Annotated in this window: 102 protein-coding genes, 2 tRNA genes and 1 riboswitch (1 of these 105 only partly in view); of the genes, 74 read left to right on the top strand and 30 right to left on the bottom strand. The window is 66.1% G+C overall.

The genetic code is table 11. From position 1 onward, the window contains the following. On the bottom strand, nt 1-49 hold the beginning of the coding sequence (locus tag ACFYOW_RS18235) for an MFS transporter (protein WP_387289257.1). Its footprint begins 1,133 nt before the window's first position; only the first 49 of its 1,182 coding nucleotides appear in the window; it begins with the start codon at nt 47-49; its stop codon lies off the left edge, out of view. 210 nt (nt 50-259) lie between these two features. On the opposite strand from ACFYOW_RS18235, the gene ACFYOW_RS18230 reads away from it, so the two are divergent. The 4 genes from ACFYOW_RS18230 to ACFYOW_RS18215 all read left to right on the top strand — a co-directional run bounded on the left by ACFYOW_RS18230 (nt 260) and on the right by ACFYOW_RS18215 (nt 2,952). Further along, the gene (locus tag ACFYOW_RS18230) at nt 260-1,033 is read left to right on the top strand and encodes a fumarylacetoacetate hydrolase family protein (protein ID WP_387289256.1); all 774 of its coding nucleotides are present in this window, start codon (nt 260-262) and stop codon (nt 1,031-1,033) included. Nucleotides 1,034-1,046: 13 nt separating this feature from the next. Continuing rightward, nucleotides 1,047-2,519 carry a glutamate--tRNA ligase gene (gene gltX / locus ACFYOW_RS18225; protein ID WP_387289254.1) on the top strand — a complete coding sequence of 491 codons (1,473 nt, stop codon included), beginning with the start codon at nt 1,047-1,049 and terminating at the stop codon, nt 2,517-2,519. Nucleotides 2,520-2,653: 134 nt separating this feature from the next. Continuing rightward, nucleotides 2,654-2,725, top strand: a tRNA-Gln gene (locus ACFYOW_RS18220). Between the two features lie 154 nt (nt 2,726-2,879). Next, nucleotides 2,880-2,952, top strand: a tRNA-Glu gene (locus ACFYOW_RS18215). A 436-nt stretch (nt 2,953-3,388) separates the two neighbouring features. Here the strand turns inward: ACFYOW_RS18215 and ACFYOW_RS18210 are convergent. The 3 genes from ACFYOW_RS18210 to ACFYOW_RS18200 form a co-directional block, all read right to left on the bottom strand. Continuing rightward, nucleotides 3,389-3,583, bottom strand: a complete 195-nt coding sequence (locus tag ACFYOW_RS18210) for a DUF5302 domain-containing protein (RefSeq protein WP_387289252.1) — start codon at nt 3,581-3,583, stop codon at nt 3,389-3,391. 130 nt (nt 3,584-3,713) lie between these two features. Further along, on the bottom strand, nt 3,714-4,214 hold the full coding sequence (locus ACFYOW_RS18205) for a PPOX class F420-dependent oxidoreductase (RefSeq protein WP_327101194.1): 501 nt from the start codon (nt 4,212-4,214) through the stop codon (nt 3,714-3,716). A 35-nt stretch (nt 4,215-4,249) separates the two neighbouring features. Beyond that, nucleotides 4,250-4,951 (bottom strand): IclR family transcriptional regulator, encoded by a 702-nt coding sequence (locus ACFYOW_RS18200; RefSeq protein ID WP_387289251.1) that lies wholly within the window; start codon nt 4,949-4,951, stop codon nt 4,250-4,252. A 150-nt stretch (nt 4,952-5,101) separates the two neighbouring features. Here ACFYOW_RS18200 and leuC point away from each other — a divergent pair, with 150 nt between their 5' ends. The 3 genes from leuC (at nt 5,102) to ACFYOW_RS18185 (ending at nt 8,021) form a co-directional block, all read left to right on the top strand. Beyond that, nucleotides 5,102-6,523 carry a 3-isopropylmalate dehydratase large subunit gene (gene leuC, locus ACFYOW_RS18195; RefSeq protein WP_387289249.1) on the top strand — a complete coding sequence of 474 codons (1,422 nt, stop codon included), beginning with the start codon at nt 5,102-5,104 and terminating at the stop codon, nt 6,521-6,523. Between the two features lie 82 nt (nt 6,524-6,605). Continuing rightward, on the top strand, nt 6,606-7,214 hold the full coding sequence (gene leuD / locus ACFYOW_RS18190; RefSeq protein ID WP_364389249.1) for a 3-isopropylmalate dehydratase small subunit: 609 nt from the start codon (nt 6,606-6,608) through the stop codon (nt 7,212-7,214). Nucleotides 7,215-7,370: 156 nt separating this feature from the next. Then, complete coding sequence (locus tag ACFYOW_RS18185; RefSeq protein WP_387289247.1) at nt 7,371-8,021, top strand: HU family DNA-binding protein; 651 nt, start codon at nt 7,371-7,373, stop codon at nt 8,019-8,021. A gap of 183 nt (nt 8,022-8,204) precedes the next feature. Here ACFYOW_RS18185 and ACFYOW_RS18180 read toward each other — a convergent pair whose 3' ends face one another. From ACFYOW_RS18180 to cofC, 3 genes are all read right to left on the bottom strand, one after another. Continuing rightward, a complete protein-coding gene (locus ACFYOW_RS18180) occupies nt 8,205-9,149 on the bottom strand; it encodes an NUDIX domain-containing protein (protein ID WP_387290056.1) in 945 nt (314 codons plus the stop codon). Nucleotides 9,150-9,249: 100 nt separating this feature from the next. Beyond that, nucleotides 9,250-11,409, bottom strand: coding sequence for an RNA degradosome polyphosphate kinase (locus ACFYOW_RS18175; RefSeq protein WP_387289245.1), 2,160 nt, complete (start codon nt 11,407-11,409; stop codon nt 9,250-9,252). 161 nt (nt 11,410-11,570) lie between these two features. Next, a complete protein-coding gene (cofC, locus tag ACFYOW_RS18170; protein ID WP_387289243.1) occupies nt 11,571-12,269 on the bottom strand; it encodes a 2-phospho-L-lactate guanylyltransferase in 699 nt (232 codons plus the stop codon). Between the two features lie 43 nt (nt 12,270-12,312). Between cofC and ACFYOW_RS18165 the strand changes: the two genes are divergently transcribed. Together ACFYOW_RS18165 and ACFYOW_RS18160 are read left to right on the top strand one after the other, a co-directional pair. After that, a complete protein-coding gene (locus ACFYOW_RS18165) occupies nt 12,313-13,308 on the top strand; it encodes an NAD(P)H-dependent glycerol-3-phosphate dehydrogenase (protein ID WP_387289241.1) in 996 nt (331 codons plus the stop codon). Nucleotides 13,309-13,374: 66 nt separating this feature from the next. Next, on the top strand, nt 13,375-14,472 hold the full coding sequence (locus ACFYOW_RS18160; protein WP_387289239.1) for a D-alanine--D-alanine ligase family protein: 1,098 nt from the start codon (nt 13,375-13,377) through the stop codon (nt 14,470-14,472). Nucleotides 14,473-14,550: 78 nt separating this feature from the next. Here the strand turns inward: ACFYOW_RS18160 and ACFYOW_RS18155 are convergent, their stop codons facing one another. Next, entirely contained in the window at nt 14,551-15,579 is a 1,029-nt protein-coding gene (locus tag ACFYOW_RS18155) for a DUF3515 family protein (RefSeq protein WP_387289237.1), read from the bottom strand. A 172-nt stretch (nt 15,580-15,751) separates the two neighbouring features. Here ACFYOW_RS18155 and thiL point away from each other — a divergent pair, with 172 nt between their 5' ends. The 4 genes from thiL to ACFYOW_RS18135 are packed head-to-tail and all read left to right on the top strand — an operon-like array spanning nt 15,752 to nt 18,790. Beyond that, nucleotides 15,752-16,864 (top strand): thiamine-phosphate kinase, encoded by a 1,113-nt coding sequence (gene thiL / locus ACFYOW_RS18150; RefSeq protein WP_387289236.1) that lies wholly within the window; start codon nt 15,752-15,754, stop codon nt 16,862-16,864. 11 nt (nt 16,865-16,875) lie between these two features. Continuing rightward, on the top strand, nt 16,876-17,559 hold the full coding sequence (locus ACFYOW_RS18145) for a uracil-DNA glycosylase (RefSeq protein ID WP_387289234.1): 684 nt from the start codon (nt 16,876-16,878) through the stop codon (nt 17,557-17,559). A gap of 43 nt (nt 17,560-17,602) precedes the next feature. After that, nucleotides 17,603-17,869, top strand: coding sequence for a hypothetical protein (locus tag ACFYOW_RS18140; RefSeq protein ID WP_040693471.1), 267 nt, complete (start codon nt 17,603-17,605; stop codon nt 17,867-17,869). Nucleotides 17,870-17,926: 57 nt separating this feature from the next. Further along, the gene (locus ACFYOW_RS18135) at nt 17,927-18,790 is read left to right on the top strand and encodes an alpha/beta fold hydrolase (RefSeq protein ID WP_387289232.1); all 864 of its coding nucleotides are present in this window, start codon (nt 17,927-17,929) and stop codon (nt 18,788-18,790) included. Here ACFYOW_RS18135 and ACFYOW_RS18130 read toward each other — a convergent pair whose 3' ends face one another. From ACFYOW_RS18130 to rpmB, 3 genes are all read right to left on the bottom strand, one after another. After that, the gene (locus ACFYOW_RS18130) at nt 18,791-19,573 is read right to left on the bottom strand and encodes an enoyl-CoA hydratase/isomerase family protein (protein WP_387289230.1); all 783 of its coding nucleotides are present in this window, start codon (nt 19,571-19,573) and stop codon (nt 18,791-18,793) included. It lies immediately after the preceding gene. A gap of 39 nt (nt 19,574-19,612) precedes the next feature. Further along, nucleotides 19,613-20,104, bottom strand: a complete 492-nt coding sequence (locus tag ACFYOW_RS18125) for a GNAT family N-acetyltransferase (protein ID WP_387289228.1) — start codon at nt 20,102-20,104, stop codon at nt 19,613-19,615. 102 nt (nt 20,105-20,206) lie between these two features. Beyond that, a complete protein-coding gene (gene rpmB, locus ACFYOW_RS18120; protein WP_011210730.1) occupies nt 20,207-20,398 on the bottom strand; it encodes a 50S ribosomal protein L28 in 192 nt (63 codons plus the stop codon). Between the two features lie 361 nt (nt 20,399-20,759). On the opposite strand from rpmB, the gene ACFYOW_RS18115 reads away from it, so the two are divergent. After that, nucleotides 20,760-23,456 carry a DAK2 domain-containing protein gene (locus ACFYOW_RS18115; RefSeq protein ID WP_387290054.1) on the top strand — a complete coding sequence of 899 codons (2,697 nt, stop codon included), beginning with the start codon at nt 20,760-20,762 and terminating at the stop codon, nt 23,454-23,456. 4 nt (nt 23,457-23,460) lie between these two features. Further along, the gene (gene recG, locus ACFYOW_RS18110) at nt 23,461-25,734 is read left to right on the top strand and encodes an ATP-dependent DNA helicase RecG (RefSeq protein WP_387289226.1); all 2,274 of its coding nucleotides are present in this window, start codon (nt 23,461-23,463) and stop codon (nt 25,732-25,734) included. A gap of 72 nt (nt 25,735-25,806) precedes the next feature. On the opposite strand, the gene ACFYOW_RS18105 is transcribed toward recG, so the two are convergent. Beyond that, nucleotides 25,807-27,261, bottom strand: coding sequence for a short-chain fatty acyl-CoA regulator family protein (locus ACFYOW_RS18105; RefSeq protein WP_387289224.1), 1,455 nt, complete (start codon nt 27,259-27,261; stop codon nt 25,807-25,809). A 116-nt stretch (nt 27,262-27,377) separates the two neighbouring features. Here ACFYOW_RS18105 and prpD point away from each other — a divergent pair, with 116 nt between their 5' ends. Beyond that, a complete protein-coding gene (gene prpD, locus ACFYOW_RS18100) occupies nt 27,378-28,889 on the top strand; it encodes a 2-methylcitrate dehydratase PrpD (protein WP_387289222.1) in 1,512 nt (503 codons plus the stop codon). Nucleotides 28,890-28,897: 8 nt separating this feature from the next. Here prpD and ACFYOW_RS18095 read toward each other — a convergent pair whose 3' ends face one another. After that, nucleotides 28,898-29,074 (bottom strand): DUF1737 domain-containing protein, encoded by a 177-nt coding sequence (locus ACFYOW_RS18095; RefSeq protein ID WP_387289220.1) that lies wholly within the window; start codon nt 29,072-29,074, stop codon nt 28,898-28,900. A 23-nt stretch (nt 29,075-29,097) separates the two neighbouring features. Here ACFYOW_RS18095 and prpB point away from each other — a divergent pair, with 23 nt between their 5' ends. The 3 genes from prpB to ACFYOW_RS18080 all read left to right on the top strand — a co-directional run bounded on the left by prpB (nt 29,098) and on the right by ACFYOW_RS18080 (nt 31,603). Then, nucleotides 29,098-30,006, top strand: coding sequence for a methylisocitrate lyase (prpB, locus tag ACFYOW_RS18090; protein ID WP_387289219.1), 909 nt, complete (start codon nt 29,098-29,100; stop codon nt 30,004-30,006). 3 nt (nt 30,007-30,009) lie between these two features. Then, the gene (locus ACFYOW_RS18085; protein WP_387289217.1) at nt 30,010-31,128 is read left to right on the top strand and encodes a bifunctional 2-methylcitrate synthase/citrate synthase; all 1,119 of its coding nucleotides are present in this window, start codon (nt 30,010-30,012) and stop codon (nt 31,126-31,128) included. Between the two features lie 94 nt (nt 31,129-31,222). Continuing rightward, nucleotides 31,223-31,603 carry a nuclear transport factor 2 family protein gene (locus ACFYOW_RS18080; protein ID WP_387290052.1) on the top strand — a complete coding sequence of 127 codons (381 nt, stop codon included), beginning with the start codon at nt 31,223-31,225 and terminating at the stop codon, nt 31,601-31,603. Nucleotides 31,604-32,058: 455 nt separating this feature from the next. Here the strand turns inward: ACFYOW_RS18080 and metE are convergent, their stop codons facing one another. Next, complete coding sequence (gene metE / locus ACFYOW_RS18075) at nt 32,059-34,314, bottom strand: 5-methyltetrahydropteroyltriglutamate--homocysteine S-methyltransferase (protein ID WP_387289215.1); 2,256 nt, start codon at nt 34,312-34,314, stop codon at nt 32,059-32,061. A gap of 140 nt (nt 34,315-34,454) precedes the next feature. Continuing rightward, nucleotides 34,455-34,695: riboswitch (cobalamin riboswitch) on the bottom strand. A 305-nt stretch (nt 34,696-35,000) separates the two neighbouring features. On the opposite strand from metE, the gene ACFYOW_RS18070 reads away from it, so the two are divergent. Genes ACFYOW_RS18070 through coaD form a run of 3 tightly spaced genes read left to right on the top strand, consistent with a single transcriptional unit; the run spans nt 35,001 to nt 39,502 of the window. Next, nucleotides 35,001-38,405, top strand: a complete 3,405-nt coding sequence (locus ACFYOW_RS18070; protein WP_387289214.1) for a pyruvate carboxylase — start codon at nt 35,001-35,003, stop codon at nt 38,403-38,405. Then, the gene (rsmD, locus tag ACFYOW_RS18065; protein WP_387289212.1) at nt 38,402-38,962 is read left to right on the top strand and encodes a 16S rRNA (guanine(966)-N(2))-methyltransferase RsmD; all 561 of its coding nucleotides are present in this window, start codon (nt 38,402-38,404) and stop codon (nt 38,960-38,962) included. The genes ACFYOW_RS18070 and rsmD overlap by 4 nt, the downstream gene beginning before the upstream one ends. 54 nt (nt 38,963-39,016) lie before the next feature. Next, nucleotides 39,017-39,502, top strand: coding sequence for a pantetheine-phosphate adenylyltransferase (gene coaD, locus ACFYOW_RS18060; RefSeq protein ID WP_063042881.1), 486 nt, complete (start codon nt 39,017-39,019; stop codon nt 39,500-39,502). Between the two features lie 62 nt (nt 39,503-39,564). Here the strand turns inward: coaD and ACFYOW_RS18055 are convergent, their stop codons facing one another. Beyond that, the gene (locus tag ACFYOW_RS18055; protein WP_387289209.1) at nt 39,565-40,080 is read right to left on the bottom strand and encodes a GtrA family protein; all 516 of its coding nucleotides are present in this window, start codon (nt 40,078-40,080) and stop codon (nt 39,565-39,567) included. Nucleotides 40,081-40,383: 303 nt separating this feature from the next. Here ACFYOW_RS18055 and ACFYOW_RS18050 point away from each other — a divergent pair, with 303 nt between their 5' ends. The 9 genes from ACFYOW_RS18050 (at nt 40,384) to ACFYOW_RS18010 (ending at nt 47,797) form a co-directional block, all read left to right on the top strand. Next, a complete protein-coding gene (locus ACFYOW_RS18050) occupies nt 40,384-41,130 on the top strand; it encodes a DivIVA domain-containing protein (protein ID WP_387289208.1) in 747 nt (248 codons plus the stop codon). A 77-nt stretch (nt 41,131-41,207) separates the two neighbouring features. Further along, a complete protein-coding gene (locus ACFYOW_RS18045) occupies nt 41,208-41,837 on the top strand; it encodes a YceD family protein (protein ID WP_387289206.1) in 630 nt (209 codons plus the stop codon). 54 nt (nt 41,838-41,891) lie between these two features. Further along, entirely contained in the window at nt 41,892-42,074 is a 183-nt protein-coding gene (gene rpmF / locus ACFYOW_RS18040; RefSeq protein ID WP_014987105.1) for a 50S ribosomal protein L32, read from the top strand. Between the two features lie 22 nt (nt 42,075-42,096). After that, on the top strand, nt 42,097-42,819 hold the full coding sequence (gene rnc / locus ACFYOW_RS18035) for a ribonuclease III (protein ID WP_387289204.1): 723 nt from the start codon (nt 42,097-42,099) through the stop codon (nt 42,817-42,819). Nucleotides 42,820-43,013: 194 nt separating this feature from the next. Next, nucleotides 43,014-43,874, top strand: a complete 861-nt coding sequence (mutM, locus tag ACFYOW_RS18030) for a bifunctional DNA-formamidopyrimidine glycosylase/DNA-(apurinic or apyrimidinic site) lyase (RefSeq protein WP_387289202.1) — start codon at nt 43,014-43,016, stop codon at nt 43,872-43,874. Nucleotides 43,875-43,936: 62 nt separating this feature from the next. Then, on the top strand, nt 43,937-44,518 hold the full coding sequence (locus ACFYOW_RS18025; RefSeq protein WP_387289200.1) for a dihydrofolate reductase family protein: 582 nt from the start codon (nt 43,937-43,939) through the stop codon (nt 44,516-44,518). Nucleotides 44,519-44,523: 5 nt separating this feature from the next. Then, nucleotides 44,524-45,597: a PHP domain-containing protein gene (locus ACFYOW_RS18020; RefSeq protein WP_387289198.1), complete on the top strand. Its 1,074-nt coding sequence runs from the start codon at nt 44,524-44,526 to the stop codon at nt 45,595-45,597. Nucleotides 45,598-45,747: 150 nt separating this feature from the next. Continuing rightward, nucleotides 45,748-47,286 (top strand): PstS family phosphate ABC transporter substrate-binding protein, encoded by a 1,539-nt coding sequence (locus ACFYOW_RS18015; protein WP_387289196.1) that lies wholly within the window; start codon nt 45,748-45,750, stop codon nt 47,284-47,286. A gap of 64 nt (nt 47,287-47,350) precedes the next feature. Continuing rightward, a complete protein-coding gene (locus tag ACFYOW_RS18010; protein ID WP_387289194.1) occupies nt 47,351-47,797 on the top strand; it encodes a carboxymuconolactone decarboxylase family protein in 447 nt (148 codons plus the stop codon). Nucleotide 47,798: 1 nt separating this feature from the next. Here the strand turns inward: ACFYOW_RS18010 and ACFYOW_RS18005 are convergent, their stop codons facing one another. After that, the gene (locus ACFYOW_RS18005; protein ID WP_387289192.1) at nt 47,799-48,080 is read right to left on the bottom strand and encodes a hypothetical protein; all 282 of its coding nucleotides are present in this window, start codon (nt 48,078-48,080) and stop codon (nt 47,799-47,801) included. A gap of 368 nt (nt 48,081-48,448) precedes the next feature. Between ACFYOW_RS18005 and ACFYOW_RS18000 the strand changes: the two genes are divergently transcribed. The 3 genes from ACFYOW_RS18000 (at nt 48,449) to ACFYOW_RS17990 (ending at nt 52,047) form a co-directional block, all read left to right on the top strand. Continuing rightward, nucleotides 48,449-49,645 carry a glycosyltransferase family 4 protein gene (locus ACFYOW_RS18000; protein WP_387289191.1) on the top strand — a complete coding sequence of 399 codons (1,197 nt, stop codon included), beginning with the start codon at nt 48,449-48,451 and terminating at the stop codon, nt 49,643-49,645. Next, a complete protein-coding gene (locus ACFYOW_RS17995) occupies nt 49,642-51,780 on the top strand; it encodes a glycogen debranching N-terminal domain-containing protein (RefSeq protein WP_387289189.1) in 2,139 nt (712 codons plus the stop codon). The genes ACFYOW_RS18000 and ACFYOW_RS17995 overlap by 4 nt, the downstream gene beginning before the upstream one ends. Before the next feature lie 81 nt (nt 51,781-51,861). Beyond that, nucleotides 51,862-52,047, top strand: coding sequence for a hypothetical protein (locus ACFYOW_RS17990; protein ID WP_387289187.1), 186 nt, complete (start codon nt 51,862-51,864; stop codon nt 52,045-52,047). A gap of 48 nt (nt 52,048-52,095) precedes the next feature. On the opposite strand, the gene ACFYOW_RS17985 is transcribed toward ACFYOW_RS17990, so the two are convergent. From ACFYOW_RS17985 to ACFYOW_RS17970, 4 genes are read right to left on the bottom strand one after another with little or no spacing between them, the layout of a single operon-like run. Further along, complete coding sequence (locus ACFYOW_RS17985) at nt 52,096-52,983, bottom strand: potassium-transporting ATPase subunit C (protein WP_387289185.1); 888 nt, start codon at nt 52,981-52,983, stop codon at nt 52,096-52,098. 1 nt (nt 52,984) lies between these two features. After that, nucleotides 52,985-55,114 carry a potassium-transporting ATPase subunit KdpB gene (gene kdpB / locus ACFYOW_RS17980; protein WP_387289182.1) on the bottom strand — a complete coding sequence of 710 codons (2,130 nt, stop codon included), beginning with the start codon at nt 55,112-55,114 and terminating at the stop codon, nt 52,985-52,987. A 1-nt stretch (nt 55,115) separates the two neighbouring features. Then, nucleotides 55,116-56,786 carry a potassium-transporting ATPase subunit KdpA gene (kdpA, locus tag ACFYOW_RS17975; protein WP_387289179.1) on the bottom strand — a complete coding sequence of 557 codons (1,671 nt, stop codon included), beginning with the start codon at nt 56,784-56,786 and terminating at the stop codon, nt 55,116-55,118. Then, entirely contained in the window at nt 56,787-57,056 is a 270-nt protein-coding gene (locus ACFYOW_RS17970) for a potassium-transporting ATPase subunit F (RefSeq protein ID WP_387289177.1), read from the bottom strand. 195 nt (nt 57,057-57,251) lie between these two features. Here ACFYOW_RS17970 and ACFYOW_RS17965 point away from each other — a divergent pair, with 195 nt between their 5' ends. From ACFYOW_RS17965 to ACFYOW_RS17925, 9 genes are all read left to right on the top strand, one after another. Then, nucleotides 57,252-57,404 carry a hypothetical protein gene (locus ACFYOW_RS17965; protein WP_387289176.1) on the top strand — a complete coding sequence of 51 codons (153 nt, stop codon included), beginning with the start codon at nt 57,252-57,254 and terminating at the stop codon, nt 57,402-57,404. Beyond that, nucleotides 57,401-59,902 (top strand): ATP-binding protein, encoded by a 2,502-nt coding sequence (locus ACFYOW_RS17960; RefSeq protein ID WP_387289174.1) that lies wholly within the window; start codon nt 57,401-57,403, stop codon nt 59,900-59,902. The genes ACFYOW_RS17965 and ACFYOW_RS17960 overlap by 4 nt, the downstream gene beginning before the upstream one ends. A gap of 29 nt (nt 59,903-59,931) precedes the next feature. Next, a complete protein-coding gene (locus tag ACFYOW_RS17955) occupies nt 59,932-60,639 on the top strand; it encodes a response regulator (RefSeq protein WP_387290050.1) in 708 nt (235 codons plus the stop codon). A gap of 96 nt (nt 60,640-60,735) precedes the next feature. Continuing rightward, a complete protein-coding gene (locus ACFYOW_RS17950; RefSeq protein ID WP_387289172.1) occupies nt 60,736-61,206 on the top strand; it encodes an OsmC family protein in 471 nt (156 codons plus the stop codon). Next, on the top strand, nt 61,206-61,484 hold the full coding sequence (locus ACFYOW_RS17945) for an acylphosphatase (protein ID WP_387289170.1): 279 nt from the start codon (nt 61,206-61,208) through the stop codon (nt 61,482-61,484). The genes ACFYOW_RS17950 and ACFYOW_RS17945 overlap by 1 nt, the downstream gene beginning before the upstream one ends. Nucleotides 61,485-61,845: 361 nt before the next feature. After that, entirely contained in the window at nt 61,846-62,502 is a 657-nt protein-coding gene (locus ACFYOW_RS17940; protein ID WP_387289168.1) for a hypothetical protein, read from the top strand. Beyond that, entirely contained in the window at nt 62,502-63,665 is a 1,164-nt protein-coding gene (locus tag ACFYOW_RS17935; RefSeq protein ID WP_063042864.1) for a glutathionylspermidine synthase family protein, read from the top strand. Before ACFYOW_RS17940 ends, ACFYOW_RS17935 begins: the two co-directional genes overlap by 1 nt. Nucleotides 63,666-63,694: 29 nt before the next feature. Continuing rightward, the gene (locus tag ACFYOW_RS17930; RefSeq protein ID WP_387289166.1) at nt 63,695-64,144 is read left to right on the top strand and encodes a DUF350 domain-containing protein; all 450 of its coding nucleotides are present in this window, start codon (nt 63,695-63,697) and stop codon (nt 64,142-64,144) included. Beyond that, on the top strand, nt 64,065-64,457 hold the full coding sequence (locus ACFYOW_RS17925) for a DUF397 domain-containing protein (RefSeq protein WP_387289164.1): 393 nt from the start codon (nt 64,065-64,067) through the stop codon (nt 64,455-64,457). Before ACFYOW_RS17930 ends, ACFYOW_RS17925 begins: the two co-directional genes overlap by 80 nt. 17 nt (nt 64,458-64,474) lie before the next feature. Here the strand turns inward: ACFYOW_RS17925 and ACFYOW_RS17920 are convergent, their stop codons facing one another. From ACFYOW_RS17920 to ACFYOW_RS17895, 6 genes are all read right to left on the bottom strand, one after another. Continuing rightward, a complete protein-coding gene (locus tag ACFYOW_RS17920) occupies nt 64,475-66,454 on the bottom strand; it encodes a hypothetical protein (RefSeq protein ID WP_387289162.1) in 1,980 nt (659 codons plus the stop codon). A gap of 415 nt (nt 66,455-66,869) precedes the next feature. Beyond that, the gene (locus ACFYOW_RS17915; RefSeq protein WP_387289161.1) at nt 66,870-67,019 is read right to left on the bottom strand and encodes a hypothetical protein; all 150 of its coding nucleotides are present in this window, start codon (nt 67,017-67,019) and stop codon (nt 66,870-66,872) included. A 340-nt stretch (nt 67,020-67,359) separates the two neighbouring features. Beyond that, nucleotides 67,360-67,554, bottom strand: a complete 195-nt coding sequence (locus ACFYOW_RS17910; RefSeq protein WP_387289158.1) for a GNAT family N-acetyltransferase — start codon at nt 67,552-67,554, stop codon at nt 67,360-67,362. A gap of 237 nt (nt 67,555-67,791) precedes the next feature. Further along, nucleotides 67,792-68,733, bottom strand: coding sequence for an alpha/beta hydrolase (locus ACFYOW_RS17905; protein WP_387289156.1), 942 nt, complete (start codon nt 68,731-68,733; stop codon nt 67,792-67,794). Between the two features lie 691 nt (nt 68,734-69,424). Continuing rightward, a complete protein-coding gene (locus tag ACFYOW_RS17900) occupies nt 69,425-69,955 on the bottom strand; it encodes an endonuclease domain-containing protein (RefSeq protein WP_387289154.1) in 531 nt (176 codons plus the stop codon). 616 nt (nt 69,956-70,571) lie between these two features. Continuing rightward, nucleotides 70,572-70,997, bottom strand: a complete 426-nt coding sequence (locus ACFYOW_RS17895; RefSeq protein ID WP_387289152.1) for a DUF1707 domain-containing protein — start codon at nt 70,995-70,997, stop codon at nt 70,572-70,574. A 1,599-nt stretch (nt 70,998-72,596) separates the two neighbouring features. On the opposite strand from ACFYOW_RS17895, the gene ACFYOW_RS17890 reads away from it, so the two are divergent. From ACFYOW_RS17890 to ACFYOW_RS17875, 4 genes are all read left to right on the top strand, one after another. Next, entirely contained in the window at nt 72,597-72,941 is a 345-nt protein-coding gene (locus tag ACFYOW_RS17890) for a hypothetical protein (RefSeq protein WP_387289149.1), read from the top strand. A 282-nt stretch (nt 72,942-73,223) separates the two neighbouring features. After that, nucleotides 73,224-73,541 (top strand): helix-turn-helix domain-containing protein, encoded by a 318-nt coding sequence (locus ACFYOW_RS17885; protein WP_387290049.1) that lies wholly within the window; start codon nt 73,224-73,226, stop codon nt 73,539-73,541. Between the two features lie 215 nt (nt 73,542-73,756). Next, on the top strand, nt 73,757-77,374 hold the full coding sequence (gene smc / locus ACFYOW_RS17880; protein ID WP_387289147.1) for a chromosome segregation protein SMC: 3,618 nt from the start codon (nt 73,757-73,759) through the stop codon (nt 77,372-77,374). Between the two features lie 92 nt (nt 77,375-77,466). After that, nucleotides 77,467-81,864 carry a tetratricopeptide repeat protein gene (locus tag ACFYOW_RS17875; protein WP_387289145.1) on the top strand — a complete coding sequence of 1,466 codons (4,398 nt, stop codon included), beginning with the start codon at nt 77,467-77,469 and terminating at the stop codon, nt 81,862-81,864. Between the two features lie 21 nt (nt 81,865-81,885). On the opposite strand, the gene ACFYOW_RS17870 is transcribed toward ACFYOW_RS17875, so the two are convergent. Continuing rightward, entirely contained in the window at nt 81,886-82,803 is a 918-nt protein-coding gene (locus tag ACFYOW_RS17870) for an NmrA family NAD(P)-binding protein (protein WP_387289144.1), read from the bottom strand. A gap of 105 nt (nt 82,804-82,908) precedes the next feature. Here ACFYOW_RS17870 and ACFYOW_RS17865 point away from each other — a divergent pair, with 105 nt between their 5' ends. Next, nucleotides 82,909-83,706 (top strand): TetR family transcriptional regulator, encoded by a 798-nt coding sequence (locus tag ACFYOW_RS17865; RefSeq protein ID WP_387289141.1) that lies wholly within the window; start codon nt 82,909-82,911, stop codon nt 83,704-83,706. Between the two features lie 71 nt (nt 83,707-83,777). Here ACFYOW_RS17865 and ACFYOW_RS17860 read toward each other — a convergent pair whose 3' ends face one another. Beyond that, complete coding sequence (locus ACFYOW_RS17860; protein WP_014987060.1) at nt 83,778-84,167, bottom strand: DUF2237 family protein; 390 nt, start codon at nt 84,165-84,167, stop codon at nt 83,778-83,780. A 120-nt stretch (nt 84,168-84,287) separates the two neighbouring features. Between ACFYOW_RS17860 and ftsY the strand changes: the two genes are divergently transcribed. The 13 genes from ftsY to trmD all read left to right on the top strand — a co-directional run bounded on the left by ftsY (nt 84,288) and on the right by trmD (nt 97,814). Further along, the gene (gene ftsY / locus ACFYOW_RS17855) at nt 84,288-85,922 is read left to right on the top strand and encodes a signal recognition particle-docking protein FtsY (RefSeq protein WP_387289139.1); all 1,635 of its coding nucleotides are present in this window, start codon (nt 84,288-84,290) and stop codon (nt 85,920-85,922) included. A gap of 234 nt (nt 85,923-86,156) precedes the next feature. Further along, the gene (locus ACFYOW_RS17850) at nt 86,157-87,536 is read left to right on the top strand and encodes an ammonium transporter (protein WP_387289137.1); all 1,380 of its coding nucleotides are present in this window, start codon (nt 86,157-86,159) and stop codon (nt 87,534-87,536) included. 4 nt (nt 87,537-87,540) lie between these two features. Continuing rightward, complete coding sequence (locus tag ACFYOW_RS17845; RefSeq protein ID WP_387289135.1) at nt 87,541-87,879, top strand: P-II family nitrogen regulator; 339 nt, start codon at nt 87,541-87,543, stop codon at nt 87,877-87,879. Nucleotides 87,880-87,966: 87 nt separating this feature from the next. After that, entirely contained in the window at nt 87,967-90,423 is a 2,457-nt protein-coding gene (locus tag ACFYOW_RS17840; RefSeq protein WP_387289132.1) for a [protein-PII] uridylyltransferase, read from the top strand. A gap of 108 nt (nt 90,424-90,531) precedes the next feature. Beyond that, nucleotides 90,532-90,846 carry a hypothetical protein gene (locus ACFYOW_RS17835; RefSeq protein ID WP_387289130.1) on the top strand — a complete coding sequence of 105 codons (315 nt, stop codon included), beginning with the start codon at nt 90,532-90,534 and terminating at the stop codon, nt 90,844-90,846. A 93-nt stretch (nt 90,847-90,939) separates the two neighbouring features. Beyond that, the gene (gene ffh, locus ACFYOW_RS17830; RefSeq protein WP_387289128.1) at nt 90,940-92,493 is read left to right on the top strand and encodes a signal recognition particle protein; all 1,554 of its coding nucleotides are present in this window, start codon (nt 90,940-90,942) and stop codon (nt 92,491-92,493) included. A gap of 161 nt (nt 92,494-92,654) precedes the next feature. Beyond that, nucleotides 92,655-93,749, top strand: coding sequence for an amidohydrolase family protein (locus tag ACFYOW_RS17825; protein ID WP_387289127.1), 1,095 nt, complete (start codon nt 92,655-92,657; stop codon nt 93,747-93,749). A 127-nt stretch (nt 93,750-93,876) separates the two neighbouring features. Then, the gene (locus ACFYOW_RS17820; RefSeq protein ID WP_387289125.1) at nt 93,877-94,860 is read left to right on the top strand and encodes an LLM class F420-dependent oxidoreductase; all 984 of its coding nucleotides are present in this window, start codon (nt 93,877-93,879) and stop codon (nt 94,858-94,860) included. 199 nt (nt 94,861-95,059) lie between these two features. Beyond that, nucleotides 95,060-95,638, top strand: a complete 579-nt coding sequence (locus ACFYOW_RS17815) for a Uma2 family endonuclease (protein ID WP_387289123.1) — start codon at nt 95,060-95,062, stop codon at nt 95,636-95,638. Nucleotides 95,639-95,834: 196 nt separating this feature from the next. Next, nucleotides 95,835-96,260, top strand: a complete 426-nt coding sequence (gene rpsP, locus ACFYOW_RS17810; protein WP_063045795.1) for a 30S ribosomal protein S16 — start codon at nt 95,835-95,837, stop codon at nt 96,258-96,260. 73 nt (nt 96,261-96,333) lie between these two features. Further along, nucleotides 96,334-96,576: an RNA-binding protein gene (locus tag ACFYOW_RS17805; protein WP_040693288.1), complete on the top strand. Its 243-nt coding sequence runs from the start codon at nt 96,334-96,336 to the stop codon at nt 96,574-96,576. Continuing rightward, nucleotides 96,577-97,098: a ribosome maturation factor RimM gene (gene rimM / locus ACFYOW_RS17800; RefSeq protein ID WP_387289121.1), complete on the top strand. Its 522-nt coding sequence runs from the start codon at nt 96,577-96,579 to the stop codon at nt 97,096-97,098. A 35-nt stretch (nt 97,099-97,133) separates the two neighbouring features. Continuing rightward, entirely contained in the window at nt 97,134-97,814 is a 681-nt protein-coding gene (trmD, locus tag ACFYOW_RS17795; RefSeq protein WP_387289119.1) for a tRNA (guanosine(37)-N1)-methyltransferase TrmD, read from the top strand. Between the two features lie 449 nt (nt 97,815-98,263). On the opposite strand, the gene ACFYOW_RS17790 is transcribed toward trmD, so the two are convergent. Continuing rightward, a complete protein-coding gene (locus tag ACFYOW_RS17790) occupies nt 98,264-99,118 on the bottom strand; it encodes a LuxR C-terminal-related transcriptional regulator (protein ID WP_387289117.1) in 855 nt (284 codons plus the stop codon). Nucleotides 99,119-99,213: 95 nt separating this feature from the next. Here ACFYOW_RS17790 and ACFYOW_RS17785 point away from each other — a divergent pair, with 95 nt between their 5' ends. The 4 genes from ACFYOW_RS17785 to ACFYOW_RS17770 all read left to right on the top strand — a co-directional run bounded on the left by ACFYOW_RS17785 (nt 99,214) and on the right by ACFYOW_RS17770 (nt 106,187). Next, on the top strand, nt 99,214-101,022 hold the full coding sequence (locus ACFYOW_RS17785; protein ID WP_387289114.1) for an AMP-binding protein: 1,809 nt from the start codon (nt 99,214-99,216) through the stop codon (nt 101,020-101,022). Continuing rightward, the gene (locus ACFYOW_RS17780; RefSeq protein WP_387289112.1) at nt 101,022-102,656 is read left to right on the top strand and encodes an AMP-binding protein; all 1,635 of its coding nucleotides are present in this window, start codon (nt 101,022-101,024) and stop codon (nt 102,654-102,656) included. The genes ACFYOW_RS17785 and ACFYOW_RS17780 overlap by 1 nt, the downstream gene beginning before the upstream one ends. A 219-nt stretch (nt 102,657-102,875) precedes the next feature. After that, nucleotides 102,876-105,287 (top strand): Tex family protein, encoded by a 2,412-nt coding sequence (locus ACFYOW_RS17775; protein ID WP_387290047.1) that lies wholly within the window; start codon nt 102,876-102,878, stop codon nt 105,285-105,287. Nucleotides 105,288-105,317: 30 nt separating this feature from the next. Next, nucleotides 105,318-106,187, top strand: a complete 870-nt coding sequence (locus ACFYOW_RS17770; protein WP_387289110.1) for a hypothetical protein — start codon at nt 105,318-105,320, stop codon at nt 106,185-106,187. Between the two features lie 122 nt (nt 106,188-106,309). On the opposite strand, the gene ACFYOW_RS17765 is transcribed toward ACFYOW_RS17770, so the two are convergent. Beyond that, nucleotides 106,310-107,176, bottom strand: a complete 867-nt coding sequence (locus ACFYOW_RS17765) for a sigma-70 family RNA polymerase sigma factor (RefSeq protein ID WP_387289109.1) — start codon at nt 107,174-107,176, stop codon at nt 106,310-106,312. A gap of 95 nt (nt 107,177-107,271) precedes the next feature. Here ACFYOW_RS17765 and ACFYOW_RS17760 point away from each other — a divergent pair, with 95 nt between their 5' ends. The 9 genes from ACFYOW_RS17760 (at nt 107,272) to dprA (ending at nt 114,671) form a co-directional block, all read left to right on the top strand. Continuing rightward, nucleotides 107,272-107,649, top strand: coding sequence for a DoxX family protein (locus ACFYOW_RS17760; RefSeq protein WP_387289107.1), 378 nt, complete (start codon nt 107,272-107,274; stop codon nt 107,647-107,649). Nucleotides 107,650-107,666: 17 nt separating this feature from the next. Further along, nucleotides 107,667-107,993, top strand: a complete 327-nt coding sequence (locus ACFYOW_RS17755; protein ID WP_387289105.1) for a hypothetical protein — start codon at nt 107,667-107,669, stop codon at nt 107,991-107,993. Between the two features lie 227 nt (nt 107,994-108,220). Continuing rightward, entirely contained in the window at nt 108,221-108,562 is a 342-nt protein-coding gene (gene rplS, locus ACFYOW_RS17750) for a 50S ribosomal protein L19 (protein WP_011210681.1), read from the top strand. A 107-nt stretch (nt 108,563-108,669) separates the two neighbouring features. Continuing rightward, nucleotides 108,670-109,413 (top strand): signal peptidase I, encoded by a 744-nt coding sequence (lepB, locus tag ACFYOW_RS17745; protein ID WP_387290045.1) that lies wholly within the window; start codon nt 108,670-108,672, stop codon nt 109,411-109,413. Nucleotides 109,414-109,510: 97 nt separating this feature from the next. After that, complete coding sequence (locus ACFYOW_RS17740) at nt 109,511-110,245, top strand: ribonuclease HII (RefSeq protein WP_387290043.1); 735 nt, start codon at nt 109,511-109,513, stop codon at nt 110,243-110,245. 46 nt (nt 110,246-110,291) lie between these two features. Continuing rightward, nucleotides 110,292-110,597: a DUF2469 domain-containing protein gene (locus ACFYOW_RS17735; RefSeq protein ID WP_011210678.1), complete on the top strand. Its 306-nt coding sequence runs from the start codon at nt 110,292-110,294 to the stop codon at nt 110,595-110,597. A gap of 194 nt (nt 110,598-110,791) precedes the next feature. Beyond that, nucleotides 110,792-111,148, top strand: a complete 357-nt coding sequence (locus ACFYOW_RS17730) for a YraN family protein (protein WP_387289102.1) — start codon at nt 110,792-110,794, stop codon at nt 111,146-111,148. After that, on the top strand, nt 111,148-112,656 hold the full coding sequence (locus ACFYOW_RS17725) for a YifB family Mg chelatase-like AAA ATPase (RefSeq protein ID WP_387289100.1): 1,509 nt from the start codon (nt 111,148-111,150) through the stop codon (nt 112,654-112,656). The genes ACFYOW_RS17730 and ACFYOW_RS17725 overlap by 1 nt, the downstream gene beginning before the upstream one ends. An 806-nt stretch (nt 112,657-113,462) precedes the next feature. Next, nucleotides 113,463-114,671 (top strand): DNA-processing protein DprA, encoded by a 1,209-nt coding sequence (gene dprA / locus ACFYOW_RS17720; RefSeq protein ID WP_387290041.1) that lies wholly within the window; start codon nt 113,463-113,465, stop codon nt 114,669-114,671. Nucleotides 114,672-114,777 lie beyond the last annotated feature (106 nt).

Raw genomic sequence — 114,777 nt, 5'->3', positions numbered from 1 at the left:
GCATGGACCACCGTCGGACGTCGCGCATCTGCGTCACGGTCGTAGCCATCAGCCTCACCTCGGAATCTCGGAATGTGGGAATGAGTTCTCATTGTGTGAACATCGAGTCTCACCGTACACCCAGTGGGCAAGTGGAATCCCCTGTGGTTCTGTCGAACTGCTCACATCGCGAGCAGCCGCACCCGCCGCCGCGCGCGGTTGCGGACCGCTCGGTCGGGCGCGTTCGAGCAGGTCGAGGGCGGTCGATAGACTGCGGTGCATGCGTCTAGGTCGAATCGCCAGTCCCGATGGAGTCGCTTTCGTCAGCATCGAAGGGGAGGGGAGCGAGAGCGTCGTCAAGGAGATCGCGGAACATCCGTTCGGTACTCCGACATTCACCGGGCGGAGTTGGCCGCTGGCCGATGTGCGCCTGCTCGCGCCGATTCTGGCCAGCAAGGTGGTCTGCATCGGTAAGAACTACGCCGCGCACGCGGCCGAAATGGGCGGGGTCGCACCGGCGGATCCGGTGATCTTCATGAAGCCGAGCACCTCGATCATCGGCCCGAACGCGTCGATCGTATTGCCGCCCAGCTCATCCCAGGTCGACTACGAAGGCGAGCTCGCGATCGTCATCGGCCGTCCGTGCAAAGACGTGCCGGCCGCCCGCGCACTCGACGTGGTGCTCGGCTACACCGTCGCTAACGATGTGACCGCGCGCGATCAGCAGAAGCACGACGGCCAGTGGACCCGGGGCAAGGGCTACGACACCTTCTGCCCGCTCGGCCCGTGGATCGAAACCTCGCTCGACCCTTCGGATCTGGAGATCGTCACCGAAGTCGACGGCGAGGTCCGCCAGCGCAGCCGCACTTCGCTTCTGCTGCACGATATTCCGAAGTTCATCGAGTGGGTGACCACGGTGATGACACTGCTGCCCGGCGATGTGCTGCTCACCGGCACCCCGGAGGGCGTCGGCCCGCTGCGGGCCGGGCAGAACGTCTCCGTGACCGTCGAGGGCATCGGAACCCTCACCAATCCTGTTGCCGCCAAGCGCTAGTCGAAAGAGAGCCATGACTGAAGTACGGGTCCGCTTCTGCCCGTCACCGACCGGAACGCCGCATGTCGGCCTGGTCCGGACGGCACTGTTCAATTGGGCGTACGCCCGCCACACCGGCGGCAAGTTCGTCTTCCGCATCGAAGATACCGATGCCGCACGCGATTCCGAAGAATCATACGGCGCGATCCTGGACGCACTGCGTTGGCTCGGCCTCACCTGGGACGAGGGGCCGGAGGTCGGCGGGCCCTATGCGCCCTATCGGCAATCGCAGCGACGCGAGCTGCATATGGAAGTCGTGCGGAATTTGCTGGCGGCCGGTGAAGCGTACGAATCCTTCTCCACCGCCGAGGAAGTCGAGGAGCGCCATCGGGCCGCGGGCCGCGATCCGAAACTCGGCTACGACAACTACGATCGCCATCTCACCCCCGAGGAGATCGCGGCCCATCGGGCCGCCGGACGCCCGGCGGTAATCCGGCTCCGAATGCCCGACGAAGACATCACCTGGCGCGATCTCGTGCGCGGCGAAACCACCTTCAAAGCGGGTACCGTGCCCGATTTCGCACTCACTCGCGGTAATGGCGATCCGCTCTATACGCTGGTTAACCCGGTCGACGACGCATTGATGAAGATCACCCATGTGTTGCGCGGCGAGGACATTCTCTCGTCCACTCCGCGTCAAATCGCGCTCTATGCGGCTATGCGCCGGATCGGTGTCGCGGAGTTCACTCCGGAGTTCGGTCATCTGCCGTTCGTGATGGGGCAGGGCAACAAGAAGTTGTCCAAGCGCGATCCGGAGTCGAATCTGTTCGTCCATCGGGATAGGGGATTCATCCCGGAGGGTTTGCTGAATTATCTGGCGCTACTCGGCTGGGGCATCGCGGATGATCGCGATGTTTTCTCGATGGCCGAGATGGTGGCGGCCTTCGATATCTCGAAAGTGAATTCGAATCCGGCCCGTTTCGATCAGAAGAAGGCAGACGCGCTCAACGCCGAACACATCCGATTGCTGGAGCCGGGTGATTTCACGCACCGCTTGCGTGAGTTCCTCACTGCACACGGCCACATCGGCGCCGACATCGACGACAAGTTGTTCGCCGCGGCCGCCGAACTTGTGCAAACCCGGATCGTGGTGTTGTCCGACGCGTGGGATCTGCTGCGTTTCTTGTTCGCGCCCGCGGAAGAGTTCGCGATTGATCCGGCGGCGGGGTCGAAGAACCTCGGTTCCGAAGCCATCCCGGTATTGGACGCCGCCATTGCCGCGCTGGAGCCGCTGACGGCCTGGACCACCCCCGCTATCGAGGATGCGCTCAAAACCGCGCTCATCGATGATCTGGGGCTCAAACCGCGCAAGGCGTTCGCACCAGTGCGAGCGGCAGTGACGGGTTCGCATATCAGCCCGCCGCTGTACGAATCGCTGGAGCTGCTCGGCCGCGAGACGAGCCTGGCTCGGCTGCGCTCGGCGCGGGACTGGACGGCACCGGCCTGAAAATCCGCCCTTGACCGAAAAACAGGGCGTTGACCAGCCGATTTGTAGTAGACCGTATGCGGTTTGGTACTCTACTTCTCGGCTCGGAACAGGGCCTCGGGTCAGCCGGACACGAGGTCGAACGTCCTGGTCATTGGGGTATGGTGTAATTGGCAACACAGCTGATTCTGGTTCAGCCATTCTAGGTTCGAGTCCTGGTACCCCAGCGGAAATGTTGTTCTTCTCTCGGCGCGCGACCGAAAGTTGTTCAGCATCCGGCGATTTGGTCGCCGAGCTTCGGTCGGCTAAGCTAACCGAGCTTCCACTGATCGAAAGATCAACCGGAAAGATCACCCGCTGAAATGCGGGAGATCGAGTCCTGGCCCCGTCGTCTAGCGGCCTAGGACGCCGCCCTCTCAAGGCGGTAGCGCGGGTTCGAATCCCGTCGGGGCTACGACGAGTGCAAGGCTCATGCTCACACAGAGCGTGAGCCTTTCTCGTTTTCCGCATTGTCTTGTGGGGGTGAAACCCCCACACCCCACCCGGGGGCCTTCGCCCCGGACCCCTGAGTCCGGCCGGGGGCTTCGCCCCGGAACAGCAGGTCAGGGTGCCGTTGGGCGTGGGTGCGCTGTTTCCTTGGTGGTGCTGGGCACTTTGTCGTGGCATGTCACTATTTGGCCATCCGCGCTCACGCGAAGCGGTGTGCGGGCCGCGCCGGGATCTGGCAGGCGTTGCCGTGGTTGCGGGTGCGGGCATGCGGTCGATGCTCCATGCAGGGTGCACCCAGTCACCCGAGTGGCTGGATTACCGGAGTTGGCCGAATTGGTGGCGAGTTTCGGGGTGCCAAAAGGCCCTCCAGCGGTTCGCTGGAGGGCCTTGGTGGTGTGGGCCTATCCGCTCTTGCGGCGGAACTCTCGCTTGTGGCTGGCGTTGCCGTGGGGGGAGGTTGCCTTGGAGCGGCCGTCGAGGTGGTCGTTCGACTTGGCGTGGTGCTGGTTTTTGCGCTCCAGGGCTTCCTTGAACTTGCGTTTGACGTCTTCGGTGCTCGGTGCCGCCTCGCCGTTGGACCTATCTGCTTCCGCCATGTCTGCTCCTCGTCGTCGCGGCCGGGTGGCGCGCCACGAGGCGTCGCCGCGCTGCCGATTCGGGTCGATCAGGGTTGACGCTACTGTGCCGCATCCGGCGTGTCAGGCGGATTTTGCCCGCGTGGCGCGATCAGTCGAGGGGTTGGGCGGTGGTGCCGCCGAGGGGGAGTTGGGGAAGGCCGAGTTTGCGGTGGTCCCAACTGCGGAGGCGATCCGGGACTACGCGGACCGCTATGCGCTTGTTGAGCATCTGCTCGACGAGCGGGCGGACTTCTTCGCTGTAGGGGCCGGTGTAGCGCTCCCAGACGCTCACGCCGACGGCGAAGAGCTTGTCCGGATCATCGATGATCTCTGCGTGGCCTTCGATCGAGACGCCGCGCAACTGGTCGTAGGTCTGGCCTGCCTCGACCATGCAGGTCACGCGAGGGTCGCGGCCCAGGTTCACTGCCTTTTGCGACTTGGCCTTGGTCTCGAACCAGATCTCGCCGTCGATGAGCGCGTACCACATCGCGGTCAGGTGCGGCGCACCGTTCGGGCCGATGGTGGCCAGCGTCGCGATGCGGCTGCGCTGCAAGAATTCGGAAATCTCGGCATCGGACATGACGATCTGTGCCCGTTGGTTTACTCCCATGCGCACCAACTTTAGAGCTTTAAAACTAGAACGTGTTACAGCCTCTTGTTGAGTGCGTCCGCGGCGGCGACCAGGTCGGCCGCCCAGCGGGCGCCCGGCCTGCGCCCCATGCGATCGATCGGCCCCGACACCGAGACCGCCGCGATGACGTGCCCCGCGGCGTCGCGCACGGGTGCGGAGACGCTGGCCACACCGCTGGCCCGCTCCGCGGCGCTCTGCGCCCAGCCACGCTTGCGGACCTCGGCCAGCGCCCGCTCACCGAATACCGCATCGGCGAGGATGATGCGCTGCAGTTCCGGATCCGCCCAGGCGACCAGCACCTTCGCCGCCGAACCGGCGGTGAGCGGCAGGCGTGCCCCGATCGGCACGGTGTCGCGCAGGCCGACAGGCGGTTCCAGGGCGGCGATGCAGACCCGCGCATTGCCGTCTCGGCAGTAGATCTGGACGCTCTCGCCGGTGATCTCGCGCAAGCGCGGGAGAATGGCCGCGGCGGCCTCGTGCAGTGGATCGCTGGCCCCTGCGGCGAGCTCGGCGAGGGCTGGTCCGGGCCGCCACAGACCGTTGTTGTCGCGGGCGAGCAGCCGGTGTACCTCTAGCCCGACGGCCAGGCGATGGGCGGTGGCCCGGGGCAGGCCGGTGCGGGTGCACAGTTCGTTGAGACCGCATGGGTGCTCCGCGACGGCATATAACACTGACACCGCTTTGTCGAGGACGCCGATACCGCTATGCTGTCTCATAGAACGATATTAGCGTCTCGGATACTGAGAAAGCCACTTAACGGTCTGCTCGCTCCGGACGCGTCGGAACAGCCAAAAAACTTGTGCAGCCGTGAGCGCTCCTCAGCCCGGATCGCGTACCTCGGTTGCTCGTCGGAAAGGTGATCGAGAATGGCCGAGCGCCGCACACTGGCCGAGAAGGTGTGGGAGCAGCATGTCGTCGCCCGCGGAGCGGGCGAGGGCGCCTCGCGGGAGCCCGATCTGATCTACATCGATCTGCACCTCGTGCACGAGGTGACCAGCCCGCAGGCCTTCGACGGACTCCGCGCTGCGGGCCGTCCGGTGCGCCGTCCCGATCTCACCATCGCGACCGAGGACCACAACGTCCCGACGATCGATATCGATAAGCCGATCGCCGACCCCATTTCGCGCACCCAGGTCGAGACGCTGCGCCACAATTGCACGGAATTCGGTGTGCGCCTGCATCCGATGGGGGACCTGGATCAGGGCATCGTGCACGTCGTCGGGCCGCAATTGGGTTTGACCCAGCCGGGGATGACGGTGGTGTGCGGCGATAGCCACACCTCCACCCACGGCGCATTCGGCGCGCTGGCCATGGGCATCGGCACCAGTGAGGTCGAGCACGTCCTTGCCACGCAGACGCTCTCGCTGCGCCCGTTCAAGACCATGGCGATCACCGTCGACGGCCAATTGCCGCCCGGTGTCACGAGTAAGGACCTGATTCTGGCCGTCATCGCCCAGATCGGTACCGGCGGTGGTCAGGGCTATGTGCTCGAGTATCGCGGTGAGGCCATTCGCGCCATGTCGATGGAGGCGCGAATGACGATCTGCAACATGTCGATCGAGGCGGGCGCGCGGGCGGGCATGATCGCTCCTGACGAAACCACCTATGAATTCCTCAAAGGACGCCCGCACGCGCCGCAGGGAGCCGACTGGGATGCCGCAGTGGCCGCCTGGGAGGCGCTGAAGACCGATGAGGGCGCCGTTTTCGACGCCGAGGTGCACATCGATGCCGCCGCGCTGAGTCCGTTCGTCACCTGGGGTACCAACCCGGGACAGGGTGCGCCGCTGGGCGAGCAGGTGCCCGATCCCGCGCAGATTTCCGACGAGACGGCACGTGAGTCCGCGGTGAAAGCTTTGCGATACATGGATTTGGAGCCGGGTACTCCACTTCGTGATGTATCGGTCGACGCCGTATTCGTCGGTTCGTGCACCAACGGGCGCATCGAGGATTTGCGTGCGGTGGCCGGGATTTTGAAGGGGCGCCGCGTCGCCGACGGGGTGCGAATGCTGGTTGTACCGGGATCTATGCGGGTGCGTGCCCAGGCGGAAAAAGAAGGACTGGGCGAGATTTTCACTGCGGCGGGCGCCGAATGGCGTCAGGCGGGCTGCTCGATGTGCTTGGGAATGAATCCCGATCAGCTCGCACCGGGTCAGCGCTGTGCTTCGACTTCGAACCGTAACTTCGAGGGTCGGCAGGGCAAAGGTGGCCGTACACACCTGGTTTCCCCGCTCGTAGCGGCCGCAACGGCGGTCCGCGGCACCCTGTCCTCGCCTGCGGATCTGGACTGAACGGCGCGCGGACGACGTTGTGTCCGCGCCGATTCGTTCTGTTGCCCGCCCAAATCGTCTAATGACCCAGGAGAATCAGCAAATGGAAGCCTTCACCGTGCACAAGGGGATCGGAGTGCCGCTGCGCCGATCCAATGTCGACACCGATCAGATCATTCCGGCCGTGTACCTGAAGCGGGTGACGCGAACGGGATTCGAGGACGGACTGTTCGCAGCATGGCGATCGGATCCGGACTTCATTCTGAACACCGAACCCTATAACCGGGGCAGTGTGCTGGTGGCCGGCCCGGACTTCGGTACCGGATCCTCGCGCGAACACGCGGTTTGGGCGCTGTCGGACTACGGCTTTCGCGTCGTCATCTCGGCACGCTTCGCCGACATCTTCCGCGGCAATGCGGGCAAGGGCGGACTGTTGGCCGCGCAGATGTCACAGAACGATGTCGAAATGCTCTGGAAGTTGCTCGAGGAACAGCCGGGTCTCGAATTGGTAGTAGACCTCGAGGCGCGCACGGTGACGGCCGGAACCGTCGTGTTGCCGTTCGATATTGATGACTACACGCGGTGGCGTCTGCTCGAAGGATTGGACGACATCGGGCTGACACTGCGGCGTAGTGACGTCATCGGCGAGTTCGAAAAGGCAAGGCCAAGTTGGAAACCCACAACCCTTCCGGCGCATATTTCGCAGGCGTAATCACCCGGTAGCGATAGCTGAGTTCGCCTTGGGGCGGTAGCTGGACGTGTGCTAAACCACATGAATTTTGGCGTGGCACATAGACTCTTGCCCAAAGTGGGTTTACCGTGGTACCTAGTCGGTCCGACGACGGGCCATTAGTCTGCGGAGGATTCAATGAACAAGGCGGAACTGATCGACGTTCTGACCGAAAAGTTGGGTACGGACAGGCGCACGGCCACCGCGGCAGTCGAGCATGTGGTCGACACCATCGTGCGCGCGGTGCACAAGGGTCAGAGCGTCACAATCACCGGATTCGGTGTGTTCGAACAGCGTAAGCGTGCGGCTCGTGTCGCGCGGAACCCGCGTACCGGCGAAACCGTGAAGGTGAAGCCCACTTCGGTGCCGGCGTTCCGTCCGGGCGCGCAGTTCAAAGCCGTCATTGCGGGTAAGCAGAAGCTGACCGCGAGCGGCCCTGCGGTAAAGCGCGGCGCGAATGCACCGGTGGCAGCCAAGAAGGCGGCCGCGAAGAAGACGGCGGCCAAGAAGACCGCCGCCAAGAAGACGACCGCCACCAAGGCGCCCGCGAAGAAGACGGCTGCCAAGAAGGCCCCGGCAAAGACGACGGCGCGCAAGGCAACTGCCACCAAGACGGCTGCTAAGAAAGCACCCGCTAAGAAGACGGTCGCCAAGAAGGCGACGACGGCGGCCAAGAAGGCGACGACGGCGGCCAAGAAGACCACCGCCGCCGCCAAGAAGACGGTCGCGAAGAAGGCGCCCGCGAAGAAGACCGCGGCCAAGAAGGCTCCGGCACGTCGCGCGCGCTGACGCTGAAGGTGCACTGCCGCCGGGTGATTCGGCTCCGCTAGGCTGAATTACCGGCAAACCGACTCGAAACGGCCCCGAGGTTCGCCTCGGGGCCGTTTCGGCTGTCTGCGTCGGGACTTGGTGTCGAGAAGCGACCGTATGACGGTTGTGGTCCCCTCGAGACGTCAGGACTCGTCTGCGGCGTCAGGACTTGACGATGGCGGCCGAGAGTGACCGGTCGAGGTGGTCGGCGGCGACCAGTCGACCCGAGACCAACGACAGCACCCACACACTGCCCTTGCGGTTGCGCGCGGACGGCAGTGTGATGCCGTCCCGATCGGCCCACCACTGCAGCAGATCGGGAATTACCTTGCCCTGACTGCACAGAACGCGCACCGCGCGATCCGACACGAGTGATAGGGCGCGTTGTCGAGCCTTGTCCGGCGCTGCGGCATAAGCGGTTTCGGAAAAATCCGGTTCGATGCCGATGGTCGTGCCGAGTTTCTCCGCTAGCGGTTCCATCGTCTGGACGCAGCGCAGCGGATCGGCCGAAAAGATCTCGGACGCACCGAATGCCAGCAGATTCGGGACCAACGCATCGGCTTGGGCCCGACCGGCTCGCTCCAGCGGGCGCTGTTCGTCCGGACCGTCGAATCGGTCCCTGCTGCCCGCCTTGGCGTGCCGCACCACAACCAGCGTGCTGGTGGCGGCGGGCAGGCGGGTGAAGGCGCGCATCACCTGCCGGTCCATCGGATACGACAATTGGTCCATCACCCGGTCCAAGGTGTACCAGGACAGCGCATCGACCTCGGAATTGGCGCTGAATTCACCGCCGGAAACCTCGGCGGCCCAATAGTCCACCCGCTTGAGTTTCCGATGTCCGGGAATCGGATATGTGACATGCCCGAGGTAGCGGCCGAGGCGGCAGCCGAGGCCGGTTTCCTCGCCGACCTCGCGCACGGCGGCGATCACCGGTGTCTCGCCCGGATCGAGCTTGCCTTTCGGCAGCGACCAATCCTGATACTTGGGGCGGTGCACCACGGCGACCTCGATGGCGCCGGATTCAGCGGACGTTCTACGCCACAACACCGCGCCCGCAGCGTGAATGTTGGCTGTTACCCGAGGATCCCAGAACGGCCCGCCGTCCATCTCGTATCCCGTCGTACCACTCACGACTGCGCCTCGATGGTGCTCGGCTCCGTCATGTGCGATTGCGCGCTGTATTGATGGTTCACTCGCTGCCGCTCGTTCACGGCTGATCCGGTCTCCGCACTCGCATCATGAATTGCTGGTGGTCGCGCACCTCGACCCCGTTGCTATCGGCGCCGTCGGGGGAGGCGTGCCAGCTGCCGTCGGCTTGGAGTACCCAGCAGCGCGTGGTCGGATACAGCGCCGAGTCGAAGACCGAGCCCAGCTGCTCGCACAGCCTCGGATCCTTCACCTGCGCCATGACTTCCACGCGCCGGTCCAGATTCCGGTGCATCATGTCGGCGCTGCCGATCCAGTATTGGTCCTGGGCCTGGAAGTGCAGAATTCGCGAATGCTCCAGGAAGCGACCGAGAATCGAGCGCACCTCGATGTTCTCGCTCATCCCCTCGACACCGGGTCGCAGACCGCAGATGCCGCGCACTACGATCTGCACCGTTATACCGGCCTGAGAAGCTCGGTAGAGCGCGTCGATGACTTGCTCGTCGACAATTGCATTGGCCTTTATCCGGATTCGCGCCGGGAACCCCTGGCGTGCCAGCTCGATCTCGCGCTGGATCCGCTCGATGATTCCGGCGCGCACACCCTGCGGTGCGACAAGCAGGTTGCGGTAGTTGGCCTTTCGCGAGTAACCGGTCAGCGAATTGAACAGATCGGTCAGATCGGCGCCGATTTCCGGTGCGGCAGTGAGCAACCCGACGTCCTCGTAGAGGCGCGCGGTCTTCGGGTTGTAGTTGCCGGTGCCGATATGGCAGTAGCGGCGGATGGTCGAACCCTCGCGACGCACCACCAGGCAGGTCTTGCAGTGCGTCTTGAGGCCGATGAGGCCGTAGACGACATGCACGCCCGCCTGTTCCAGCGCCCGGGCCCATTTGATGTTGGCCTGTTCGTCGAAGCGGGCCTTGATCTCGACCAGCGCGACCACCTGTTTACCCGCCTCGGCCGCGTCGATGAGCGCGTTCACGATCGGGGAGTCACCGGAGGTGCGGTACAGGGTCTGTTTGATCGCGAGCACCTGCGGGTCGGCGGCGGCCTGTTCGATGAAGCGCTGCACGCTGGTGGAGAACGAGTCGTAGGGGTGGTGCACCAGCACATCGCCCTCGCGCAGCGCCTGGAAGACGTTGCGCGGGGTTTCGCGCTCGCCGAATGCGGGCGGCGTCGCGGGCACATACGGCGCGTCCTTGAGATTGGGCCGGTCCACGCCGTACACCTGCCACAGGCAGGACAGGTCCAGTAGGCCCGGCACCTGGATCACATCGCCGGGATCGACCTCGAGCTCACGCAGCAGCAGATCGAGCATGTGCTCGGTCATATCGTCGGAGACCTCTAGTCGAACCGGCGACCCGAAGCGGCGGCGAGCGAGTTCTCGCTCCAACGCCTGCAGCAGATCCTCGTCGCGATCCTCATCGACCTCGAAATCGGCATTGCGGGTGATCCGGAACGAGTGGTGTTCGACGACCTTCATACCCGGGAACAGCAGATCGAGGTGCGCGGCGATCAGTTCTTCCATCGGCAGGAAGGCCGCGACCGGGGAGCCGGAGTCGGTGCGCCGCACCCGAACGAAGCGATCGACGTTGTCGGGCACCTTGACGCGGGCGAAATGTTCGCCGCCGGTGGAGGCATCCTTCACCGTCACCGCGAGGTTGAGACTCAGGCCGCTGATGTAGGGGAACGGGTGCGCCGGATCCACCGCGAGCGGGGTGAGTACCGGAAAAACCTGATCCTGGAAGTAGCCCGAGAGGCGTTGGCGCTCATCGTCATCCAGATCGGACCAGACGATGACGGCAATGCCCTCGGCGGTCAGCGCGGGCAGTACCGAGTCGAGGAAGACGCGGGCGTGCCGGTCGGCGATCTCCTGGGCGCGCGCCGCGATCAGTTCCAATTGTTCGGTGGGCGAACGGCCGTCGGCCGAACGCACCGAAAGTCCGGTCTCCGCACGGCGTTTGAGGCCGGCGACGCGGACCATATAGAACTCGTCCAGATTGGAGGCGAAGATCGCAAGGAATTTCGCGCGCTCCAACAATGGCAGCGATGCGTCCTCGGCAAGTGCGAGAACTCGGGTGTTGAAGTCGAGCCAACTGAGTTCGCGGTTCAGGTAGCGATCACGTGGCAACCGCTGGGGACCGCCATCCTCGACAGGCGGTGTCGCGGCGGGCAGTGCGGTCGGCAGCACCTGTTGTTTGACGGTTTCGATATCGCTCATGCCCGCGCCTCGCTGGCACGCGGCACCGACATGCGCGACGCACGCTGGTTCCGGAATAGCTTGCTTCGCTCACTCACGCCAACGATCATCCCCTACAAACCGGGCCGTGTGCAGCCCGACGCCATCATTGCCGTGCGTATCACGCCGGATGTGGCGACCGGCTAGCACACCCGGCGTACCTGCTCGTGAACCCGAATCGGCCAACCGATGTCGTGCAGGACAGCACCTGTGGAATCGCCCGCGCCGAGTTCGACGGCGCGGTCCAGATCCTCGGCGGTATCGACGTCGAGCCGCAATCCGGGCCAGTCACCGTGCAGGTCGACCGCACCCGCGTCGATGTGTCGACGCGCCGAGCCCGGACCGAAGCGCGGATCCAGCGGGGCAACGGTATCGCGGACCAATAACGCGGACGTGCCGCTGCCGGCGTGGTCGACGATGACCGAGCGGACTCCGGCCGGCGCGGTGGTCAGCATGTCCGAGAGTTCGTCGGGGCGCAAGGCGGGCAGATCCGCCTGCAGGGCCAGCAGCTCGATCGGACCGTGCCGGTGTCGCAATGCGGTGGCCGCGTCGCTGAGCGCGGTGTTCAGGCCGTCCGGATCGGTCGCGTCGATCGCCTCGCGGCGGGGTTCGGGATGCACGACCGCGCCGAGCGTGCGAGCCACCTCGGCGACGACCGGGTCCGGGGTCACCACGGTGACCGATGCGATCTGCGGAACCGCGACAGCGGCGGACACGGTGTCGGCGAGCATGGCGAGCACCAGCCGGGCCCGGTGTTCCGGGCGCAACCGATCGGCCAGACGGCTCTTGGCCCGATCGAGGCTCTTCACCGCGATCACGGCGTGCAACGCATGCGGACGCATGCTGCTAATCCTTCCATGAGTGGTTCCGTGGCATATTGGGCAGATGACGAGGGCGGCGGTGCTGGGCGCGGGATCATGGGGGACCGCGTTCGCGAAGGTGTTGGCGGACGCGGGAACCGACGTCACGATCTGGGCCAGGCGGCCCGAGGTGGCCAAGGCCCTGGCCACGGAACATCGCAATCCGTTCTATCTGCCCGATGTGCAACTACCCAGCGTGAGAGCCACCCACGACCACGCCGAGGCGCTCGAAGACGCCGACATCGTGGTGCTCGCGGTTCCGTCCCAATCCTTGCGCGCGAATCTCGAGACGTGGCGGGACTCGATCGGGCCGGATGCCGCGCTGCTGAGCCTGGCCAAGGGCATCGAGACCGGCACGCTGCTGCGGATGAGTCAGGTCATCGGTGAAGTCACCGGTGCCGACGAGAGCCGGATCGCGGTGCTGTCCGGTCCGAATCTGGCCAAGGAGATCGCCGCCGAGCAACCCGCGGCCACCGTGATCGCCTGCACCGATGCCGCGCGGGCCGTCGCACTGCAGCGGGTCTGCGCGAACGGCTACTTCCGGCCCTACACCAATACCGATGTGATCGGCTGCGAGATCGGTGGTGCGTGCAAGAACGTCATCGCGCTCGCCTGCGGCATCGCCTCGGGAATGGGATTGGGCGACAACTCGATTGCCAGCCTTATCACCCGCGGGCTGGCCGAGATCATCCGGCTCGGGGTCGCACTCGGCGCGGAGCCGGTCACCTTGGCCGGACTGGCCGGTGTCGGCGATCTGGTCGCCACCTGTACCTCGCCGCTGTCGCGCAACCGGTCGTTCGGGCATGTGCTCGGGGCGGGCGGGTCCATGGAGGCGGCCCAGGAGGCCACCCATGGTCAGGTCGCCGAGGGTGTGAAGTCGTGCACATCGGTACGGGCGCTGGCCGCGGCGCACAATGTCGAGATGCCGCTGACCACGGGGGTGCACCAGGTATGTCATGAGGGCGTTTCGGTGCGCGAGGCGGTCGACAATTTGCTGGGTCGGCGGATCAAACCGGAATAGGGGCGAACGCTATAGCCGCACGGGCACGAGGTTGGTTCAGCACCCATAACGGGTACGGTTCCGTGCATGACGAACCGGATCAGGGTTGCTGTGGTGTTCGGCGGGCGCAGTAACGAGCACGCCGTCTCGTGTGTGTCGGCCGGCAGCGTGCTGCGCAACCTCGATCCGGAAAAGTACGAGGCAGTGCCCATCGGCATCACCCTCGACGGCGCCTGGGTGCTCGGCGGTTCCGAGGTGGCCTCGCTCGGATTCAAGGACAATGCGCTGCCCGCTGTGGACAGCAGCGGCACCGCGCTCACGCTGGCCGCCGATCCGAGCCGGTCCGGCTCGTTGGTCGCGCTCGATGATCCGACTGCGGCACTCGGTTCGGTGGATGTGGTGTTCCCGATTCTGCATGGTCCGTTCGGTGAGGACGGCACGCTGCAGGGCATGCTCGAATTGGCCGGGGTGCCGTATGTCGGGCCGGGCGTACTGGCCAGCGCCGCTGGCATGGATAAGGAATTCACCAAGAAACTGCTCGCCGCGGAGGGGCTACCGATCGGGCGGCAGCTGGTGCTGCGGCGCGGGACCAACACGCTCGATGCGGACGAACGTGCGCTGCTGGGCCTGCCGGTATTCGTCAAACCGGCTCGCGGTGGTTCCTCTATCGGCATCACCAAGGTCACCGACTGGAGCGAGTTGGACGCGGCGATCGCGACGGCGCGCGAACACGATCCGAAGGTGATCGTGGAGGCGGGCATTGTCGGACGCGAAGTCGAATGTGGCGTGCTGGAATTTCCGGACGGGCGGGTCGAGGCCAGTGTGGTCGCCGAGATTCGGATGCCCGACGCCGATGCCGCAGCACCGGAGTTCTACGACTTCCACACCAAATACCTCGACGATGTTTGCGAATTCGATGTTCCGGCGAAACTGGACGACGAAGTGTCCGACAGCGTCAGGGAACTCGCGGTGCGGGCGTTCAAAGCGCTCGACTGCCAAGGGTTGGCGCGGGTGGACTTCTTCGTCACGGCGGAGGGGCCGGTGATCAATGAGATCAATACGATGCCCGGCTTCACCTCGATCTCCATGTATCCGCGGATGTGGGAGGCGACCGGAATCGACTACCGGGCACTGGTTTCCACGCTGATCGAAACGGCGCTCGCACGGGGTACCGGGTTGCGGTGAGCGACCCTCTTTTGGTCAGGACCGCGCAGTCGGTGTCGCAAGTAGAGCTGGTGTGGCGAAACGACCCGGCGTGCGACGTCAGTTCGGCAGCGGGCCGGGATCGATCGGCTGGGCCGGTATGCTGGCGGTAATCGTGTCCGAAACTCCTTGCAGCGGAGTCGGTCCGGAGCCATCGGGGACGGTCAGCGCGATATAGGTCGCGCGATCGACGGCGAACCAGGTGCTCGCCTTGGCGGCCGCATCGCGGACCTCGAACCACTGCACGCCATTCACGATCTGTAGCGGCGAGGCGCGGTTGAACTCCAACGGTCGCTCCAAACCGCAGCGCAGCACGATGGCGTCGCCGCCGTCCGTGCGCTGCCAGGCGCGAGTCGCTGGGGGAGCCGGCTCCACCAGCGTGGATTTGGAGTAGTCGCCGAGATCGACCGGCAATGCGGGCAGCAGCGCGGCGCACGCCGGACCATCTGCTGCGGGTGCGGGAACCGGACCGAGGACCAGCGGCTCGCGTTCGGTCGGTGCGCGTAGGGCAAGGACCGCGGCGACCAGAACGGCGACTACCAGCACGACCGGGAGTGCGACCGCGGTCGCGATCAGCGCGGGCGGGTAGCCGCTGGATTCGGTCGCCGGCTTGTCGGCGGATTCGGTGCTGTCGGCGGCTGCGGGCTCGGCGTCGGCGGTACTGGCGGCCGCGGGTTCGGTGTCGGCGGCATCGGTTGAGGCTGTTGCGGAGTCGGCGGGCTCGGCGTTCGCGGCATCGGTTGAAGCTGTGGCGGGCACAGCATCGGTAACGGTTGGGGCTGCTACGGAGTCCGCGGGTTCGGTGTCGGCGGCACCGTTTGAAGCTGTTGGGGTGCCAGCGGTCTTGGCCTCGGCGGCACCGGTTGAGGCTGGTGCGGGCTCGGTGGGTTCGGCATCGTCGGCACTGGCGGAGGCTGGTGCGGGCTCGGCGTCGGCCGCCGGGGACGGGCTCTCGGCTCCGCTGTGATCGACGGTGGACGTGGTTTGTGCCGCAGCGCTGTCCGCCGCGGAATCGGTCGTCCCTTTCGGCAGCTCGGCCTTGGACGACTCCGCCTCCGACGAATCGCGGTCCGACGATTCCGCCGCCATGCTCACCGGTCCTTCCTGTTCGCGCCGGCGGGCCCGGTCACCTGGGGGATGGATGCCGCGCACCGGCCTGGTAGTACTCGATTGCCTTGGAAAGGGTACCCTCGGGGCGATTTCAGCCAGCACGACGCCGGGAAGGGACCAGGTCATCAGCGACAGCACACGGCCGAGAACAGTGCGTGAGCTGGGGGAGTTCGCACTGATCGAGCGGATCAACTCGGGGCGGGTGCAGGCGCCCGGCGTGCTGCTCGGCCCCGGTGACGACGCCGCCCTGGTGGCCGCGCCGGACGGCCGTTTCGTGGTCACCACCGACATGCTGATCCAGGATCGACATTTCCGGCTCGACTGGTCCGATCCGCGCGATATCGGGCGCAAGGCCATCGCGCAGAATGCCGCCGACGTGGTCGCGATGGGTGCCGTGCCGACCGCATTCGTGGTGGCGTTCGGTTGCCCGGCTGATACGCCGCTCGAGCTGGTGGATGGGCTCACGGACGGGATGTGGGCCGAGGCGCGCCGGGCGGGCGGTTCCATCGCGGGTGGCGATGTGGTGCGCAGCCCGCAGCTGGTCATCTCGGTCACCGCTTTCGGCGATCTGGACGGCCGCGCGCCGATCACCAGAGCCGGTGCACGCGTGGGGGATACGGTCGCGGTGGTCGGTCGCCTCGGCTGGTCCGCAGCCGGGTTGGCGGTGCTGACCGCCGGATTCGATCCGGCAGACGAACTATTCGCCGAAGTGCTTGCGGCCCATCGGGTCCCACAGCCGCCCTATTCGGCTGTGCTCGCTGTTGTCGCCGATTCCGCTGCCGAAGTGAACAACTCGGGAGCGTCTCCTGCGGAAGGCGTACTCGGCTCGGAGCACATCGGGGTGTCGCCTCAGAACGCGACGGAGTTCGGATCGGAAGGCATCATCGGGTCTCCCACCGAATGGCCCGCGACACCCACCGCACTCACCGACATTTCGGACGGATTGCTCGCGGATCTGGGCCATATCGCCGAGGCGTCCGGCGTAGCCATCGATATCCACGCGAAGGCATTGCGCGATCCGGCTCTGGCGACCATCGCGCGGCGTCTGGATGCCGATGCGGCACAATGGATTCTGACCGGCGGCGAGGATCATGCGTTCGTCGGAACCTGGCCCGCGCACCGAGAGCTGCCGCCCGGTTGGGTGCCGATCGGGCGGGTGTTGGCAGGTCACGGCATCACCGTTGACGGCGTGCGGTATCCGGGCAGTGGGGGCTGGGAATCGTTCAGCGGGGTGGACTCGGCATCCGAGCCCGAGCCACGATAGGTTGTGCGGTCATGGGCGCGAAACCATTGACGGAAATTATGGATCCGGGTTGGGCGAAGGCTCTCGAACCGGTTGCCGAACAGATCTCGGCGATGGGCGAATTCCTGCGCGCGGAGAATGCGGCGGGCCGCGGTTATCTACCTGCCGGTGAGAATGTGCTGCGCGCTTTCCAGCGTCCGTTCGATGCGGTGCGCGTGCTCGTCGTCGGCCAGGATCCGTATCCGACGCCCGGACATCCGATGGGCCTGAGTTTCTCTGTCGCCCCGGATGTTTCGCCGGTGCCGCGCAGCCTCGCCAATATCTTCGCCGAATACAGCAAAGACCTCGGCCACGAGACACCGTCCAATGGTGACCTGAGCCCGTGGTCGGATCAGGGCGTACTGCTGCTGAACCGAGTCCTGACGGTTTCGCCGGGACAGCCCGCCTCGCACCGCGGCAAGGGCTGGGAAGCGGTGACCGATCAGGCGATTCGCGCGCTGGTGGCCAGGGATGAACCGCTGGTCGCGATCCTGTGGGGTCGTGACGCGCAGACACTGAAACCGCAACTGACCGCGGCCGAGGTGCCCTATATCGAATCCGTGCACCCGTCACCACTGTCGGCCTCGCGCGGCTTTTTTGGTTCGCGACCCTTCTCACGAGTGAATGAACTACTCGACGAATTGGGTGCCGAACCTGTTGACTGGCGCCTGCCCTAGATCCCGGGCGTCGAGGTAAAACACAGTAGAGGAGCACAATTACATGCAGAACAAGACCGTTCGCGGCGCACTGCGCGGCACCACCGCCACGCTGGCCCTGTGCGCGGCCCTGGCCGGCGGCAGTGCGGCGGCGAATGCGGCCGGGTTGCCGCTCGAGCCCGCCACGGAGACCTCCGCGCCGAAGACCGCCGCTCCGGTCGGCGAGGAATTCACCTCCAATGGCTCCTCGACCATCTCGTCCTCGGTGAATGCCAAGGTTGCGTGCCTGCTGCAGAACACCATCAGCGCGCAGGGCAAGTGGGACTGCTGAGGTCCCATTGACCGGGGCTCGCATGAGCCCCAGCGGTAACTGTGCGATCCTCGGATCGTGAGTAATGCGAACAACCTTCTCGATCCGATCCGGCTGCGGATGCGTGGTTCGGATGGGATCGAGCTGGCCGCCGACCAGTTCGGCCCGGCGGACGGCCCGCTCGTCCTGTTTCTGCACGGCGGTGGTCAGACCAGACACTCGTGGAAGCAGACCGGTGCGAAGCTGGCCGCCGCCGGGATGCGGGTCGTCACACTGGACGCGCGCGGCCACGGAGACAGCGAATGGTCGCCGGACTCCGATTACCGGCGCGCCACGATGGTCGCTGACCTGGTCGCGGTCCTCGAGCAGTTGGCTACCCCCGCGGTCGTGGTCGGCGCGAGCATGGGCGGGATGACCGGCCTGCTGACTACCGCGGATCCGGGTGGCGCGGCGATCAACGCCCTGGTGCTCGTCGATATCGTCACCCGTCCCGAGCCCGCCGGCGTCGCGCGGGTGATCGACTTCCTCGGCAAACATCGCGACGGCTTCGACAGCCTCGAACAGGCCGCCGACGCGGTCGCGGAGTATATGCCGCATCGGCCACGGCCCAAGAACACCGACGGCCTGCTGCGCAATCTGCGCCAGCGCGACGGTCGCTGGTACTGGCATTGGGATCCGGATATGCTCACCCACCGCGTCGAGGATCCGAGCGAAATGGTGCAGCAGCTCGAGGACGCCGCGCGCGCCCTCACCATTCCCGTGCTGCTGGTGCGCGGCATGCAATCCGATGTGGTGACGCCGGAAGGCGCCGCGGAATTTCAGGCAATGGTGCCGCATGCGCAGTTGGTCGAGATCGGCGGCGCGGCGCATACCGCAGCCGGTGACGACAACGATTCGTTCACCGACGCGGTCGCGAAATTCGTGCTCCAGGTGCGCGGTTAGCTACCGGTTCCGGTAGTCGGGCTTGCGCTTCTCGACGAAGGCATCCACGCCCTCGCGCCCGGCCGGGCTGTTCGCCGCGGCGCTGATGGCATCGCGCTCGTAGTCGAGCTGATCGCTCAGTGTCGACGAATTCGACTGTGCCAGTAGCGATTTGATGCTCGCGTAGGTGGATCGCGGTCCGGTGGCGAGGGTTCGGGCCACCTCCAGTGCCTCGGCCCGCACCTGCTCGTCATCGACGAGCCGACTCAGGATGCCGAGCTGAACCGCCGTTTCGGCGTCGAGAATCGCATCGGTGAGCAGGATTTCGCGGGCGCGGCCGGCGCCGACGATCCGCGGCAGCGTCCACGACATGCCGCCGTCCGGGCTCAACGCGATGCCCGGATATGCCGGGCGCAACTTGGTGCTCGGGCCGCCGATCGCGATGTCCGCCGCGCACACCAGGCTCATCCCGGCTCCGGCCGCCCACCCCCGCACCCCGGCGACGACGGGCACGATGGTCTCGTCGAGCGCGCGGACGAAATCGTGCAGATCCGTCGCGAGGCCGTAGATATGACCGGCCCGATCCTCGGCCGCCGCGAAACCGCGCACATTGCCACCCGCCGAGAAGTTCGGTCCGGCGCCCGTCAGCAGGACGGCCCCGATCTCACGGTCGGCCGATCGCAAGGCCTCGGTGCCCGCGTTGATGCCCGCGAAGTCCAGGGAAGTGCCATTTGCGGCGGTCGAGATGGTGATCTGTAGTACGCCGTCGACGACGGTGACGTACTCGGTCTGCGTGGAAGTCATGACCAGCACATTAGCTCCCCGCCCCGAGCCGTCTTCCGCTCAGAGGCGGACCATGCGGACTTCGATGGCGGGGGTGAAGGCCTCGACGCGGCTGGTGCCGTCGAGTTCGAAGCCGTGTTTGCGGTAAAAGGCCTGGGCGCGCGGGTTCTTCTCGAAGACCCAGAGAGAGCACGGGATGTCGGGTGCGGCGGCGGCACGGATGAGGTCGTGCGCGACGCCGGTGCCGTACCAGGCGGCGCGGACGTAGAGGGCATTGAGTTCGGTTGGGGTGACCGGTGATTCGTCGCGTGACGCGCTCGCACACGAGAAGCCGATCACCTCGTCGTCGACGAGGGCGACATAGGCGCTGCCCGGGTTGCGGACCCGGACGCGTTCCCACTGCTCGGCGCGGCGGTCGACCTCGAACGCATCCAGGATGTGGTCGGGGACCAGGCCGCGATAGGCCTCACGCCAGCAGGCGATATGGCATTCGGCAAGGCCGTGGACGTATTCGGTGGTGAGTGGGGCTATGCGCCAGGCGGGCTGGGTCATGGAGACCATCGTTGCCGAGGGCAGTCGTCGATGACCAGGGTCCGCAGATGACTACGCCCCGAGCACCGGGTGGTGTCGGGGCGTATGTCGGTCTCTGGGAAATCAGCCGCGAACGACCTTGCCCGCCTTCAGGCAGGAGGTGCACACGTTCATGCGGCGGGTGTTGCCCGGCGCGACCTGTGCGCGCACGGTCTGGATGTTCGGGTTCCAACGACGGTTGGTACGCCGGTGCGAGTGCGAGACCGACTTCCCGAAGCCGGGGCCCTTGGCGCAGACGTCGCAGACGGCAGCCATAGTCGCGAACTCCTTCATGTCATGTGGGGACCGCCGCACGTCGGCAGCATGTCCGGAAACAATGTCTTAATGCCCTGCCGACTCACGTCGGCCTGCGCGAACCCTCTCGGCCGCGCTAGGCAACCCTGCAAGGGTAGCTGGCGGCGCCCTGATCCACCAAACCGGGTCATGAACCGACGACCCGTGGGCACACCCGATGGTAGTGGATCGGTGTCGCCGATCGACTGTCGGTATCGCCAGCTAACCTGGCCAACGGTGGCAGAACCTTTCGAGCGATCTGCCAGCAGTCGCTTGGGTGCGGGTGGCACGGCGGTGTGAACGATCGCGGAGAGAGGTGGCGGTGCCCGGAGTGCGGGACATGATGGGCGACGGCCCTGACGCGGGTCTGCCTGCCGTTGCCGGTCCGAATGAACTGAATGCCACGGCCCTGCTGCGCTGGGGGCGCATCTGCCTCGAAGGCCTGCAGCAGCGCCGCGAGGAGATCAACGCCCTCAACGTCTTCCCCATCGCCGACGCCGACACCGGTACCAACATGCTCGCCACCATGCGAGCGGCAATGCAGGCCGCGGATGCTGCGGTGATCTCGGCGCGTGGTGCCGAGCAATCGGACGGTTTCGCGGCCGACGGTTATGCAGCCGATGCCGGCGCGGCCGACGGTTTTGTAGTGAATGCTGGGGCGGGCGGTGGTGCCGCGATGTCGGATGACGGGGTCGCGTCGCTGGGGGAGTTCGCGGGCGGAGCCATCGCCACCAACGGTGTCGATTCCCCGGCCGTGCCTGGTCCTGACGAGCGTGGTGCCCAGCGATCGCACGATTCCGCGGCCGACGGCTTTGCAGCGGATGCTGGGGCGGTCGGCAGTGGCGCGAAATCGGACGACGGTGCCGCGATATCGCACCCCTCTGCGGCGTCACCGGGGAAGTTCGCGGGTCGAGTTATTGCCGCGACGGGTGTCGATCGCCCGGCTCAGCCTGGTACTGCGAGGAACGGGAGCTCGCGCGATGCCTCCAGCGCAGGGATACGGGGCGGAGCTGACGACGGGTATCGCGAAGCAGGTGAATCGCTCTCGACACACGATGTGGCCGCGGCAATGTCGCGTGGGGCGACGCTCGGGGCGCGCGGGAATTCCGGGATCATCTTGTCGCAGGTGTTGCGGGGGATCGCCGAGGCGGCGCGCGGAGGGCCGCTGACGGCGCAGACATTGCGTGACGCGCTGGCCACGGCATCGGCGCTGGTTCGGGAATCGCTGAGTGTGCCGGTCGAGGGGACGATCCTGACCGTCCTGGAGCGGGCAGCCGAATGTGCTGCGGCCGCTCCGGAATCAGCCCTGGCCGAGGTGGCGGTGGCGGCGGCCGACGGTGCTGCCGAGGCGCTCGGCGACACGCCCGCCCAGCTCGGCGTGCTGCGCGAGGCGGGTGTGGTCGATGCGGGGGCGCGCGGGTTGGTTGTGCTGCTCGACAGTCTGGTCGCGGTCACCCTCGGCCGGATACCCGATCGGCCGGCGTACGCGCGCGGCGAATTCGCATTCGGTAGCGATCAGGCAAGTATCGATCGCGCCACCGTGTCTGCGCATGCTGATTCCGCACCACGAGTCGACGCCGAACCGCTCGGCACCTGTGCCGAACCTCTGAACAGTGCCGAACCCCACTTCGAGGTGATGTACGTCCTCTCCGACACCGACGACCGACGAATCGCCCGCCTCCGAGATCGCCTCGCCGACCTCGGCGACTCGGTGGTGGTCGTCGGCGACGGCGCGGGCTCCTGGTCCGCGCACGTCCACTGCGCCGACGCGGGCGCCGCCGTCGAGGCAGGCATAGCAACCGGCACCCTCAGTGCCATCCGCATCGAAAGCTTCACCATCACCGCTCGCCCAACACCCACGCACTACGACGCGGCTGCGCACTCGGGCAAATTCCCGCACGCCGACTTTGCCGACCGCGCTGAGGTCGTCGGCCCCCCTGACGCAACCCCCGCCGATGTTGCCGATCGCACTGGTACCGCAGGGCAGCCTGGTGGTGCCGGACGCGCGATCGCGCCCGCACCTACTGATGCTGTTGGGCACCGCGATCTAGCCCCGGCCGCTGGCGTTGCGGGTGGCGCTGATGCTGTCGTGCAGCCTGAGCGCACTGATGCGAGCACGCGTGCTGCTGCTGGTCGCGCTGATGGGGTCGCCGCCGGCGTTGCGGGTGGCGCTGATGCTGTGCAGCCGGGACGCACTGATGCGAGCACGCGTGCTGCTGCTGGCCACCCTGATGGGGCCGCGGCCGACGCTGCGGGTCAGGCTGATGACGCCGTGCAACCTGGAGGCGTTGGTCGCATTGATGCGCCCGCGCGTGCTGAAGCTCCCGGCACGACCATCGGATCCGGCGCATCCGCGCCCATCGGTCCCGATCACGACGGTCCCGCAGACCGCGCCGTCCTGGCTGTCGCATCGGGGGATGGTGCGGCGGCGCTGTTCGAGGCCGGGGGTGCGGTGGTGCTCGGCGGTGACGGGGCGGTGACCAGTGCGGCGCTGCTTGCGGCGATTCGGCGGCTGCCGAATCGGGAGGTGTTGGTGCTGCCGAATGGTGCGCTGCCCGCGCACGAGTTGGTTGCGGTCGGTGTCGCGGCGCGTGACGCGCATCGGGACGTCTTGTTGTTGCCGAGCGGGTCCATGGTGCAGGGGTTGGCAGCGCTGGCGGTGCACGATTGCGGCCGGATCGCGGTGGACGACGCGTTCGCCATGTCGGAAGCGGCGGCCGCGACCCGCTGGGGATCATTGCGTGCCGCGGCAGAACGGGCGCTCACCATGGTCGGCACCTGCGAGGCCGGTGATGGGCTGGGGCTGGTCGGTCACGATGTGGTGGTGATCGACCGAGATGTGCCGACCGCGGGCCGGACCCTGCTCGACCGGATGCTCGCATTCGGCGGTGAGCTGGTCACTTTGCTCATGGGTGTGGCGGCCCCCGATGAACTCGCGGACGAACTGGCCACGCATATCGCGAACGGCTTCCCCGGCGTCGAGGTGAGTGTGTATTCCGGTGGGCAGCAAGCGGATCTGGTGCAGATAGGGGTGGAATAGGGATATGGCGACACTCAGCGATCGGCTGGACCACCTGCTCGGCGTGAAGGCGGCCGAGCCGCTCGCCGATGCCTTCGACATGCACACCGTCGAGGACCTGTTGCGGCACTACCCATTACGCTATGCCACCCAAGGCCAGCCGCTTACCCAGGAGCAGCCGGAAGAGGGCGCGCACATCACCGTCATCGGCCGGGTGACGAAAACCGAACTGCGCCCGATGAAGAACCGCAGGGGGCGCCTGCTCAAGGTAGCCCTCGACACCGGTTCGGTCGCCCCGATCGATATCACCTTCTTCAACGGAGACAAGGTGAGTTACCTTGTCCGCGAAGGAGTCCGGGCCATGATGTCGGGCACCGTGCACTGGTGGCGCCCGGACCGCTGGAACCTCTCACATCCCGACTATCTGATCCTGCCCGAGAAGGAAGAGGATTCCATCGAGAACCTCACCTCGGTGCGCGGCGGGGGCGCCTTGCGCGGATTGGCGCAGAGCGCGAAAGGTAAAGGGGGAGTGGATGTCTCGTTCTTCGAACGGGAATACATCCCGGTATACCCCGCGACCGCGAAAGTGCAGAGCTGGGATCTGCTCGCCTGCGTCCGGCAGGTACTCGACCAGCTCGACCCGATCGACGATCCGCTGCCGAGCGATCTGCGCGACGACCGCGCGCTGATGAAGATCTCCGACGCGCTGCGCCTGATCCACCTGCCCGAACGCAAGTCCGATATCGAACAGGCCAGGGAGCGTTTGCGTTTCGATGAGGCGCTGGCCCTGCAACTGGTCCTCGCCGAGCGGCGACACGATGCGCAGGCACGAGCGGCCCGGCCGTGTTCGCCCCGATCCGACGGTATCGCAGCGGCTTTCGACACCCGCCTGCCCTTCGAACTGACCGAGGGGCAGCAGCAGGTGATCGCGGAGATCTCCGACGATCTCGCGCGCAGCCACCCGATGCACCGGCTGTTGCAAGGTGAGGTCGGTTCGGGCAAGACCATCGTCGCACTGCACGCCATGCTGCAGGTGGTCGACGCCGGTCAGCAATGCGCGCTGCTCGCTCCAACGGAAGTCCTTGCCGCCCAACACTATCGGTCACTGCGCACGATGCTGGGCGATCTCGGTACCGCCGGTGAACTCGGCGCCGCCGACAACGCGACCAAGGTCGTGCTGGTGACCGGCTCGATGTCGGCGTCGGCGAAGAAGGCTGCGCTACTCGATGCGGTGACCGGCGAGGCGGGCATTGTGATCGGCACACACGCGCTCATCCAGGACGCGGTGGAGTTCTTCGATCTCGGCATGGTGATCGTCGACGAACAACATCGGTTCGGTGTCGAACAGCGGGATGCTTTGCGCGCCAAGGCGAAATCCGGCACCAGCCCGCATCTGCTGGTCATGACCGCGACCCCGATTCCCCGCACCATCGCCATGACCACTCTCGGCGATCTGGAGACCTCGACCCTGACCCAGCTGCCCCGCGGTCGCTCGCCGATCGTGTCGAAGGTGGTGCCGCGCAAACAGCATCCGAACTGGGTCGACCGTGCCTGGGAGCGCATCCTCGAGGAGGTCGGCGCCGGTCGACAGGCCTATGTGGTGTGCTCGCGCATCGGCGACGACGAGGAGAACGGCAAGGGCCGCAACGGCAAGAAGGCAGCCAAGGCAGAGGAGAAGGAAGGCCCGACCACGGCCGCGGCGCTCGAGGTCTTCGACATGCTGCGCACCGGTCCGCTCGCGAGCGTCCGGGTCGGCCTGCTGCACGGCAGGCTCCCGACCGATGAAAAAGACCAGGTGATGCGCGCATTCAACGATGGCGACATCGATGTGCTCGTCTGCACCACGGTCGTGGAGGTCGGCGTCGACGTGCCGAATGCGACCGTCATGGTCATCGTGGACGCGGACCGCTTCGGTGTCAGCCAGCTGCATCAGTTGCGCGGCCGCATCGGCCGCGGTAAGCACCCCGGCCTGTGCCTGCTCATCACCGACGCGGGCCCCACCGGCACCGCCATGGCCCGGCTCGACGCCGTCGCCGCCACCACCGACGGCTTCGAACTCGCCGTTCTCGACCTGCGCCAACGTCGTGAAGGCGACGTCCTCGGCGCCGCCCAATCCGGCACCGCCCGTTCCCTGCGCCTGCTCTCCCTACTCGACGACCTCGAAGTCATCACCGCCGCCCAAGACCTCGCCCGCCAACTAGTCGAATCCGACCCGGGCCTACACCACCACCCAGGCCTGGCCACCATGATGCACGCCGCCGTAGACGCCGAACGCCTCGAATACCTCGCGAAGTCCTGATCGAGAATGCGCTGGTGGAGCGGCCTTCTCGACGTCTGCCTGCACCAGCGCATGGTGATCAATTGTCCAGAACTAGCGCAGGGCTCGGGGGTAGGGCAGATCCGTGCTGATGTGCTCGGTGACTGCGAGGGGGCTGCCGATCTGGGGGAAGGCGCGCTGTGGGCAGGAGGGGCGCTCGCAGACCTTGCAGCCCGCGCCGATCGGCACTGCTGCGGCTGGACTGTCGAGGTGTAGGCCGTTCGAATACACCAGCCGGTCGGCGTATTCGATATCGCAACCCAGGCCGATCGCGAAATCCTTTGTCGCCGTGCTGTATCCGTGGGGTCCCGCGAGCGCGGTGCGGGCGATCCAGAGGTAGCGGCGGCCGTCGGGCATCGCCGCCATCTGGGTCAGGATCCGACCTGGATTGGCGAAGGCCTCGTGCACCACCCACAGCGGGCAGCTGCCGCCGACCCGGGAGAAATGGAATGCCGTGGCGGACTGGCGTTTCGAGATATTGCCCGCCCGGTCGGTGCGGACCAGGAAGAACGGAACGCCGCGCTGCCCCTGCCGCTGCAGGGTGCTCAACCGGTGGCAGATGGTCTCGAAGCCGACCTCGAAACGCAGACTGAGCAGATCGATGTCGTAGCGCAGTTCCTCGGCCGACCGCAGGAAGCGGCCGTACGGCAGCACCAGCGCGCCCGCGAAGTAATTCGCCAACCCGATGCGCGCCAACGTCCTGGATTCGCCGGTGAGCGATGGTGTTTCGGCGAGTACGGCATCCAGTTCCTTGCCGTACAGCAGAAAACCGAGGGTGGTGGCGATCTGAAATGCGCGCTGCCCGGGACGCAGCCGCCGCGCCAGCGTCAGCGTGCGGCTATCCGGATCGTAATGCCGTTTCGGGATGGACGGATCCGCGCCGTCACCGCGCACCAGCACGGTGACCCCGGCGCGCTCCTCGGCCACCCTGGCGAGTTGTCGATCGAGTGATCCGATGCTCAGACCGCACTCCTCGAAGAGCTGTTCGGCCGCATGATCGAGTGGCGCGATGTGATTGTGATGGTCGTAGAAGAAGTCCCGCACATCCTCATACGGCATGGGCACGCCGGGTGCGCCGGTCGGCGCGGCCACCCGTGCGGAGAGCAGATCGAGTTGATCTGTCGCGGCGCGTAATCGCCGATGCATCGCGACGACGATTCGGGAGACCTCGGGCAGCCGCGTCGCCAGTTCCTCCACCTCGGTCAGTGGCGCACTGTCACCGCCCGCCGCGTCGACGAGGACCTCGTGCAGATCCGAGACCAGCCGGGCATCGGAGTCGGCCGCGAAGAATTGCACGTCGAGGTCGAATGTGGAGTTGAGCTTCAGCAACACCGGAATGGTGAGCGGTCGCTGGTCGCGCTCGAGCTGGTTCAGGTAGCTGGGCGATAGATCCAGGGATTTCGCCAGCGCCGCCTGGGTCATCCGCCGTTCCTCGCGCAACCGTCTTAGTCGGGCGCCCGCGTACATCTTGCGCACCGCAAGATGGTAGCCCTCGGAATTCGCAATCATCGCAAAATCGGGGATTCTCGCCCGCAGAAATCTGCTGTTGCAAGGGATTTTGCCGAAGATCAATCCTGCGTAGCGTGCGAAGTAGGGCCGCTGGCCCGTCTGGAACCGGAGGATGGATGAAAACCCACATCGTACGCGCCCGCGCCGCCGCCGCGGACTTTCCGCGCACAGAACATTTGGCCACCAGAATTGCCGAGGTCGCCGCCGATCCGGTCGAGGTGACCGCCGAGGTCAGCGCGATGATCGTGAACCGGATCATCGACAATGCCGCCGTCGCGGCGGCCGCGTTGCTCCGCCGCCCTGTGACGAATGCGCGGGCGCAGGCACTCGCACAGCCGGATGCGCGGTCGGGCGCCACGGTTTTCGGCTTGCCGCCGCAGCGCCGGGTGTCGCCGGAGTGGGCCGCGTGGGCGAATGGAGTCGCGGTGCGCGAACTCGACTTTCACGACACCTTCCTCGCCGCCGAGTACTCCCATCCGGGCGACAATATTCCGCCGATCCTCGCCGTCGCCCAGCACACCGGTCGCGGTGGCGCCGACCTGATCCGTGGCCTGGCCACCGGTTACGAGATCCAGATCGACCTGGTGCGCGGAATCTGCCTGCACGAATACAAGATCGATCACGTCGCACATCTCGGTCCGTCGGCCGCCGCGGGCATCGGGACACTACTGGGCCTGGACACCGAGACGATCTATCAGGCGATCGGGCAGGCGCTGCACACCACCACCGCCACCCGGCAATCCCGCAAGGGCGAGATCTCCAGTTGGAAGGCATATGCCCCCGCTTTCGCCGGGAAGATGGCGGTGGAGGCGGTCGACCGGGCCATGCGCGGCGAGAGTGCGCCCGCACCGATCTGGGAGGGGGCGGACGGCGTTATCGCCTGGTTGCTCGGTGGGCCGGAAGCGGAATATCAGGTGCCGCTGCCGAGCCCGGGCGAGGCGAAGCGGGCGATCCTCGACAGCTACACCAAGGAGCATTCGGCCGAATACCAGAGCCAAGCGCCCATCGATCTTGCGCGCCGAATGCGGGCGCGCATCGGCGACCTCGATCAGATTGCCACCATCGTGCTGCATACCAGCCACCACACGCATGTGGTCATCGGCACGGGCTCCGGTGATCCGCAGAAGTTCGATCCGCACGCCAGCCGCGAGACGCTCGACCATTCCGTTCCTTATATATTCGCGGTCGCGCTACAGGACGGCGGTTGGCATCACGAGCGGTCCTACGCACCCGAGCGTGCACGTCGGGCGGATACCGTCGCGCTGTGGCGCAAGATCTCGACGGTCGAGGATCCGGAATGGACGCGCCGCTACCACGCCACCGATCCCAACGAAAAGGCCTTCGGGGCACGGGCGGTCGTGACGCTGAAGAGTGGCGAGACGATTGTCGATGAGCTCGCGGTGGCGGATGCGCATCCGCTGGGTGCGCGGCCGTTCGCGCGCGAGCAGTACATCGCGAAGTTCCGCACGCTGGCCGAAAGCGTGATCGAACCCGCGGAGCAGGACCGTTTCCTGGACGCGGTGCAGCGCACGCCGGAGTTGGCCCCCGGGGAACTGGATCAGCTGACGTTCACGGTATCGCCCGAGGTGATGGGGCGGGCACCGCAGGTGTGCGCGGGGATCTTCTGATGTCGGCGCTACTCTTCGTCCCAGATCAGCGCCTGCGCGGCGATCACATCGGTGCCGTTGAACGTGACGGCGGGCGATCCGTGCAGCCGGTAGCCCTGATCGAGCAGGCCGCTGATCCGTTCGCAGAAGGTGGCGTCGTCGACGCCGGTGATCAGTCGATAGCGCAGGGGACGGTCCTCGGTCATGCGCTCAGCCTAGGCCGGTCGCAATGACAGGACTGCTCGCCGCCGCCACGAGCGCTGCCGACAAACGTGTGGCACTGCGCGCCGGGCTGGCCTCCGGACAAATCCAGCGCTGGCCGGGAGCCTTCAACCCGTTGGTGGCCAAGCTGATTCAGGAGCTCGGCTTCGAGGGCGTCTATGTCTCCGGCGCGGTGGTATCGGCCGAACTCGCACTACCGGATATCGGCCTGACCACCCTCACCGAGGTGACTGCGCGGGGACAGCAGATCGTGCGGGTGACCGATCTGCCGGTGTTGATCGATGCCGATACCGGCTTCGGCGAGCCGATGAATGCGGCGCGCACGGTGACCCTGCTGGAAGATGCCGGGCTCGCGGGCTGCCATATCGAAGACCAAGTGAATCCCAAGCGTTGTGGGCATCTCGACGGCAAAGCCGTGGTTCCGGTCGCCGAGATGGTCCGTCGGTTGCGTGCGGCGGTCTCGGCCCGCCGGGACCCGAACTTCGTCGTCTGCGCGCGCACCGATGCGCGCGGGACCGAGGGGCTGGATGCGGCGATCGATCGGGCCAAGGCGTATGCCGACGCGGGGGCCGACCTCATCTTCACCGAAGCACTCGCCGATGCCGCCGAATTCGCGAAGTTCCGTGCCGCGGTGGACATTCCACTGCTCGCGAATATGACCGAGTTCGGCAAGTCGGAATTGCTATCAGCTCCGTCCCTGGCGGATCTCGGCTACAACGCCGTCATCTATCCGGTGACCGCGCTGCGCTTGGCGATGTTCGCGGTCGAGCGCGGCCTGCGTGAAATCGCCGCCACCGGAACGCAATCCGGGCTGATCAGCGAGATGCAGCACCGGGCGCGACTCTACGAATTGCTCGACTACCAGCGGTACAACGACTTCGATTCCGGAATCTTCAATTTCACCGTGAGCGAGTAAACGATGACTGAAATCAAGAAGGGCCTGGCCGGGGTGGTGGTCGATACCACCAGCATCTCCAAGGTTGTGCCCGAGACGAATTCGCTGACCTATCGCGGTTATGCCGTGCAGGATCTCGCCCGGCACTGCGGTTTCGAGGAGGTCGCCTATCTGCTGTGGTACGGCGAACTGCCCGACGCCGCCCAACTCCAACTGTTGTGTCAGCGTGAACGCGCCCAACGGCGCATCGATCGTTCGATCCTGTCGCTCATCGAGAAGATGCCGCAGAACTGTCATCCGATGGATGTGGTCCGGACCGTGGTCAGCTACCTAGGCGCGGAGGATACGGAACTCGATGCCGTACAAGGTGATCGGGCATTGCTGGCGAAGGCGCTCCGGCTTACCGCGATGCTGCCCACGGTCGTTGCCGCTGACATGCGCCGCCGTCGCGGACTGGATCCTATTGCGCCGGATTTACATCTGGGCTTTGCCGAGAACTTTCTGACCATGTGCTTCGGCAAGGTGCCGGATCCGCGCATTGTGCGCGCCTTCGAGATTTCGCTGATCCTCTACGCGGAGCACAGTTTCAACGCATCCACCTTCGCCGCGCGTGTGGTCACCTCCACCCGGTCGGATATGTACAGTGCGATCACCGCCGCGATCGGTGCCCTCAAGGGTCCGCTGCACGGCGGTGCCAATGAGGCCGTCATGCGCATGATGCTGGAGATCGGTGAGCCCGAACTGGCCGCGGAGTGGTTGCGCGCCAAGCTATCCGGCAAACAGAAGGTCATGGGGTTCGGGCATCGCGTGTACAAGGACGGCGACTCGCGGGTGCCGACGATGCGCGAGGCTCTGGACCAAGTCGTGCAGGTGACCGGTGGCCAGCGCTGGTTGCGCATGTACACGGCATTGGAGCAGGCTATGGCCGAGGCCACCGGCATCAAACCCAACCTCGACTTCCCGGCCGGACCCGTCTACTACCTGATGGGCTTCGACATCGAGATGTTCACGCCGATCTTCGTGCTGAGTCGCATCACCGGCTGGACCGCTCACATCGTCGAGCAGTCCGCCACCAACGCCCTGATCCGTCCGCTGTCCGAATACGTCGGGGTGCCGCAGCGCGAACTGCTGGGCACGGGCTGATCCTGGCGCAACCAAGCAATTGTTTGGTGTAATCGGGGCGATCGAATCGACCGATGTGCCCGATCGTATCGGCGCAAGGAAGCGAGTGAACCGAATGCCGAGCCCCGACGAAATCGTCACCGCCATGTGCCGCAGCTGGGCCGATCCCGACCCGGACCGGATCAGCGCCTTCTTCGCCGAAGACGCCGTCTACCACAACATTCCGATGGAACCCATCAACGGTCGCGCTGCCATCCGCGATTTCATCGCCGGTTTCCTCAGCACCTTCGAATCCATCGAATTCGACGTGCACCACCAGGTCACCGCCGGGAATATTGTCATGAACGAGCGCACCGATATCCTGCGCGGCCTGGGCAAAGACACACCGCTGCCGGTAGTGGGCGTCTTCGAGGTCGCCGACGGCGCCATCACCGCCTGGCGTGACTACTTCGATATGGCCGCCATCAATCGCGCATTCGGAACCGAGGCCGAATAGGCGGGGGAATCGGCGGAACCGAATCGGTCGGCCCTGCGTCGAATAGGACATCGGGGGTGATATCTGATGGCGACGTATGAGGAGGGGTTACGCATGGATCGTTGCTCGGAATGTCATACGGCCTGGCGGCGGGGACTGAGCGCGCGGTCGCGCCTGCGGCCGATGGTCCGCAACGGCGAGAGTTGTGAGAGGTACACGCCGCGGCGTCGGCTACGGCCTTTTCCTGGGGCCGAATCTCATTGATATGCAGCCCGATAGCGCGGTGAACAAACCGCGCTATCGGGCTGCGCGGACTTCGAGGGGGAATGTGGTCGATCGTCAGGTCGGGTTTTCGCGTAAGACGGTCCGGCCGCCGTCGTTCTCGGCGTAGAAACTGTTGGGAATGGTCCGCCAGACGGCGCGAACCCGGGCGGATGCGCTCGCCCCCGCCTCGAGAGGACGAGCGCACCAGCCGCTTAGCGCACCGCTGCCGCAGCAGCGACCAAATTGCGCAGTGACGCCTCGACCTCGACTGGTCCACGTGTCTTCAACCCGCAGTCCGGATTGACCCAAAGCCGTTCGGCGGGAACGGCCTTCAGCGCGGCGCGCAGGGACGCGGTGATCTCCTGCACACTCGGCACCCGCGGTGAGTGGATGTCGTACACGCCCGGTCCGACGCCGAGATCGAAGCCTGCGGCATTCAGATCGTCGAGCACCTCCATATGCGAGCGCGCCGCCTCGATCGAGGTCACATCGGCATCCAATCCGGCGATCGCATCGATGACCTCACCGAATTCCGAATAGCAGAGATGGGTGTGGATCTGCGTGGCATCCGAAACTCCGGAAGTCGCCAACCGGAAAGCGCCGACCGACCACTGCAGATACTCGCCCTGATCGGCCGCGCGCAGCGGCAGCAGTTCCCGCAGGGCGGGCTCGTCGACCTGGATGATCCGAATGCCCGCGGCCTGCAGATCGACCGTCTCGTCCCGGATCGCCAGCGCCACTTGACGTGCCGAATCCGCCAACGGTTGGTCATCGCGGACGAACGACCAGGCCAGAATCGTCACCGGGCCTGTCAGCATGCCCTTGACCGGCTTATCGGTCAACGATTGCGCGTAGCCGATCCAATCCACGGTCATCGGCGCGGGCCGCGCCACATCGCCGAACAGAATCGGCGGACGCACGCAACGCGTGCCGTAGGACTGCACCCAGCCCGCGTCGGTGGCGGCGAATCCGTCGAGCTGCTCGGCGAAGTACTGCACCATGTCATTGCGCTCCGGCTCGCCGTGCACAAGTACATCCAGGCCCAGCTGCTCTTGCAACGCAATGACATCCGCGATCTCGGACCGCATCCGCCGCACGTACTCGGCCTGGTCGATTTCACCCTTGCGCAATGCCGCGCGTGCCAGCCGGATCGCCGAGGTCTGCGGATACGAGCCGATCGTCGTGGTCGGCAGCGCTGGCAACCGCAGCCGCTCGGCTTGCAATGTTCGTCGCTGTTCCGCGGGTGCCCGCCGAGTTGCATCCGCACCGAGCGTGTCCAGCCGCGCCCGCACCTGCGAATTGTTCAGCCGAGGATCGGTGCGCCTGTTGGCGAGGGCGGCACGGACCGTGGCCAATTCGTCGGCGATGGCCTCGGGTCCCGCGCTCAGGCCGGTCGCGAGCAACCGCACCTCGGCGACCTTCTCCGCACCGAACGCCAACCACGAACGCAGCCGCTCGTCGAGGCCGGTTTCGCTCGCCAAGGTGTATGGCACGTGCAGTAACGAGCAGGAACTCGACACCGCAACGGATTTCGCGCACCCCAGCAGCGTGCCGAGCGTCGCCAAAGCCTTTTCCAGATCGGCCCGCCAGACATTCCGGCCGTCGACCACACCCGCCACCAGCAGCTTGTTCGCCAGCGCCGGCACACCGGACAGATCGGCGTCAACCGTGAAATCCAGTGCGATACCTTCGATTTCGGTCTCGGCCAAGCCGCTCAACGCCGCACCTGGCCTGCCGAAGTACGTGGCAACCAGCAGCGCGGGGCGATCCGTCGGGGCCGACAGTTCGGCGTAGGTCCGCCGCACGAGTTCGACCTCGTCCTCGGTCAGGTCGGTGACCAAGATCGGCTCATCGAGTTGTACCCATTCCGCGCCCGCCGCGGCCAGCAGCCGCAACAGCTCCCGATAGAGCGGCACCAACTCGTCGAGGCGATCCAGCGCCGCACCGTCGGTCGCCTTCGCCAGCTTCAGGAAGGTGATGGGTCCGACCACCACCGGCCGCGCGGGCACCCCGAGCGCGAGCGCCTCCCGCAACTCGTCCAACACCTTCGATGGATCCAGCGAGAACGCCGTCTCCGGACCGATTTCCGGCACCAGATAGTGGTAATTGGTATCGAACCATTTGGTCATCTCCAGGGGTTCGACCGTGTCGGTGCCGCGTGCCGCCGCGAAATAGCGATCCAGCGGATCGGCGATTCCGGCGACTCTGGGCGGCAGCGCGCCGAGCAGCACTGCGGTATCGAGCACCTGGTCGTAATAGGAGAAGGTGCCGATAGGGATGGAATCAATTCCGGCGCTTTGTAATTCGGTCAGCTGATCGCGCCGCAGGTCGCGGGCGATCGTGTGCAGTTGCTCGGCGTCGATGCGTCCGGCCCAGTAGGACTCGGTGGCGCGCTTGAGCTCACGGTGCGGCCCCACCCGCGGGAGACCGAGAACCGTCGCGGTGAACGGGTTATGCGTAACAGTCACGAATTTCTCCAGTGCTGAGATCGAAGACCATCGCCCTACGAGCTAGCGGAGACCGAGTGAACGTGCCGGCGCACCGACGGAGCCCGACAATCGCACAGAGGTCCGCGCGCCCAATCCACGAGGCGGTGGCCGCCGGATACGGCGTATCCGACACGGCTGGCAGGTCTTCGGACTTGCGGGCACGGGCCTTCTGGCCGACCCCGTACGGGGCTCACCTACTGGCCGTCGCTTCCCGGGGCTGACCATTTCGAGCGACCTGCAAGCAGTCGCTACGGCTACCCAGTGCTGATGACGGCGGTCGTTCCTGCATACCGCTGCGGGACAGTCCCGGATTCTCACCGGGTTCCCTCTCGTCCGCGCACCGGTTACACCGATCCGCGAACTCGACTCCGTGACGCGACGTCGGGGCTCCATCTCGTCTACGCACGGCGAACCAGCTGCGCTAACCAGCATAGGTGGCCGCGCAATCGGATTGCACCGCACTCGGTGTATCGCGCGTTTGCGAAGTTGTCGCCAGATACGTTCGAGTCGACGGTGGCGCCTGCCCGCACTTGTGACCGCGGCGGACGGTGAGATGTGTCGGTGGGATGAACAAAACTTTGCAACTCTGCTAGGACTCGTTGTGAAGATTTCGTTAACGGGACTTCCCTGTCGGACTACGATTCCGGGGCGGGTACCTTAGTTCAATGTTCTCGAAAGTCTTGGTTGCCAACCGTGGCGAGATCGCCATCCGCGCCTTCCGCGCGGCCTACGAACTCGGCATCGGGACGGTCGCCGTCTTCCCGTACGAGGACCGCAACTCGGTCCATCGGTTGAAGGCCGCGGAGTCCTACCAGATCGGCGAAGAGGGGCACCCGGTCCGGGCGTATCTGTCGATAGAGGCGATCATCGAGGCGGCCAAGTCCGCGGGCGCCGACGCCATTTACCCCGGTTACGGCTTCCTGTCCGAGAACCCGGACCTCGCGGCGGCCTGTGCGCGCGAGGGCATCACCTTCATCGGTCCGTCGGCCGAGGTGCTCGAACTGGCTGGTAACAAGGCCCGCGCGATCGAGGCGGCGCGGGCGGCGGGGCTGCCGGTGCTGAAGTCCAGCGCGCCGTCGGCCGATGTGAACGAACTGCTCGCCGCATCCGAGCAACTGGACTACCCGATCTTCGTGAAGGCCGTCGCGGGGGGCGGTGGCCGCGGCATGCGCCGGGTCGCCGATCCCGCACAGCTGCGCGAATCGATCGAGGCCGCATCCCGCGAGGCGGAGTCGGCCTTCGGTGATCCGACCGTGTTCCTGGAACAGGCCGTTGTGAACCCGCGCCACATCGAGGTGCAGATCCTGGCCGACCAGCACGGCAATGTCATGCACCTGTTCGAGCGCGACTGTTCGGTGCAGCGCCGCCACCAGAAGGTGATCGAGCTCGCGCCCGCCCCGAACCTGGATCCCGCATTGCGGATGCGCATCTGTAACGATGCCGTGGCCTTCGCCCGCCAGATCGGCTACAGCTGCGCGGGCACCGTCGAATTCCTGCTCGACGAGCGCGGCAACCACGTCTTCATCGAGATGAATCCGCGCATCCAGGTCGAGCACACAGTGACCGAGGAGATCACCGATGTCGATCTGGTGCAGTCCCAGCTGCGCATCGCGGCGGGGGAAAGCCTCGAACAGCTCGGTCTGAGCCAGGACAAGGTCGCCATTCGTGGTGCGGCCCTGCAGTGCCGGATCACCACCGAGGATCCGGCCAACGGATTCCGCCCCGACACCGGCCGCATCACCGCCTACCGCACCCCCGGCGGCGCGGGCATCCGCCTCGACGGCGGCGCGAACCTGGGCGCGGAGATCGGCGCCTACTTCGACTCGATGCTGGTCAAGCTCACCTGCCGCGGCCGCGATCTGCACGCCGCAGTGGCCAGGGCCAGCCGTGCACTCGCGGAATTCCGCATCCGTGGCGTCACCACCAATATCCCGTTCCTGCTCGCGGTGCTCGACGATCCGGACTTCAAGGCAGGCCGGGTCACCACCTCGTTCATCGATGAGCGCCCGCAGCTGCTGACTCTGCGCGGTTCGGCCGACCGCGGCACCAAGATTCTGAACTACCTGGCCGATATCACCGTCAACAAGCCGCACGGCGAGCGCCCGACCACGGTGTACCCGCACGACAAGCTGCCCGCCATCGATCTGAGTGTGCCGCCGCCGGACGGTTCCCGTCAGCGGCTGCTGCGCCTCGGTCCCGAGGGTTTCGCGCAGGCGCTGCGTGAGCAGAAGGCCGTCGGCGTCACCGACACCACCTTCCGCGACGCACACCAATCGCTGCTGGCCACCCGGGTGCGCACCAACGGTCTGCTCGGTGTCGCCGGACATGTCGCGCGCCTGACCCCGGAACTGCTGTCCATCGAGGCATGGGGCGGTGCGACTTACGATGTGGCGCTGCGCTTCCTGTTCGAGGACCCGTGGGAGCGGCTGGCCGCACTGCGCGAGGCGGTGCCGAATATCTGTCTGCAGATGCTGCTGCGCGGGCGCAATACCGTCGGCTACACGCCGTACCCGGAGCAGGTGACGCGCGCGTTCGTGCAGGAGGCGACCGACACCGGTATCGACATCTTCCGCATCTTCGACGCACTCAACAATGTCGACCAGATGCGTCCGGCCATTGACGCGGTGCGCGAAACCGGCACGGCCATCGCGGAAGTCGCGATGAGCTACACCGGCGACCTGTCCAACCCGGACGAAAACCTCTACACCCTCGACTACTACCTCAAGCTCGCCGAGCAGATCGTCGACGCGGGCGCGCACGTGCTGGCGATCAAGGATATGGCGGGCCTGCTGCGCGCTCCGGCCGCGGCGACCTTGGTCTCCGCGCTGCGCAGCAACTTCGACCTGCCGGTGCACGTGCACACTCACGACACCCCCGGCGGTCAGCTGGCCACCTACCTCGCCGCCTGGCAGGCCGGTGCCGACGCGGTCGACGGCGCGAGTGCCGCCATGGCCGGAACCACCAGTCAGCCGTCGCTTTCCGCGATCGTCGCGGCCGCCGCGCACAGCGAATTCGACACCGGTCTGAACCTGCAGAACGTCTGCGATCTGGAGCCGTACTGGGAGGCGCTGCGAAAGGTGTACGCGCCCTTCGAATCCGGGCTGCCCGCGCCGACCGGCCGGGTCTACACCCACGAAATCCCGGGCGGTCAGCTGTCGAATCTGCGTCAGCAGGCCATCGCACTCGGCCTCGGTGACCGTTTCGAAGAGGTCGAGGCGAAATACGCTGCGGCGGACCGACTTCTGGGCCGACTGGTCAAGGTCACCCCGTCCTCGAAGGTGGTCGGCGATCTCGCGCTCGCACTGGTCGGCACCGGCGTCGATATCGAAAGCTTCGCCGCCGATCCGGGCCGCTACGACATCCCGGATTCGGTAATCGGTTTCCTGCGTGGCGAACTCGGCAATCCGGCGGGCGGCTGGCCCGAACCGTTCCGCAGCCGCGCACTGGCCGGACGCGGACCAGCCAAGCCGGAGACCCCGCTGACCCCCGCTGACGAGGCCGGACTCGCCGGTTCCTCCGAACTGCGCCGCGCCACGCTCAACCGCCTGCTCTTCCCCGGTCCCACCGCCGAATTCCTCGCGCACCGGGAAAAGTACGGCGACACCATGGGCCTGTCGGCCAACCAGTTCTTCTACGGACTGCGCCGCGGCGATGAACACCGGGTGCAACTGGAGAAGGGCGTCACCCTGCTCATCGGACTGGAGGCCATCTCCGAACCCGATGAGCGCGGTATGCGCACGGTCATGTGCATCATGAACGGCCAACTGCGCCCGGTCGCCGTACGCGACCGCTCCATCGCCAGCGATATCCCGGCCGCCGAGAAGGCCGACAAGAACAACGCGGGCCATATCGCCGCCCCGTTCGCCGGTGTGGTGACACTGGCTGTGTCCGAAGGCGATTCGATCGCGGCCGGCGATACCGTCGGCACCATCGAGGCGATGAAGATGGAGGCCGCGATCACCGCGCCCCGCGCAGGCATCGTCGGCCGGGTCGCGATCGGCAAGGTGCAGCAGGTCGAAGGCGGTGACCTGCTGGTCGAACTCACGGTGCGCGAGTCCGCGGCCGAATGACCCGGATCGTCGCGGGTACCGCGGGCGGGCGGCGGCTACGCGTCCCGCCCGCGGGTACCCGGCCCACCTCCGATCGGGTGCGCGAGGCGCTGTTCAGCGCCCTCGATGCCCGCATGGATTTCGACGGCGTCCGCGTACTCGACCTCTACGCCGGATCCGGCGCACTGGGCTTGGAAGCACTTTCCCGCGGCGCCGCCCACGCCATGCTCATCGAATCCGACCGCAAGGCCGCGGCCATCGTGCGCGGCAATATCGCCGACCTCGGCCTGCCGGGCGGCGAACTCCGCATCGGCTCCGTCGCCACTGTCCTGGCGGGCGGCGGTGCGGGCAAGTACGACGTGGTCTTCTCCGACCCGCCCTACGACCTCGACACCGCGACGGTCACCGCCGACCTGCGCGCCCTCGCCGAACACGACTGGCTGGCACCGGAGGCCCTCGTCGTGGTGGAGCGTTCCATCCGCTCACCCGAGATCGTCTGGCCCGCAGGCTATATCCCCGCCAAGGCGCGCAAATACGGTGAAACCCGCATCGAACTAGCCGAATTCGCCCCGGAGTAACTCCGCCGTCGCGGCATTCGATGTTCGGATCCGGCCTCCTGATACCGTCTGTTCATGGCAGGAGCGTTGTGCCCGGGCTCGTTCGATCCGGTGACCAATGGACATATCGACGTCTTCGCGCGGGCCGCGGCTCAGTTCGACGAGGTCGTGGTGACCGTCATGGTCAATCCCAAGAAGCAGGGCATGTTCAGCGTCGAGGAGCGCATGGAGATGCTGCGCGAGGCCACCGCACACCTGCCCAATGTGCGGGTGGAGTCCTGGCAGGGGCTGACGGTGGATTTCGCCAAGCAGGAGGGGATCAGCGCGATCGTCAAGGGTCTGCGCGATGCCACCGACTTCGGCTACGAACTGCAGATGGCGCAGATGAACAAGAAGCTCAGCGGCGTCGACACCTTCTTCATCGCCACCAATCCGACCTTCAGCTTCCTGTCCAGCTCACTGGTCAAGGAGGTCGCGACCTACGGCGGCGATGTCACCGACATGCTCCCGCCCGCCGTCCACAAGCGCCTGCTCGATCGCCTCGCAGAACGCAAAGGCTGAACGCCCCCAACGAAATCCGCCCCGGTTCCGAAGAACCGGGGCGGATTTGTATGGGCTGTTGATCAGAAGACCAAGCCACGCAGGGCGAGGAAGCGCATACCACCGACCGCGGCGGTGATGACCAGGACGGCTGCGGCCTGGAACATACCGCCCATGCTGGGTGCCCACAGTTCGAGCGCGGCCAGTGCGGCGGTGGTGATCCCGAGTCCGACCAGCGCGAGCCCGCCGCCCTCCCACTGCGCGGTGAACCAGCCGACTCGGCCTGCGGCGTGGAAGGTGAGCTGACGGTGCATTTCATTGGCGATCACGGTGCTCACGACCGAGCCCGCGATATTGGCGACCAGGGGACCGACGCCGTGCATCGCGAAGAACAGCAGTACGTAGGCGATGTTGCTGGAACCGCCGACAAGGGCGAAGCGGATCAGCTGAGCCAGCGCGCGGTCGCCGCGCAGATACTGCACCAACTGGCCGAACCGGGCAGCCGTCCCCGGCTGCAGCACGGGGTAGGGCCCCGCCCACGGCGTGTACAGGCTGCTTGTCGGCAGAACCGCCGTCCGCGGTAGTTCCAGTACGGTCATTGTCTTTCCGATCCCACACGAGCCTTCGGTACGGACAACCGCGATGGTCATCGCAATCCGCCCGGTCGGCCTCCTCTAACCCCACAGTCCCGGTCAGGGCCTGCGATCCACTTAAGAAGATCTTGTTGCGACCTTCCCGATAAATGTAACACCAAGTGGAGACATATCCTCCACTTGTTTTTGTGGCGTACGAGACACCTACACGACACACCGGTAGGGGACTCGGCACGAGCCGTGACGAGGGGCACACTGGGCCACGGCGGAAAGTTTCGCCGTAGGTCTGCACGAGAGTGGGGTAGGAGCATGTATCGCGTATTCGAAGCTCTCGACGAGCTGGTCGCCATTGTCGAAGAAGCACGCGGCATCCCGCCGACCCGCAGCTGCATCGTGCCGCGCGGTGATGTGCTCGAACTACTCGACGACGTGCGCGATGCACTGCCCGGCGAACTCGACGACGCCCAGGATGTGCTCGATCATCGCGACAAGATCGTCTCCGACGCCCGCACCACCGCCGAGACGACCGTGACCACCGCCAACGACCAGGCGCACCAGACCATCGGATCGGCCCGCGAGGAGGCCGACCGGATTCTCGCCGACGCCAAGGCGCACGCCGACCGCATGGTCGCCGAGGCCAGCGCGCACGCCGACCACCTGGTGAATACCGCTCAGGCCGAGGCCGACCGCATCGTCGCCGACGGCAATGCCGAATTCGAGGCCGTCACCGGTCGGGCCCGCATCGAATCCGAGCGGATGATCGAGGCGGGCAAGGCCTCCTATGACCGCTCGGTCGCCGAGGGCGAAGCCGAACGCGACCGCTTGGTCACGCAGACCGAAGTGGTGCGTGCCGCACATGCCGAATCGGCCCGGTTGATCGACAGTGCGAACGAAGAGGCCGATCGGATGCGCGACGAATGCGACCACTACGTGGACAGCAGGCTCGCCGACTTCGAGGAGACCCTCAACTCCACTCTGCGGACCGTGCGCGGCGGACGTCACCAACTGCGCTCGGGTGCGGGCGCTCCGGATTACGCGGCCGACTATCGCCGCTGACAATTTGGGCGCTCGCCGTGCCCTCGCGTATTGTGGAATGGTTGCCCATTTCCCCTCGAATGTGAAGTGAGTTCGTGATGTCCGCCGGTTCCGGTCCCGCTTCGCGTCCTCGTACGGCCTCACGCCGCACGCCGGACGCGGGTTTCGTGCTGGATGTCATCAGCCTCGGCCGTCGTCCGGGCACGATGAAAGAGCTGCATCGCGTGGTCACCACCGATGAGCGGATCGGGCTGGATCTGATCGCCATTCCGGTGGGCGCCGAGGTGGACCTGGATCTGCAGTTGCAGGCGGTGTCCGAGGGTGTGCTCGTCACCGGGAAGGTCGCCGCACCGACAGCGGGAGAGTGCTCGCGCTGCCTCGAGCCGTTCACCGGCACGGTGGAGATTCGGCTCACGGAACTGTTCGCCTACCCGGACAGCGCCACTGAGCAGACCACCGAGGACGACGAGATCTACCGCATCGTGGACGACACGATCGACCTGGAACCGGTGATCACCGACCAGATCGGCTTGGAGCTGCCGCTGCAGCCGCTGTGCACTCCGGACTGCGCGGGCCTGTGCCCGGAATGCGGTGTCCGGATGGCGATTGCGGGTTCCGGCCATGGGCATGAGATACTTGACCCTCGCTGGGCTGGGTTGGCGAAGTTCGCCGCCGAGTCGCCCGGCAATGGCAGCCCCGATTCGGGTGCAACCAACACAGACCATTAAGACCGAGACAGTGCTGCCGTACCGGCAAGCAATAGGACAAGAGGAGAAGTAGTCGTGGCCGTTCCCAAGCGCCGGATGTCCCGTTCCAACACCAGGTCGCGGCGCAGCCAGTGGAAGGCCACCGCGCCGACCCTGATCACGTGCCCGAACCGCGCCTGCGGCGAGAAGACCCTGCCGCATATCGCATGCCCCTCCTGCGGCACCTACAAGGGCCGCCAGGTCACCGCTGCTGTCTGATCGTTCGACCTGTCGTATCGACGTGACCGCCAGTAAGGACGAATCCGGCGCGTCCGGTGAACATGCGAGCCTGCTCGCGGCGCTCGGCGTCGACGTGCGGGCCGATCTGCTGCGGCTGGCGCTGACGCACCGGTCGTACGCGTACGAGAACGGCGGACTGCCGACCAACGAGCGTCTGGAATTCCTCGGCGACTCGGTCCTCGGCCTGAGCATCACCGAGCGGCTCTACCACGAGCACCCGGACAAGTCCGAGGGCGAACTGGCCAAGCTGCGGGCGAGCGTGGTGAATATGCACGCGCTCGCCGAGGTCGCGCGCGGGCTCGGCGAGGGTGGGCTCGGTGTGCACCTGCTGCTCGGTAAGGGCGAAGAGCTCACCGGCGGCCGGGACAAGCCGAGCATTCTCGCCGACGGCATGGAGTCGCTGCTCGGCGCGGTCCATCTCGAGCACGGTATCGATGTCGCGCGCGAGGTGGTGCTGCGACTGTTCGCCGACCTGCTCGAGCGCGGCCCGCGGATGGGCGCCGGACTGGACTGGAAGACCAGCCTGCAAGAGCTCACCGCCGAACGTGGCCTCGGCGTGCCCAGCTACGAGATCACCTCGACAGGTCCCGACCACGACAAGGAATTCACCGCGACCACCGTGATCGGCGGTCGTCCGTACGGTCAGGGCGTCGGCCGCTCCAAGAAGGAAGCCGAGCAGAAGGCCGCGGGCGCTGCCTATCAGGCGCTGACCGACAGTATCTGATTTCCGGCGCTTGCGGCACCGCGTGTTCGCGGCCCCCTGGTGTCTCGCGGCAGGCCCTTTCGAGCGACCTGCCACGCAGTCGCTAGCGGCGCGGCCGAGACTCGCGACTGCGTCGCATGCGCTTCGGCCCCTCGGCCGCGAGACGGGCCGCGAACGGCGCTCGTAAGACTCGCGCGTGGTCGATAGGAGTGTTGATGCCTGAGCTTCCCGAGGTCGAGGTCGTCCGGCGCGGACTCGCCGCACATGTTGTCGGGCGGGTGGTCGAATCCGTCACGGTGAGCCATCCCAGGTCGGTGCGCCGCCATCTCGAAGGTGCAGATGATCTGACGGCTCGGATGAAGGGGCTGCGAGTTGCCGCGGCCGAGCGGCGCGGCAAATACCTGTGGCTCACCTTCGACGATCCGGACATCTCGCTTGTCGTCCATCTCGGTATGAGCGGGCAGATGTTGGTGCAGCCCGCCGATGCTCCGGTGGAGAAGCACGCGCACATCCTCGCGACCCTCGACGACGGTGCGCAATTGCGCTTCGTCGATCAGCGCACCTTCGGCGGCTGGTCGCTCGCCCCGTTGGTCGAGGTCGACGGGACTCCGGTGCCCCAACCTGTCGCCCATATCGCCCGGGATCCGCTGGACCCGCGCTACGACCCTGAGGTCGTGGTGGCTGCGGTGCGCGCCAAACAGACCGAGATCAAGCGGGTGCTGCTGGATCAGACCGTGATCTCCGGCGTCGGCAATATCTATGCCGACGAATCTCTGTGGCGGGCGAAGATCCACGGCAACCGGCTGGCGTCCGGGCTGACCAGACCCGCCGTGCGCACCCTGCTCGCCGAGGTCGGCACGGTGATGGGGGAGGCCCTCGCGGCCGGTGGCACTTCGTTCGACGCGTTGTATGTCAACGTCAACGGCCAATCCGGCTACTTCGAACGCTCGCTCGCGGTCTACGGCCGCGAGGACGAACCGTGCCGTCGCTGCGGTGCGCCCATCGTGCGGGAGAAGTTCATGAATCGTTCTTCCTATTCCTGCCCGCGCTGCCAACCGAAGGGCCGTCGCCGTTAGGGTTGGCGAGCTACCGTTCTTTTAGGCGGCTCGGGAGCCGACTGGCCGTGGAGGAAGGACTTATGCGCAAGCTCACCTACTACGTCGCTTCGACCATCGACGGGTTCATCGCCACCGAGGAGGGGTCGGTCGACTTCTTCCCGGTCGGTGGCGATCACGGCCCGGCGATCACCGCGCAGTACCCCGAGACCCTGCCGACGAAGGTGCGGGAGGCCCTCGGCATCGATAAGCGGAATCGTTACTTCGACACCGTGCTGATGGGTCGCAAGACCCACGACTTCGGCGTGCGGACCGGAACCTCCAGCCCGTATTCGCATCTGCGTCAATTCGTCGTATCGACGACGCTGCCGGAGAGTCCGGATCCTTCAGTGGAGCTGATCTCGGCCGATCCGCTGGCCACCGTGCGAGAGTTGAAGCGCGACAACGGGCTCGGGATCTGGCTGTGCGGCGGCGGGGAATTGGCGCAGGAGTTGCTGCCGGAGATCGATCAGATCTTCCTGAAGCTGTACCCGGTTGTACTCGGCCGCGGCCGCTCGCTGTTCGGTTCCGGTCCGCGCCTGCCCGAGGCGGCCCGCTTCCGGGTGATCACCAGCCGGGTGTTCGAGGACGGCGTCGCCTTCGTGAAGTACAGCCGGATTCGATAACCGCTGTGGCGGAAGACGATTCGATCGTCGCTCCGGAACCGGGGAACGCTCCGGGTCCGGTGGAGGCGCTGCGCGAGATCGGCTTCTGGCTCGAACGCGCACGAGCGCAAACACATCGGGTGAAGGCGTACCGCCGGGCCGCCGAGATCGTCGACCAGCTGTCCGAGGACGAGCAGGCGACCCATCGCGCCGCGCACAGCTGGCAAGAGCTCGCGGGAATCGGGCCGAAGACCGCCGCCGTCATCGAACAGGCGTATTCCGGTGCGGTGCCGGACTATTTGAGCGAACTCCGCAAGGCCGCGCAGCCCATCGGGGCGCCGGGCAAACCCATGCGGGCCCAGTTGCGCGGCGATCTGCACACTCACTCCGACTGGTCCGACGGCGGCAGTCCGATCGCGGAGATGATGGGCATCGCGGCCGCACTCGGCCACGAATACTGTGCGCTGACCGATCATTCGCCGCGGTTGACCGTCGCCAACGGGCTTTCGGCGGACCGGCTGCGGCGGCAGTTGGATGTGGTCGCGGAGCTGAACGAACGAGTCGCGCCGTTCCGGATTCTCACCGGGATCGAGGTGGACATCCTCGATGACGGGACCCTGGATCAGCAGAGCGATCTGCTAGCCGAACTCGATATCGTTGTGGCCAGCGTACATTCGCATCTGCGTGCCGACAGCGAGACCATGACCAAGCGCATGGTGTACGCGGTGGCGAATCCGAATGTGGATGTGCTCGGCCACTGCACCGGCAGACTGATCGCGGGGCAGCGGGGTCTGCGGCCGGAGTCGACGTTCGATGCCGAGCTCGTCTTCGAGGCGTGCCGGAGTTACGGGACAGCCGTAGAGATCAACAGCCGTCCCGAACGGCTCGATCCGCCGTCGCGACTGCTGCGGATGGCGGTCGAGATGGGGTGCTATTTCTCGATCGACACCGATGCGCATGCCCCTGGTCAGTTGGATTGGCTCGGTTACGGCTGCGAGCGTGCTGTCGCGAACGATGTTGTGGCGGAACGGGTTATCAACACTTGGCCAGCCGACAAGCTGCTCGCCTGGACGAAATCGGCAGCTGGGGACGTGGTTTGATCGTCGCCCCGGCGCGAGCGGGCCGCCCGGTCGGAGATGATTTCGGCGGCAGCTGCTGACCGTCGGGTTAACTGTTGCCTAACACTCGTGCGGGATCTGGGAGTATGCCCGATGACGTTCGAGAATGGTTGACACAAAGATCTCTTGGGGGTGGCGGCACCGGTGGGTGGCTTTCCGATCGAAATCGTGCTCGGACTCATCGGTATCGCGGTGCCGATCATCGCGTTCCTCTGGGAGTTCGTCTTCGTCGGACGCAAGGAAATCGGCTATCGGGTGCAGATGGATACGCCGGTCACCGGTGAGATCGAATCGGTCTTTCCCGGTGTACTGCCGCAGCTGCGCCCCGAGCAAGATGGTGTGAGTCCACCGCTGAAGGATCTATCGGTGGTGCTGGTCCGTATCGAAAACAGCGGTGCGACACCGATCGATACGCACGACTACCGGGCACCCGAGGCGGGTCAGGTCGGCCTGCATCTGAACTTTTCGCAGCGCAGGGTCATCGGCATGGCGGTGACCGAGCTGAGTGACCAGGGTCTGGCCGATTCGCTGGGGCGTGATTCGGGTATCGCGGTTCGCGAGGATACCGAAGGACATATCGGTGCCATCGATCTGCCGAGGGTTCCACTCAATCGCGGTGATCACTACAAGATCCTGGCCATTCTGCAACGTTCAGAGGGTACGGGGGAGTATGCGGATCCGGTACTGAGCGGGGGCATCAAGGGTGGGCGGATCATCGAAACCCAGAGCCGCACCGGCATTTCGCGAGTGATGGTGGCGCTCACGGCCTTTCTGGTCGTGGTGATCGTCGTCCAGCTTTTGGTTTCCGTGCTGTCGCCCGATCCGACGCCATTGGATTGTGCCGCGGGCAAACTCACGGTTGTCGGCTCGTCGGCCTTCGAACCGGTCATTCGCGATGCGGCCGTGCAATACGGGAAGCGCTGCACCGGAGCGAAATTCACCTTCGGCTTCGAGGGCACCGAACGCGGCCTCGACCGGCTCGCCGAGGAGGGCAAGGACGATCCCGATCTGCTCACGATCAGCGACGGCCCGAAAGGTGATGGCTACCAACCGCTGCTGGCCCGTCCACTGGCGCTGTCGCTGTTCACCATGATCGTGCACAAGGATGTCGGCGTCACCAACCTTTCTGTCCCGCAGATCCAGGATCTGTATCAGGGCCGCATCACCAACTGGCGCGATGTCGGCGGTGTCGACCTGCCGGTCGTAGTGGTCAATCGGATACCGGGATCGGGCACTCGAAATACGTTGGAGCGCAGGGTGCTCGGTGGTCCGCAGCTCGATCGGCCGCATGTCAGCTGTGTCGCGATCAAGGATGGCGCGCCCGCGACGGCCAGATATTGCGATGTGCAGGTCACCAAGGATATGCAGAAGGCTGTCGGCGATATTCCGGGCGCGATCGGCTACAGCGAGTTCTCCGAGGCGGTGAAGGCGGGAGCCACGACCCTCACCATCAATGGCGTAACACCGGGTCGCGATGCCGCCGTCAACCGCAGCTATCCGTTCTGGGGCGTCGAATACGCCTACAGTTACGGCGAACTCCCCGGCGATTCGCTCGGCGCGAGCTTCCTGCATTTCTTGACCGATCTGACCGGCAAGGATGTGCTGCGTGAGCATGGCAACGAGCCGTGCGGTGAGCTGCCCGATCGGGCCCGCTGCCTGCCGTCTTCGTGACCTGTCACAGATTCGGCGGCTGTCTCGTCCTACTCGGGTAAGCGATTTCGAGAGAGGACGACCCATGTCACGCATGCAACTCGCCGAGGTGGCGCCCGAGATCTACAAGGCCTGGTACGCCGCAGAGCAGGCGATCCGCCGCGGGCCGCTGGATTCGACGGTGCGCGAGCTGGTGAAGATCCGCGTTTCCCAGATGAACGGCTGCCTGTTCTGCATCGATATGCACACCACCGACGCGCGGATGGCGGGCGAGACCGAACAGCGGATCTACTACCTCGATGCCTGGCGCGAGTCGGTGAAGTTCACCGAGGCCGAACGCGCCGCCCTCGCCTACGCGGAGGCGGTCACCAGGCTCGGTGAACACGGTGTCAGCGATGAGATCTGGGCCGAGGTGGAGAAGAACTTCGAGGAGGGCGCGCGGGCCGGTCTGGTCGCGGTGACCGCGATGATCAACCTGTGGAACCGGATCGGGGTGCCGCTGCGCATGCAGCCCGCCCCGGCCGAGTCGTGAGTCAGTCGTCCGAGGGCATGATCGGTCTGCTGAAGTAATCCTCGACCGGGACCGGACCGGTGTAGCGTCGGCAACCGCATTGCACCCATACGGGGCCGCCGTATGTCTTGCGGACCAGCTCGGCATGGCAGGTGCCCGCCTCCGGATCGTGCAGCGCCAGGTCGTGGCCACAGCCGCACCGGGCGACTGCGGATCCAGCGGGCGAGCGCCTGCCGAACCGCCCGACCGCCCAGCCGACACCGGCGATTCCGGCCCCGATGGCAAGAGTGATGGGATCGAACATGCGCATATTATATGTATGCGTATAACAAGACGGTAGAGCAATCGGACACCGGATTCGTTTGCTTCCCGCCTATCTCGGGACCCTCGATAGTTCGGTAAGTCCCCTTGATATCAACTCCGGATAATGGGCCATTTCATCCCAAATGCTGAGATTTCACACCGACTGCGTGGTTTGAACACCCAGAAATAAGGTACGTCTGTGTGCGGCCCCCCTGTTCATGCCAATCGGCGTGACCAGGCCAACCAAGCCTTCATGGACGGCGGTGCAGGCTCCAGTCTTCACCTCCGCCGCGGCGGCCAACACGTTCGGCGCCCAGCGCACCGAAGTGCTGGGTGGATGTGCACAAGGTTGTCCCTGGAAGGATGGTCATGAGCGCAGGTCTGATCGCGCCGAATTCGGCGCACATTGCCGCTTCGGATTTGCTGTCTACCGATCACGTCGGCGAACGATTCCGCATTGCGATGGTTGTTCCGCCTTATTTCGACGTACCGCCGAAGGCCTATGGCGGAGTCGAGGCGGTAGTCGCCGATTTGGTCGACGCATTGGTCGCGCGCGGGCACGACGTGACATTGTTCGGCGCCGGTGAACCCGGCACCACCGCGAAATTCGTTCCGGTGTGGGATCGCGCACTACCCGAACGGCTCGGAGAGCCGTTTCCCGAGGTCGTGCACGCTCTGAAGGTGCGTAGGGCGATCGAACAGGTCGCCGCAACCTCCGGCGTGGACCTGGTGCACGACCACACTTTTGCCGGACCACTGAATGCCCCGGCGTATATGGGTTTGGGTTTACCAACGGTGGTGACCGTGCACGGGCCGGTCGACGAGGGCGACTGCTACCACTACTACCGCGAATTGGGCCAGGAAGTATCGCTGGTCGCGATCAGTGATCGGCAGCGCGAATTGGCGCCCGATCTGAATTGGGTTGGTCGCGTACACAATGCACTACATGTCGACCAGTGGCCCTACCAAACCGAAAAAGGCGACTACGCACTGTTTCTCGGCCGCTTCACCGCAACCAAAGGCACGCATCTCGCATTGGAAGCCGCCCACGAGGCCGGTATTCCGCTGGTGCTCGCGGGTAAATGCAGCGAGGCCCCCGAGCGGGCGTATTTCGAGAAAAAAGTGCGCCCACTGATCACCGATCGCGATCACCTTTTCGGACTCGCGGATGCGTCGGCCAAGCGCAAACTGCTCGCGAATGCGCGCTGCCTGTTGTTCCCCATCGATTGGGAGGAACCATTCGGCATGGTGATGATCGAGGCGATGGTCTGCGGCACACCGGTTGTCGCGCTACGCGGCGGTGCCGTTGCCGAGGTCATCGTCGATGGCGTGACCGGTCGGATCTGTGATGATCCCTCCGAACTGCCCGCCGCGATCCACGAGGCGAGCCAGCTGGATCCGGCCGCGTGCCGTGCGCACGTCGAGGCGAACTTCGGCGCGGGCACGCTTGGGCGCGGCTATGAGCAGGTCTATCACCAGCTCCTGCGCTCGCGGCGCCATGCGCGTGCGGCACTGCTGCTCGATGAGACGGTGCCGGTCCGTCTTCCCGCCAGCGAACGAGTATGACCGCAGACGCAGGCGCCGCGTCGAATCCCGCACCACTGAATTCCGGTGAGCCGACCGGTCTCGGCGGTTGCGGCAATTCGGTGACCTTGGTCGAGGGCGGTACCTTCTGCCTGTCGAATCGGCTCGGCGATGTCGAACCGGGACATCCGCACGGGTTGTTCTTCCGCGACGCCCGCGTCATCTCCCGCTGGGAACTGCTGGTGGACGGCCAACCGGCCGAATCGCTGTCGGTGCTCAGCCCGGAGGCGTTCGCCGCCAGATTCGTGCTGCGCCGGCCACCGCAGGCCGGACAGGCCGACAGCACCCTGCTGTTGGTGCGCGAACGCCTCATCGCCGATGGCATGCACGAGATTCTGACCCTGGAGAATATGGGCCGGGAGGCCACGGCGGTCACTCTGGAATTGCATGTCGACGCGGATTTCGTCGATCTGTTCGCGGTCAAGGAGGGCCGCGTCGCGCACGGCCGCGCCGAGGTCACCGTGGCCGAAGGCGAGTTGCTGTTGCACGACCGCACCGATCGGATGCGCGGGCTTACGGTTTCGGCGACCGTCGAGCCCGCCGTTCTGCCCGGCACCCTGCTCTGGCGGGTGGTCGTACTGCCCGGCGAACGCTGGCAGACCGAGATCATTGCCCAGCCGACCGTCGGCAATCAACGCGTCCAGGCGCCGCTGGCGCCGGGGGAGCACCATGGGCTCAGCGCACCGAGCCGCAAGATGGCGGCGTGGCGACACACCGCGACGAAGATCACTTCCGCGGATCCGGTGCTCACCCAGGTGCTTCGCCGCTCGGAAAGCGACTTGGGCGCGTTGCAGATTCACGACGAATCCGGCGAGGGTCGCCCGTTCGTGGCCGCGGGTGCGCCCTGGTTCATGACCCTGTTCGGCCGCGACAGTTTGCTCACCGCGTGGATGGCGCTGCCCTTGGAAGTGGATCTCGCGCTGGGCACACTGCAGCAGCTGGCCGAATTGCAAGGGCAGCGCATCGATCCGCTCACCGAGGAGGAGCCGGGGCGGATCATGCACGAGATGCGGCGCGGCCCCGCGAGCGGACATGTGCTCGGTGGCAGTACCTATTACGGAACTGCCGATGCCACACCGCTTTTCATCATGCTGCTCGCGGAATGTCATCGGTGGGGTGCGGATTCGGAGGTGATCAGGGAACTGCTGCCCGCCGCCGACGCCGCGGTGCGGTGGATCACCGATTACGGCGATCGTGACGGCGACGGCTTCGTCGAATACCGCCGTGCCACCGATCGCGGCCTGGTCAATCAGGGTTGGAAGGACAGTTTCGACGGAATCAACGATGCCGCAGGACATCTCGCGGAGGCGCCGATCGCGCTGTGCGAGGTGCAAGGCTATGCGTATGCCGCACTGCTGTCCCGGGCGGAGTTGGCCGAGGCCTTCGACGATCAGCGTACGGCCACCCGGCTGCGTGAGCGGGCCGCCGAACTGCGCGGCAAATTCGCCGAACAGTTCTGGCTGCCGCAGCAGGGGTGGTACGCGGTCGCGCTCGACGGCCGTAAACGTCAAGTCGATGCGCTGACAAGCAATGTGGCGCACTGTCTTTGGACCGGCATCGCCAGTGACGAGCACGCCGCCGAAATGGTCAGGCGGCTCTCCGGTCCCGAAATGGACACCGGCTTCGGGCTGCGCACCCTCGCCTCGTCGATGGGCGCCTACAACCCGATGAGCTATCACTGCGGATCGGTCTGGCCGCACGATACCGCGATCGCCGTCGCGGGCCTGCTGCGCTACCGGCAGGTGCCGGGCGCGGTCGAACTCGCCACCCGGCTGGCGGGCGGATTACTCGATGCGGCGGCATCTTTCGGTGGTCGGCTGCCCGAGCTCTTCTGCGGATTTCCGCGTGATCAGTTCGCGGTTCCGGTGCCGTATCCCACCTCCTGTTCACCGCAGGCATGGGCCAGCGCGGCACCGCTATTGCTGGTGCGCTCGTTCCTCGGACTGGATCCGGCCGCGCAATCGCGCACGCTCACAGTCAGACCGCAACTGCCGCCGCAATGGGGCACGGTCACGCTGAGCGATCTGCGATTGGGTTCGGCGACCGTGGATCTCGTGGCCGAGGGCGATCAGGTCACCACGGTGCGGCTGCCCGATGATTGGCAGATTACGCGATGAACGGCGCCGGATCGGGTAATCCACCAATGTAAGGACATTGGTTCGCTTCTCCACTGAATACCAACAGGCTGGAGGCGCACAATGCAGACATCACTGGATCGCCGGGATCTGTGGAGCACTCAGCACCGTGATTGCAGTGCCGAGCCGATGGATCTCGATCTGGACCTGGCGCGTTTCATCTGCAGTACGCATGCGGGCCACGGTCCGGACTGCCGCCAGTATCTCGCCGCGTCGGCGTATTGCTTCGCCTGCGTCGAGGACAACTGAACGAATCGGCCGAGCGCCCATTCCCGCTGGGGAATGAGCGCTCGGTCGCTAGCCGCGCATCGGGTACCGCTTGTCGAGATCAAGATTCAGCTCGACCACATTCACACGCGGTTCACCGAGGAAGCCGAGGGTTCGGCCGTCGGTGTGCGCGTCGACGAGTGCGCGCACCTGATCCTCGGAGATATTGCGGGCCTTGGCGATTCGCGCGACCTGGATGGCCGCGTACCGCGGTGAGATATGCGGGTCCAGACCGCTGCCGCCGGCGGTGACCGCATCGGTGGGCACCGGTGTGTCGGTCGAGGCGTCGCCGATGATCGGGACGATCCGGCCGACCGAATAGTCCTCGCCCGGCTTGGCGCATTCGACCTGGACACCCTTGTACGTGGCCAGGAACGGCCTCGCCGGGCACGCCTCGTTGACGCTCACGACCTGCACCGGGTGCGCTACCTCACCATCCGCGTCGCGCGGTCCGATCACCGAAAGCACTGCGCCGACACCGTCCTTGGTGCAGAACGGACGGCTGCCGTCGACCCCCTCACGGTCGCCGACCGTCTTGCTGCGCGCGCACACGGTCGACAGCAGACTCGACTTCACCTTCGCCGGATCGGCGTCGAGGGTATCGACAATGCTCTCCGGGCCGAGGTTGGACGCCGCGGTGGACAGCGGGTCGTAGCCGTCGCCCGCCGCCGACGGACGGCTCTGGAAGTACTGCACCAGTGCGTTGCCGTCCTTATCGGTGAACGACTGCCCGATCAGGCTGGAACCGACGACCTTGCCATCCATCGTGATCAGTGACCCGTCCGCCTTGTCGTGCAGGCCGGGAATCTGGGCGATCACGAAAACCGCGACGGGATAGACGATTCCGGTGATCGCGGTGAGCACCAGCAGCGCACGCAGCGCGGCCAGATGCTGCCGGATCCAAGTCGACATACGCATATCAGGACATCCCGGGGAGGAGTTGGACGACGAGGTCGATCAGTTTGATGCCGATGAACGGCGCGACGATGCCGCCGAGACCGTAGATGGTCAGGTTGCGGCTCAACAGTTTCGAGGCATTGCTCGGCCGGTAGTGCACACCGCGCAGCGCCAGCGGGATCAGCGCGATGATGACCAGCGCGTTGAAGATGACCGCCGAAAGGATCGCCGACTGTGGACTGGCCAGCCGCATTATGTTCAGCAGGTCGAGGCCCGGAAACAGGGCGACGAACAGCGCGGGAATGATCGCGAAGTACTTCGCGATGTCATTGGCGATCGAGAAGGTGGTCAGTGCACCGCGGGTGATGAGCAACTGTTTGCCGATCTCCACAATTTCGATGAGCTTGGTCGGATCCGAATCCAGGTCGACCATATTTCCGGCCTCTTTAGCGGCCGAGGTGCCGGTGTTCATCGCGACGCCCACATCGGCCTGGGCCAGGGCCGGCGCGTCATTGGTGCCGTCACCGGTCATCGCGACCAAGCGACCGCCGTCCTGCTCCTGCTTGATCAGCGCCAGTTTGTCTTCGGGCGTTGCTTCGGCGAGGAAGTCGTCGACACCGGCCTCATCGGCAATCGCCTTGGCGGTCAACGGGTTATCACCGGTGATCATCACGGTGCGGATGCCCATTCGGCGCATTTCGTCGAAACGCTCCCGCATGCCTTGCTTCACAACGTCTTTCAGATGAATGACGCCGAGTAGCCGGGCCTTTTCGTCATCGACCTCACCCACGACCAGCGGCGTGCCGCCGGATGCGGAGATCCCGTCGACGATCACGCCGATATGGCCGGGGACCTGCCCGCCTTGTGCGCGAACCCAGTCTGTGACCGCGCTGGCCGCTCCCTTGCGCAACTGGTGCCCGTCCTGCAGGTTCACGCCGGACATGCGGGTCTGGGCGGTGAATTCCACCCAGGTCGCACCGGTCAGCTCACCCGGGGTGCGCTCGCGCTTGTTGAACGCCTGCTTGGCGTAGACCACGATGGAGCGACCCTCGGGGGTCTCATCGGCGAGGCTGGAAAGCTGTGCGGCATCGGCCAATTCGTCATCCGAGATGCCGGGCATCGGCACGAATTCCGAGGCCTGCCGATTGCCGAGGGTGATCGTGCCGGTCTTGTCCAGCAGCAGGGTGTTCACGTCACCGGCGGCCTCGACCGCGCGGCCGGACATGGCCAGCACATTGCGCTGCACCAGGCGGTCCATGCCGGCGATACCAATGGCCGACAGCAGCGCGCCGATCGTGGTCGGTATCAGGCATACCAGCAACGAGACCATCACGATGCCGGTGACACCGTGCACGTCCAGCGCCGAAGTATCGGCCACCCCGGGGTTGTTCGACTTCGAGAAGATCGCCAATGGCTGCAGTGTCGCAACCGCGAAGACGAAGATGATGGTCAGCGCGGCGAGCAGGATACTCAGCGCGATCTCGTTCGGCGTCTTCTGCCGTGACGCGCCCTCGACGAGCGCGATCATCTTGTCGATGAAGCTCGCGCCCGGCTCCTGGGTGATCTTGACGATGATGCGATCGGATAGCACGGTGGTACCTCCGGTGACCGCCGAGCGGTCGCCGCCGGACTCCCGGATGACCGGCGCGGATTCGCCGGTAATGGCCGATTCGTCCACCGACGCAATGCCTTCCACGACATCGCCGTCGCCCGGAATGACCTGGCCCGCCTCGACGATGACGTAGTCGCCGCGTTGCAGCGCCGGAGCCCCGACGCTCTCCTCGACGATCCGCGCACCCGGCGACCAGTCGACCAGACGCCGAGCCATGGTGTCGGTCTTGGCTTTCCGCAGCGTATCGGCCTGCGCCTTACCGCGTCCTTCGGCGACCGCCTCGGCGAGATTGGCGAATACGACGGTGAGCCAGAGCCATACGACGATCGCCCAGGCGAAGAAGGTCGGCTTCGCCAGCGCGAGCACCGTCGACCAGACCGCGCCGATCTCGACGATGAGCATGACCGGATTGCGCCACATCGTGCGCGGGTCGAGCTTGCGGACCGCGTCCGGAATGGAGGTCAGCAGCATCTTCGGATCGAGCACACCCTTGCGGACGCCACGTTTGGGCTGGACCGGTACGGCTGTCGTAGTGGACATATCAGTGGATTCCTTCGGCGAGCGGCCCGAGTGCGAGCACGGGCAGGAAGGTCAGCGCGACCAGGATCACCGTCACGCCGACGACCATGCCGACGAACTGCGGCCGGTGCGTCGGCAGCGTGCCGATCGATTCGGGGGTCTGACCCTGCTGAGCGAGCGAACCGGCAAGGGCCAGTACGAAAATGATCGGCAGGAAGCGGCCGAAGACCATGGCCAGGCCCAGTGCGGTGTTGTACCACTCGGTATTGGCCGAAAGACCAGCGAACGCGGAACCGTTGTTGTTCGCCGCGGATGTGAAGGCGTACAACACTTCCGAGAGCCCGTGCGGTCCGACGTTGAGCATGCCCGAGCGCTGCCCCGGCATGGCCATCGCGGCCGCGGTACCCACCAGCACGATCAGCGGGCTGATCAGGAAATATGACGCGGCGAGCTTGATTTCGCGCGGTGTGATCTTCTTGCCCAGGTATTCCGGTGTGCGACCGACCATCAGACCCGCGACGAAGACGGTGATCACCGCGAGGATGAGCATGCCGTACAGGCCCGAGCCGGTACCACCGGGCGCGACCTCACCGAGCTGCATATTGAACATCGTCATCATGCCGCCGAGGCTGGTGTAGGAATCGTGGAACGAGTCGACGGCACCGGTGGAGGTCAGCGTGGTCGCGGTGGCGAAGGTCGCGGAATCGGCGACGCCGAAACGGGTTTCGACCCCCTCGAGCGATGCGCCGATCGCGGTGGGCACCGTGCCGTGGTGCTGCAGTTGGAAGAGATTCTGCAAGGTGACGCTGATCAGTGCGATCGTGCCCATTACCGCGACGATCGCGTAGCCCTGTTTCTTGCTGCCGACCATGCGACCGAAGGTGCGCGGCAGCGAGAAGCTGATCACCAGCAGCAGGAAGATTTCGATCCAGTTGGTCCAGGTCGTCGGATTCTCGAAGGGGTGCGCGGAGTTCGCGTTGTAGAAGCCGCCACCGTTGGTGCCGAGTTCCTTGATGACCTCCTGGCTGGCCACCGGCCCGCCGGTAATGGTCTGCTCGGTGCCGTTCAGCGTCTGCGCGACCTGATCGTGCAGGTGGAAGTTCTGTACCGCGCCACCGGCGACGAGAATGATCGCGAAGACGAAGGCCAGCGGCAGCAGGATGCGAATGGTGCCGCGCACCAGGTCCACCCAGAAGTTGCCGAGATCGCCGGTATGCCTGCGGGCGAAGCCGCGTACCAGCGCGACCGCCACCGCGATGCCGACGGCCGCGGAGACGAAGTTCTGCACCGCGAGTCCGGCCATCTGCACCAGGTGCCCCTGGGTCGATTCACCGGAGTAGTTCTGCCAGTTCGTATTCGTCACGAAGCTGACCGCGGTATTCCAGGCCAGCGCCGGGGTCATCTCGGTGGCCGGATCGTACAGATGCAGCGGCAACTTGCCCTGGATCAGTTGGAGGAAGAACAGGAACAGAATGCTGACCGCCGAGAACGCCAGTACGCTGCGGGCGTACACAGCCCAGGTCTGCTCCACCTCAGGCTGCACACCGATGGCCTTGTAGACGACCCGCTCGGCGCGGGAGTGCTTCTTGGCGTTGTACACCCGGAACATGTAGTCGCCGAGCGGTACATGTACCAGGGCCAGCGCGATGATCAGGGATGCGACGAACGCGATCCCCGCGGTGGTCGTGTTCAACTAGAACCTCTCGGGGAAGAGCAACGCCGCGACCATGTAGACGGCGATGAGGACGGCGAGGACCAGGCCGATCAGGTTCGCGATCACAGCTTTTCCACCCCGCGCTGGATCAGGCCCAGTAGCGCGAAGATCGCCACGGTGAGCACCGTGAACACCACGACAGACATTTACACAACCTCCATTGGCGCTCCAGGTACGGTGCGCGACAGGGTGAGTCAAGCGGTCATTCGAGCTGGTGCGGAGCTTGTTTACGGGTTCTTGGCGGCCCATTGACGAGCATTGACGCTTCGTTTACGGGTACGGCTCGGGCGCTGGGTGAAAGGATGCCGTCAAGGTAGGGGGTCAACCCGTCAACACACCGTAAAGATCCAGATAGGCGGCCGATACGGGAGTAGAAATTCATCGACCGGCCATGCGGGGGATGCCAGCGCGACCGGGGTCCTATTGGTCGGTGAAAGGATCGTCATGTCGGCTGTCACGGTCGCGGTGCTCATCGGATTCGTCTGTTGCGCGCTGATCATTCGCGCGCTGTCGGTAATGGCGCAGGATTCGGATAGCGCTACGGAACGGGTACGGATCTTCGGCGACACGCCGTATCGCGCGATGATGGACGAGTGAAACGCGGGCAACTGCGCATCTACCTCGGTGCGGCACCGGGGGTCGGCAAGACCTACGCCATGTTGGGCGAGGCCCATCGCCGACTCGAACGCGGCCGCGACGTGGTAGCTGCGGTAGTGGAGACACACGGCCGAGCCAAGACCGCGGAACTGCTGGCGGGCATCGAGCGGATTCCACCGCGCATGGTGGCGTATCGCGGGACCACACTGCCCGAACTCGATGTGGAAGCCGTGCTGTGCCGCGCACCGGCCGTGGTGCTGGTCGACGAACTCGCGCACACCAACGCCCCAGGTAGCAAACATGGCAAGCGCTGGCAGGACGTCGAGGATTTGCTGGCCGCGGGCATCGACGTGATCTCGACGGTCAATGTGCAGCATCTCGAGAGCCTCAACGATGTGGTCGAGCAGATCACCGGCATCCAGCAGAAGGAAACCGTGCCCGACGCGGTGGTGCGCAGCGCAGATCAGGTCGAACTGGTCGATATCACGCCGGAGGCGTTGCGGCGCAGGCTTTCTCACGGCAACGTGTACGCCGCCGACAAGGTCGACGCGGCGCTGCGCAACTACTTCCGGCCCGGCAATCTCACCGCCCTGCGCGAACTGGCGCTGCTGTGGCTGGCCGACCAGGTCGATGCGGCACTGGCGAAATACCGGGCCGACCACAAGATCACCGAGCTGTGGGAGGCGCGCGAACGCGTGGTCGTCGCGGTGACCGGCGGTCCCGAATCGGAGACCGTGGTGCGCCGGGCCAGCCGCATCGCCACCAAATCCAGCGCCGACCTGATCCTGCTGCACGTGGTACGCGGCGACGGACTTGCCGGGGTATCGACGGAACGGCTGACCCGGCTGCGGGAATTCGCCGCGAGTCTGGATGCCTCGCTGCATACCGTCACCGGTGACGATGTGCCGAATACGCTGCTGGAATTCGCCCGCGAGGTGAACGCGACCCAGCTGGTGCTCGGCACGTCCCGGCGCTCACGCTGGGCGCGCATGCTCGACGAGGGGATCGGCTCCGCCGTGGTGCAGGCATCCGGCAAGATCGATGTACACATGGTCACGCATGAGGAGGCCAATCGTGGGCTGCGCCGCTATTCGCTGATGCCGCGCCAGCCGATCCGCGCATGGCTCGCGGCGGTACTCGTTCCGGCAGCGGTCTCGGTGATCTGTTCTTTCCTGGACGGCTATCTGCAGCTCGGTGGGCTCAGCGCGGTGTTCTTCATCGGCGTCGTCGCGGTGGCGTTGCTCGGTGGCGTTGTGCCCGCGGCACTTTCGGCGCTGCTGTCGGGCATGCTGTTGAACTGGTTCTTCGTCGATCCGCGCTACAGCCTGACCATTGCCGAACCGGACAGCTTCATCACGGTGGTGGTATTGCTGATCGTCGCGGTGGCGGTCGCCGCGCTGGTGGATGTGGCGGGCAAACAGACCCGGCAGGCGCGTCGAGCCTCCCAGCAGGCCGAATTGCTGACCCTGTTCGCCGGTGCCGTGCTGCACGGTGCGGATCTGCCAAAACTGCTGGAGCAGGTCCGCGAGACCTACGGGCTGCGCGCGGTCAGCATGCAGTGCGGCGACGAAGTGATCGCTGCGGTCGGCACGAGTCCGCCGCAGCGAGCGTCCGAGGCCGAGACCGCGATTCAGGCGGGGGATGCGACGAGCTGGCTGCTGTTGGCCGGGCGACCGCTCGCCGCGGTCGACCGTCCGGTGCTCAACGCGGTCGCGAACCAGGCGGCCGGGCTGGTCCGGCAGTCCCGGCTGGCCGAGGAGGCCAGTGCCGCCGCGGCCCTGCTCGAGGCCGACCGGTTGCGCCGGGCGCTGCTGTCCGCGGTGAGCCACGATCTGCGCACGCCGCTGGCCGGCGCCAAGGCCGCGGTTTCCAGTCTGCGCAGTGATGACATCGAGTTCTCGCCCGAGGACACCGTCGAACTGCTGGAAACCATCGAGGAATCGGTTGATCAGCTGACCGCGCTGGTCGGCAATCTGCTCGACTCGTCGCGCCTGGCGGTCGGCGTGGTGCAGCCGCAGTTCCGTCGGGTGTACATGGACGAGGTCGTGCATCAGGCGCTGGTGAGCGTCGGGATGGGCGCGCGCGGGCTGCGGCGCGCGGCGATGGATCGGGTGAAGGTGGAAGTCGGTGAGGTCTCGGTCTGCGCGGACAGCGGCCTGCTCGAGCGGGTGCTGGCCAATCTGATCGATAACGCGCTGCGGCATTCGACGCGCGACACGCCTGTGCGGGTCACCGCGGAACACGACGGCGAGCGGGTCTCGATTGCCGTGATCGATGTCGGTCCCGGTGTCCCGCCGGGCACCGAGGAGCAATTATTCGAACCGTTCCAGCGGCTCGGCGATCGTGACAACACCACCGGTGTCGGGCTCGGCCTGTCGGTGGTGCGCGGTTTCGTCGAGGCGATGGGCGGCACCGTGCACGCCGAACCGACGCCGGGCGGAGGATTGACGATGATCGTGGACCTGCCTGCCGATGAAACCGAGGTGAGCAGCCGATGACGACACTGCGGACCGCACAGGAAGTCGTAATGACCGACAAAAAGCAGGAAGCACCGTCGACCAAGGTGCTTGTGGTCGATGACGAACCGCAGATCGTGCGCGCCCTGCGCATCAATTTGTCGGTGCGCGGCTATGAGGTGATCACCGCGGGCACCGGTGCGGCGGCATTGCGTGCGGCGGCCGATAAGCATCCCGATGTGGTCATCCTGGATCTGGGTCTGCCCGATATGGACGGCATCGAGGTGCTGGCCGGACTGCGTGGCTGGACCGCCGCACCGGTGATCGTGCTTTCGGCACGGACCGATTCCACCGACAAGGTGGAGGCGCTGGACGCGGGCGCGGACGACTATGTCACCAAGCCGTTCGGCATGGATGAGCTGCTGGCCCGGCTGCGGGCCGCGGTCCGGCGCGGCGCGACCGATACCGATGCCACCGATCCGGTCGTGGTGACCTCATCGTTCACCGTCGACCTCAGTGCGAAGAAGGTCACCAGGAACGGGCAAACGGTCCACCTGACCCCAACTGAGTGGGGCATGCTAGAGATGCTGGTGCGCAACCGCGGCAAACTCGTCGGGCGGCGCGAACTGCTGCGTGAGGTGTGGGGGCCGTCGTACGCCACCGAAACGCATTATCTGCGGGTGTATCTCGCGCAGTTGCGGCGCAAGCTCGAAATCGACCCGTCGAATCCGAAGCATCTGCTGACCGAGGCCGGAATGGGGTACCGCTTCCAGGAGTGATGTCTGGGAGATCACCAGCGATTCGCGGAAGGGCTCGGGCACGTGCCGCGTTGGCGGGGGTGAGAGTTCCGTTTCGAGAATGGCAGGATCGTGACCATGGCTGACCAGACCACCGCATCCGCGACCACCACCGCCGCCGCGACCGAGCCGACCACCCTGTGGGTCGAGCGCACCGGGACCAGGGCGTACACCGGCCGCAGTTCGCGCGGGGCCGAGGTATTGATCGCATCGCAGGGCGTGCCAGGGGCCTTCACCCCGGGTGAGCTGCTGAAGATCGCCCTTGCGGGCTGCTCCGGACTGAGCGCGGACTTCCCGCTCTCGCGCAAGCTCGGCGACGCCTTCGACGCGACCATCCGCGTCTCCGGCGACGCCGACCGCGAGAACGAGGTGTACCCGCAGCTCGACGAGGTATTCGAGCTGGACCTCAGCGAATTGGACGAGGAGGCCCGCGAGCGACTGCTGGTCACCGTGCAGCGCGCCATCGACAAGGTCTGCACCGTGGGCCGGACGCTGAAGGCCGGCACCAAGGTCACGCTGACATTCGATATCGACGCCATCGACGCGTGATGCCGGAATCGGTTCGGCTCAGCGCGTGGGTGCACGGCTTCGTGCAGGGCGTCGGCTTCCGCTGGTGGACGCGCTCGCGGGCGCTGGCGCTCGGATTGGTCGGAAGCGCCACCAATGCCCGCGACGGTCGGGTGCATGTGGTGGCCGAAGGTCCGCGACCCGCGTGCGAAATGTTGCTGGATCTTCTGCGTTCTGGAGATACTCCTGGTCGGGTCGACCTTGTTGTGGAAAGCTGGGAGCCCGCGCGGGGAGATTTGTCCGGATTCGAGGAGCGGTAGTGGTTTCGACGACCGAGCGATGTGATCGTTGAGTACGGGAGGTCCGGGGGCGGGAGACGACGCGGGGCGGGCTGAGCCCGATCCGGAGTCGGGGTCGTCTAGCCCCCCGTCCGCCGGCGACGCAGGCTCTGAAGCCACACCGCCGCAACCGCTTTCGCCTGGCAGTGGGGCTGGTTCGCCGGGTGCAGGGTCTGGTTCCGCGGACGGCCCTGGCATGCCGGGCGGTGGGGCTGGTTCGGCGGGTGCCGGGTCTGGTTCTGCGGGTGCTGGGTCGGGCGCGCCAGGTGGTGGATCTGGTTCGGCGGGTGGTGGATCTGGTTCGTCGGGCGATAGGTTGGGTTCGCCGGGCGAGGGGCATGGCGTGCCAGGCGGGGGATCTGGTCCGTCGGATGCTGGTCATAGTGCGCCGGGCGCCGGGCCGACTCCGCCGGGTACCGGGCCGCGGCGGTTCGGTTCTCCGCCGCAAAGGGGCAGTATCCAGCGCCAAGAGGCCGGTGTCACTCAGCCGCGTCCGCCGACGGTGGCCGAGGCGCGGGCGCGTGACAAGGCACGTAAGCGCGCGGAGGAGGCGCAGCAGGCCGCTACGGCCGCCGCCGAGCAAAAGAAGCGCACTCGCAAGCGCGTACTGATCGGCGGTGTCGCCATCGTCGGCGTCGCGGGTCTGGTCGGCGGTGGTTATCTCGCCTATCGGGCGCTAACCAAACCCGATCAGGTGACTGCGTATTGCACCGTGATCGATCAGAACGGTCAGGAGGTCGTCGCGCCCGACGACGACTGCGAGGTCGCCTCGACCGCCGTCGGATCCGGTACGACCGGCGCGTACACCGGCAGCAACGGGATCTTCATATACAACGGGCACCAGTACCGCTACTACTACGGCGGTAACAACACGGTCGGCAAAACGCCGAGCGGCGGAACCACGGTGCAGCCCAAGGGCGCTCAGATCTCGACCAAGAGCGGCAGCACCGTTAGCCGCGGTGGTCTCGGCACCAGCAGCAAGAGCAGCGGGGGTTCGTAATGCGACGCGTGCGCGCTACGCCGCGGCCCGGCTGGCAGCAGATCATCGAGGGCCAGGGGCTGGTCTACGGCTCGCCCGGCCGGGATGCGAGCGGTCTGCCCAGGCCGTACTGGGATGAATCGGTGCATTACGAGTTCGAGATGTCGGAGATCCTCGCGTTGGAGGCCGATGTCGAACTGCTGCATTCGATGTGCCTGAATGCCGTCGAGCATGTGGTGCTCACTGAACGGTACAAGGATTTCGGTCTGCCCGAATGGAGTTGGGGGCCGATCGCGGAATCCTGGAAGCGCAATGACCCGTACGTCTACGGGCGCTTCGATCTGCGCTACGACGCGCGCCGTCCGGCGAAACTGTTGGAGTACAACGCCGATACGCCGACCTCACTGCTGGAGGCGGCAATTGTGCAGTGGCACTGGCTCACCGCGCTCTATCCCGATGGCGATCAGTGGAATTCCCTGCACGAGAAGCTGGTCGAGCGCTGGACCGAGCTGCGCGACATCCTGCCCTCGGCGCAATTGCATTTCACCTGGTCCGGCGCGGACGCCACCGGCGAGGACAATGTCACCACCGCGTATATGCAGGAGACCGCCGCCGAGGCCGGATTCGACACCATCGCGCTACCGATCGAGGACGTCGGATTCGACAGCGAGCTGGAGCGTTTCGTCGATCTGGCCGAGGGTTCGATCGATGCGATCTTCAAGCTCTATCCGTGGGAGTGGGTGCTCGACGACGATTTCGGAAAGCGTGTGGTCGCGAGCCTGCCCCAGACCATGTGGGTCGAGCCGCTGTGGAAGACCCTGCTGAGCAATAAGGCGATCCTCGCGATCCTGTGGGAGATGTATCCCGGGCACCCGAATCTATTGCCCGCCTACCTCGACCAGCCCAATGAGCTCACCGAATACATTCGCAAGCCGAAGCTCGGGCGCGAGGGCGCGAATATGACCATCGTCGGCGCGGGTCTGGAGACGGCCACCGGCGGGGTCTACGGCGAAGAGGGTTTCGTCTACCAATTGCTCGACCCACTACCGGAATTCGACGATATGCGCCCGGTCCTCGGTGCTTGGATCGTCGGCGACAACGCGGCCGGACTCGGGATTCGCGAAACCGCCGGACTGATCACCGACGACGGCTCGGCGTTTGTCCCGCACCGCATTACGCAGTAACTACGCGACCTCACCTCGGAAGGATCACGATGACCGCAGTTGCCCTCGAATCGGGTTACTGGAACTCGCTCGGCACCGGCGTTGGAGCCATCGTCCTCTACGCCATCGTCGGCTTGGCCCTCATGCTCGTCGGCTTCTACGCCATCGATCTGACCACACCCGGCAAGCTGCGCGCGCTGGTCGCCGCGGGTAAACCCAATGCCATCATCGTCGCGGCCGCGGGCATGGTCAGCATGGCCTTGATCGTGGTGTTGGCGACCTACGCCTCGGCGGGCAAACTCTCCGAGGGCCTCATCGCGGCGAGCGTCTACGGGTTGGTCGGCATCATCGCACAGGTGATTTCGGTACGGGTCATCGAACGGGCACTCGGCATCGATATCGGCGCGGCGCTGGCATCCGATGTCTACACCACCGAGGTTCTCGTGGTTGCCGCGGCGCATTTCGCGCTCGGTCTGGTTGTCGCCTTCGCCATTCTGTAGTTCCTCGGGTGCAATCCCGGTGCGGCGGATCACACTGAAATCCGTTAGCGTTGAACGAGCGCGACACCCGACGCTTTATCGGGGCCATCGTCAGGGAGCTGGAAGGGTGAGCATGGATCTATCCGGTGCCGAGTGGTTCGAGAGCAGTCGTAGTACCAGCGGTGGAGACTGCGTCGAGGTTGCGCATCTCGAGTGCGGCATGGTTGGGGTGCGTGACTCCGACAACCCGACCGGTCCCGCGCTGGTTTTCACTCCGGGCGAGTGGGATGCGTTCACCGCGAGGGCGCGAGGCAGCGCATCCGACAGGCCATAGGCAATCGGACCCAGAGGTCAGTTGTCGTAAGAGGCAACTCCTACGGGCCCAACCCCGAGGCAGACGTCGAGTCCTGGTGTGCGAGGACTGATTCGGAGCATAGACCCACTGCCGACCACGCGAACGTAGACGGTATTCAACCCCTTGCGAACCGGCGCGCCCACGGGCTCGCCGTGTTCGAACGAGACGGTAATTCGTCCGTCTTCGTTGGCCAGGTAGTTGAGCTGCACAGTCCATTCGTGTTCGAGCATCGGCCCGTCGAGCGCAATATCGCTCGGCTGCGGCCCCCGTATCCGATACCCACAGCCATCCTCGGGCCCAGGCAGAATACTGCGATTCCACCAAACCGCCGCCTCGACGATCTCCCCGCTATCAGTAATCATCCGCAGCCGCGGAGTCGAATCAGCAAAGGTAGTCGGCTTCGCGAGCGGCGCAAGCACTCGACTTGTCAGATTCTGCGGATATGCCGTCGGGTTCAACACATTCCACGGCACCTCCTGCTCGAGCAGCGGCAACCCATCACCCTCCGCCAACGCCGCCTTCACATTCGTCACATACGTCTTCGTTGGATTAACCCGCCAAGACTCCACAAAAGCCGCAGTAGACCAAAGACAGCTCACCAGAAACGCCACCCCCAACACCGCCGTGACCCGCGATCCGGGCACGAATATCGGTATGCGACCACCCATTCGGAGAATCCACCTGGCCGCCGGACCACCCAGCACCGGAAGCAACACGGCGACCCGACCCTGTGGCACGCGCGCCGCGTCCCGCGAATCGGAAGGAGTCTCGCGGTACATCAACCGAGCGGTGCGGTCGCGCGTATCCGGAAGCAACTTCGCAGCGTTGTCTCGCGGCTGAGCACGCAGTATCAGCGCACCCGCGGCGGTCAACACCACGGCGATATCGGCGAAATAGCGTAGGGACTGCATCAGTTCGGCGGCGGTGTTCGGTCCGCTGCGGGCCAATGCGACCGGCAGTTGTGCGACGAGCGCGTACGCTGCCGCTGTCACCCACACCGGCCCCACACGAAGCCGGGCACGCAGCGACAGCAGCACCAGCGCGCCCAGTGCGACCCAAGCCGCCACGACCGCCCAACTCGGCGGATCCGCCCACGGCGTCGACGGCAACCAGCGCTCCCAACTCCACGGTCCGCCGAACAGCGTCGGCACAATCCCCAATGACGTTGCGCCGGGCAATAAGTCGCGCAGTTCCGCCGGACTGGTGTGTACTGCCGAAACATCCACCACCGTCAGATATCCGGCCAGCCAACAGGCGATCACCACACCGGATCCGCCCCAAAGCGCCGCTCCACGCCGCGCCACGACCCGCAGCGCGGATCCGAGACCATCGACGTGCCGAACGAGCACCGCTACAGCGAACGCCGCGAACGGCACGATCACCGACTTCTCGAAAAACAGCAGCGCCACCCCTAGCACCACGACTCCCGATACCGCATACCGCCGCCGCCCCGTCTCGACCAGCCGCACCGCATCCCCGATCACCCACGCGAGCGCGAATTGCAGCGGCAGCGCATTGAGCGCAGCAGCCCACCACGCATACGCCGGAAGCGACAGCGGACAAAACAGATAGAACCCCAGCGGCACCAGAATCGCCCACCGCACCCCCATGAGCACGACCAGCATCCGCACCACCGCCCCCGACGCCGCCAATTGCAGCACCACCAGCGACACCACCGGCCCAGCCCACGTCAACGGCGCAACCGCAGTCACCACCCAGGCCGTAGCGAACGCCAACGGCATGAAATGCCCATCATGGTTGTACAACAGCAAATCCGCAGACCACAGCGAATAACTCCCCGCCCGCCCCACCAAAATCAGATCATCCCAATAAAAAAACCCACTCCCCGCCACCCACCCCCGAACCACCAACTGCACCACCACAAGAAACGCCACCGCGCCAAGAACACCCCGCCCTGCCCCACCCACCCGCGCAGGCGCGACGCCAACCCACTTCGGCACGGCAACGGTATCCATGTCACCCCACCGTAGTGTCACGCCCTGGACCCGCGACAACTTCGCGCCGCGCGCCGCATGCCGCCCGCGCACGTTCTGGTGCGCCACGCACCGATTCGCTGTCACGTCCGGTTCAGCCGTGCCCCACCTTGTCGATGTCAGCGCGTTCGCTCGATCCCCGCGAGACACTGTGGGGAGATATCCACCGCCTGTAAACGGCGAATCACGACCGGATCGATGACGATGGGCTCGCCGATCGCGGGACCCACAACAGTGCCGGCACCGTGATCGACAACGTCCACCCGGCGATGAGGGCCAGGTGTGCGCCGGTCTCGGGGAACAACCCCCAGACGACGAAGCCGCCGCCGAACTGGCATCCGAGCAGGGCGGTGATGGCGATGCGGGCCCAATTGCGGCCGCCGCAGTATCGGCAGGATCAGTGCCGCGTGCACCGGGCGCTGATCAGGTGATATACGGTTCCGACGGTCCAGTTCGCCGGCGGAATCAGCGGCACGATCAGGTGGTTGATCGCGTGGATACCGACGCCGGCGGCGGCGATACGCACGGCTGCTGGTGTCGTAGGCACGGTAGAAGGCTATGGGCGCGCACTCGGTGTTGTCTTGGCCGAATGGGACATGTCCCGGCGGAGCAGGCGTCCCGGTGACGTTCCGGCAATTCCAGCGTGCTGTTGGGGACTCCGACAACGGAACACCGAGCAACCGGCGGGCGGCCAGCGGCCCCAATTGCAGTTGTGCACTGCACATTCGACCCGAATGCGACGCGATCGTGCTGCGATCGTGTATGCCGATCACCAGCACTGTCGGGGCACCGTCCAGGCCGTCGACAGTGCCGCAGAATCGCATCCTTGCCCGAGGTGCCGACTTGGTGATCGCCCATGCGCGGCTCGAAATTGGTGTGTCCTCTTCTCAATTGCGGGCAGTGCGGTCCAGGTATTCCGCGGCGTCATCGCGGCTATACGGGCGTGGCACGGTCGTGTAACGCAACATCTCGACGTCGCGGCATTGCTCGACCATTGCGTCGAGATCCTCCTGTTGATGCGCGCGGAGGGTGACCATGCCGTCGGTGAGGAGGGGAACCTCGTCTGGGTATCGGAAGGCCATGGCGACAGGACAACAGGAACAACCGTGCAAAGCAATCGAATTCGGCGGGCGACTGGGTCGCAGGCAGAACCAGATCCGTCACATACGTTGAGCTATTCGCCGCGTAGACGCGCGATTCGCCAACTTCACTGAGTAAGGACAGCGCCGCGCACGAATTCGCGCGGCAGAAAACATGCGCGGCGCGAGAAGCGGTGCGCGGGCAGGCTGGAGACTATCGGCGCGATGGGCCAGGCTCGGTTATGCGCCGAGGGCTCGGGCCAGGTGGGGCCAGGAATCGTGGAGGTCGGTTTCGAACTGGCCCCAGGTGTGGGAGCCTTCGGGGCGGTTGACGTGGATGGCGGGGAGGCCGAGCTCGCTGAGCCGGTCCGCGAATGCATCGGTGCACGAGCTGGCGATTGCTTCGAGCGGCGGGAAGCCGAGTCCGCCTTCATCGATCGCGCCGGGGGTGCCGGTGGCGGCGGAGAGGTAGATCGTCTTACCCGCCAAGGCACCCGCATTGGCGAACGCGTCGTGCATTCGCCAGATCCCTTGGCCCAGCTCGCCCCACATATTCACCGGATTGGCCCCGCCGCGGATCACCTGCGCGCTGGCCATCGCGACTCCGAGCGCATCCGAAGTCCACGGACATCCGCTGTAGGCCGCGACCGCGCTGTACACATCGCGCGCCTGGATCGCCAGATCCACCGCCGACCCCGCGCTCATCGACACACCCGCGATCGCATTGCGTCCGGTGCTGCCGAGCCGGGTATCGAGGACGGCCGGCAGTTCCCGGGAGAGATACGTCTGCCATCGGTTCCGGCCGACCGCCGGATCGTCGTTGAGCCAGTCGGTGTACAAGCTGTACGCGCCACCGATCGGCATCACCACGTTGACGTGTTTATCGGCGAAGAACTGCCGGACATCGGTATCGTCCCACCACGAGATGCCATCGGTGCCGCCACCGATTCCAGTGAGCAGATACAGCGTCGGCGCAGGACCCCCCGCGGCTCGAATCACCCTGTTGCTCACCACCCGATCCATTGCGGGGGAGTAAACGTCCACTTGCGAAACCGCAGCGTCCAGCGGCGTCTCACCAACCACTTGCGGCGCCGCAACAGCAGGACGCACAGATAGAACAGAAACCGCGAAACTGGCCACCAGCACACCCACGAGCGAGGCCAAAACCCTTGAAGCCCTCACCCTTCCGCAATACCACCAAAGTTCAAACCGCAAACCCAATGCCTACCAACATCTTCGGAATACACCCGTCGGCTCCATGCCACCGTAATACGCGGCCACAGCCTAGGACTCATCGTCGCCGCATCCCCGGTAATCGTCCAAGGCCCGCTCCGTCCCACACCGCCCCGCCTGCTCGACGCCCCTTCCCGCGCCGCCACACCCGCGCCCGCTGGCGTCGAGAATGTACTGGTGGAGCGTCCCTCTCGACGTTTCCCGCCACCAGCACATGGTGAACATCTGAATCCCCCGGGATGTCCGGAGACTCCTCCATCACCCACCTTTCAAACCCGCGCACCCCCAAGCCCGTCTGCATGCCATGGCGGGACCGCGTGCCCCCGCCGCTGAATCCGGCGCTTGGAGTGGGGATGACCCAGGTGGGGCGGTGCAGGGGCGCAATGCAGGGACCCACGCTGCCCACTACTCGCTTGCCATGTCGCCTTCACCCGCATTCGCCGAGGCCGAGAATGTATTGGTGGAGGGGCATTCTCGATGTTTGCCGCCATCAGGACATGGTGATCAAGGGTCCAGTTCCGCGACCGCGCCGAGTGCCCACAGCTAGCACTGGATATGTCGCCTAACCTGCATTCGCTGGCGTCGAGAATGTGCTGAGGGAGTGGGTATCTCGATGTTTGCCGCCATCAGCGCATGATGGTCAAGGGTGTAGATGTGCGCCTTGGGTGCGGAGGGCGGTTCGGACTCGGTCGAGGATGATGTGGGGGCGGGTGCGGAGTTGATCGGCGCTGACTCGGATTACCAGCCAGCCGAGGGCGGTCAGTTCGGCGTGGCGGTCGATGTCTTTGGATCGCTGTGCTGGATCTGTCCAGTGTTGGGCGCCGTCGTACTCGACGGCGACTTTCCATTGCTCCCAACCGATATCCACGCGGGCGACGAAAGATCCGTAGTGATCTCGGACGACGATCTGGGTCTCCGGACGGGGGAGACCGTTGTCGATCAGCAGCAGTCTCGTGCGGCTTTCCTGCGGGGATTCGGCGCCACCGTCGACCAGCGGCAGCACCTCGCGCAATCTCGCGATGCCTCGTGCTCCCGGATGCAAAACGCTCAGCTCGATAACTTCTTCTGTGTGCAATCCGGTTGCGGCGCAGAGGGCATCGAGGACGACCACCGCATTCTCCCGTGACACTCGCCGCCCCAGATCGAAGGCCGTTCGAGCGGGCGTAGTCACTCGAAAGCCCGCTCTCTCACAGCATTCCGACGCCGGAATAACGTCCTGCCGCAGCGCAATTCCACGCGGCCCCCTGGTGCAACCGGCGCGCGCGATCTCCGCAGGCCGTTCCCCATCCAACCACCGCGTCCCATGCAGCGCCGCCGCCGACCGCCCAACCAGAACACCTTCACCCTTCCCCCAATGCCCGGCTGCCACGGCCCGCTCGACAGCCCCCACTCCACACCCTCGCCGCACATAAACATCCGGAAGCAACCGAGCAAACCCGCGCCGCAACTCCCACCGCGAAACCACCCCAGCCGCAACCGCCCAAGACCCCCGAAACGGCCCATCCAAAACATCCCCCATACCCCACATCCTCCCCCACCCCACCGACACATCAGCCGAGAATGCACTGGTGGCGGCCACTCTCGACATTTGCCTCCACCAGCGCATGGTGATCAAGTGCCCAACTCCGCAGCCCCTGCGCCTCGGCGTCGAGACTGCTTTGGCGGAGAGGGGCTCTCGGTGTTTGTTTGCGTCAGCGCATGGTGATCGGGGGTCCAGGTGCGGAGTGAAGGTGCGGAGGTTCGAGGAGGGGGTAGCGCCAGGGGGCAATCGCTGACCATGTCGGGTGTCAGTTGGTGTGGCGTCCGAATCGGCCCGATTCGAAACCGGCCAACATGCGGAAGGCGAGTACGGCGCCCCATGGGCCGATCACCCAGATCGGCCACGGATAGGTGAATTCTCCGACGCTGATCGAGATCGCGGCCCAGATGGTGAGCACCAGCACGCTCACTCCGAGCCATGAGGTGCCTTCGATCTGCTGCCAGATCGGGAAGCGGCTTATCGAATTCTTCTGTACGGCAGACTCTTTCGGCAACTTCGGCAGATCCGACAGGACCAGCTGCAGATCGTCGCGAACGCCGGTCTCATAGACGCGGGCGACGCGCTGATCGTATTCGGCAAGGTCGATCCGACCGTCCGCCATGTGCCGTCCGAGCAGCCGCACAACCTTCTCGCGCTCCGCATCGGAGGCCCGAGTACCAGGCGAGATTTCCATGTCCAGTTCCTAACCATTAGTTCCATATTCCACATTGGAAGGTGCAACAAGCATGCACCCTCCAATGTGGAATGTCAAGCCTCCGAGTGGGGAAGCGATTGTGCCGCGCCCATCATCGACGAGTACAAGATTCCGTCCGCCGCCATGGCCTGGACGCACTCTGCAATGCGTTCGGCCGATGACCTGCAGACACGCATGGCTCTGCACGATCGGTTGCCTGAGCACCGATGAGTCCTGAGGTGGGGCTGTCGCCGCGCGATGAGATGGGCAACGCCGCGATGAGATGCGCTATACAGTGCGTCAACTGCCGCACGGCCGATGACCTGGGTGATGTCGGACCGGTGCCGGGTTCACCACTGCGCCAGTTGTTTTCGCGCCGCTCGGCCAATGCGGTTCGCCGGGGTGTGCACGGGATTGCCGTGCTGGCGGGTGTGTGTTGGTTCCGGTGACGGCTCGGACTGCCGTAGATCCGCGGGGTTCCCGGCGCAGTATGGATACGTCTAGCTCGTCCCGGTGTTCGAGCCGTGGGTGTCGGCTATGCGCCTATGACCTGCGGTGACGTCGGTCAGGCGACTCGTCCTGCCGCCCCCGCGGTTCGCGCCGCCTGCGAGGCGACTCGTTGGGGTGCACGCCGGAATGCACGTGCCGGTGTGCGCCGGAACTTTCATCCCCGGGCCGACCGGTGGGCTGGCGATAGTCCACTTGCTCCCTATGGCGAGTGGCCGGTGGTTCGTTCCAGCGATCACTTGACGGCTCCGAACGCCGTGGGTCTGCAGGGGTTCCGCGGCGGCCGTGCGTCGGTGCGCCCAGTTCGTCGCGGGGCGACTCGGCGCGACGTCGGTTGGGCAGTGTGCCTCCGCTTGCGGCCGGTTCGTCCGAGCCCTCACCTGAAGGCTCGGATCGAGGGGAATCCACGCGGGCTGCGCGGCGGACGTGTGTGGGTGCGCCTGGTTCGAACGGTGGTTGATCGCGGTGTCGGGTCGGTGATGCGCCACGGCTGGCGGCAGACGGATCGATTCGGTCATCGGGCGACGGCTCGTAGCGGGGTGCTTCCGATGGTCGGGTGGAGCGTGCTGGTGGACCGTTCCACTGATTGCTTGGTAGTGCAGTCCAACTGTTGCTCGGGGCGTCGTTCCGATGGTCGCTCGGTGGTGCGTCCCAGCGGTCACTGGGTGGTGCGTCCCAGCGATCACCCGGTGTTCTATCCGCATAGGGGTCCGACTCCGCATCCCACCGATCGCCGGCTCTTCGGCGCGTGTTCGACGGCTGGTCGCGACGTCGGGTTGGTGGTTCGTCGTAGCGGTTCGCTGAGTTCCGAGGATCTTGGGAGTCCGAGGCCCGGCGGCGAGTGGGGGCTGAAGTGTCTCGGCCGGGTGGTTCGCGGCGGCTCGAGCGGCTGGGGCGGGGCGCGTCTGCCGGATTGTGGCGCTTGGTCGATAGCTGTTGTGCCCCAGTGGATTCACGGGACGATTGGCGTTGGGGAGCTTCGGGCTTGACCACCGGTAGCTCGCGAGTGATGCGGTGGGAGGTGTCGCCACGTTCGCGGAAGGCGGCGGGGATGCCCTGGTTGTGTAGCCAGGCGCCGGGGTCGTAGCGCTCTTGGCGGTCCAGGTCGGGGACCGTGCGTTCGAGGAGGTCGAGCAGGTCGCCCTTGCCGCCGCCGAGGGCGGAGCGGATGGCGGGGAAGGTGGTGGCGCGGAAGGCCCAGTCCCATTCGTAGGCCGGATAGGCGCCGCCGGTGTCGTGGCCGTGGAAGACGAGGTCGCCGGAGCGGGTGATGCGGGCCCGCACCGAGATGCCGTCGGATTCGATGAGGAAACCGCGGATGTCGGTGCGGGCGCGGGTCGCGGCGTGGTCAGCGGCCTTTATCTCGAACCAGGCGGTCGTGAGCCCGGTGAGCGCGAGTCCAGCGGCGAAGGCGACCTGCACCCAGACATCGGATAGATCGCTCTTCCGGCTGACCTCGCAGGCGTACAGAAAAACCAGGCTCCCTACGACCAGCGTCCCGATGCGCGTCAGCCGCAGCGTCGTCGCATGACGGACTAGACCGAGCACGCTGCTGGTCTTGTCCGACATGCTCTGTACTCCCGAACTAACGGTCCGCCGGCGAATCAGACTGGATCGTATGCGCCCCGGCAGCCCGGCGATACCGCAAGCACAAACCGGTCAGTTCGGTGGAGTCGGAATGCCCGCCGAGTAGTGGAAGACGCCGCCCGGCGTGGTGATATCGCAGCCGAAGATCCCGTCGATCCGCCGACCCACGAGGCCTATCCTCCAGCTTCGCGACAAACTCGACGCGCAGTTCCCGATCATGCACAAGGGGTCACCGACTACGCGGCTCGCCTTGGCTCCACCAGCGCCCTGAACCGCCTGGCCTGGCGGAACACCGGCCTCAGCGCCAAAGAACTCAGCGACGAGCGAATCATCTTGGAAGCCAAGCGGTTGCTGACCCACGCACCGGACTCGGTCGCCGAGATCGCCGAATGTCTCGGCTTCGACGATCCCTCCAACGCCGACTTCCGCGCCACCGCCACCACACCCTGAACGCCCGAGGTGCGAACACCGACAAGGGGTGCGAAACTGACGCGCGGCCAGCAAATGTGGAGCACACGGAAATGTGGGACATCGGGCGCCGAGTCGATAACCTACGGAGGTATCCGCCCGCTTACGGGGTAACCGTTGCCAGACGGATACCATGGCTGGTCGCCTTGAGTGGACGACGAATTGTCCGACCACCGCGCAGGGAAGGGTCGTCGAATTTGCACCTGAAGAGTCTGACGTTGAAGGGTTTCAAGTCCTTCGCGTCCGCGACGACCTTGCGTTTCGAGCCGGGCATCACCTGTGTGGTCGGCCCGAACGGCTCGGGCAAATCCAATGTCGTCGATGCGCTCACCTGGGTGATGGGCGAACAGGGTGCGAAGGCGCTGCGCGGCGGCAAGATGCAGGACGTCATCTTCGCCGGTACCTCCGGACGCGCGCCGCTGGGGCGCGCCGAGGTCACGCTGACCATCGACAACTCCGACGGTGCGCTGCCGATCGACTACGCCGAGGTCTCCATCACCCGGCGCATGTTCCGCGACGGCGCGGGTGAATACGAGATCAACGGCAGCTCATGCCGCCTGATGGATGTGCAGGAACTGCTCAGCGACTCCGGTATCGGCCGGGAAATGCACGTCATCGTCGGACAGGGGCAACTCTCGGCCATCCTGGAATCGCGTCCCGAGGACCGCCGCGCCTTCGTCGAGGAGGCCGCCGGTGTGCTCAAGCACCGCAAGCGTAAGGAAAAGGCGGTCCGCAAACTGGAGGCGATGCAGGCCAACCTCGCCCGCCTCACCGACCTCACCACCGAACTGCGCCGCCAGCTCAAACCGCTCGGCAGACAGGCCGAGGTGGCCCGCCGGGCCCAGACCGTCCAGGCCGATCTGCGTGACGCGCGCCTGCGCCTGGCCGCCGACGACCTGGTCACCCGGCGCGACGAGCTGGAGAGTCAGCAGAGCAAAGAGGCGTACGCGCGCGAACAGCAGATCACGGTGCAGACCGAACTCGATGCCGCGAATGCCGCACTGGCACAGCAGGAGTTCCAGCTGTCCCGGCTGACACCGAGCGCCGAGGCCGCCGCGCAGATCTGGTTCCAGCTGTCCGCGCTGGCCGAGCGCGTCAATGCCACCATCCGAATCGCCGGCGACCGAGCCCGCAATCTGCATACCGAAATGCCCGTCGGCAGCGGCCGCGATCCGGAGCAGCTCGAGGCCGAGGCCGAACGCGTGGAGGCCGAGGAAGCCGAACTGCGCGAGGCAGTCGAGATCGCGGCCGAAACCCTGGAGGCCGCGCGCGAGGCGCTCGCCGAACGCGAGCAGGCCGCGAAGGCCGCCGAGCAGGCGCATTTGGCCGCGGTGCGCGCCATCGCGGACCGTCGTGAGGGGCTGGCCCGGCTGTCCGGTCAGGTCGAAACTTTGCGCACCCGATCGCAGTCGGTGGATGCGGAGATCACCCGGCTCACGGTCGCGATCGGCGAGGCCCGCCTGCGCGGTGAGGCGGCCCAGGCCGAATTCGATACGGTCCAGGGCGAACTCGGTGAACTCGAGGCCGGTGAGACCGGCCTGGACGCCCAGCACGAGCATGCGGTGCAGGCCCTCGCACTGGCCGATCAGCGCGTCACGGAACTGCGCGAACAGGATCGCGACGCCAGTAAGCGGGTGGCCTCGCTGAGCGCCCGCATCGAAGCATTGAGCATGGGTTTGGCGCGCAGGGACGGCGCGGCCTGGCTGGTCGAGAATCGTGCACAGGGCCTGCTCGGTCCGCTCTCCGGGCTGATTCGGGTGCACGGTGGTTTCGAGGCCGCGGTCGCCGCGACCCTCGGACCGCTCGCCGACGCCGTCGCCGCCGATACCGGAGATTCCGCACACGCCGCGGTGCGCGCGTTGAAGGAGGCCGACGGCGGTCGCGCCGCGCTGGTCTTCGATGCCGCGGCTGCGCCGATCACGTCCGACGGCGGGTTGCCCGGCGGGGCGCGCTGGCTGGTCGACGTGGTCGACGGACCGGACAACGTGCGCGGCGCCATTGCCGCCCTGACCGCAGGTGTCGCCGTGGTCGAGGATCTCGCCGCCGCCACCGAACTGGTCCGTGCCCGGCCGGAACTGCGGGTGGTCACCCGCGACGGCGATCTCACCGGAACCGGTTGGGTGCTCGGCGGATCCGATCGTGCACCGAGTCAGCTGGAGATCCAGGCCGATATCGATACCGCCAAGGCCGATCTGGTCGCCGCGCAACGTCGCGCCGAAGAACTGGAGGCGGCCCTGTCCGGTGCACTTGCCGAACAAGCCGACCGCAAGGATGCCGTCGACCAGGCGCTGCTCGCGCTGCACGAATCCGATCAGGCCTTGGTCGTGATCTACGACCGCCTGGGCAGGCTCGGTGAGGTAGCGCGCACCGCCCAATCCGATATCGACCGGCTCACCGGCCAGCGCGCGGAAACCGAGTCGGGCCGGGAAGAGGCGCTGGCGGCGCTGGCCGATCTCGAAGAGCGGCTGCGCCGCACCGAACTCGAATCCGAGGTCGACGACGACGGTATGGGCGCGGCGGGCACCGAATCCGCAGGCCGCGACCGCGAGGAAGCCGCCGCCGCACTGGCTGAGGCGCGCTCCATGGAAGTCGAGGCCCGCCTGGCTGTGCGCACCTCCGAGGAACGCGCGGAATCGGTTCGCGGCAAAGCGGATTCGCTGCGTCGGGCCGCACGCGCCGAACGCGAGACGAGGGCCCGCGCCGAACGCGCACAGGCCGCGCGCAGGCAGGCCGCCGAAGTCGCTGCCGCCGTTGCCGAATCCGGTGCCAAGGTCGCCGCAGAGCTGGAATCCGTTGTGGCGCAAGCGGGTGCGCGCCGTGACGAACTCGTGCGCCGCCGCACCGAATGCGCCACCCAGGTCGAGCAGATAAAGGAGCGGGTCCGCGCGCTGACCACCCAGCTGGCCCAACTCACCGACACCGTGCACCGCGACGAGGTCGCCAAAGCCCAAGCGGCACTGCGCATCGAGCAGATCGAGGCGACCATCGCCGAGCAGTTCGGCATCGCACTGGCCGATCTGATCGCCGAATACGGTCCGGATGTGCCGATGCCGCCATCGGATCTGGAGTGGCAGGAGTACGAACAGGCCAAGGAGCGCGGCGAGCAGGTCACCGCGCCCGCGCCGATGCCGTTCGACCGCAAGTCCCAGGAGCGCCGCGCCAAGCGCGCCGAGAAGGACCTCGCCACCCTCGGCAAGGTGAATCCCCTTGCGCTGGAGGAGTTCGCGGCGCTCGAGGAGCGCTACAACTTCCTCGCCACTCAGCTCGAGGACGTCAAGAGTGCGCGCAAGGATCTGCTGGAAGTGGTCGCCGAGGTGGACGCGCGCATCCTGCAGGTCTTCACCGAGGCATACGAGGACGTCGAGCGCGAATTCGTCGGCGTTTTCGCGAAACTGTTTCCGGGCGGCGAGGGCAGGCTGGTGCTCACCGATCCGTCGGACATGCTGACCACCGGTATCGAGGTGGAGGCCCGCCCGCCCGGCAAGAAGGTCAAGCGACTGTCGCTGCTGTCCGGCGGTGAGAAATCGCTGACCGCGGTTGCCCTGCTGGTGGCCATCTTCCGCGCCCGCCCCTCGCCGTTCTATGTGATGGACGAGGTCGAGGCCGCGCTGGACGACACCAACCTGCGCCGCCTGATCGGCCTGTTCGAGCAGTTGCGCGAGAAGAGCCAGCTGATCGTCATCACCCACCAGAAGCCGACCATGGAGATCGCCGACGCTCTCTACGGCGTAAGCATGCGCGGTGACGGCATCACCCAGGTGATCAGTCAGCGGCTGCGCGGAGAGACCCTGACTCCGGTCGGCGCGGCCAGCTGAACGTAAGGCCCTGCACGATCCCCTTGTGATCGTGGCCTTTTCGATTCCGCGTTGTTGCCCGTCGCCGACGCTCGCCGAGTACGTTGCGAAATATGGGCGGGAGGGTGGCGCTGGTAGTCGGCTCGGAGTGCACAGCGCTGCCCAGATTGGGTTTCACCGATGACCTCGCCACCGGCCTCTACACCGAACTGCGCGAACTCGGTGGCTGGCAACCGGCCACCGGCACCGACGGCCCGCTGCTCGATCCGACGATCGACGAATTGGTCTGCGCGGTAGACGAAGCCTTCGACACCGCGTCGAATCGGCAAGCGACACTGCTGATCAGCTTCGTCGGTCACGGCATGACCACCGCCGCGGAGAACTTCTACCTGCTCGCTCATGACTCACCGCAGCTGCCCAAGCTGCGCAACGCCTTTCACCTGACGCAGGAAATCCAGGAGCGACTGAACAGTGCCGCCACACTGGACGGTTTGATCGTCTTGGTCGACGCCTGCGAGACGGGCGAGGGAGTCCGCGGCGCCGCCCGGCGCTGGCCGGAGGCCTCCGGCCCGAACGGGCGCGTCGAACTGCTGGTCGCCACCGGCAACGGACCCGCCTATTTCGGCTGTTTCACCAGGACGATCATCACCACCTTCGGCAAAGGGGTACCGCACGGCGGCGAAAGTCTGCTGCCCTCGGATCTGGTGCAGCCGCTGCGCCAGTGCCCCGCACTGGAGCCGCAGTCGTTCTCCTTCACCTCCGGAATCCGCACAGCCAGCAGCGATCCCGGGCTCTGGCTAGTGCCCAATGCCGCCCGTCGTGAGGACGCGGTCAGCGGCACCGCCGCAGCCGGTTTCATCGACCAGTTGATCAACGGTCTGGTCATTTCGGAGCCATTGCGGGAGCGGCTGACCCAGGTGGTCGACTCCGGCGAGGAACGACTGCGCGGTGTGCTCGGTCCGGCGGGTTGCGGTAAATCGACCCTGCTCGCCACGCTGATCCGCCCGGGCTGGGTGGATACGCTGCCGATCAAGGCCGAATACGTCACGGCCGCCATATTTCTCGACGTCACCAGCTCCATGGAATCGTTCACCGTCGAGCTGGCCCAGCAGTTGGGCAGCAGGCTCGACGGTTTCAAGGCCGCGACGCGCATGGTCGAATTCGATCTGGCCGAGCAGGACAGTCGTGGGCTCGATCTGTTCGAGATCAGGATTCTGCAGCCGCTGGCCAGGCTGCGCACCTCGAAGCCGGTGCACATTCTGGTCGACGGACTCGATCAGCCCAAGCGCGGCAGCCGTGCGCTGCTGTCGTATGCGGTCGCCGAGCTGACCCGTCGCCCGCAGCTCGCGCACGTCCGTCTGATCGTCGGGATCCGTGAGGGCACCGGCATCGAGAATTCGCCGCGACTCGCCCATATGCGCCGCATCGAACTGCCCGCGCCGACGACTCCGGATATCGCCAATACCGTCGCGGCGGCCCGCGGCCATACCGCGCATACGAATTGGCGCGAATGGATCGACGGTCTGCTGCAGCAGACGCCGACGGGCGGTTGGCTGCTGGCGCGGCTGCTGATGGAAATCCGTTCCGATATAACCTCTTCCGATCTGGAGCGGGGAATCGGCATCGATACGCTGGTGTCGCGACGGGTCCGCGACCTTGTCGACAACGCCGATTCCACCACGGGCGCAGCGGTATACGCATTGCTCGGCATTCTGGTTGCGGCCGGTGCCGGGCCGGTGCTGCCGCTGGAGCTACTGGAGCGCGGTTTGGAATTCCTCGGTATCGAGTTGAGCACCAACCGGATTCGCGATCTGATCGTCCGGTTGGGTGTATTGGTCAGCCGGGGTCGACCTGGCACCGAAGGTGAAACGCTGGGATTGGCGCACAACGCCTTTCGGCGCTCCCTGGTGGTCGCTGGTCAGCCGGAATGGCGGCGCGATGCGCATCGGGCGCTGGCCGAGGCGATCGAGTTGGATGCAGGCTCGTCGACACCTGCACCACAGATCACCGATTACGCGCGGCGATCGGCGGTTCGCCACTATCTCGGCTACGGCGATTCGGCCGCCGCGATGGCATTCCTGGAACGGTTGAACACCCCGAGAGCAGCGGACAATCGTGATCTGTGGGCCGCCTGGATACCGTCGTTCGAATCCGCGGTCGGCCCCGACCACTCCGACACTCTCACCGCGCGCAATAATCTCGCCTTCTGGCGCGGGGAAAGCGGCGATCTGGCCACCGCTATCACCGAACACCAGGAACTACTCGCCGAACGGATACGCGCGCTCGGTGCGGACGATCCGGGCACACTGACCATCCGAACGAACCTCGCCCGCTGGCATGGCGAAAGCGGTGATTTCCGCACCGCCGTAGCCGAATTCGCGCAGTTGGTCGCCGACCGGACCCGTCTGCTGGGGGTCGACGACCCAGCGACGCTGCGCACTCGGGGTGATCTCGCGCATTTTCGTGGCGAACAGGGCGAAACCGCCCAGGCCATCACCGATTTCCAGCAGCTGCTCACCGACCGGCTGCGCGTCCTCGGACCGGATCATCCCGACACGCTCACCGCCCGTTACGAACTCGCGTACTGGCGCGGTGAGAGCGGCGACCTGGATGCCGCCATCATCGAGCTGCACCAACTGCTCGTCGATCAGCAACGCATTTCCGGCACGGCCGATCCGGCCTTCTTCAAGACCCGCCATCACCTGACCGAATTGCATGCCGAGAGTGGCGATCACATGCGCGCCATCGCCGAATTCCAACAGTTGCTCGCCGAGCAGGATCGGGTGCTCGGCCCCGATCATCCGCATACCCTGATCACTCGCAACGATATTGCGCGCTGGCGCGGTGTGAGCGGCGACCACGCCACCGCCATCGCCGAATTCCAGCAGCTGCTGACCGATCGGACCCGCATTCTCGGTCCCGAACATCCGCATACGCTGCGCACTCGCAACAGCATCGCCTACTGGCGCGGCGAAAGCGGCGAACACCATAGGGCCATCGGCGAATTCCGGCAGCTGATCGAGGACGAGCGCCGCATCCTCGGCCTGGATCAGCCGCTCACCCTGAAGTCACGCCACAACCTCGCCCACCTGTACGGCGAAATCGGTCACTACCTCACCGCCGTCGCCGAATTCGAGCAGGTGCTCCCGGCCCGGATCCGGGTCCTCGGGCCCGATAACCCGCATACCCTGCGCACACGTCACGAACTCGCCTTCTGGCGCGGGGAGAGCGGCAATCCGGCCACCGCGGTGCTGGAGTATCAGCAGCTGCTGGCCGACCGGCAGCGGGTTTTGCCGATCGATCATCCCGACACCTTGCGCACCCGCCACGCGGTCGCCTATTGGCGCGGTGAGAGCGGTGACCCAGCAGCGGCGGTCGCCGAGTACCGGCTGCTGCTGCGCGATCAACTGGCCATCCTCGGCCCGGAGCACCCCGAAACCCTCAGTACCCGGCACTGCCTCGCATTCTTCCTCGGCCAGAGCGGCCAGATCGGCGCGGCCGTCGCCGAATACGAACAACTGCTCGACGACGAACGCAGGGTGCTCGGACCCTTGCATCCGGAAACCCTGCACACCTGGCACCGCCTCGCGCTCTGGCGCGGTGAGAGCGGCAATACCGCCGCCGCGCTCGCCGACCTCGAGGAACTGCTACCACTGCGGCTGCGCATCCTCGGTCCCGACCATCCCGATACATTGCGCACCCGGCACAATCTGGCGAAGTGGCGCGGTGAGGCGGGCCAATACGCCACCGCCATAGCCGAATACGAGGAACTGCTGGACGACCGGCGGCGAATTCTCGGCGCCGACCATCACGATACGCTGACGACCCTGCACAACCTCGCCTACTGGCGCGGTGAAAGTGGTGATCCGGCCGCGGCGGTCATCGAATTCGAGCATCTGCTCGTCGACCGGGAGCGGGTACTCGGACCGGATCACCCCGACACCCTGCGCACCCGTGCGAACCTCGCGCACTATCGGGCCGAGAGCGGCGGTATCACTGCGGCCCTGCCCGAATTCGAGTACGTGCTCGTGAATCGCATCCGGGTGCACGGACCGGAACACCCCAACACCTTCCGCACCCGCCACGATTTGGCGTGTTGGCTTGGTGCGCAAGGTGATCCGGCCATCGCGGTCGAGCGTCTCGAGCTGCTGCTCACCGATCGCGTCCGAGTGCTCGGCGACGATCATCCGGATACGCTGCTGAACCGCAACGAATTGGCCCGCTGGCGTTGTGAATCCGGTGATCCGCGATCCGCCGTGCGCGATTTCGAGCAATTGCTCACCGACGAATATCGAATATTCGGCGGGTCCCATCCGCGCACGCTCAGCACCCGCTTCCACTTGGCGCACGCCCGCGACTCCGCGGGCGACACCGTAACCGCCGCGACCGAATACGCAGAACTCCTGGCGGACCAGATCCGTGTTCTGGGTCCCGACCACCCCGACACTCGTCGTACCCGAGCCGCCTGCCTCAACGGAAAGTCTTCACCGTCTCCTCGGGATCCGCACTAGTGCGGATCCCGACGAGTTCGATCAGTGCGAGGCGGCGAGCCGGTCGCGGTCCTGTTGTGCCTTGATCATGGCGGCACCGGTTGTGGTGAGCCAGGATTCGAGGGTGGTGAGGGCTGGGTAGATCTCCCGCAGCGCGGGGATGTCCGCGTGCCAGCCCGCGGACTTGCGCAGCAGCCGCCAGGTATTGCCGATCTGTTCGCCGAGGGCATCCGCTTCGGCCTCGGTGACCTCGTGATAGCGCACCGGATATCCGGTGGCCCGGGTGATCGCCGCCAGGGCCGCGACGGGAGTTATCGCGTCACCGGCCAATTCGAGGGTTCGGCCGTGGAAGCGATCCGGGTCGGCGAAGGCCAGTGCGGCGAAGGCAGCGATATCGTCGATCGCGATCATCTGCAGCGGCTGGTCCGCCGGGAACAGATGCTTGTGCACGCCGTCGATGATGCCGTCCACCGGACTGCCACGCAGGACGTAGTTCTCCATGAAGCGCACCGGACGCAACAGGGTGTAGTGCAGACCGCTGGCCGCGGCAGCCTCCTCGATGCCGCTCTTTCCGGACTGGCCCCAGGCCGCGTCATCGGTCATCGAAGCGACACCGGTGAAGACGATCTGTTCGACCCCCGCACGCTTGGCCGCGTCGATCGCCGCGATGCCGCGGGTGGCCTCCAATTCGGACTGCCAACCGTTCGGTCCGAAAGCGGCTGGGGGCATGAGGAATACGCCGCGCGCTCCGGTGGCGGCGGCGGCCAGCGTTGCGGGAGTGTCGAAGTCGCCGGTCACCAATTCCGCACCGGCGTCGGCCAACGCGCGGGCCGCGGGAGCCTGCGGATCGCGGACCAGCGCACGCACCGCGATACCGTCGGCCAGCAGTCGGCGGGCGGTCGCGCCGCCCTGCTTGCCGGTCGCACCGGTGACCAGGATGGGGTTCTGCTGAAGGGACATGCTCGCCTTCTCTGCTCGATATAATCGGGTCGGATAACCCGTATTCGGACGATATGGGTGTACTGACCCGCTTGGCCAGGTCCAGGAACGGAAGGCCGTAACGAAATGTCTGCTTCGCTGTCCACTCCGGTGCCGTCGGTGGTCGCCGCGCGGGCCGATGCCCGCCGCAATCGCGCGCTGGTGCTGGCGGCCGCGCAACGCGCATTCGCCGAACACGGCACCTCGGTCTCGCTGGCCGAGGTCGCCCGCAGGGCCGGGGTTGGCGCGGGCACCGTCTATCGGCATTTCCCCACGAAAACCGATCTGCTGGAAGCGGTTATGCAGCAGCGTGTCGACCGGCTCGCGACACTGGCCGCCGAATATCTCGATGCGCCGGATCCGGGTGCCGCATTCTTCGCGGTCTGCACCGAGGTGGTCATCTCAGCCCCGGGCAGCCAGGCGCTCTGCGATGTCGTTCAGTCCGATGACGGTTGGCCGAAGGCGCTGCTACGCGGCGCGGGCGACCGCTTTCATCACGCGCTAGGCGCACTGTTGACGGCGGCACAGCGCCGAGGTGCGGTCCGCGCTGATCTCGAAATCGCTGATGTGCTGGACATTTTCACCGGATGCGTCGCGATTCAACGACGTCAGGGCCCCGGTGGACCGTTGCTTCGGGCTGTCGCGATCATGCTCGATGCCATGCGTGCGAATCCCGGAATCCGCGCCGTAACGAAACCCGATTCCGAAGCCAAGTCCAGTAACGAAACTGGCCCTCGTAACGAAACCTGTCCGATCTGCGGCACCGAGATCCACCCCACCGGCACCGGCCGTCCGGCCCGATACTGCTCGGCGGCCTGCCGTCAGAAGGCGCACCGCCAACGAGCCACCCGCGCGGCGCGGGCCGAGGCGGGCGCGCTGCGATAACACGACAGAATGTTCGGCGACCGTCTGCCCTGAAACGCTCCGGGCATCGACGGTCGGCAAAGGGCGGGGGGCTAGAGCAGATCGCTTACATCGTCCGGCACGTCGACGGCGTATTTGCGCAAGATGTCCATGGAGATCACTTCCAGGGCGTTTTCATGGGTGGCCGCCAGCACCACGGGCGCGGCGACACCGTCCTCGTGGGCGTGCAACCAGCGCACGGCCACCACACACCAGCGGTCGCCCGGCTGCAGGCCCGGGAAGTTGTTCTCCGGGCGCGGCGTACTCAGATCGTTGCCGATGGACGCCTGGTGTTCGAGAAATTCAGCCGTGACGACGGTGCACACGGTATGGCTGCCCAGATCCTCCGGCCCGGTACTGCAGCAGCCGTCCCGGTAGAAGCCGGTGAGAGGATCGGCGCCGCACTCTTCCAGCGGCCCCCCAAGCACGTTTCGATCGGTCACGTCGCCGATACTATTGTCACTTCGCGAGAAGTTCCGCAGGACAAGAAATCTCGGGGGTTGTGTGTCGGGTCCTGGACGCTGTGGTAAGGCGGCGCACCTGGTTCTGCAAGGATGGTCGGCGTGAGCTCCGAAGCCTGGATCCTGATTGCCGCTGTCGCCGCCCTGCTGGTGGTGGCGTTCGTCGCCGGATTCGTCCTGTACAAGCGCCGTCGCGTCACGCTGACGCCACCTGCCGCCGAGAAAGAACTGACCGACCGGTCCGGTGGATACGCGGCCTCCGGTGGCTTCAACTTCAGTCAGGGCGGCACGGCCACCGCGACACGCCCGGAGCCCGCGCCGATCGAGCGGACCGACACGGAGGGGCAACCCCATGTCGGCGACGACGCGGCGATTCCGCGTGACGCACCGAAACGTGGCATTACCAATGTGCCGCTGCCCGAGGGCGATGTCGAAACCGCGGAATCCGCACCGGCCGAAACCGACGGCGCGGGCACCACGGCCGAATCCGCCACGGCCACGGTCGATTCGGATACTGCGGTCGAATCCGACGAGGCGACCGCCGAACCCGGAACGGCCCCGCCCACCAGCACCGATGCCACCGCGCCCTCGGACATAACCGCGCCTGCGGACACCGCCGCGCCGACTGACACCGCCGCGCCGACTGACACCGCCGCGCCGACTGACACCGCCACGCCTGCGGACACCGCCGCGCCCGCGAGCACCACCCCGCCCGCAGCCACCGCACCAGCGCCTGCCCCGGACAAGAACTCCGTAGAAACCGCCCGCGAACCCACCGCCGCCGACGCGGCCACCACCCCTGCCCTCGAGGAGATCGAGCCGACCGCGGGCCGCATGGTCCGCCTGCGCGGCCGCCTGTCCCGCTCCCAGAATGCCGTCGGCAAGAGCCTGCTCGGCCTGCTCGGCGGCGGTGACCTCGACGACGATTCCTGGGAAGAGGTAGAGGACACCCTGGTCCTGGCAGATCTCGGCACCGCGAGCACCACCGCGGTGGTGGATCGCCTGCGCGAGGAGATGGCCGCGCGCAGCGTCCGCAACACCGAACAGGCCCGCGCCGTGCTGCGCGAGGTGCTGATCGAGGCGCTACGCCCCGAACTCGACCGGTCGGTGCGCGCGCTCCCGCACGACGATCATCCGTCGATCCTGCTGGTCGTCGGCGTCAACGGCACCGGCAAGACCACCACGACCGGCAAACTCGCCCGGGTGCTCGTCGCCGACGGCCGCCGGGTCCTGCTCGGCGCCGCGGATACCTTCCGCGCCGCCGCTGCCGATCAACTGCAGACCTGGGGTGAGCGGGTCGGTGCCCATACCGTCCGTGGCAAGGAGGGCGCGGATCCGGCCGCGGTCGCCTTCGACGCGGTCAGCGCGGGCATCGAGGGCGGCGTCGATGTCGTCATGATCGATACCGCGGGCCGGCTGCACACCAAGACCGGTTTGATGGACGAACTGGGCAAGGTCAAGCGCGTCGTGGAGAAGAAGGCAGCGGTCGACGAGGTCCTGCTGGTCCTGGATGCCACCGTCGGACAGAACGGTCTCATGCAGGCGCGCGTCTTCGCGGATGTGGTCGATATCACCGGCGTCGTGCTCACCAAACTGGACGGAACAGCCAAGGGCGGCATCGTCTTTCAGGTGCAGCACGAACTCGGCGTTCCGGTGAAACTGGTCGGCCTCGGTGAGGGCGCCGACGATCTGGCTCCTTTCGAGCCCGGCGCCTTCGTGGACGCGTTGCTCGGCTAGTTCCGCGCCAGCGAATCCTTCTCCTCGGAAACAGCTGTCGGTTTGCTCCGACACGGACCGCACACCGGCGACGAAGCGACTGTGTACACCAGGAAACGTGGTAGCAACACAACTGCCCCACGCGTTCACTTAGGTGAAACACAGCATCATCACGGATGAAACACCGAATGGCGACCCTTCTGTGCAGGTCCAATTGCCGGAGTCGGCTGGGCCCGAGATGAGGAGGACATTAAGGTGGCTTTTCCCCTTACCGGTGCACCGGACACCGGTGACACCGCCTGGATGCTGGCCAGTTCAGCGCTCGTGTTGTTGATGACGCCCGGCCTGGCGTTTTTCTACGGCGGCATGGTCCGCTCCAAGAACGTGCTCAACATGATCATGATGAGCATCAGTGCCATGGGGCTGGTCGGCGTGCTGTGGTCGCTATACGGATACTCGACCGCATTCGGTGACAACAAGTTCGGCGTGATCGGCGATCCAGCGCAGTTCTTCGGTCTCAAGGGTCTGATCGGCGGCAATTCGGTTGCCGAGGTCAAGGACGCGAGCGGCGCTGTCACCACTGCCGCGGTGAACATCCCGCTCGCTGGCACAATTCCCGCGACCGTGTTCGTCGCGTTCCAGTTGATGTTCGCGATCATCACGGTTGCCCTCATCTCGGGTGCGGTCGCCGACCGCTTGAAGTTCGGCTCCTGGCTGCTGTTCGCCGGCATCTGGGCGACGGTCGTCTACTTCCCGATCGCGCACTGGGTCTTCGACTTCGACGTCAAGGACGCCGACGGCAATGTCGTGCACGAAGGCGGCTGGATCGCGAACAAACTGCTCGCGGTCGACTTCGCCGGTGGTACCGCGGTCCATATCAATGCCGGTGCGGCGGGCCTGGCCCTGGTGCTGGTGCTCGGCAAGCGCAAGGGCTGGCCGAAGACCCCGTTCCGTCCGCACAACCTGCCGTTCGTGATGCTCGGCGCCGGTCTGCTGTGGTTCGGCTGGTTCGGCTTCAACGCCGGTTCCGCGGTTTCCTCGGGTGGTCTGGCCGGTTCGACCTTCATCACCACCACCCTCGCGACCTGTGCCGCGATGCTGGCCTGGCTGCTGGTGGAGAAGGTCCGCGACGGCAAGCCCACCTCGCTGGGCGCGGCCTCGGGTGTGGTGGCCGGTCTGGTCGCGATCACCCCGTCGTGTTCCTCGGTCAACGTGGTCGGCGCCCTGGTGATCGGCTTCGTGGCCGGTGCGGTCTGTGCGCTCGCGGTCGGCCTGAAGTTCAAGTTCGGCTTCGACGACTCGCTCGACGTGGTCGGCGTGCACCTCGTCGGCGGCATCATCGGCACCCTGATGGTCGGCTTGGTCGCCGCGCCGGAGGCGGGCGCGGGCAAGACCGGCCTGTTCTACGGCGGCGGTTTCGACCAGCTGTGGCGTCAGGCCGTCGGCGCCGGTGCGGTACTTGCGTTCTCCTTCATCGCGAGCCTGATCATTGCCTATATCGTGAAGTTCACCATTGGGCTGCGCGCCAGCGAGGAAGCCGAGTCGGTGGGCATGGACGAGTCCGAGCACGCTGAAACGGCATACGATTTCGCTGCTGTGGGTGGCACGGCACGTACCGCCGTCAAGGAGGCATGACGACATGAAACTGATCACCGCAATCGTCAAACCGTTCACTCTCGAGGACGTCAAATCCGGGCTCGAGCAGGCTGGTGTGCTGGGCATGACCGTCAGCGAGGTGCAGGGCTACGGTCGTCAGAAGGGGCACACCGAGGTCTACCGCGGCGCCGAGTACTCGGTGGATTTCGTTCCGAAGGTTCGGGTCGAGGTTGTCGTGGACGATGCGTCGGTCGACCGGGTCGTCGATGTGATCGTCGAGGCCTCCCGCACCGGCAAGATCGGTGACGGCAAGGTCTGGGTGACGCCGGTGGAAGCGATCATCCGGGTGCGTACGGGCGAACGCGGTACCGACGCTCTGTAAACGGAAATCGAAATCGAGCGGCGGCCCCGCTCCCACCGGATAGCCCGGTCGGGGCGGGGCCGTACGCATTTGGATGGACGGTGGTTTGTGGGTAGTCACGAGCAAGACGGCAGACAGGTAACCGAGAATGTCTCCAACGGCGCGACCGACCTGGTCCGGGCACGCAACCAATTGCTCGAGGGCGGACTGCCCCGCAATCCGCGTCTGGACGCGGAATCCCTGCGTTCGGCGCTGGTCGATCTGTTCGAACTGTGGCTGACCACTAAGGGCACCGAACTCGGCATCGGCCGCGACAGCGGTCTGGCCGTGGTCGCCGTCGGCGGACTCGGACGCAGGGAGATGCTGCCGTATTCCGATCTGGATCTGGTGTTGCTGCACGATGACGTCGATCCAGCGCGAGTGGCCGAGGTGGCCGACCAGCTCTGGTATCCGCTGTGGGACGCGCATATCAAGCTCGACCACAGCGTGCGCACCGTGCCGCAGGCATTGCGCGTGGCCTCCGACGATCTCATCGCGGCCCTCGGCATGCTCGAGGCCAGGCACATCGTCGGCGATATCGAGTTGAGCAATCTGCTGATCGGCGGCGTGCGCCGGGAGTGGCGGACCGGAATCCGTTCGCGCTTCGACGAATTGATCGAACAGGCCGAGACCAGATGGGAGCGCAGCGGTGCGATCGCCCATCGTGCCGAACCCGATCTGAAGAACGGGCGCGGCGGACTGCGCGATATCCAACTGCTCGACGCGCTGGCCATCGCCCAGCTGACCGATGCGATGCCGGGTCTCGGGCCGGACGTGCCGGGCGGTGGGGTGAAGCACGCGCGGCGCCGTTTGCTGGATGTTCGCACGGAGCTGCATCGGGTGGCGGGCCGGGCGCGTGATCAGCTGCGCGCCCAGGATGCCGACGAGATCGGCGCGGCCTTGCGCATCGGTGACCGTTTCGATCTCGCTCGCACACTGAGCGATTCGGCGCGGACGGTCAGCTACTCGGTCGATGTCGGCCTGCGCACCGCCGCCAATGCGCTACCGCGGCGTGGCCTTGCGCGGCTGCGTCGGATGCCGGTTCGCCGACCACTCGATGAGGGGGTTGTCGAACACGTGGGGGAGGTCGTGTTGGCGCGGGATGCGCGGCCGCAGCGCGATCCCGGACTGATCCTGCGAGTGGCCGCAGCGTCGGCGCAGACCGGGCTGCCGATGTCCGCGACCACCCTGAACCGGCTTTCCGAGGATGCGCCGGAGCTGCGCGAACCCTGGCCCAAGGACGCGGTCAACGACCTGTTGATCCTGCTCGGCGCGGGTCGCGGCGTCATCGATGCGGTCGAGGCACTGGACCGAACGGGCTTGTGGGGCAGGCTGCTTCCCGAATGGGGCGTGGTGCGCGACCTGCCGCCGCGCGATGCGCTGCACACCTGGACCGTGGACCGGCACCTGATGGAGACGGTCGCGTATGCGAGCGCGTTGAGCACCCGCGTCGCCCGTCCCGACCTGCTGATGCTCGGTGCGCTGCTGCACGATATCGGCAAGGGGCGCGCCGGTGACCACAGCATTGTCGGCGCCGAACTGGCCACCCATATCGGTCGGCGTCTGGGCCTGTGGCCATCGGACGTGCGCACACTCAGCGCCATCGTGCGCCACCACCTGTTATTGCCGGACACCGCGACTCGCCGCGATCTGGCCGACCCCGACACCGTGCAACTCGTCGTCGATGCCCTCGGCGGCGACGTGCAACTGCTCGAACTGCTGCACACCCTGGCCGAGGCCGATTCGCTGGCCACCGGCCCCGGCGTGTGGGGTGATTGGAAGGCTTCGCTGATCGGGGAACTCGTGCGGCGCTGCCGCCTGGTCATGGCGGGTGATCAGCTGCCGGAGCCGGAGCCGATCGCACCGGAACTGCTGGCCAAGGCCGCGGCGGGTGGCGTGCACGTGGATCTGCGGCCCGGCGAGGGCAAGTACACCTACACGGTCACCGTGATCGCGCCGGATACGCCGGGCCTGCTCTCGGACGCCGCCGGGGTGTTGGCCCTGCATTCGCTGCGGGTGCACTCGGCAACTGTCGGCAGCGAAGGTAGCTCGGCCATCAATACTTTCGTGGTCTCCCCGAAGTTCGGCGATCCGCCGGACGGCGGACTGCTGCGACAGGAGCTGATCCGGGCGACCGCGGGCGATCTGGATCTGTCCGCGGTGCTGGCGAAGCGGGAGCGCGAGGCCACCGGTACTCGCCCGAGCCCGTACGCGCAGGCACAGCCCCGGGTGATCTGGTCGGCGGCGTCGACCCCCGGCCAGGTGGTCCTCGAATTGCGCGCCGAGGACCGGATCGGCCTGCTCAGCCGTCTGGCCGCGGCGTTTGCCGAATGCGGTGCCGATGTGCGCTGGGCGAAGGTGGTGACCATGGGTTCCGCGGTGGTCGACGCCTTCAGTCTCGACCTCGGCGTCGATATTCCGGAGCGTCGCGAAACCGTCGAAAAGGCGGTTCTGGCCGTGGTCCCGCGGCCCGCCCCGAAGCCTCCGGAGGGAGTCGGACCACCCGGTACGAGTTCGAACTCCTGACCGGGGTGATTGACATTTGCACAGGATTTGCTGAAAGCGTATGCAGCGGGCCTGGCGCCCCCTACGATCAGAGCGTCTGGCTATCGCGAGCATGAGGGGAGCAGGTCGGTGGCAATTGAAGTCGTTTCGGCGTCGATGATGACGAGTGACGAGACCACGCATATGGCGCGCTGCGTCGGCGGTGATCGGTGGGTGGTCTCCTGGCTGCCCGGCCGGACACTGACCGGTCAGCAGGCTGTGACCGCTATGACGATTGCCACCACCGTTGCCACCCACGATGTGCCGACAGGCGCGGACTGGGCCATGCTCGACGACCTGGCCCTCGAGCTCGGTCTCACCGGTCGGGAGGCGGTTTTCATGGTCGCTCTGGAGAACCACGACTACCGCAAAACCGCCAGACCGCGCCGCCGCGCGATGGAATAACTCCACGAAGCGAGCACCGCTTGCGCGAACAGGTGGGCAGTCCCATTACCCTGGGATACCAAGTGACGTCCCACGAGATCAGGAGCGCGATCGGTGTTCGAATCCCTGTCCGACCGGCTTACCGGTGCCCTCAAGGATCTTCGCGGTAAGGGGCGTCTGTCACCGGCCGACATCGACGCCACCTGTCGCGAGATCCGCCTCGCCCTGCTCGAAGCCGACGTCGCGCTGCCCGTGGTGCGCGGTTTCATCGCCAAGATCAAGGAGCGGGCCAAGGGCGCGGAGGTCTCCGCCGCCCTCAATCCGGCCCAACAGGTCGTCAAGATCGTCAACGAGGAACTCATCGGAATCCTCGGCGGCGAAACCCGCAGGCTGACCCTCGCCAAGAATCCGCCGACGGTGATCATGCTCGCCGGTCTGCAAGGTTCCGGTAAGACCACCCTGGCGGGCAAGCTCGCGAAATGGCTCAAGGGTCAGGGGCATCAGCCGCTGCTGGTGGCCTGTGACCTGCAGCGCCCCGGCGCGGTCACCCAGCTCCAGGTGGTCGGTGAGCGCGCGGGTGCGCCCGTCTTCGCGCCGCATCCCGGCACCTCCATCGGCGGCGGCGAAAACCCGCTGGGCATTTCGGCGGCCGATCCGGTCGCGGTGGCCGAGGCCGGTGTCGCGGAGGCGCGGAGCAAGCAGTACGACGTGGTCATCGTCGACACCGCCGGTCGCCTCGGTATCGATGCCGAGCTGATGGCGCAGGCCGCCGGCATCCGCGATGCGGTGAAGCCCGACGAGACGCTGTTCGTGCTCGACGCGATGATCGGTCAGGACGCCGTCAATACCGCGGAGTCCTTCCGCGACGGCGTGGGCTTCACCGGTGTCGTACTCACCAAGCTCGACGGTGACGCCCGCGGTGGTGCCGCGCTGTCGGTCCGCAATGTGACCGGTGCGCCGATCATGTTCGCCTCCACCGGTGAGAAGCTCGAGGACTTCGATGTCTTCCACCCGGACCGGATGGCCTCGCGCATCCTCGGCATGGGTGACGTGCTGAGCCTGATCGAGCAGGCCGAACAGGTCTACGACCAGCAGCAGGCCGAGGAAGCCGCCCGCAAGATCGGCAGCGGCGAGATGACGCTCGAGGACTTCCTCGATCAGATGCTCGCGATCCGCAAGATGGGCCCCATCGGCAACCTGCTCGGCATGCTGCCCGGTGCGGGCCAGATGAAGGATGTGCTGGCCCAGGTCGACGATAAGCAGCTCGACCGGGTGCAGGCGATCATCCGCGGTATGACCCCGGCCGAACGCGCGAACCCGAAGATCATCAACGCATCTCGCCGCCTGCGCATCGCCAACGGTTCCGGCGTGCAGGTCTCCGAGGTCAACCAACTCGTCGACCGCTTCTTCGAGGCCAAGAAGATGATGGCCATGATGGGTCGCCAGATGGGCCTGCCCGGTTCGCGACGGGCCAACGCGAAGAAGGGCAAGAAGGGTAAGAAAGGTGGCCGCGGGCCGACGCCGCCGAAGGTGCGCGGTGGGTTCCCCGGCATGCCCGGAATGCCCGCCGGTATGCCGGATCTGTCCGGCATGCCCGCCGGGTTGGACCAGCTGCCGCCCGGCCTCGAAGGTTTCGACCTGTCCAAGCTGAACTTCCCCAAGAAGTAGGCGGCTCCGCCTTCCACAACGCCGGTGCGGCGCAAGGTAACGGCCGGCCCGCCATGCTCGGCTGACGAAGGTCGGCTGGGAGCTGCTGCCGCATGCGGGCGGGGTGACCGTCAAAGGGGTGGGCAGTAGGTTGGGTGCCGAGGACGGTCGAGGAGGTTGGTGTGCATCTGCGGGGTGTGGTTCTCCCTGATGACGAGGTGCGTGACCTGTGGGTGCGGGACGGGCTGGTGTCGTTCGAGCCCGTCGCGGGGGCCGAAACACTGTGCGGCACAGGGTGGATCGTGCCCGGACTCGTCGATGCGCACTGTCACGTCGGGATCCGGTACGGCGGCGGCCACGAGGATCGCGACGGCGCCATCGCCCAGGCCGAGACCGAGCGGGACGCGGGTGCGCTGCTGCTGCGCGATGCGGGGTCACCGATCGATACGCGTTTCATCGATGAGCACGAGGAACTGCCGCGGATCATTCGCGCGGGCCGCCATATCGCCCGACCGCGGCGGTATATCCGGGAACTCGGCATCGAACTCGACGACGAGCGCGATCTGCCGGAGATCGTCGCCGAACAGGCTCGGTTCGGCGACGGCTGGGTGAAGATCGTCGGCGACTGGATCGACCGGTCGGCGGGCGATCTGCGGCCGCTGTGGAGTGACTCGATCCTGAAGGAGGCGATCGACGCCGCGCACGCCAACGGCGCGCGGGTGACGGCACACGTCTTCGGCGAGGACGCGCTGCCCGGCCTGATCAACGCGGGCATCGACTGCCTCGAACACGGAACCGGCCTCACCGACGACACCATCGAGTTGATGGTCGAACACGGCACCACGCTGGTCCCGACGCTGATCAATATCGATACTTTCCCCGAAATCGCCGACAGCGCAGGCAAATTCCCCATCTACGCCGCACATATGCGCGATCTGCACGCGCGAGTCCGGCGCACCGTCGCCAATGCGCATGATGCGGGCGTTCCGATCTTCGCGGGCACCGATGCGGGTGGCTCCATCCGCCACGGCCGCATTGCCGACGAAATCGCCGCCCTGTCCGGGGCGGGCCTGTCGAACCACGACGCACTCGGCGCTGCCTCCTGGAACGCCCGCACCTGGCTCGGCCGACCGGGCATCGAGGCCGGTGCGCCAGCGGATTTCGTTGTCTACCAGGAGGATCCGCGCATCAACCCGGCCGCGCTCACCGAGCCCAAGTACGTCATCCTGCGTGGCCGCCTCGTCAAAACCCACAATCCGGTGACCGGCCACCGCTGACCCACCGCATGGCGCACGGGCTCTAGCTTGTGCGAGGTCGTCAGTCGGTGTGCGACAGAATCCCAGGTCGGCGGGTTGATGCGGCCAAGATCGGGAAGGTGGGGCAGGGCGCGCGTAGGGTCGGGTCATGACCATTCGCCTCGGTTATCAGATGCCCAACTTCAGTTATGGCCAGCCCGTCAGCGAACTCTTTCCGACCGTGGTGGCGCAGGCCAGGGAGGCCGAAGCCGCCGGTTTCGACACGGTCTTCGTCATGGATCACTTCTACCAGCTGCCCGGTCTCGGCGAGCCGAGCGAGCCGATGCTCGAGGCCTACACCGCACTGTCCGGAATTGCCGCGTCCACCGAACGAATTCAGTTGTCGGCGTTGGTAACCGGCAACACTTACCGCAATCCCGCCCTGCTCGCCAAGACCGTCACCACCATGGATCTGGTGAGCGGCGGACGGGCGGTACTCGGCATCGGCGCCGGCTGGTTCGAGCTCGAACACCAGTCCTACGGCTTCGAATTCGGCACCTTCACCGAACGATTCCAGCGGCTCGACGAGGCGCTGCGGATCATCACCCCGATGCTGCGCGGTGAACACTCGACCTTCGACGGCAAGTGGTACCACACCGAGAACGCCATGAACGAGCCGCGGTTACGCAATGACCTGCCCATTCTGCTCGGTGGCGGCGGCGAGAAGAAGACCTTCGCGCTGGCCGCCCGCTTCGCCGACCACATCAACATCATCTGCAACGCCTCCGAACTGCCCCGCAAGATCGAGGCACTGCACCAGCGCTGTGCCGAAATCGACCGCGACCCGGAGACACTGGAGATCAGCTACCTCTGTTTCCTGATGATCGATGAGGACGGCGACCGCGCACGCAAACAACAGCACGATCTTCTGCGCGGCATCGGCGTCGACCTGTCCGCAATCTCGGAGGACGAGCGCAAGCAAACCATCGCCGACCGCCAATTCGTCGGCAGCCCAGCCGAAGTCGCCGAGCAACTGCAAACCAGGGTGCTCGACCAGGGTGTGCAGGGTCTCATCGTCAACATGGTGACGAACGGCCACGAACCGGGCGCCGTGGATCTTGCCGGACGCACCCTCGCCCCCCTGGTCCGCTGAGCCGTATCGACCTGAGCGCCCATTCGTTGGCCGAGTAGTGGGCGCTCAGCCCTGAATCAGCTGTGCCGCATCGTTTGGTCGATGCTGTGACATCACCAGCGGTGACAGTGGCCAGGTTACGATGGAAACTCGAGTTTGCATGCCAGACAAAATCGCATGGTGATGCTCGCAGGCGACGAAGATCGGACGGGACATGACGATGAGCGCCGAGGTTGCGATGTTCCATCCCTTGGGGCCAACGACTGTGGAAGACTGGCTGGCCGAAGAGCAGCCGTCCGATGGATCTCGACTCGAACTCATCCTGGGGTACCTCTACATGACGCCAGCGCCCGGCGGTCCGCATCAGTATGCGTCGTTGGAGTTGGCGATTCTGTTGCGCGACGCGCTGCGGGCCGCGGGACGGAGCGATTTGAATGTACTGCCGGCGGTAGCTGTGCGGATCAGCACGGCTTTCCGTACCGGGGTCATTCCCGATATCGCTGTAGTGAATGTCGACATCAACCACGCCAGCTTCGCGCCCGAGGACCTTGTGCTGGCCGTCGAGGTGTGGTCTCCGGGCAATAGCCGCGAGGAGCGCGACACAAAGATCGCCGGATACGCGGCAGCGCGTGTCCCGTACCTGTGGGTCGTCGAGTTGCCCGACGACAAGCCAGCACGTTTCTGGGGCTATCGGCTCGGTGAGAGTGGATACCGTCAGGAGGTATACGTAGCGGCGGGCGAGACGGTCGTGGCTCCGGGACCTGTTCCGATCTCGGTCAACACGGCGGATCTACGCTGAGGCGCTGCTGACACCGCGATTTCAGGAGCGGGGACCGGTCTGGCAGAATGGACCACCGTCCTTCCTGGACAAGTGTCAGCCCGTCTCCGGTTACGTACCGCGCGGCGGTCACACACTCCAAGCGCAAAACCGGGCTCGCAGACCGTGCGGGTCGCTGAATTGCGCCGTGACCAACCACTGAAAGGCAGATCAGCACATGGCTGTTCGCATCAAGCTCACCCGTCTCGGCAAGATCCGCAACCCGCAGTACCGCGTGGTCATCGCCGACGCTCGCACCCGTCGTGACGGCCGCGCCATCGAGAACGTCGGCAAGTACCACCCGAAGGAAGAGCCCTCGCTGATCGAGATCAACTCCGAGCGGGTGCAGTACTGGCTGGGCGTCGGCGCGCAGCCGACCGAGGCCGTGCAGCGCCTGCTGGAGATCACCGGCGACTGGCAGAAGTTCAAGGGCCTGCCGGGCGCCGAGGGCACCCTGAAGGTGAAGCCCGCGAAGCCGTCCAAGCTGGACCTGTTCAACGCCGCGCTGGCTGCCGCCGACAACGAGCCGGTCGCCGAGGCCGTCACCCCCAAGAAGAAGGCCGCCAAGAAGGACGAGGCCGCCGAGACCGAGGCTGCCGAGTAACCGTGAGCGAGCGAACCATGGGCACAGCGCCAACAGCGATCATGACGGAGCCGAGCGCTAGCGAGGCGCAGTCATGAGCGCCGTCGTCGCCGATGCCGTGGAACACCTGGTTCGCGGCATTGTCGCCAATCCGGATGACGTCCGGGTCGAGCTGATCACCGGCCGCCGCGGGCGCACCGTCGAGGTGCACGTCAACCCTGATGACCTGGGCAAGGTGATCGGTCGCGGTGGTCGTACCGCGACCGCGCTGCGCACCCTCGTCGCCGGGATCGGCGGTCGGGGCATCCGGGTCGACGTGGTCGATACCGACGCTTAAATGGAACTCGTCGTAGGCCGGGTCGCCAAATCGCACGGTGTGCGTGGCGAGCTGGTCGTCGAGGTACGCACCGACGACCCCGAGGCGCGTTTCGCACCCGGTGTGCGACTGCGCGGGCGGGCGCGATCCGAGGAAGTTCGTGAATTCACCGTGGAGTCGGCCCGAGAGCATTCGGGCCGGCTTCTGGTGCAACTCGTCGGGATCTCCGACCGCACCGCCGCCGATGCGCTGCGCGGCACGCTGTTCATCGTGGACAGTGCCGAGCTGCCGCCGTCGCAGGATCCGGACGAGTTCTACGACCACGAGTTGGAGGGACTGACCGTCCAGCTCACCGACGGCACTGTTGTCGGCAAGCTCACCGAGGTGCTGCATTCGGCTGCGGGAGAACTGCTTTCGGTGCGCGCCGCCGACGACGGCAGGGAGATCTTGATCCCGTTCGTGACCGCGATCGTGCCGACGGTGTCGCTGGCCGATCAACTGGTCGTCATCGATCCGCCCGAGGGTCTGCTCGATCCGGAGTAGCGGATCGCCGATCCACCGGAAACTTAAGGGACTACATGAAACTCGATGTCGTCACGATTTTTCCGGAGTATCTGGAGCCGCTGCGAACCGCGTTGCTGGGCAAGGCCATCGAAAAGGGCCTGATCTCCCTCGACGTGCACGATCTGCGTCGCTGGACGCACGACGTGCACAAGTCCGTCGACGATTCGCCCTACGGCGGTGGGCCGGGCATGGTCATGAAGCCGACCGTCTGGGGCGAGGCCCTCGACGAGGTATGCCCCGACGAGGCTCTGCTCGTGGTGCCGACCCCCGCGGGAGTGCCCTTCACTCAAGCCACCGCGCAACGCTGGGCGAGCGAGAAGCACCTCGTATTCGCCTGCGGCCGTTACGAAGGCATCGATCAACGCGTCTTCGACGATGCCGCCCGCCGGGTTCGTGTCGAAGAGGTCAGCATCGGCGATTACGTTCTGATCGGTGGCGAAGCCGCAGTCCTCGTGATGGCCGAGGCCGTAGTCCGCCTACTCCCTGGCGTTCTCGGCAATCAGCAGTCCCACCAAGAGGATTCGTTCTCCGACGGACTGCTCGAGGGACCCAGCTATACGCGCCCCGTCTCCTGGCGCGGCCTCGAAGTGCCGCCGATTCTGCTGTCCGGCGATCACGCCAAGGTCGCCGCGTGGCGACGCGAACAGTCCCTGGCCCGGACCCGCGAACGGCGTCCGGATCTGCTCGACGATTGAAACTACAGACTCGACGCCCTATCGAATGTATCGTTGATTAACGGCACGTTAATCAACGGTGAACAATGGTAGGTGGCTATGGTGACAGTGGCTCGCTTCGGGACAGTGCGTCGGGCGGTGGTCTCGACTCTGATCGGTGGCGCGATGATCGTCTTATCGGACCTAGCCGCGCCCGAACTGGTCGAAGTCAGAGTCGCCGCTGACCGGGACACCCATGAGCCCGATGCTGGCCGTAGCCGCAACAGCGCAGGTCAGCGCGGCCGCAGCAGTAACCACGGGCAATACAAAGGCCGGAACGAGCGCCCTTGCCAGTACACCCCCGAAGGCGTCTGCACCGGCGGCCGCTGACGAGGTTCGGTCATTGTGCCGCGCACGCATTCGCACGCAGCGCATGGGATCGTCCGAGATTTTGTGCGCGGCGTGCGAATGCGTGCGCGGGAGTTCGTTGGTCAGGGGAGTAGACCGAAGCGCCGAGCGGTGACAACGGCCTCGTGGCGAGAGTGTGCGTCGAGTTTGGTCATCGCGTTGCGCAGATAACTCTTGACCGTTTCCGGGCCGAGCGAAAGGCGTAGGGCAGCTTCGTGATTGGTGCAGCCGAGCGCGATCTGGGACAGCACGTCGAGTTCTCGCCGGGACAGGCGCGGGGCGTGCGCGGGTGGGTCGCCGACCAGGACTCGGGTGAGGCGTTCACACACCGAGTGCAGGCGTTCGCGTAGGCGTTCGTCCTCCGCCGAGCGCGCCGCGCCGCGGAGTTCGGCATTGATCTCGCGGAGTTCCTCGGCAACGGCGGGTGCGGTCTCGGGCGCGGGAGTCGTCATTTCCAGCAGGCGCAGGCGGCGGTCCACCTCGTCGCGGATGGTGATTTCGGTGGCCAGGCGTCGGCTGGCCGCGACGACCAGATCAGCGGTGCGGTCGCCGAGCGGTGTGCCGCCGCGGTTGGCGGCGTAGAGCACCGCGCGGGAGCGATCGTCGACCACGACGGGCACCGCGAGCACCGAGCGGATGCGTTCGCCGGAGACCGGACCGTCGTAGTGATGGGTGATCTCGGACGCATTGCGGTAGTCGGCGACCGAGGCGGGCCTGCACATATCAATCACCCGGCCGCCCAGCCCCGAGGTCCGCAGCACGGTCAGTCCGCGCAGGCCATTGGTGACGGTGCCGACGAATTCGGTGAGCAGCAGCGCATCATCGTGCACCTCGCCGCCGAAAACCACCGGCACGCCCGCCTTGTTCGCCACCCAGCGGATCTCGGCGCGCAGCGCATCGCCGTCGCGCGGCCGCAGCAGTGCGGTGGTGTGGGTCAAAAGACTCACCCCTTTTCGGGGGTAGTGCCGAACGTGATGTGACCCACATCCTATTGGAGACGAGGTGGCCTGGATCACCGATGAGGAGAGGCGAGATGACCGCGGACCTGAACGCGCGCGTGCGCGAGCTACTGGAGACCTACGACGGACCCGACGTCAGCGCAGCGGATCTGCTGTGCGACCGGCACCCCGCCGACCGCATCGCGTTCACCATCGTCGACCCCGACCTGACCTCGACCGACCTCACCTACGGCGAGCTGCGCGAGCGCTCCCAGCGCTTTGCCGTCGCCCTCGCAGACCTCGGCGTCGAACCCGGTGACCGGGTCGCCACCCTGATGTCGAAATCCGCCGACCTGGTGGTCGCGCTGCTGGGTATCTGGCGTCGCGGCGCGGTGCACGTCCCGCTCTTCACCGCATTCGCACCACCCGCCATCGCCTTCCGGCTCGAGGCGAGCGGCACGACGATCGTCATCGCCGACGCGGATCAGGCGACAAAGTTGGTGCCGGGCGACGACATCCCGGCCGATCCGCCCTGGCGCGTCATCATTGCCGGGAACGGCCGGGCAGTCGCCGACAGTCACGCGGCCGATGCGGCCACTGCGCAGGGCGGTGGCGATGCGCGAGCGACCGGAGATGTCACCGAACGCGTGCATGACTCGGCCAGCCGACAGGGGCCGGACAATCCGACAATCGCTGGGTCCATCGGGGCACAGGATCCGACGGTCGCAGCGCCCGCGGCTGAGGCGCCGCTGCGGTTTGCGGATCTGCTCGCCGCGTACTCGGCCGACGACCCGCGCGCGGCCGCGGTGCCGGTCGGCGGGGATGGGCTGCTGGTGCAGCTGTTCACCAGCGGCACGACGGGCACGCCGAAGGGCGTGCCGATTCCGGTGCGTGCACTCGCGGCATTCCATGCGTACCAAGAGTTTTCGCTTGACGTGCGCGCCGACGACGTCTACTGGAATGCGGCGGATCCGGGTTGGGCGTACGGACTATACTGGGCGATTCTGAGCCCGCTGGCCTCCGGCATCCGCAGCCTGCTGCTGCATGCCGCCTTCTCCGCGCCACTGACCTGGCAGGTGCTCGACCGGTTCGACGTCACCAACTTCACCGCCGCGCCGACGGTCTACCGTGCGTTGCGTGCCGATAGTGCCGCTGCCCCAACGGATCTCCGGTTGCGGCGGGCCTCGTCCGCAGGTGAGCCGCTGACCCCGGATGTGGTGACGTGGTCGGTCGAGACACTCGGCGTCGCGGTGCGCGACCACTACGGGCAGACCGAGCACGGCATGCTCATCTGCAATTCCTGGCACGACGCGCTCCGGGTGGACGCACCCGCGGGCTCGATGGGCCGGACGATGCCGGGTTGGCATTGCGCGGTGCTCGCAGACGACGCCGATGTCGAGGCTCCGGTGGGCGAACTGGGCCGAGTCGCCATCGATACCCGACGCAGTCCGCTGCTGTGGTTCCTCGGCTACCTCGACGCCCCGGAACGCACCGCGCAGCGCTATACCGCCGACGGCCGCTGGTATCTGACCGGGGATGCCGGATCCCAGGATGCGGACGGATTCTTCCACTTCTCGGCCCGCGACGACGATGTGATCATCATGGCCGGCTACCGCATCGGCCCGTTCGAGGTCGAGAGCGTGCTGGTGCTGGATGAGCGGGTTGTCGAGGCCGCGGTGGTCGGCATGCCCGACGAATTGCGCGGTGAGGTGCTCGAGGCATTCGTGGTGCTGCGCAACGGTTTCGAAGGGAATGCCGAACTCGAGACCGAATTGCAGACCCTGGTGAAACGGAAGTTCGCCGCGCACGCGTATCCACGCAAGGTGCATTTCGTGGACGCCCTGCCCAAGACGCCCAGCGGCAAGGTGCAGCGGTTCATCCTGCGGCAGCAGGGGGTTCGGTGATGTCCGCACTGGCGAGTTACACATCCGGGACCGCGGAAACCCCGTTGCTCGGCGACACCATCGGCGATGACTTCGACCGCATGGCCGCCGCCTATGCGGACCGAGAAGCCCTGGTGGACTGTCCATCCGGTCGTCGCTGGACCTATCGCGAACTCGCGGCCGCGATCGACGCAGTGGCCACCGGATTGGCCGAACGCGGTATCGCCAAGGGCGACCGGGTCGGCATCTGGGCCCCGAACTGCGCGGAATGGTTCCTCACGCAATACGCGACCGCGAGAATCGGTGCGATCCTGGTCAATATCAATCCGGCCTACCGCACCAGCGAACTGGAATATGTGCTGCGCCAAGCCGGTGTGCGCATGCTGATCGCCGCGCCGGAATTCAAGACCTCGGACTACGTTGCCATGATTGAGCAGGTCCGGCCGAATTGTCCTGGCCTGGAACAGGTCCTGGTACTCGGCACTCCCGAATGGGATGCGGTGGCGCAGTCCGATATCGACGCCGAACGACTCGTGAAGATCGCCGCGACCTTGTCCATGGACGACCCGATCAATATCCAGTACACCTCCGGCACAACGGGTTTCCCCAAAGGGGCAACGTTGAGCCACCACAACATCCTCAACAACGGCTACTTCGTCGGCGAACTCTGCGGCTATACCGAACAGGATCGGATCTGCGTGCCGGTGCCTTTCTACCACTGCTTCGGCATGGTGATGGGGAACCTGGCAAGCACCAGTCACGGTGCGGCCGTGGTGATTCCGGCACCCGCGTTCGACCCGGTCGCGACCCTGGATGCCGTCGCCGTAGAGCGGTGCACCTCGCTCTACGGCGTACCGACGATGTTCATCGCCGTACTCGCGGAACTGGATTCTGGCAAACACGTCGACCTGTCCAGCCTGCGCACCGGCATCATGGCCGGATCACCCTGCCCGGTCGAGGTGATGAAGCGGGTGATCGATCGCATGGGCATGAGCGAGGTGTGCATCTGCTACGGCATGACCGAAACCTCCCCGGTATCGACCCAGACCCGTCGCGACGACGGCATCGACCGCCGCACCGCGACCGTCGGCCGGGTCGGCCCACACCTGGAGGTCAAAATCGTCGACCCCGCAACAGGTTTGACCGTGCCGCGCGGCGAACCCGGCGAGCTGTGCACCCGTGGCTATTCGGTCATGCTCGGCTACTGGTCCGAACCCGAGAAGACCGCCGAGGCTATCGATGCCGCCCGCTGGATGCACACCGGCGATATCGGTGTCATGGACGACGACGGGTATCTCGCGATCACCGGCCGGATCAAGGACATGGTGATCCGCGGCGGCGAGAACATCTACCCACGCGAGATCGAGGAATTCCTCTACACCCACCCGGATATCCTCGATGCCCAGGTGATCGGCGTCCCCGACCCGAAATACGGCGAGGAACTGATGGCCTGGATCCGAATGAAGGACGGCACAACACCATTGGACGCCGACGCGATCCGCGCCTTCTGCACCGGCAAGCTCGCGCATTTCAAGATCCCGCGCTACGTGCACATCGTCGAAGAGTTCCCGATGACGGTCACGGGGAAAATACGCAAGGCTGAAATGCGTGAGCTGGCTGTGGAACTGCTCGCACCTTCGGACCGCGACGACTGATTTCGTAACCACATGGGTAACTCGCCGGGACGTCCAGAATTCCGCCAGCCGATCGACGCCGGTCCGCGACGGAAGTCCTCGAGCACCTCACGACCGGCAAGGCCAGGGGAGGCGGGGGAGTCACCGCGCGATTCGGGTCCAAGCATGCCGGTTTACCTGGGCGTGGGCCGTTTGTCGGGTGACAACGGTAGTGTCTCGGGCGTGACGACAGCGCCCGAGATCGCCAGTTCAGCGACGAACACCGACACGACCGCCGCCGCACCGGCCGCGACCACAGCTCTGGCCAGCGTGGGCCGGCGCATCGCCGATGAGCTCGGCGTGCGCGAGACCCAGGTCCGGGCTGCCGTCGAGCTGCTGGATGCGGGTTCGACGGTGCCCTTCATCGCGCGATACCGAAAAGAGGTCACCGGTGGCCTCGACGACGCCCAGCTTCGCCAGCTCGACGAGCGCCTGACCTACCTGCGCGAACTCGACGAGCGCCGCGGCGCGATCATCGAATCCATCAAGGGCCAGGGCAAACTCGACGACGCGCTGCTCGGGCAGCTGATGACGGCCGAGACCAAGGCCCGCCTCGAGGACATCTACCTGCCGTACAAGCCGAAGCGGCGCACCAAGGCGCAGATCGCCCGCGAGGCCGGTCACGAGCCCGTCGCCGATGCGCTGATCGGCGATCCGACCACCGATCCCGCGCAGTACACCGCCGAACAGCTTGACGGCGCCCGCGCCATCCTGGTGGAGCGTTTCGCGGAGGACGCCGACCTGGTCGGTGAGCTGCGTGAGCTGATGTGGAACCGAGGCCAGGTCAGCTCGAGCGTGCGGCCGGGCAAGGAGGAGGCGGGCGCGAAGTTCGCCGACTACTTCGAATTCAGCGAGCCGTTCGGCAAGCTGCCTTCGCACCGGATCCTCGCGTTGCTGCGTGGTGAGAAGGAAGAGATCCTGCAGCTGCAGCTCGAACCCGACACAGAGGAGTTGGCGCCGGGCGAGCGGTCGGTCTACGAGGGCCGCATCGCGGTGAAGTTCGATATCGCCGACCGTGGCCGGGCGGCCGACACCTGGCTGCTGGATACGGTGCGCTGGGCGTGGCGCACGAAACTGCAAGTGAGTCTTGGTATCGACACCCGCATGCGCCTGCGTCAGGCCGCCGAGAAGGACGCCGTCGACATCTTCGCCGCGAATCTGCGTGACCTGCTGCTGGCCGCGCCCGCGGGTACCCGCACCACCATGGGCCTGGATCCGGGCTACCGCACCGGTGTGAAGGTCGCCGTCGTCGACGCCACCGGCAAGGCCGTCGCGACCGAGGTCATCTACCCGCACAAGCCGCAGGGCCAGACCGAGAAGTCCCTGGCCGTACTCGGCGCGCTGGTCGCCCGGTTCGGCGTCGAGCTCATCGCCATCGGCAACGGCACCGCCTCGCGCGAGACCGATGCCCTTGCCGCCGAGCTGATTTCGCGGATTCCGGAGAACAAGCCGACCAAGATCGTGGTCTCCGAGGCGGGCGCGTCGGTGTACTCCGCATCCGCCTACGCCTCGCAGGAACTACCGGATATGGACGTCTCGCTGCGAGGTGCGGTATCCATCGCCCGTCGTCTGCAGGACCCGCTGGCCGAGCTGGTGAAGATCGACCCGAAGTCCATCGGCGTCGGTCAGTACCAGCACGATGTCTCCGAAACCCTGCTGGCGCGCTCGTTGGGTGCGGTGGTCGAGGATGCGGTGAACGCGGTAGGTGTCGATGTGAATACCGCATCGGTGCCGCTGCTGTCGCGGGTGTCCGGTATTGCCAATTCGATCGCTGAAAGCATTGTGGCGCACCGTGATCAGCACGGCCCGTTCCGCAGCCGCACCGCGCTGCTCGACGTGCCGCGCCTGGGCCCCAAGGCCTTCGAACAGTGCGCGGGCTTCCTGCGCATCCGCGGCGGCGACGATCCGCTCGACACCTCCGCCGTGCACCCCGAGGCCTACCCGGTGGTGCGGCGCATCCTGGAATCGACCGGGCGCGGCATGGCGGAACTGATCGGCAACACCACGGCGTTGCGTTCGCTGCGGCCCGCCGAGTTCACCGATGAGAAGTTCGGTATCCCCACCGTCACCGACATCATCTCCGAACTCGAGAAGCCGGGTCGCGACCCGCGTCCGGAATTCAAGACCGCCGAATTCGCGGCGGGCGTGGAGAAGGTCGCGGATCTGCAGCCGGGCATGGTGCTCGAGGGTGTGGTCACCAATGTGGCCGCATTCGGTGCATTCGTCGATATCGGCGTGCACCAGGACGGACTCGTGCACGTCTCGGCCATGTCGCACAACTTCGTCAAGGATCCGCGCGAGGTCGTGAAGTCCGGCGATGTCGTCAAGGTGAAGGTGCTCGAGGTCGACGTCACACGCCAGCGCATCGGGCTGTCGCTACGGCTGGACGACGAGCCGGGCACCGCGACCAAGGGCGAGGGCGGCCGCGGCCGAGGCCAAGGCGGTCGCGGCGGGCAGGATCGTAGCGGCCAGCGGCAGAATGGACAGGGTAAGCAGCAGGGCCAGGGTCGACAGCAGAATCAGGGCCGTAACCAGGGCAACCAGCGGCGCAACGCTCCCGCACCGAGCGGTTCGATGGCGGATGCGCTGCGGCGGGCCGGTTTCGGGCAGTAGGGCGACACGGGCGGAGGTTTGTAGGCGGCCATGCGACGGTGGCTCGAAGACGATGTGATCGGGCACGGCCGCCTTCCGCTGCTGTGCTTCCTCCTCGGGTTCATCGTCGGCTTCCTGCTGATCCGGCTCAGCGTCCGGTTGATCCGCAAGCAGGTCCGCTGGTGGCCGGGCAACGTGCGCTCCGGCGGTGTGCACATCCACCACATGGTGTTCGGGGTCGTCCTGGTACTGCTGTCCGGCATCGGGATGGTCACCATGTACCAGAGCGCCACCACGCTCACCGCGAGCCTGCTCGCCGCCGCGTTCGGTGTCGGCGCGGCCCTTACCCTCGACGAATTCGCGCTGATCTTCTACCTGCGCGACGTGTACTGGGAGGAACAGGGCCGCACCTCGGTCGACGCGGTCTTCGTCGCGCTCGCGGTGACCGGACTGCTGCTGCTCGGATTCCACCCGCTGTGGTTATTGGACATCAACGACTTCCGCCGCGACCCCAGCACCGAAGTCCGCATCTTCATCGTCTGTTTCGCCGTGGTGAATCTGGGCCTGGCGGCAGTCGTCATCGCCAAGGGCAAGATCTGGACCGGCCTGTTCGGCATGTTCTTCCTGCCCCTGCTCGTGGTGGGCGCATTCCGCCTGAGCAGACCGGGCGCACCATGGGCTCGCTGGCGCTACCCAGGCAGGCGCCGGCTCATGTATCGGGCGATAGTCCGTGAACGTCGCTACCGACGCCCGGTGATCCGCGCCAAGATCTTCGTACAAGACCTGGTCGCCGGAAAACCCGACGTCGTCCACGTCCGCGAGGCCGCGGAGGCCGAATTGGCCCGCACCGTCGTCCCCGCACCCCCCGCCCCCACCCATTGGCACCTGCCCTCGGTATCCGACCACTCCCTTCGCGATTGACCCGCGCCTCCCCGGCGCACTACCCCCGCAGGCGTCACGCCAGCGCGCAGCGCGTCCCGCGCCCACGAGAATGCTCTGGCGGAGAGGTGCTCTCGACGTTTGCCTCAACAGTTGCATGGTGATCAAGCGCCCAAGACTGCGTGTGGGATCCGGGCGAGGTTCGAGAGCAGGTCGATGGCGGTGATTTTGTCGTCGACGATGGTGAAGGCGATCAGGGAGACCGTCTTGCCCCTAGCGGTGTTGAGTAGGCCGGGCGCGCCGTTGACGAGGACATGTTGTGAGGCAAAGGCATTGGCGGCGCGCTGGAAGGCATCGAGCTGACCGGCCACCGTCGCGGCGCCGCGCAGTACGCGCATGCCGCCGGGGTGGGCTCCGGCGTCGGCGCGCAACACCACGTCGGGGTCGAGAATGGCCAGCAATGCGTCGAATTCACCGCCGCGGGCGGCCGCGAGGAAGGCTTCGACCACGCGACGTTGACGCGGTAGATCCCGGTCGGGTCGCCCTCGACCATGGACCCGGCGGCGGGCGCGGCTGGCCATCATCTTCGCCGCGGCCGCGGATCTGCCGATGATGGGCCCGATCTGGTCGAACGGCACCGCGAACATATCGTGCAGCACGAAGGTCACGCGCTCCGCGGGATTCAGTGAGTCCAGCACGACAAGCAGCGCCAGACCGACCGAATCGGCAAGTACCGCTTGCTGTTCCGGCTGCGTTGCGTCATCGGCGGTGACGATCGGGTCGGGCAGGTAGGCCTCCTCGCGGCGGGACTTGCGCGACCGCAACATGTCCAGGCAGACCCGCCCCACGGTCGTGGTCAGCCAACCGCCGAGATTGTCGATTTCGGCGGTGTCGACCCGGGCCAGCCGTAACCAGGCCTCCTGTACCGCATCATCGGCCTCGCTCAGCGAACCGAGCATGCGATAGGCCACGGCGATCAAGTGCGCCCGATGCGCCACGAATCGGTCCGCCAAAGAATCGTTTTCGCCCACAGGGATCTCCTCGAGGTTGCTCGAAGAGATGACGGCGCCGAGGCCGTGAGTGTGACAAGCCGTTACCTTGCCGGGTCGCCATCCGTCACACAGATATGAACCTACGAAAGACCGCCCGCCTGGCCTACCTCGGCGCCACCGCAATCCTGCTGACCGAAACAGTCGTCGGGTCCTACTGGGATCTCGCGCGAATCTCCTACGTACGCGAGGTTTTCCAACGACTCGAATACCCGATGTACTTCGCCACCATCATGGGCGTTGCCAAGGCGGCCGCGGTCGCCGCGATCGTGACGCCGGGCTTCCCGCGTGCCGAGGAATGGGCCTACGCGGGCCTGACCTTCGTCTACGGCGGCGCGGCCGCCTCCCATATCGCCGTCGGCGACGAGCCGAAGGCATGGCTCGGACCACTGGGTTTCGCCGGGCTCACCCTCGTGTCGTGGGCCCTGCGCCCGACCAGGCCACTCGCGGTCTGACGGGAGCGGAATCGATCATGGACAACGAGATAAGCGGCGCCGTCGCACCGGGATTCGATTGGGTGCGCGAGGAATTCGCCGCGGTGGTCGCTCCGCTGTTGAAGCCCGACACGCTCACGGCGGTGACCGCCATCCACAGCACCGATCCGGATCTCGTGCGCGGCGACCGCGCGCCCTATGCGCTCGGCTTCGAGGCCAAGGGTCTGTACTACCCGTTCCTGAGCGCGAACGCCTTCGGTCACGCCGGCGCCGCGGGACATGATGGCGTCGCGGAGTGGGTTGGCCTATGGCTACACACGGCGGCGCGCGGCCTTCGGGGTTCAGGGAGATGGCAGCCGGCGTAGTGGGTGTACTCAGCACACCGGAGAACGACCGCCTCGCGGCCGCCGGACACCGCGCGGCCACCCGGTGAGCCGGGCCCGATTTTTCCCGCGACCCGCCGATCTGGCACAATGCACAGGTTGCCCTGGGTGCATTCGGCCCACGGAGCACCCCTTATTCGGAGCATGAACCGGTCGAGCACGCGAGTGCCGCCAGGGTCCTCTGCTCGCGCAAACATCAGAAGGATGAAATGAACACCCTTGACTTCGTCGACGAAAAGTCGCTGCGCAGCGACGTCCCCGACTTCCGTCCGGGCGACACGCTCAACGTGCACGTGAAGGTCATCGAAGGCTCGAAGGAGCGCATCCAGGTCTTCAAGGGCGTCGTGATCCGGCGTCAGGGCGGTGGCATCCGCGAGACCTTCACCGTCCGCAAGGTGTCGTTCGGTGTCGGCGTGGAGCGCACCTTCCCGGTGCACAGCCCGAACATCGACCACATCGATGTCGTGACCCGTGGTGACGTCCGCCGTGCCAAGCTGTACTACCTGCGCGATCTGCGCGGCAAGGCCGCCAAGATCAAGGAAAAGCGCTGAGCAGGTAGCGGCACCGCTAGGCACGGAAGTTCTTCAGCTAGCCCGGCACCGGACGTCAGTCTTGGTGCCGGGCTAATCTGTTCGGCGTGGCAGACGAAAGTGGGTCGATGACGGTGTCCGATTCGGACGACGAAGGCAAGAGCCGCCGCTCACGGCGCTCGAAGCGCAAGCAGCGTCCCTTCTGGCAGGAACTGCCGGTTCTCATTGTCATCGCCGCGGTCATCGCGGCACTCATGGTCAGTTTTGTCGGGCGGCCGTACGTCATTCCGTCCCAGTCGATGGAAGAAACGCTGCTCATCGGCGACCGCATCTACGTGGAGAAGCCGAGCTACTACTGGGGCGAGCCGCAGCCCGGTGATGTCGTGGTGTTCGTCGGCCCGCCGTCCTGGAATACCCGCTACCAGTCGATCCGGTCCAGCAATGTCGCCGTGCGCGGCGTGCAGAACTTCTTCTCTTTCTTCGGACTCGTGCCACCGGATGAGAACGACCTGGTGAAGCGGGTGATCGCGGTCGGCGGCCAGACCGTGCAGTGCTGTGACGCGCAGGGGCGGGTCATGGTGGACGGGAAGCCGTTGGACGAGCCGTACGTCCTCAACGACTACCCGTGGTACCCGGGTCAGCAGAATGCGACCTACCCGGCGGGCCGGGTATTCGGCCCGGTCAAGGTGCCCGAGGGCAACCTGTGGGTGATGGGCGACAACCGCAACCAGTCCGCCGACTCACGCGCCCACGTCAGCGATAACCTGCAGGGCACCGTCCCGATCGACAATGTGCGCGGCAAGACGGTCTTCAAGATCTGGCCGCCCAGCCGGATCGGTCCGGTGAAAGCACAGGATCCCCAGACGAACTGAACGTTGCGGGCCGCAGGATAATTGGATGGTGGGGCAGGGTCGAGTGGCTAGGGCTAATGGCGCGATTCCGGGCAACGGGTGGCCGCCGCGCGTCGTCATGCGCCGAGCCGGTGGGTTGCGCACCCTGGAGGCGGCGCTGATCCGCAGCGGACTCGGCCCGGTCGCCGGGGTCGACGAGGCCGGGCGCGGACCGTGTGCGGGGCCGCTCGTAGTCGCTGCCTGCCTGCTCGCTCCCAAGGCCTACGACAGACTGGCCGGACTCGACGATTCCAAGAAGCTCACCGAACCCGTGCGCGAGCAGTTGTACCCGATCATCACCCGGTTGGCGCTGGCCTGGAAGGTGGTCGTCATTCCGGCCTGGGAGATCGACTCGATCGGCATCCACGTCGCCAATATCGAGGGCATGCGCCGCGCGGTCGCCGGACTCGGACAGACACCGGGGTACGTGCTGACCGACGGATTCCGGGTGCCCGGGATTCCGGTGCCGTCGCTGCCTGTCATCGGCGGTGACGCGGCCGCGGCATGCATCGCCGCCGCGAGCATCCTGGCCAAGGTGACCAGGGATCGGATGATGGTCGAGATGGACGAGCGGTTCCCCGGTTACGGATTCGCCGCGCACAAGGGCTACAACACGCCCGAGCACACGGCCGCGCTCGAACGGCTCGGACCGAGCAGTGAGCACCGCCGATCCTGGCGCAATGTGCGCTTGGCAGCGGGGTTGCGGCCGGTAGCCGCGGCGGAGTACGCCGACGCGGAACTGGCCGATGAGGTTTTGCTGGAGGGCGTCGAACCGGATAGCCGAGTGGCTACCGACACGGCGCATGCGCGATGATGATTACAGCAGACGCAGTGCGGCGAGAAGGAGGACGTCCCACCCGATGAGTGCCGAGGACCTGGAGAAATACGAAACCGAGATGGAGCTCTCGCTATATCGGGAGTACAAGGACATCGTCGGTCAGTTCTCGTACGTGGTGGAGACCGAGCGCCGCTTCTATCTGGCCAACTCCGTCGAATTGCGGCCGCAGAACGCCGACGGCGAGGTGTACTTCGAGGTGCGCATGAGCGATGCGTGGGTGTGGGATATGTACCGGCCCGCGCGCTTCGTGAAGCATGTTCGGGTGATCACGTTCAAGGACGTGAATATCGAGGAACTGGAGAAGCCGGACCTGCGGTTACCCGAGTAGCACTCTGACCTACGCGGACCGCGGTCGTGTTGGTGCTGATCTGCCGCCGGCCCAATAGCATTGGGCACCGACAACCAGGTGGAGCACGGGGGTTGGATGCCCGGGTTGTCCACAGCTGAGCGGGTATCCACAGGTTTTCTGTTTGCGCAGGTCGGTGCCATCGGGCGTGGGCGCGGTCCGAGCACGCTGAGCTGGTGGCAGACAACCAGGCGCTCGGCGCACAAGGGGAAGAACTGGCGGCCCGATTCCTACAGGCCGCCGGGATGCAGATCATCAGCAGGAATTGGCGGTGCAAGTACGGCGAACTGGATCTGATCGCCCGGGACGGCCGCGTCACCGCGTTCGTCGAGGTCAAAACGCGAACCGGAACGAAATTCGGCACGCCCGCCGAGGCGGTCACCTTCGATAAGCAGCAGCGGATCAGGCGGTTGGCACTGGTGTGGCTGGCCGAACAGGACGGCCCGTGGCACGATATCCGCTTCGATGTCATTTCTGTGCTGCTGCACCGCGGCCACCGACCGGTCATCGATCACCTGAAAGCGGTGTTCTGATGGCGCTGGGGGTGGCGTACTCGGTCGCGGTGAGCGGGGTGGACGGCCAGCTGGTCGAAATCGAGGCGGATATCGGGCAGGGGCTGCCATCGGTGCATCTGGTCGGGCTGCCCGATACCGCACTGCAGGAATCCCGCGACCGGGTCCGTTCCGCAGTGGCGAATATCGGGGAGAAATGGCCGGATGGCCGCGTGATCCTGGCACTGTCCCCGGCGACGCTGCCCAAAATCGGCAGTGTCTACGATCTTGCCCTCGCGATCGCGGTGCTCGACGCGGCGGGTGCGGTCCCCTCCGATCGGCTCGGAAAGACCGTATTGCTCGGGGAATTGGCGCTGGACGGGCGTGTGCGCCGGGTGCGCGGCATCCTGCCCGCTGTGCTCGCGGCACGCAATGCGGGCTGGATGCGGGTGATCGTGCCGGAATCCGCACTGGCCGAAGCCGGGCTGGTGGACGGCATCGAGGTCTTCGGGGCCACGACCCTGCGCACGGTCGTCGCTTGGCTGCGTGGTGAAGGCGGTCTGGTCGAGCCCGATGGCATGCTGCCAGACACCTTGCGCTGCGGTGGCGATCTGAGCGAGGTGGTCGGTCAGGAGGAGGCCCGGTGGGCATTGGAGGTGGCCGCGGCCGGCGGACACCATCTGCTGCTCACCGGGCCGCCCGGAATCGGCAAAACCATGCTGGCGCAACGTCTTCCGAGTCTGCTGCCGCCGCTCACCGAATCCGAAGCACTCGAGGTGACGGCCATCCATTCCGTCGCAGGCGCACTCTCCGACGACCACCCCTTGATCACCATGCCGCCTTTCGTCGCTCCGCATCACTCGACCTCGGCCAGCGCCATGGTCGGCGGGGGATCGGGTACCGCACGTCCGGGCGCCGTCAGCCGTGCCCATCGCGGGGTCTTGTTTCTCGACGAATGTGCGGAGATAGGAACCAAGGTCCTGGAAGCGATGCGAACCCCGTTGGAAGAGGGTGAAGTTCGCATCGCCCGCCGCGATGGCGTGGCTCGTTACCCGGCCCGATTCCAACTCGTCTTGGCCGCGAACCCCTGCCCATGTGCCCCAGCCCGCGATGTCGACTGCATCTGTGCCCCGCTCGCGCGGCGCCGATACCTGGGCAAGCTGTCGGGACCGTTGATGGATCGCATAGATATCTGGGTCCAGATGCACGGCCACGCCGGCGCATCGTTCGCCGCCGAGGACGCCGAGAGCAGCGAGGTCGTGCGCCGTCGAGTCGCGGCCGCAAGGCAAGCCGCAATACAGCGTTGGCAGGACTACGGCTGGGCGACCAACGCCGAAGTCCCCGGCCACATCCTGCGCCAACGTTTCCGACTCCCCCACGAAGCAACCGCCCCCATCGAAGCCGCCCTCCGCCTGGGCCGCCTGTCCGCCCGCGGCGCCGACCGCGCCCTCCGCGTCGCCTGGACCATCTGCGACCTCCGCAACGCCGAGCAACCCAGCACCCAAGACGTACTGGCCGCCTTGAACTTTCGTCAACGGGGCTCACATTGAGCGCGGCAACGGGAGACGAACGCGCGACCAGCGGTGAGATTGCTGGAACGAGGTCCGTTGCGCCAGACGTGGGTGGCGGTGCAAACGCCTGTGAGCTCACCGTTATGGCGCATATCGGTGCGACCGCGCCGGATCTCGCGGCGACAGAAGAGAGTTGCCCTACTGGCGTCGGGTGTCCGGGCCAGTTGACGGGCAATGGCTCTGCTGCAGATTCGTGTGCGGCCGCGTCGACGCGCAACGGCTCTGCCACTGTAAATGGGAGGGCGGTGGAATCGGTGGGTGGTGGTTCTGCCTCTGTCGGGTGTGCGGGCAGGTCGACGGGCACTGTCTCGTGTGCCTCGGATTGCGCACCACTGACGGTATGTGGCGGCAGTCCTGTAGTCGGTACCACCGGTACCCCGGTGGGCGTTGGGTCTTGCGCGACGCGAGCCGCCGATGTCGCAGGACGGGCAGAGGCTGGGGCTGGCGGCGGATCTGCTGCTGCCGGGAGTGTGGGCATGTCGGTGAACACTTTCTCGGATTGCCGAGCTCCGGCAGCCGGTGGCGGCCGTCGCGCAACAGGACCTCTGATGGGCGACGACCCCAGTGCGGCGGGGGATTCGGAAGCCACGTCGGGTTGTGCAGAACTGGCGGCAGATGGTGGATCCGCTGAGTCGGCCAGTGGTGCTGCGGCAACGGGAGCCTCCGGTGCGGCGGCGGGAAGCGATACCTACCCGGTCGCACTGGTAGTCAGGAAGGTGGATGCGGCGAGGTATGCCGGGGCGGGGGTAGGGCGCGTGCGAGGTTCGGAGCATGGCGATGTGGATCTGGATGGTTGGGATTCGGGGGGATCGGAGTCGGCTGTTTCTGTCAGGGACGCCGATGAGCGGCGGTTGGCTTGGGCGTATTTGTCACGGGTTGTTCAGGGGCCGTGTGCGGCGTTGTCGTCGTTGATCGAATCGGTGGGGGTGGTGGAGGCGGCGTGGGCGGTACGGGAGTGTGAGCTGCCGGAGTCGTTGCACGGGCCGACCGCTCGGCGGCGGGAGATCGATAGTGCGGCACGGGATCTCAAGGTGATGGAGCGGCTGGGCGGGCGGTTGGTGACCCCGGACGATCCGGAGTGGCCGGCCTGGCGGATGCTCGGCCTCCGCCAACTCGAGCCCGGACGCGATCGCGACGGGGCAGTGCCATTGGTGTTGTGGGTGCGGGGGCCGCGGTCGTTGTTGGAGTCGAGCGAGCGGGCTATCGCGGTGGTCGGTTCGCGTTGCAGCAGCGGATACGGAGAGCATGTCACCGGCGAGATCGTTGGTGATCTGGCCGCTCAGGGCTGGACAATCGTCTCCGGAGCCGCCTTCGGTATCGACGGTATGGCGCATCGTGCTGCCCTCGCCGTCGGTGCTCCGACGATCGCCGTTCTTGCTTGCGGCGTCGATCGCGCCTATCCGGCCCAGCACGAACGACTCCTGGCCGAGATCGCCGAAACTGGTTTGGTGATCAGCGAATACCCGCCCGGCACGGTTGCCCACAAGAACCAATTCCTCGCCCGTAATCGCGTGATCGCCGCGCTCGCGGACGGCGTCCTCGTCATAGAGGCCGGACTACGCAGCGGCGCCCGGAATACCGTGAAATGGGCCCGCCGCCTCGGCCGCCCCGCCCTCGCCATCCCCGGCCCGGTCACCGCCGCCTCATCGGCCGGCTGCCACCGCATGATCCGCGAAGGCGAGGCCCTCCTGGTCACCCGCGCCGATGAGGTCATCGATGAGGCAGGCCCACTACGCCTTTCACTACCGAACACCCAGCCTTCCGACCCCAGCGACCGACTGCAAGGTAACGAAGCATCGGTCTACGCCGCCCTTCCCGAAATCGGCTCCCGCCAACCCCGCGCCATCGCCGAAAACGCCGGCCTGGACCTCCCGACCGTCCGCGCCATCCTCCCCGCCTTCGAGCTCGCCGGCCTAGTAGGCATGGACGAAAACGGCTGGCACCGAACCGCAAACCCTCCGGGGCCGATGAGCGCTCACCCTCCGGGCCGATGAGTGCTGAGGTCCGGGGCCGATGAGCGCTCACCCTCCGGGCCGATGAGTGCTGAGGTCCGGGGCCGATGAGCGCTCACCCTCCGGGCCGATGAGTGCTGAGGTCCGC

This window comes from Nocardia sp. NPDC006982 (assembly GCF_042869435.1).
GTDB lineage: Bacteria > Actinomycetota > Actinomycetes > Mycobacteriales > Mycobacteriaceae > Nocardia.
Note: the sequence above shows the minus strand (reverse complement) of the source record. Positions and strands in the feature narration are given on the sequence as shown.

What these genes read in the sequence shown, in the direction of transcription:
- ACFYOW_RS18230 (WP_387289256.1), top strand. Translation starts at nt 260, where the DNA reads ATGCGTCTAGGTCGAATCGCCAGTCCCGATGGAGTCGCTTTCGTCAGC.
- gltX (WP_387289254.1), top strand. Translation starts at nt 1,047, where the DNA reads ATGACTGAAGTACGGGTCCGCTTCTGCCCGTCACCGACCGGAACGCCG.
- ACFYOW_RS18210 (WP_387289252.1), bottom strand. Translation starts at nt 3,583, where the DNA reads ATGGCGGAAGCAGATAGGTCCAACGGCGAGGCGGCACCGAGCACCGAA.
- ACFYOW_RS18205 (WP_327101194.1), bottom strand. Translation starts at nt 4,214, where the DNA reads ATGGGAGTAAACCAACGGGCACAGATCGTCATGTCCGATGCCGAGATT.
- ACFYOW_RS18200 (WP_387289251.1), bottom strand. Translation starts at nt 4,951, where the DNA reads ATGAGACAGCATAGCGGTATCGGCGTCCTCGACAAAGCGGTGTCAGTG.
- leuC (WP_387289249.1), top strand. Translation starts at nt 5,102, where the DNA reads ATGGCCGAGCGCCGCACACTGGCCGAGAAGGTGTGGGAGCAGCATGTC.
- leuD (WP_364389249.1), top strand. Translation starts at nt 6,606, where the DNA reads ATGGAAGCCTTCACCGTGCACAAGGGGATCGGAGTGCCGCTGCGCCGA.
- ACFYOW_RS18185 (WP_387289247.1), top strand. Translation starts at nt 7,371, where the DNA reads ATGAACAAGGCGGAACTGATCGACGTTCTGACCGAAAAGTTGGGTACG.
- ACFYOW_RS18180 (WP_387290056.1), bottom strand. Translation starts at nt 9,149, where the DNA reads ATGGACGGCGGGCCGTTCTGGGATCCTCGGGTAACAGCCAACATTCAC.
- ACFYOW_RS18175 (WP_387289245.1), bottom strand. Translation starts at nt 11,409, where the DNA reads ATGAGCGATATCGAAACCGTCAAACAACAGGTGCTGCCGACCGCACTG.
- cofC (WP_387289243.1), bottom strand. Translation starts at nt 12,269, where the DNA reads ATGCGTCCGCATGCGTTGCACGCCGTGATCGCGGTGAAGAGCCTCGAT.
- ACFYOW_RS18165 (WP_387289241.1), top strand. Translation starts at nt 12,313, where the DNA reads ATGACGAGGGCGGCGGTGCTGGGCGCGGGATCATGGGGGACCGCGTTC.
- ACFYOW_RS18160 (WP_387289239.1), top strand. Translation starts at nt 13,375, where the DNA reads ATGACGAACCGGATCAGGGTTGCTGTGGTGTTCGGCGGGCGCAGTAAC.
- ACFYOW_RS18155 (WP_387289237.1), bottom strand. Translation starts at nt 15,579, where the DNA reads ATGGCGGCGGAATCGTCGGACCGCGATTCGTCGGAGGCGGAGTCGTCC.
- ACFYOW_RS18145 (WP_387289234.1), top strand. Translation starts at nt 16,876, where the DNA reads ATGGGCGCGAAACCATTGACGGAAATTATGGATCCGGGTTGGGCGAAG.
- ACFYOW_RS18140 (WP_040693471.1), top strand. Translation starts at nt 17,603, where the DNA reads ATGCAGAACAAGACCGTTCGCGGCGCACTGCGCGGCACCACCGCCACG.
- ACFYOW_RS18130 (WP_387289230.1), bottom strand. Translation starts at nt 19,573, where the DNA reads ATGACTTCCACGCAGACCGAGTACGTCACCGTCGTCGACGGCGTACTA.
- ACFYOW_RS18125 (WP_387289228.1), bottom strand. Translation starts at nt 20,104, where the DNA reads ATGACCCAGCCCGCCTGGCGCATAGCCCCACTCACCACCGAATACGTC.
- rpmB (WP_011210730.1), bottom strand. Translation starts at nt 20,398, where the DNA reads ATGGCTGCCGTCTGCGACGTCTGCGCCAAGGGCCCCGGCTTCGGGAAG.
- ACFYOW_RS18115 (WP_387290054.1), top strand. Translation starts at nt 20,760, where the DNA reads ATGGGCGACGGCCCTGACGCGGGTCTGCCTGCCGTTGCCGGTCCGAAT.
- recG (WP_387289226.1), top strand. Translation starts at nt 23,461, where the DNA reads ATGGCGACACTCAGCGATCGGCTGGACCACCTGCTCGGCGTGAAGGCG.
- ACFYOW_RS18105 (WP_387289224.1), bottom strand. Translation starts at nt 27,261, where the DNA reads ATGATTGCGAATTCCGAGGGCTACCATCTTGCGGTGCGCAAGATGTAC.
- prpD (WP_387289222.1), top strand. Translation starts at nt 27,378, where the DNA reads ATGAAAACCCACATCGTACGCGCCCGCGCCGCCGCCGCGGACTTTCCG.
- ACFYOW_RS18095 (WP_387289220.1), bottom strand. Translation starts at nt 29,074, where the DNA reads ATGACCGAGGACCGTCCCCTGCGCTATCGACTGATCACCGGCGTCGAC.
- prpB (WP_387289219.1), top strand. Translation starts at nt 29,098, where the DNA reads ATGACAGGACTGCTCGCCGCCGCCACGAGCGCTGCCGACAAACGTGTG.
- ACFYOW_RS18085 (WP_387289217.1), top strand. Translation starts at nt 30,010, where the DNA reads ATGACTGAAATCAAGAAGGGCCTGGCCGGGGTGGTGGTCGATACCACC.
- ACFYOW_RS18080 (WP_387290052.1), top strand. Translation starts at nt 31,223, where the DNA reads ATGCCGAGCCCCGACGAAATCGTCACCGCCATGTGCCGCAGCTGGGCC.
- ACFYOW_RS18070 (WP_387289214.1), top strand. Translation starts at nt 35,001, where the DNA reads ATGTTCTCGAAAGTCTTGGTTGCCAACCGTGGCGAGATCGCCATCCGC.
- rsmD (WP_387289212.1), top strand. Translation starts at nt 38,402, where the DNA reads ATGACCCGGATCGTCGCGGGTACCGCGGGCGGGCGGCGGCTACGCGTC.
- coaD (WP_063042881.1), top strand. Translation starts at nt 39,017, where the DNA reads ATGGCAGGAGCGTTGTGCCCGGGCTCGTTCGATCCGGTGACCAATGGA.
- ACFYOW_RS18055 (WP_387289209.1), bottom strand. Translation starts at nt 40,080, where the DNA reads ATGACCGTACTGGAACTACCGCGGACGGCGGTTCTGCCGACAAGCAGC.
- ACFYOW_RS18050 (WP_387289208.1), top strand. Translation starts at nt 40,384, where the DNA reads ATGTATCGCGTATTCGAAGCTCTCGACGAGCTGGTCGCCATTGTCGAA.
- ACFYOW_RS18045 (WP_387289206.1), top strand. Translation starts at nt 41,208, where the DNA reads ATGTCCGCCGGTTCCGGTCCCGCTTCGCGTCCTCGTACGGCCTCACGC.
- mutM (WP_387289202.1), top strand. Translation starts at nt 43,014, where the DNA reads ATGCCTGAGCTTCCCGAGGTCGAGGTCGTCCGGCGCGGACTCGCCGCA.
- ACFYOW_RS18025 (WP_387289200.1), top strand. Translation starts at nt 43,937, where the DNA reads ATGCGCAAGCTCACCTACTACGTCGCTTCGACCATCGACGGGTTCATC.
- ACFYOW_RS18010 (WP_387289194.1), top strand. Translation starts at nt 47,351, where the DNA reads ATGTCACGCATGCAACTCGCCGAGGTGGCGCCCGAGATCTACAAGGCC.
- ACFYOW_RS18005 (WP_387289192.1), bottom strand. Translation starts at nt 48,080, where the DNA reads ATGTTCGATCCCATCACTCTTGCCATCGGGGCCGGAATCGCCGGTGTC.
- ACFYOW_RS18000 (WP_387289191.1), top strand. Translation starts at nt 48,449, where the DNA reads ATGAGCGCAGGTCTGATCGCGCCGAATTCGGCGCACATTGCCGCTTCG.
- ACFYOW_RS17995 (WP_387289189.1), top strand. Translation starts at nt 49,642, where the DNA reads ATGACCGCAGACGCAGGCGCCGCGTCGAATCCCGCACCACTGAATTCC.
- ACFYOW_RS17990 (WP_387289187.1), top strand. Translation starts at nt 51,862, where the DNA reads ATGCAGACATCACTGGATCGCCGGGATCTGTGGAGCACTCAGCACCGT.
- ACFYOW_RS17985 (WP_387289185.1), bottom strand. Translation starts at nt 52,983, where the DNA reads ATGCGTATGTCGACTTGGATCCGGCAGCATCTGGCCGCGCTGCGTGCG.
- kdpB (WP_387289182.1), bottom strand. Translation starts at nt 55,114, where the DNA reads ATGTCCACTACGACAGCCGTACCGGTCCAGCCCAAACGTGGCGTCCGC.
- ACFYOW_RS17970 (WP_387289177.1), bottom strand. Translation starts at nt 57,056, where the DNA reads ATGGGCCGCCAAGAACCCGTAAACAAGCTCCGCACCAGCTCGAATGAC.
- ACFYOW_RS17965 (WP_387289176.1), top strand. Translation starts at nt 57,252, where the DNA reads ATGTCGGCTGTCACGGTCGCGGTGCTCATCGGATTCGTCTGTTGCGCG.
- ACFYOW_RS17955 (WP_387290050.1), top strand. Translation starts at nt 59,932, where the DNA reads ATGACCGACAAAAAGCAGGAAGCACCGTCGACCAAGGTGCTTGTGGTC.
- ACFYOW_RS17950 (WP_387289172.1), top strand. Translation starts at nt 60,736, where the DNA reads ATGGCTGACCAGACCACCGCATCCGCGACCACCACCGCCGCCGCGACC.
- ACFYOW_RS17945 (WP_387289170.1), top strand. Translation starts at nt 61,206, where the DNA reads ATGCCGGAATCGGTTCGGCTCAGCGCGTGGGTGCACGGCTTCGTGCAG.
- ACFYOW_RS17935 (WP_063042864.1), top strand. Translation starts at nt 62,502, where the DNA reads ATGCGACGCGTGCGCGCTACGCCGCGGCCCGGCTGGCAGCAGATCATC.
- ACFYOW_RS17930 (WP_387289166.1), top strand. Translation starts at nt 63,695, where the DNA reads ATGACCGCAGTTGCCCTCGAATCGGGTTACTGGAACTCGCTCGGCACC.
- ACFYOW_RS17925 (WP_387289164.1), top strand. Translation starts at nt 64,065, where the DNA reads ATGTCTACACCACCGAGGTTCTCGTGGTTGCCGCGGCGCATTTCGCGC.
- ACFYOW_RS17920 (WP_387289162.1), bottom strand. Translation starts at nt 66,454, where the DNA reads ATGGATACCGTTGCCGTGCCGAAGTGGGTTGGCGTCGCGCCTGCGCGG.
- ACFYOW_RS17910 (WP_387289158.1), bottom strand. Translation starts at nt 67,554, where the DNA reads ATGGCCTTCCGATACCCAGACGAGGTTCCCCTCCTCACCGACGGCATG.
- ACFYOW_RS17895 (WP_387289152.1), bottom strand. Translation starts at nt 70,997, where the DNA reads ATGGAAATCTCGCCTGGTACTCGGGCCTCCGATGCGGAGCGCGAGAAG.
- ACFYOW_RS17875 (WP_387289145.1), top strand. Translation starts at nt 77,467, where the DNA reads ATGGGCGGGAGGGTGGCGCTGGTAGTCGGCTCGGAGTGCACAGCGCTG.
- ACFYOW_RS17870 (WP_387289144.1), bottom strand. Translation starts at nt 82,803, where the DNA reads ATGTCCCTTCAGCAGAACCCCATCCTGGTCACCGGTGCGACCGGCAAG.
- ACFYOW_RS17865 (WP_387289141.1), top strand. Translation starts at nt 82,909, where the DNA reads ATGTCTGCTTCGCTGTCCACTCCGGTGCCGTCGGTGGTCGCCGCGCGG.
- ACFYOW_RS17845 (WP_387289135.1), top strand. Translation starts at nt 87,541, where the DNA reads ATGAAACTGATCACCGCAATCGTCAAACCGTTCACTCTCGAGGACGTC.
- ACFYOW_RS17820 (WP_387289125.1), top strand. Translation starts at nt 93,877, where the DNA reads ATGACCATTCGCCTCGGTTATCAGATGCCCAACTTCAGTTATGGCCAG.
- ACFYOW_RS17815 (WP_387289123.1), top strand. Translation starts at nt 95,060, where the DNA reads ATGAGCGCCGAGGTTGCGATGTTCCATCCCTTGGGGCCAACGACTGTG.
- rpsP (WP_063045795.1), top strand. Translation starts at nt 95,835, where the DNA reads ATGGCTGTTCGCATCAAGCTCACCCGTCTCGGCAAGATCCGCAACCCG.
- ACFYOW_RS17805 (WP_040693288.1), top strand. Translation starts at nt 96,334, where the DNA reads ATGAGCGCCGTCGTCGCCGATGCCGTGGAACACCTGGTTCGCGGCATT.
- rimM (WP_387289121.1), top strand. Translation starts at nt 96,577, where the DNA reads ATGGAACTCGTCGTAGGCCGGGTCGCCAAATCGCACGGTGTGCGTGGC.
- trmD (WP_387289119.1), top strand. Translation starts at nt 97,134, where the DNA reads ATGAAACTCGATGTCGTCACGATTTTTCCGGAGTATCTGGAGCCGCTG.
- ACFYOW_RS17785 (WP_387289114.1), top strand. Translation starts at nt 99,214, where the DNA reads ATGACCGCGGACCTGAACGCGCGCGTGCGCGAGCTACTGGAGACCTAC.
- ACFYOW_RS17780 (WP_387289112.1), top strand. Translation starts at nt 101,022, where the DNA reads ATGTCCGCACTGGCGAGTTACACATCCGGGACCGCGGAAACCCCGTTG.
- ACFYOW_RS17770 (WP_387289110.1), top strand. Translation starts at nt 105,318, where the DNA reads ATGCGACGGTGGCTCGAAGACGATGTGATCGGGCACGGCCGCCTTCCG.
- ACFYOW_RS17760 (WP_387289107.1), top strand. Translation starts at nt 107,272, where the DNA reads ATGAACCTACGAAAGACCGCCCGCCTGGCCTACCTCGGCGCCACCGCA.
- ACFYOW_RS17755 (WP_387289105.1), top strand. Translation starts at nt 107,667, where the DNA reads ATGGACAACGAGATAAGCGGCGCCGTCGCACCGGGATTCGATTGGGTG.
- rplS (WP_011210681.1), top strand. Translation starts at nt 108,221, where the DNA reads ATGAACACCCTTGACTTCGTCGACGAAAAGTCGCTGCGCAGCGACGTC.
- lepB (WP_387290045.1), top strand. Translation starts at nt 108,670, where the DNA reads ATGACGGTGTCCGATTCGGACGACGAAGGCAAGAGCCGCCGCTCACGG.
- ACFYOW_RS17740 (WP_387290043.1), top strand. Translation starts at nt 109,511, where the DNA reads ATGCGCCGAGCCGGTGGGTTGCGCACCCTGGAGGCGGCGCTGATCCGC.
- ACFYOW_RS17735 (WP_011210678.1), top strand. Translation starts at nt 110,292, where the DNA reads ATGAGTGCCGAGGACCTGGAGAAATACGAAACCGAGATGGAGCTCTCG.
- ACFYOW_RS17725 (WP_387289100.1), top strand. Translation starts at nt 111,148, where the DNA reads ATGGCGCTGGGGGTGGCGTACTCGGTCGCGGTGAGCGGGGTGGACGGC.